At 37.2% G+C, this 115343-nt stretch carries 113 protein-coding genes, 1 tRNA gene, 3 pseudogenes and 1 other annotated feature (1 of these 118 running past the window's edge); of the genes and pseudogenes, 20 read left to right on the top strand and 97 right to left on the bottom strand.

Translation table 11 applies throughout. The features are described from left to right. Positions 1 to 193, bottom strand: partial view of a sialate O-acetylesterase gene (locus I592_RS06165; RefSeq protein WP_010781076.1) — the start only. Its footprint begins 656 nt before the window's first position; only the first 193 of its 849 coding nucleotides appear in the window; the start codon lies at positions 191 to 193; its stop codon lies beyond the left edge, outside the window. 439 nt (positions 194 to 632) lie between these two features. On the opposite strand from I592_RS06165, the gene I592_RS06160 reads away from it, so the two are divergent. Beyond that, positions 633 to 1358, top strand: a complete 726-nt coding sequence (locus I592_RS06160; RefSeq protein WP_010781078.1) for a MurR/RpiR family transcriptional regulator — start codon at positions 633 to 635, stop codon at positions 1356 to 1358. On the opposite strand, the gene I592_RS06155 is transcribed toward I592_RS06160, so the two are convergent. The 10 genes from I592_RS06155 to I592_RS06110 form a co-directional block, all read right to left on the bottom strand. Further along, entirely contained in the window at positions 1355 to 2731 is a 1377-nt protein-coding gene (locus I592_RS06155) for a gluconokinase (RefSeq protein WP_081633624.1), read from the bottom strand. The genes I592_RS06160 and I592_RS06155 overlap by 4 nt on opposite strands. Before the next feature lie 207 nt (positions 2732 to 2938). Further along, positions 2939 to 4270 carry a 6-phospho-alpha-glucosidase gene (locus tag I592_RS06150; RefSeq protein ID WP_010781080.1) on the bottom strand — a complete coding sequence of 444 codons (1332 nt, stop codon included), beginning with the start codon at positions 4268 to 4270 and terminating at the stop codon, positions 2939 to 2941. Between the two features lie 2 nt (positions 4271 to 4272). After that, positions 4273 to 5886: a PTS transporter subunit EIIC gene (locus I592_RS06145; RefSeq protein WP_010781081.1), complete on the bottom strand. Its 1614-nt coding sequence runs from the start codon at positions 5884 to 5886 to the stop codon at positions 4273 to 4275. A 184-nt stretch (positions 5887 to 6070) separates the two neighbouring features. Further along, on the bottom strand, positions 6071 to 7159 hold the full coding sequence (locus I592_RS06140; protein WP_010781082.1) for a YncE family protein: 1089 nt from the start codon (positions 7157 to 7159) through the stop codon (positions 6071 to 6073). A gap of 145 nt (positions 7160 to 7304) precedes the next feature. Continuing rightward, positions 7305 to 7571: a type B 50S ribosomal protein L31 gene (locus tag I592_RS06135; protein ID WP_010781083.1), complete on the bottom strand. Its 267-nt coding sequence runs from the start codon at positions 7569 to 7571 to the stop codon at positions 7305 to 7307. Between the two features lie 99 nt (positions 7572 to 7670). Beyond that, positions 7671 to 8966 (bottom strand): transcription termination factor Rho, encoded by a 1296-nt coding sequence (gene rho / locus I592_RS06130; RefSeq protein WP_010781084.1) that lies wholly within the window; start codon positions 8964 to 8966, stop codon positions 7671 to 7673. Beyond that, entirely contained in the window at positions 8966 to 10237 is a 1272-nt protein-coding gene (locus tag I592_RS06125; protein WP_010781085.1) for a UDP-N-acetylglucosamine 1-carboxyvinyltransferase, read from the bottom strand. The genes rho and I592_RS06125 overlap by 1 nt, the downstream gene beginning before the upstream one ends. Before the next feature lie 236 nt (positions 10238 to 10473). Beyond that, complete coding sequence (locus I592_RS06120; protein WP_010781086.1) at positions 10474 to 11343, bottom strand: class II fructose-bisphosphate aldolase; 870 nt, start codon at positions 11341 to 11343, stop codon at positions 10474 to 10476. A gap of 178 nt (positions 11344 to 11521) precedes the next feature. Next, positions 11522 to 13132, bottom strand: a complete 1611-nt coding sequence (locus I592_RS06115; protein WP_010781087.1) for a CTP synthase — start codon at positions 13130 to 13132, stop codon at positions 11522 to 11524. 190 nt (positions 13133 to 13322) lie between these two features. After that, the gene (locus tag I592_RS06110) at positions 13323 to 13772 is read right to left on the bottom strand and encodes a YueI family protein (RefSeq protein ID WP_010781088.1); all 450 of its coding nucleotides are present in this window, start codon (positions 13770 to 13772) and stop codon (positions 13323 to 13325) included. Between the two features lie 225 nt (positions 13773 to 13997). Here I592_RS06110 and I592_RS06105 point away from each other — a divergent pair, with 225 nt between their 5' ends. After that, positions 13998 to 15617, top strand: coding sequence for a SulP family inorganic anion transporter (locus I592_RS06105; RefSeq protein WP_044926468.1), 1620 nt, complete (start codon positions 13998 to 14000; stop codon positions 15615 to 15617). Between the two features lie 58 nt (positions 15618 to 15675). Here the strand turns inward: I592_RS06105 and eno (I592_RS20925) are convergent. Continuing rightward, positions 15676 to 15810: pseudogene (eno, locus tag I592_RS20925) on the bottom strand (phosphopyruvate hydratase); the annotation flags it as partial. A gap of 247 nt (positions 15811 to 16057) precedes the next feature. Further along, complete coding sequence (locus tag I592_RS06100; RefSeq protein WP_010781090.1) at positions 16058 to 16426, bottom strand: PH domain-containing protein; 369 nt, start codon at positions 16424 to 16426, stop codon at positions 16058 to 16060. A gap of 824 nt (positions 16427 to 17250) precedes the next feature. Between I592_RS06100 and I592_RS06095 the strand changes: the two genes are divergently transcribed. Further along, the gene (locus tag I592_RS06095; protein WP_010781091.1) at positions 17251 to 18063 is read left to right on the top strand and encodes a hypothetical protein; all 813 of its coding nucleotides are present in this window, start codon (positions 17251 to 17253) and stop codon (positions 18061 to 18063) included. A 108-nt stretch (positions 18064 to 18171) separates the two neighbouring features. Then, a complete protein-coding gene (locus I592_RS06090) occupies positions 18172 to 18954 on the top strand; it encodes a hypothetical protein (protein WP_010781092.1) in 783 nt (260 codons plus the stop codon). A 139-nt stretch (positions 18955 to 19093) separates the two neighbouring features. Here I592_RS06090 and I592_RS06085 read toward each other — a convergent pair whose 3' ends face one another. From I592_RS06085 to I592_RS06005, 17 genes are all read right to left on the bottom strand, one after another. After that, complete coding sequence (locus I592_RS06085; RefSeq protein ID WP_010781093.1) at positions 19094 to 21724, bottom strand: DEAD/DEAH box helicase family protein; 2631 nt, start codon at positions 21722 to 21724, stop codon at positions 19094 to 19096. 2 nt (positions 21725 to 21726) lie between these two features. Further along, the gene (locus tag I592_RS06080; RefSeq protein ID WP_010781094.1) at positions 21727 to 23733 is read right to left on the bottom strand and encodes a site-specific DNA-methyltransferase; all 2007 of its coding nucleotides are present in this window, start codon (positions 23731 to 23733) and stop codon (positions 21727 to 21729) included. Positions 23734 to 23849: 116 nt separating this feature from the next. Further along, the gene (locus tag I592_RS21940; RefSeq protein ID WP_010781095.1) at positions 23850 to 24632 is read right to left on the bottom strand and encodes a class A sortase; all 783 of its coding nucleotides are present in this window, start codon (positions 24630 to 24632) and stop codon (positions 23850 to 23852) included. Between the two features lie 60 nt (positions 24633 to 24692). Beyond that, a complete protein-coding gene (locus I592_RS21245; protein WP_010781096.1) occupies positions 24693 to 26429 on the bottom strand; it encodes a MucBP domain-containing protein in 1737 nt (578 codons plus the stop codon). A 98-nt stretch (positions 26430 to 26527) separates the two neighbouring features. Continuing rightward, the gene (locus I592_RS06060) at positions 26528 to 27214 is read right to left on the bottom strand and encodes a hypothetical protein (RefSeq protein WP_010781097.1); all 687 of its coding nucleotides are present in this window, start codon (positions 27212 to 27214) and stop codon (positions 26528 to 26530) included. A gap of 169 nt (positions 27215 to 27383) precedes the next feature. Next, on the bottom strand, positions 27384 to 27887 hold the full coding sequence (locus I592_RS06055) for a hypothetical protein (protein WP_010781098.1): 504 nt from the start codon (positions 27885 to 27887) through the stop codon (positions 27384 to 27386). Between the two features lie 11 nt (positions 27888 to 27898). Next, the gene (locus I592_RS06050) at positions 27899 to 28399 is read right to left on the bottom strand and encodes a hypothetical protein (RefSeq protein WP_010781099.1); all 501 of its coding nucleotides are present in this window, start codon (positions 28397 to 28399) and stop codon (positions 27899 to 27901) included. 93 nt (positions 28400 to 28492) lie between these two features. Further along, positions 28493 to 28660 (bottom strand): hypothetical protein, encoded by a 168-nt coding sequence (locus I592_RS21610; protein ID WP_010781100.1) that lies wholly within the window; start codon positions 28658 to 28660, stop codon positions 28493 to 28495. 209 nt (positions 28661 to 28869) lie between these two features. Further along, on the bottom strand, positions 28870 to 29487 hold the full coding sequence (locus I592_RS06045; RefSeq protein ID WP_044926107.1) for a recombinase family protein: 618 nt from the start codon (positions 29485 to 29487) through the stop codon (positions 28870 to 28872). Between the two features lie 145 nt (positions 29488 to 29632). Continuing rightward, complete coding sequence (locus tag I592_RS06040; RefSeq protein WP_010781102.1) at positions 29633 to 30196, bottom strand: hypothetical protein; 564 nt, start codon at positions 30194 to 30196, stop codon at positions 29633 to 29635. Positions 30197 to 30199: 3 nt separating this feature from the next. Further along, positions 30200 to 31045: a leucine-rich repeat domain-containing protein gene (locus tag I592_RS21935; protein WP_010781103.1), complete on the bottom strand. Its 846-nt coding sequence runs from the start codon at positions 31043 to 31045 to the stop codon at positions 30200 to 30202. Positions 31046 to 31082: 37 nt separating this feature from the next. Further along, on the bottom strand, positions 31083 to 31334 hold the full coding sequence (locus I592_RS06030) for a hypothetical protein (RefSeq protein WP_010781104.1): 252 nt from the start codon (positions 31332 to 31334) through the stop codon (positions 31083 to 31085). A gap of 149 nt (positions 31335 to 31483) precedes the next feature. Continuing rightward, positions 31484 to 32092 carry a hypothetical protein gene (locus I592_RS06025; RefSeq protein WP_010781105.1) on the bottom strand — a complete coding sequence of 203 codons (609 nt, stop codon included), beginning with the start codon at positions 32090 to 32092 and terminating at the stop codon, positions 31484 to 31486. 16 nt (positions 32093 to 32108) lie between these two features. Continuing rightward, positions 32109 to 32579 carry a hypothetical protein gene (locus I592_RS06020; RefSeq protein ID WP_010781106.1) on the bottom strand — a complete coding sequence of 157 codons (471 nt, stop codon included), beginning with the start codon at positions 32577 to 32579 and terminating at the stop codon, positions 32109 to 32111. Positions 32580 to 32850: 271 nt separating this feature from the next. Beyond that, entirely contained in the window at positions 32851 to 33039 is a 189-nt protein-coding gene (locus tag I592_RS06015; protein WP_010781107.1) for a hypothetical protein, read from the bottom strand. A 17-nt stretch (positions 33040 to 33056) separates the two neighbouring features. Further along, positions 33057 to 35420, bottom strand: a complete 2364-nt coding sequence (locus I592_RS06010) for a hypothetical protein (protein ID WP_010781108.1) — start codon at positions 35418 to 35420, stop codon at positions 33057 to 33059. Next, the gene (locus tag I592_RS06005; RefSeq protein WP_010781109.1) at positions 35417 to 36187 is read right to left on the bottom strand and encodes a hypothetical protein; all 771 of its coding nucleotides are present in this window, start codon (positions 36185 to 36187) and stop codon (positions 35417 to 35419) included. The genes I592_RS06010 and I592_RS06005 overlap by 4 nt, the downstream gene beginning before the upstream one ends. 706 nt (positions 36188 to 36893) lie before the next feature. Between I592_RS06005 and I592_RS06000 the strand changes: the two genes are divergently transcribed. Then, positions 36894 to 37742: a hypothetical protein gene (locus I592_RS06000; protein ID WP_010781110.1), complete on the top strand. Its 849-nt coding sequence runs from the start codon at positions 36894 to 36896 to the stop codon at positions 37740 to 37742. A gap of 872 nt (positions 37743 to 38614) precedes the next feature. On the opposite strand, the gene I592_RS05995 is transcribed toward I592_RS06000, so the two are convergent. The 12 genes from I592_RS05995 to rpoN all read right to left on the bottom strand — a co-directional run bounded on the left by I592_RS05995 (position 38615) and on the right by rpoN (position 50259). Beyond that, positions 38615 to 40309 (bottom strand): hypothetical protein, encoded by a 1695-nt coding sequence (locus I592_RS05995; protein WP_010781111.1) that lies wholly within the window; start codon positions 40307 to 40309, stop codon positions 38615 to 38617. 91 nt (positions 40310 to 40400) lie between these two features. Then, positions 40401 to 40709, bottom strand: a complete 309-nt coding sequence (locus tag I592_RS05990) for a hypothetical protein (protein ID WP_010781112.1) — start codon at positions 40707 to 40709, stop codon at positions 40401 to 40403. A gap of 67 nt (positions 40710 to 40776) precedes the next feature. After that, complete coding sequence (locus tag I592_RS05985) at positions 40777 to 41163, bottom strand: hypothetical protein (RefSeq protein ID WP_010781113.1); 387 nt, start codon at positions 41161 to 41163, stop codon at positions 40777 to 40779. A 28-nt stretch (positions 41164 to 41191) separates the two neighbouring features. After that, on the bottom strand, positions 41192 to 41377 hold the full coding sequence (locus I592_RS05980) for a hypothetical protein (protein WP_010781114.1): 186 nt from the start codon (positions 41375 to 41377) through the stop codon (positions 41192 to 41194). Between the two features lie 29 nt (positions 41378 to 41406). Next, on the bottom strand, positions 41407 to 41607 hold the full coding sequence (locus I592_RS05975) for a hypothetical protein (RefSeq protein WP_010781115.1): 201 nt from the start codon (positions 41605 to 41607) through the stop codon (positions 41407 to 41409). Positions 41608 to 42001: 394 nt separating this feature from the next. Further along, a complete protein-coding gene (locus I592_RS05970; protein WP_010781116.1) occupies positions 42002 to 42937 on the bottom strand; it encodes a tyrosine-type recombinase/integrase in 936 nt (311 codons plus the stop codon). 138 nt (positions 42938 to 43075) lie between these two features. Then, positions 43076 to 44374 (bottom strand): phosphopyruvate hydratase, encoded by a 1299-nt coding sequence (gene eno, locus I592_RS05965; RefSeq protein WP_010781117.1) that lies wholly within the window; start codon positions 44372 to 44374, stop codon positions 43076 to 43078. A gap of 112 nt (positions 44375 to 44486) precedes the next feature. After that, positions 44487 to 45242 (bottom strand): triose-phosphate isomerase, encoded by a 756-nt coding sequence (gene tpiA, locus I592_RS05960; RefSeq protein WP_010781118.1) that lies wholly within the window; start codon positions 45240 to 45242, stop codon positions 44487 to 44489. 106 nt (positions 45243 to 45348) lie between these two features. Further along, positions 45349 to 46539, bottom strand: coding sequence for a phosphoglycerate kinase (locus I592_RS05955; protein WP_010781119.1), 1191 nt, complete (start codon positions 46537 to 46539; stop codon positions 45349 to 45351). Between the two features lie 156 nt (positions 46540 to 46695). Further along, entirely contained in the window at positions 46696 to 47697 is a 1002-nt protein-coding gene (gene gap, locus I592_RS05950; RefSeq protein ID WP_010781120.1) for a type I glyceraldehyde-3-phosphate dehydrogenase, read from the bottom strand. A gap of 35 nt (positions 47698 to 47732) precedes the next feature. Next, on the bottom strand, positions 47733 to 48776 hold the full coding sequence (locus I592_RS05945; RefSeq protein WP_010781121.1) for a sugar-binding transcriptional regulator: 1044 nt from the start codon (positions 48774 to 48776) through the stop codon (positions 47733 to 47735). Positions 48777 to 48951: 175 nt separating this feature from the next. After that, entirely contained in the window at positions 48952 to 50259 is a 1308-nt protein-coding gene (rpoN, locus tag I592_RS05940; protein ID WP_010781122.1) for an RNA polymerase factor sigma-54, read from the bottom strand. 52 nt (positions 50260 to 50311) lie between these two features. Between rpoN and I592_RS05935 the strand changes: the two genes are divergently transcribed. Next, positions 50312 to 50383, top strand: a tRNA-Arg gene (locus tag I592_RS05935). A 425-nt stretch (positions 50384 to 50808) separates the two neighbouring features. Here I592_RS05935 and I592_RS05930 read toward each other — a convergent pair. From I592_RS05930 to I592_RS05920, 3 genes are all read right to left on the bottom strand, one after another. Next, positions 50809 to 52068, bottom strand: a complete 1260-nt coding sequence (locus I592_RS05930; RefSeq protein ID WP_010781123.1) for a cytochrome P450 — start codon at positions 52066 to 52068, stop codon at positions 50809 to 50811. A 116-nt stretch (positions 52069 to 52184) separates the two neighbouring features. After that, a complete protein-coding gene (gene rpoE / locus I592_RS05925) occupies positions 52185 to 52793 on the bottom strand; it encodes a DNA-directed RNA polymerase subunit delta (protein ID WP_010781124.1) in 609 nt (202 codons plus the stop codon). 73 nt (positions 52794 to 52866) lie between these two features. Then, positions 52867 to 53301 carry a YwiB family protein gene (locus I592_RS05920; RefSeq protein WP_010781125.1) on the bottom strand — a complete coding sequence of 145 codons (435 nt, stop codon included), beginning with the start codon at positions 53299 to 53301 and terminating at the stop codon, positions 52867 to 52869. A gap of 144 nt (positions 53302 to 53445) precedes the next feature. Between I592_RS05920 and I592_RS05915 the strand changes: the two genes are divergently transcribed. Together I592_RS05915 and I592_RS05910 are read left to right on the top strand one after the other, a co-directional pair. Next, positions 53446 to 54255, top strand: a complete 810-nt coding sequence (locus tag I592_RS05915) for a lipoate--protein ligase family protein (RefSeq protein WP_044926458.1) — start codon at positions 53446 to 53448, stop codon at positions 54253 to 54255. Further along, complete coding sequence (locus I592_RS05910) at positions 54245 to 55594, top strand: HD domain-containing protein (RefSeq protein ID WP_010781127.1); 1350 nt, start codon at positions 54245 to 54247, stop codon at positions 55592 to 55594. Before I592_RS05915 ends, I592_RS05910 begins: the two co-directional genes overlap by 11 nt. Before the next feature lie 21 nt (positions 55595 to 55615). Here the strand turns inward: I592_RS05910 and I592_RS05905 are convergent, their stop codons facing one another. Further along, entirely contained in the window at positions 55616 to 56059 is a 444-nt protein-coding gene (locus I592_RS05905) for an NUDIX hydrolase (RefSeq protein ID WP_010781128.1), read from the bottom strand. A 139-nt stretch (positions 56060 to 56198) separates the two neighbouring features. On the opposite strand from I592_RS05905, the gene gloA reads away from it, so the two are divergent. Next, positions 56199 to 56567 carry a lactoylglutathione lyase gene (gloA, locus tag I592_RS05900; RefSeq protein ID WP_010781129.1) on the top strand — a complete coding sequence of 123 codons (369 nt, stop codon included), beginning with the start codon at positions 56199 to 56201 and terminating at the stop codon, positions 56565 to 56567. Between the two features lie 49 nt (positions 56568 to 56616). On the opposite strand, the gene I592_RS05895 is transcribed toward gloA, so the two are convergent. The 9 genes from I592_RS05895 to I592_RS05855 all read right to left on the bottom strand — a co-directional run bounded on the left by I592_RS05895 (position 56617) and on the right by I592_RS05855 (position 65254). Further along, positions 56617 to 57249 (bottom strand): V-type ATP synthase subunit D, encoded by a 633-nt coding sequence (locus I592_RS05895; RefSeq protein WP_010781130.1) that lies wholly within the window; start codon positions 57247 to 57249, stop codon positions 56617 to 56619. Between the two features lie 4 nt (positions 57250 to 57253). After that, the gene (locus I592_RS05890; protein WP_010781131.1) at positions 57254 to 58630 is read right to left on the bottom strand and encodes a V-type ATP synthase subunit B; all 1377 of its coding nucleotides are present in this window, start codon (positions 58628 to 58630) and stop codon (positions 57254 to 57256) included. Beyond that, on the bottom strand, positions 58623 to 60404 hold the full coding sequence (locus I592_RS05885) for a V-type ATP synthase subunit A (protein WP_010781132.1): 1782 nt from the start codon (positions 60402 to 60404) through the stop codon (positions 58623 to 58625). Before I592_RS05885 ends, I592_RS05890 begins: the two co-directional genes overlap by 8 nt. 13 nt (positions 60405 to 60417) lie before the next feature. After that, on the bottom strand, positions 60418 to 60729 hold the full coding sequence (locus tag I592_RS05880) for a V-type ATP synthase subunit F (RefSeq protein WP_010781133.1): 312 nt from the start codon (positions 60727 to 60729) through the stop codon (positions 60418 to 60420). After that, the gene (locus I592_RS05875) at positions 60719 to 61714 is read right to left on the bottom strand and encodes a V-type ATPase subunit (RefSeq protein ID WP_010781134.1); all 996 of its coding nucleotides are present in this window, start codon (positions 61712 to 61714) and stop codon (positions 60719 to 60721) included. The genes I592_RS05880 and I592_RS05875 overlap by 11 nt, the downstream gene beginning before the upstream one ends. A gap of 98 nt (positions 61715 to 61812) precedes the next feature. Continuing rightward, entirely contained in the window at positions 61813 to 62403 is a 591-nt protein-coding gene (locus I592_RS05870; RefSeq protein WP_010781135.1) for a hypothetical protein, read from the bottom strand. A 90-nt stretch (positions 62404 to 62493) separates the two neighbouring features. Continuing rightward, on the bottom strand, positions 62494 to 62964 hold the full coding sequence (locus tag I592_RS05865) for a V-type ATP synthase subunit K (protein WP_010781136.1): 471 nt from the start codon (positions 62962 to 62964) through the stop codon (positions 62494 to 62496). A gap of 18 nt (positions 62965 to 62982) precedes the next feature. Further along, positions 62983 to 64944, bottom strand: a complete 1962-nt coding sequence (locus tag I592_RS05860; RefSeq protein ID WP_010781137.1) for a V-type ATP synthase subunit I — start codon at positions 64942 to 64944, stop codon at positions 62983 to 62985. After that, positions 64931 to 65254 carry a hypothetical protein gene (locus tag I592_RS05855; protein WP_010781138.1) on the bottom strand — a complete coding sequence of 108 codons (324 nt, stop codon included), beginning with the start codon at positions 65252 to 65254 and terminating at the stop codon, positions 64931 to 64933. The genes I592_RS05860 and I592_RS05855 overlap by 14 nt, the downstream gene beginning before the upstream one ends. Positions 65255 to 65299: 45 nt before the next feature. Next, positions 65300 to 65347: a sequence feature (sodium ion sensor (DUF1646 type); this cis-regulatory element may regulate processes involved in with the transportation of sodium ions), on the bottom strand. Positions 65348 to 65564: 217 nt separating this feature from the next. On the opposite strand from I592_RS05855, the gene I592_RS05850 reads away from it, so the two are divergent. Continuing rightward, positions 65565 to 66290 (top strand): gamma-glutamyl-gamma-aminobutyrate hydrolase family protein, encoded by a 726-nt coding sequence (locus I592_RS05850; protein WP_010781139.1) that lies wholly within the window; start codon positions 65565 to 65567, stop codon positions 66288 to 66290. Positions 66291 to 66684: 394 nt separating this feature from the next. On the opposite strand, the gene I592_RS05845 is transcribed toward I592_RS05850, so the two are convergent. The 11 genes and pseudogenes from I592_RS05845 to zapA all read right to left on the bottom strand — a co-directional run bounded on the left by I592_RS05845 (position 66685) and on the right by zapA (position 78231). Beyond that, positions 66685 to 68133 (bottom strand): alanine/glycine:cation symporter family protein, encoded by a 1449-nt coding sequence (locus I592_RS05845; protein ID WP_010781140.1) that lies wholly within the window; start codon positions 68131 to 68133, stop codon positions 66685 to 66687. A gap of 137 nt (positions 68134 to 68270) precedes the next feature. Beyond that, positions 68271 to 69086, bottom strand: a pseudogene (locus tag I592_RS05840) (aldo/keto reductase). 98 nt (positions 69087 to 69184) lie between these two features. After that, positions 69185 to 70444, bottom strand: coding sequence for an ABC transporter permease (locus I592_RS05835; RefSeq protein ID WP_010781143.1), 1260 nt, complete (start codon positions 70442 to 70444; stop codon positions 69185 to 69187). Continuing rightward, entirely contained in the window at positions 70437 to 71336 is a 900-nt protein-coding gene (locus I592_RS05830; protein WP_010781144.1) for an ABC transporter ATP-binding protein, read from the bottom strand. Before I592_RS05830 ends, I592_RS05835 begins: the two co-directional genes overlap by 8 nt. Before the next feature lie 88 nt (positions 71337 to 71424). Then, positions 71425 to 71892 carry a hypothetical protein gene (locus tag I592_RS05825; protein ID WP_010781145.1) on the bottom strand — a complete coding sequence of 156 codons (468 nt, stop codon included), beginning with the start codon at positions 71890 to 71892 and terminating at the stop codon, positions 71425 to 71427. Then, the gene (locus I592_RS05820; RefSeq protein ID WP_010781146.1) at positions 71889 to 72095 is read right to left on the bottom strand and encodes a helix-turn-helix transcriptional regulator; all 207 of its coding nucleotides are present in this window, start codon (positions 72093 to 72095) and stop codon (positions 71889 to 71891) included. Before I592_RS05820 ends, I592_RS05825 begins: the two co-directional genes overlap by 4 nt. An 87-nt stretch (positions 72096 to 72182) precedes the next feature. After that, positions 72183 to 73958, bottom strand: coding sequence for an excinuclease ABC subunit UvrC (uvrC, locus tag I592_RS05815; protein WP_010781147.1), 1776 nt, complete (start codon positions 73956 to 73958; stop codon positions 72183 to 72185). Positions 73959 to 74386: 428 nt separating this feature from the next. Then, positions 74387 to 74701, bottom strand: coding sequence for a thioredoxin (gene trxA / locus I592_RS05810; protein WP_010781148.1), 315 nt, complete (start codon positions 74699 to 74701; stop codon positions 74387 to 74389). A 113-nt stretch (positions 74702 to 74814) separates the two neighbouring features. Next, positions 74815 to 77175 (bottom strand): endonuclease MutS2, encoded by a 2361-nt coding sequence (locus I592_RS05805; protein ID WP_010781149.1) that lies wholly within the window; start codon positions 77173 to 77175, stop codon positions 74815 to 74817. Positions 77176 to 77235: 60 nt separating this feature from the next. Beyond that, entirely contained in the window at positions 77236 to 77784 is a 549-nt protein-coding gene (locus tag I592_RS05800; protein ID WP_010781150.1) for a CvpA family protein, read from the bottom strand. A 12-nt stretch (positions 77785 to 77796) separates the two neighbouring features. Beyond that, positions 77797 to 78231, bottom strand: a complete 435-nt coding sequence (gene zapA / locus I592_RS05795; protein ID WP_010781151.1) for a cell division protein ZapA — start codon at positions 78229 to 78231, stop codon at positions 77797 to 77799. Positions 78232 to 78366: 135 nt separating this feature from the next. On the opposite strand from zapA, the gene rnhC reads away from it, so the two are divergent. Next, positions 78367 to 79269: a ribonuclease HIII gene (gene rnhC, locus I592_RS05790; protein WP_010781152.1), complete on the top strand. Its 903-nt coding sequence runs from the start codon at positions 78367 to 78369 to the stop codon at positions 79267 to 79269. A 100-nt stretch (positions 79270 to 79369) separates the two neighbouring features. On the opposite strand, the gene I592_RS05785 is transcribed toward rnhC, so the two are convergent. From I592_RS05785 to I592_RS05760, 6 genes are all read right to left on the bottom strand, one after another. Further along, complete coding sequence (locus I592_RS05785) at positions 79370 to 80560, bottom strand: amidohydrolase family protein (protein WP_010781153.1); 1191 nt, start codon at positions 80558 to 80560, stop codon at positions 79370 to 79372. Positions 80561 to 80661: 101 nt separating this feature from the next. Continuing rightward, complete coding sequence (locus I592_RS05780) at positions 80662 to 82128, bottom strand: amidase (RefSeq protein ID WP_010781154.1); 1467 nt, start codon at positions 82126 to 82128, stop codon at positions 80662 to 80664. A 244-nt stretch (positions 82129 to 82372) separates the two neighbouring features. Then, positions 82373 to 83032 (bottom strand): amino acid ABC transporter permease, encoded by a 660-nt coding sequence (locus tag I592_RS05775; protein ID WP_010781155.1) that lies wholly within the window; start codon positions 83030 to 83032, stop codon positions 82373 to 82375. Continuing rightward, on the bottom strand, positions 83032 to 83874 hold the full coding sequence (locus tag I592_RS05770) for a transporter substrate-binding domain-containing protein (protein WP_010781156.1): 843 nt from the start codon (positions 83872 to 83874) through the stop codon (positions 83032 to 83034). Before I592_RS05770 ends, I592_RS05775 begins: the two co-directional genes overlap by 1 nt. A 164-nt stretch (positions 83875 to 84038) precedes the next feature. Then, positions 84039 to 85511, bottom strand: coding sequence for a ribosomal protection-like ABC-F family protein (abc-f, locus tag I592_RS05765; protein WP_010781157.1), 1473 nt, complete (start codon positions 85509 to 85511; stop codon positions 84039 to 84041). Positions 85512 to 85778: 267 nt separating this feature from the next. Continuing rightward, positions 85779 to 86876, bottom strand: coding sequence for an alpha-hydroxy-acid oxidizing protein (locus tag I592_RS05760; protein ID WP_010781158.1), 1098 nt, complete (start codon positions 86874 to 86876; stop codon positions 85779 to 85781). A 291-nt stretch (positions 86877 to 87167) separates the two neighbouring features. Between I592_RS05760 and I592_RS21375 the strand changes: the two genes are divergently transcribed. Continuing rightward, positions 87168 to 87344, top strand: a complete 177-nt coding sequence (locus I592_RS21375) for a hypothetical protein (RefSeq protein ID WP_010781159.1) — start codon at positions 87168 to 87170, stop codon at positions 87342 to 87344. Between the two features lie 68 nt (positions 87345 to 87412). Here the strand turns inward: I592_RS21375 and brnQ are convergent, their stop codons facing one another. The 5 genes from brnQ to I592_RS05735 all read right to left on the bottom strand — a co-directional run bounded on the left by brnQ (position 87413) and on the right by I592_RS05735 (position 92447). Beyond that, positions 87413 to 88765, bottom strand: coding sequence for a branched-chain amino acid transport system II carrier protein (gene brnQ / locus I592_RS05755; RefSeq protein WP_010781160.1), 1353 nt, complete (start codon positions 88763 to 88765; stop codon positions 87413 to 87415). Between the two features lie 1220 nt (positions 88766 to 89985). After that, positions 89986 to 91491, bottom strand: a complete 1506-nt coding sequence (locus tag I592_RS05750; RefSeq protein WP_010781161.1) for a hypothetical protein — start codon at positions 91489 to 91491, stop codon at positions 89986 to 89988. A gap of 21 nt (positions 91492 to 91512) precedes the next feature. Continuing rightward, complete coding sequence (locus I592_RS05745) at positions 91513 to 91845, bottom strand: hypothetical protein (protein WP_010781162.1); 333 nt, start codon at positions 91843 to 91845, stop codon at positions 91513 to 91515. A gap of 16 nt (positions 91846 to 91861) precedes the next feature. Next, the gene (locus I592_RS05740; RefSeq protein WP_010781163.1) at positions 91862 to 92227 is read right to left on the bottom strand and encodes a zinc ribbon domain-containing protein; all 366 of its coding nucleotides are present in this window, start codon (positions 92225 to 92227) and stop codon (positions 91862 to 91864) included. Next, a complete protein-coding gene (locus I592_RS05735; RefSeq protein WP_010781164.1) occupies positions 92217 to 92447 on the bottom strand; it encodes a helix-turn-helix transcriptional regulator in 231 nt (76 codons plus the stop codon). The genes I592_RS05740 and I592_RS05735 overlap by 11 nt, the downstream gene beginning before the upstream one ends. Positions 92448 to 92580: 133 nt before the next feature. Between I592_RS05735 and I592_RS05730 the strand changes: the two genes are divergently transcribed. Together I592_RS05730 and I592_RS05725 are read left to right on the top strand one after the other, a co-directional pair. Beyond that, positions 92581 to 92928, top strand: a complete 348-nt coding sequence (locus I592_RS05730) for a helix-turn-helix domain-containing protein (protein WP_010781165.1) — start codon at positions 92581 to 92583, stop codon at positions 92926 to 92928. Between the two features lie 119 nt (positions 92929 to 93047). Beyond that, positions 93048 to 93731, top strand: coding sequence for a PHP domain-containing protein (locus tag I592_RS05725; RefSeq protein WP_010781166.1), 684 nt, complete (start codon positions 93048 to 93050; stop codon positions 93729 to 93731). Positions 93732 to 93767: 36 nt separating this feature from the next. Here the strand turns inward: I592_RS05725 and I592_RS05720 are convergent, their stop codons facing one another. The 4 genes and pseudogenes from I592_RS05720 to I592_RS05705 all read right to left on the bottom strand — a co-directional run bounded on the left by I592_RS05720 (position 93768) and on the right by I592_RS05705 (position 97614). Next, positions 93768 to 94265: a GNAT family N-acetyltransferase gene (locus tag I592_RS05720; RefSeq protein WP_002316138.1), complete on the bottom strand. Its 498-nt coding sequence runs from the start codon at positions 94263 to 94265 to the stop codon at positions 93768 to 93770. 55 nt (positions 94266 to 94320) lie between these two features. Then, positions 94321 to 94914: pseudogene (locus I592_RS05715) on the bottom strand (IS982-like element ISEfm1 family transposase); the annotation flags it as partial. Positions 94915 to 95114: 200 nt separating this feature from the next. Next, the gene (locus tag I592_RS05710) at positions 95115 to 97145 is read right to left on the bottom strand and encodes a hypothetical protein (protein ID WP_010781168.1); all 2031 of its coding nucleotides are present in this window, start codon (positions 97143 to 97145) and stop codon (positions 95115 to 95117) included. 103 nt (positions 97146 to 97248) lie between these two features. Then, a complete protein-coding gene (locus I592_RS05705) occupies positions 97249 to 97614 on the bottom strand; it encodes a helix-turn-helix domain-containing protein (protein WP_244265158.1) in 366 nt (121 codons plus the stop codon). A gap of 245 nt (positions 97615 to 97859) precedes the next feature. Between I592_RS05705 and I592_RS20695 the strand changes: the two genes are divergently transcribed. Both I592_RS20695 and I592_RS05695 read left to right on the top strand, forming a co-directional pair. Then, positions 97860 to 98456 (top strand): helix-turn-helix domain-containing protein, encoded by a 597-nt coding sequence (locus I592_RS20695; protein ID WP_010781170.1) that lies wholly within the window; start codon positions 97860 to 97862, stop codon positions 98454 to 98456. A gap of 161 nt (positions 98457 to 98617) precedes the next feature. After that, on the top strand, positions 98618 to 99769 hold the full coding sequence (locus I592_RS05695) for a site-specific integrase (protein ID WP_010781171.1): 1152 nt from the start codon (positions 98618 to 98620) through the stop codon (positions 99767 to 99769). A gap of 87 nt (positions 99770 to 99856) precedes the next feature. Here I592_RS05695 and I592_RS05690 read toward each other — a convergent pair whose 3' ends face one another. From I592_RS05690 to I592_RS05680, 3 genes are read right to left on the bottom strand one after another with little or no spacing between them, the layout of a single operon-like run. After that, positions 99857 to 100171 carry a DUF1292 domain-containing protein gene (locus I592_RS05690; protein ID WP_010781172.1) on the bottom strand — a complete coding sequence of 105 codons (315 nt, stop codon included), beginning with the start codon at positions 100169 to 100171 and terminating at the stop codon, positions 99857 to 99859. Between the two features lie 15 nt (positions 100172 to 100186). Beyond that, entirely contained in the window at positions 100187 to 100615 is a 429-nt protein-coding gene (gene ruvX, locus I592_RS05685) for a Holliday junction resolvase RuvX (RefSeq protein WP_010781173.1), read from the bottom strand. Then, positions 100612 to 100881, bottom strand: coding sequence for an IreB family regulatory phosphoprotein (locus I592_RS05680; RefSeq protein WP_010739601.1), 270 nt, complete (start codon positions 100879 to 100881; stop codon positions 100612 to 100614). Before I592_RS05680 ends, ruvX begins: the two co-directional genes overlap by 4 nt. Before the next feature lie 251 nt (positions 100882 to 101132). Between I592_RS05680 and I592_RS05675 the strand changes: the two genes are divergently transcribed. After that, positions 101133 to 101600: a TspO/MBR family protein gene (locus tag I592_RS05675; RefSeq protein WP_010781174.1), complete on the top strand. Its 468-nt coding sequence runs from the start codon at positions 101133 to 101135 to the stop codon at positions 101598 to 101600. Positions 101601 to 101823: 223 nt separating this feature from the next. On the opposite strand, the gene I592_RS20690 is transcribed toward I592_RS05675, so the two are convergent. From I592_RS20690 to I592_RS05655, 4 genes are all read right to left on the bottom strand, one after another. Next, entirely contained in the window at positions 101824 to 102756 is a 933-nt protein-coding gene (locus I592_RS20690) for a DUF2922 domain-containing protein (RefSeq protein WP_010781175.1), read from the bottom strand. 49 nt (positions 102757 to 102805) lie between these two features. Beyond that, positions 102806 to 103195: a hypothetical protein gene (locus tag I592_RS05665; RefSeq protein ID WP_010781176.1), complete on the bottom strand. Its 390-nt coding sequence runs from the start codon at positions 103193 to 103195 to the stop codon at positions 102806 to 102808. A 302-nt stretch (positions 103196 to 103497) separates the two neighbouring features. After that, positions 103498 to 104838, bottom strand: coding sequence for a type I glutamate--ammonia ligase (gene glnA / locus I592_RS05660; protein WP_010781177.1), 1341 nt, complete (start codon positions 104836 to 104838; stop codon positions 103498 to 103500). A 46-nt stretch (positions 104839 to 104884) separates the two neighbouring features. Beyond that, positions 104885 to 105265: a MerR family transcriptional regulator gene (locus tag I592_RS05655; protein ID WP_010744471.1), complete on the bottom strand. Its 381-nt coding sequence runs from the start codon at positions 105263 to 105265 to the stop codon at positions 104885 to 104887. Positions 105266 to 105447: 182 nt separating this feature from the next. Here I592_RS05655 and I592_RS21370 point away from each other — a divergent pair, with 182 nt between their 5' ends. Further along, positions 105448 to 105630 (top strand): hypothetical protein, encoded by a 183-nt coding sequence (locus I592_RS21370; protein WP_167540784.1) that lies wholly within the window; start codon positions 105448 to 105450, stop codon positions 105628 to 105630. Positions 105631 to 105658: 28 nt separating this feature from the next. Here I592_RS21370 and I592_RS05650 read toward each other — a convergent pair whose 3' ends face one another. The 5 genes from I592_RS05650 to I592_RS05630 all read right to left on the bottom strand — a co-directional run bounded on the left by I592_RS05650 (position 105659) and on the right by I592_RS05630 (position 110468). Next, complete coding sequence (locus I592_RS05650) at positions 105659 to 106912, bottom strand: methionine gamma-lyase family protein (protein WP_010781179.1); 1254 nt, start codon at positions 106910 to 106912, stop codon at positions 105659 to 105661. Further along, positions 106896 to 108140, bottom strand: a complete 1245-nt coding sequence (hflX, locus tag I592_RS05645) for a GTPase HflX (RefSeq protein ID WP_010781180.1) — start codon at positions 108138 to 108140, stop codon at positions 106896 to 106898. Before hflX ends, I592_RS05650 begins: the two co-directional genes overlap by 17 nt. Before the next feature lie 78 nt (positions 108141 to 108218). After that, on the bottom strand, positions 108219 to 109142 hold the full coding sequence (gene miaA / locus I592_RS05640) for a tRNA (adenosine(37)-N6)-dimethylallyltransferase MiaA (protein ID WP_010781181.1): 924 nt from the start codon (positions 109140 to 109142) through the stop codon (positions 108219 to 108221). Further along, the gene (locus I592_RS05635; protein ID WP_010781182.1) at positions 109139 to 109873 is read right to left on the bottom strand and encodes a glycerophosphodiester phosphodiesterase; all 735 of its coding nucleotides are present in this window, start codon (positions 109871 to 109873) and stop codon (positions 109139 to 109141) included. The genes miaA and I592_RS05635 overlap by 4 nt, the downstream gene beginning before the upstream one ends. 79 nt (positions 109874 to 109952) lie before the next feature. Further along, positions 109953 to 110468, bottom strand: coding sequence for a hypothetical protein (locus I592_RS05630; protein WP_010781183.1), 516 nt, complete (start codon positions 110466 to 110468; stop codon positions 109953 to 109955). Positions 110469 to 110858: 390 nt separating this feature from the next. Here I592_RS05630 and clpP point away from each other — a divergent pair, with 390 nt between their 5' ends. Further along, positions 110859 to 111452 carry an ATP-dependent Clp endopeptidase proteolytic subunit ClpP gene (gene clpP / locus I592_RS05625; protein ID WP_010739616.1) on the top strand — a complete coding sequence of 198 codons (594 nt, stop codon included), beginning with the start codon at positions 110859 to 110861 and terminating at the stop codon, positions 111450 to 111452. A 57-nt stretch (positions 111453 to 111509) separates the two neighbouring features. On the opposite strand, the gene I592_RS05620 is transcribed toward clpP, so the two are convergent. The 4 genes from I592_RS05620 to I592_RS05605 form a co-directional block, all read right to left on the bottom strand. Then, on the bottom strand, positions 111510 to 112151 hold the full coding sequence (locus I592_RS05620) for a lactate utilization protein (protein ID WP_010781184.1): 642 nt from the start codon (positions 112149 to 112151) through the stop codon (positions 111510 to 111512). A gap of 115 nt (positions 112152 to 112266) precedes the next feature. After that, positions 112267 to 112890 (bottom strand): DNA/RNA non-specific endonuclease, encoded by a 624-nt coding sequence (locus I592_RS05615; protein WP_244265184.1) that lies wholly within the window; start codon positions 112888 to 112890, stop codon positions 112267 to 112269. 133 nt (positions 112891 to 113023) lie between these two features. Further along, the gene (locus tag I592_RS05610; protein WP_010781186.1) at positions 113024 to 113968 is read right to left on the bottom strand and encodes an SPFH domain-containing protein; all 945 of its coding nucleotides are present in this window, start codon (positions 113966 to 113968) and stop codon (positions 113024 to 113026) included. Continuing rightward, the gene (locus I592_RS05605; RefSeq protein ID WP_010781187.1) at positions 113955 to 114170 is read right to left on the bottom strand and encodes a hypothetical protein; all 216 of its coding nucleotides are present in this window, start codon (positions 114168 to 114170) and stop codon (positions 113955 to 113957) included. The genes I592_RS05610 and I592_RS05605 overlap by 14 nt, the downstream gene beginning before the upstream one ends. A gap of 146 nt (positions 114171 to 114316) precedes the next feature. Here I592_RS05605 and I592_RS05600 point away from each other — a divergent pair, with 146 nt between their 5' ends. After that, positions 114317 to 115006, top strand: coding sequence for a CPBP family intramembrane glutamic endopeptidase (locus I592_RS05600; protein ID WP_010781188.1), 690 nt, complete (start codon positions 114317 to 114319; stop codon positions 115004 to 115006). Positions 115007 to 115343 lie beyond the last annotated feature (337 nt).

Raw genomic sequence — 115343 nt, 5'->3', positions numbered from 1 at the left:
GTGACCAAGCAGCTGCAAACGAAGCCGCCGGTCCAATACCTGCTACCTCACGATCAAAATGAATGGGCTCTGCCATCATTTGCCACCGCCCATTACGCAACATTTGGATATTTTCGTTATAGATTGCGGGTACATCCTTTACGTACCCGCGACCAGCCATATTTGATTGTCCAATTAATAAAATGGATTTCATTTTCTGCACCTCAATTTCTATTTAGCTTACTATAGTCTAATTAGACTATAGTGTCAACTTTATAAATTAATTCGACTTTCTATGGCAACATATATTTGATTAGACAATTAAAGATACTAAAAAAGCTCCCTATCAAGAAAGCTTCTGAAACATAAATTTCTTCCCTTTTACTTCAAAATCGCCTCGGCTCACCGAATTTTAGTCACTGACCTTATGGAACCACCGGACTAAAGACATCCGCAGGCTTTCTTACCAACTCTTCTCCATTAACGGGAGTGTAAATACTGCTTTTTTCTAAACCAAATATTTTGAAAATTTTCTCATTGCGGCAGCGAAAATAAAGCAGTTGAATTCGAATGATTCTGCTCCACATTTTTTTACGATCCTTAGTGTATAATACAAAAGGAAGCGTTTGTTTTTCAATTTAGGAGGTACAAGAATGGATTTAGAATTGGTTACAAAAGGAAAACAATTATCTGACAACGATCGAGCGATTTTGACTTATTTAGCCAATCACGTCCATGAGCTCGACGGAGTCTCTTTAAGAAAGATTGCTGCAACACTGTATACATCCCCAGCGACAATCGTGCGACTGGCACAGAAATTAGATTTTTCCGGATATTTAGAATTGTTTTTCTTTTTAAAAAATCAATACCGACCACAAAATCAGTTTGTTGAAGCAACGGTCGATATCTCAATTCCTACTGATAAACTCGCCCCTTCCATCCAGGATATGAAACAAATTTATCGAAAAAATCAGGAGAAATTCATTACGATCTACGCCACCGGTTTTTCGAGTATCATCGCTGAGTATCTCTATAAAAAACTACTAGTGAATGGGATAAAAACACTTTTTGTTAACGCAGCAGATTCATCCGGCATCATTAACAACAATGCCGAAAATATCAATATGCTGATCGTGATCTCCAAATCTGGGGAGACTCAAAAGGTAATAGAAAAAATGCACTTTTCCAGCGAACACAACATTCCAACCATTTTATTTACAGGAAATAGTCACTCTCGTGGGACAGAAGCTGCCTCTATTATTTTTGAAGTTGCAGATGAACGCCCGATGGACAGCCAAAATATCAAATACAACAGTTTTTTTGGTAAATTATTGTTGCTGATGGAATACATCGTCCAAGAGTTTACGGCTACAGACTAAAGAAAATAGGTCTGAGCGAGCTGTCGATAAATATCGTGGTTTTTCGAGTCAGGATAGAAGATTTGCTGACTCTCTTCAATCAGTAGCTCAGGCTCTTCTAACAAATAGTACAACCCAAAAATAGGTTCGTTTTCTTGCGCATAGTAACAGGTTGTCCCAAAAATGTCTGCGGCTAATTGTCCCAAAACCGAGGTTTGAAAAAAACCGCCGCTTACGGATAACTCTTCTCCAGGTGCTACTAAATCGATTAGTTGACGAACGTTCATTAACATTCCTTCGATCACACTTCGCAGCATTTCTCGTTTAGTGTGCTGCAACGTCAAATCGTAAAATCCGCCTTTTATGTCATTGCTCCAATAGGGTGCCCGCTCACCATTCAAGAAAGGCCAAAAACGCAGACCTTTCGCGCCAGGCTCCGTCAACTCTAACAGTTGCGGCAGCATTTCGAAAAAAGTCTTAGGATCTTTTGCCAACTGATCTGCGGCCCAAGCCAAAACAATCCCGCCATTATTGGAAGGCGCGCCGCTCACGAACACCTCTTCATTTAAGTAATAACAAAAATTTTGCTTTTTTTTATCCAAATATATCTTTTTAGTGATCTGACGGACCGCCGCACTGGTACCGATCGTCAAGCTTGCAGTTCTTCCAGTAGCATAATAACTGGCATACGCAGCCAAGGTCCCATCGCTTGCGCCGACAACTACGCGAATGGTGGATGAAAAATCGAATAGCTCCCGCTTGCTCGTCACCATCTCAAATGACTCTGTCGTATCTGCCAATGTCGCAAGCTGATCTCTTTTAAGACCAAGATATGCCAAGATCTCTTTGCTCCATTGCTTTTCTCGTAAATCGAATAGACCCGTGGCCGATGCTGTAGCATAATCAATAATGGGTTTCCCTGTAAAGTAATCCATGACCAGTTCCTTCAGTCCATACCAATGAATCTCCGCAGGATACAGGTTCATTTCTTTAAAGTACAGCAATTTAGCAAATGGAGACATGGCATGGATGGGTGTCCCGGATAGAGAATAGAAGCGAGCTGCTTCATCTGTCTCTCGAAAACGGGCAATAACTTTTGAAGCTTGCAGGTCTGACCATAAAAAAATCTGTTTTTTTCCGTCATCAGGCATTAGACTATGCATGGCGGTGCTGAAACTGATCGTATCAACCTGCCTCCGAATCCAAGCGGGAATCGCCAAAAGACCGCTTTGCAAAATTGACAGCAATTCTTCCCCTTTTTGATACTTGATCCGATCATTCCCATAAGTTTGAATAGGCAAATCGCTTGCATAAAGCAATTCGTTCTCTTGTATCACACCTAACTTGATCGCTGTTGTTCCTATATCTATTCCTAAAAATACTGACAAAATCATTCATCCTTTACAAAGGCGCAGCCGCCAAACTGAGTGCGCAATACTGCGCCACATTTCTCACCTATCTTATCACAATCCTCTGATGTAAAGCCCGTCATAAGCGACGGCGCGTGATGCTTCCTCCAGTCCCCACTTTTCCCCTCCTGATGAAAAAAAAGAACCTAACAACAACGCATCTATCCCTCATTGCTGTTAGATCCTTTAAAATTAGTGCAACTCCGGCCAAGTACCTGCATTTTCAATGATTAAATCATCCAGTAATTCCTTCGCTACTTGAGCACTAGGTACTGTCTTCGATAAAGTCAACGCTTGCCACATTTTTTGATAACTATTTTCTACATAAGCCTCAACGACTAATTTTTCAACCGTGACTTGCTGGAACATCATCGCTTGTTGAAAGGCTGGGATTTTCCCCTGGGTCAATGCTTCGGGTCCATCTGTTCCAACAATACATGGAACTTCCACCATCGCGTCATCAGGAAAATTGGCAATCGCACCATTATTCTCAACAATCATTACCATGCGCTCATGAGTGTTGAAGGCAATTGCACGGGCTAAATCTACGATAAATGTTGCGTGGGCATCGATGTCGAAGGCGATACCTTCTGCTGTTCCCTTCGCAATGATTTGTTGCGCGTGATCAAACACCGTTTTCTCTCGTCCTTGCATGACTTCATTTGCACGAGTAAATTCAGGATGATCCTTCATGTGTTCGAATACGTAGTCGGGATACAAATAATATTTTAAATACGTGTTTGGTAAATAGTCTGGTGTTACCGCTAAGATATCTTTCGCTTTCTTATGGGTCTCTTGCCAGCTTGGATCGGTGTGTTGGGTGTCTACCTCGATTTGAGTCAAATACCCATGCTCAGAGACATAGTTCCGGATTTGGTCAATGTATTCATGGCCCTCCGTATCCTTAACACTGGTCCACCAGCCAAAATGATTTAAGCCAAAATAACGAACTTCTAATTCCTCGGGAGCCTTACCAATGATTTGCGACATCCGTCTCAGTGTTCCTACGGGCATATCACAAATATTAAGAACCTTTGATTCTGGTCTCATAACGCGGCAAGCTTCAGCTACGATAGCGGCTGGATTCGAATAATTCAGCATCCAACAGTCTGGAGAATATTTTTCCATATAGTCGATGATCTCCAACATTCCCGTGATACTCCGCATACCATAGGCGATCCCTCCAGGTCCGCAGGTTTCTTGACCAAATACCCCGTGACGCAACGGGACCTTTTCATCTTTTTCCCGCATCGCATATTTCCCTACGCGAATATGAGCCATACAAAAGTCCACATCAGAAAATGCCACTTCTGGATCTGTCGTATAGGAAAACTCAATTTCCGGTGCCTGTTCTTTTAATAGAATTTCTAACGCTTCTCCAAGTATCCCCTGGCGGTCGCCATCATTGTCATACAATTTCAATTTCTTTAATGGGAAGCGTTCTAAATTATCTAACATCATCATGATGATTCCTGGAGTAAAGGTGCTCCCTCCGCCCGCAATCACTACTGAAAATTTTTTCATTATCACTCGTCTCCTTTATTTTCTCTGCCTAAGTATTTTTCAAGTTTTTCCCGAACCTGGGGAACGGTCAATCCATAAACTACGTGCACATTCTCTCCGTTGCTGATCACACCTTTTGCCTGTGTCTGATTCTTCAATAAGCCTTCATCCACAAGTTCCGGTTTTGCCAGCTTCAATCGCAGGCGAGTATAACAATTATCGATCGTTTTGATGTTGTCCGCGCCGCCTAAACCTTCAACGATTTTTTCGGAGAGTGTGTCCTCAGAAGCCGTAACAGCCATCGCACCATTTGCGGGTATAGCCGCTTTTTTATCGTTGTATTCCTTTTTCGAATACAGCTTTGTTTCTTGCTCATTGTCTTCCCGTCCAACAGTCTTGAAATTGAACTTAAGAATCAAGAAACGGAATAGGAAGTAATAGATAAAGAAAAAGGCGACTCCCACGAGAAGATAGATGGGCCAACGGGTTTTCTCTGTTCCTAAAGGAATGTTATATAGTAAAAAGTCAATAAAACCATTTGGACCGATTGCTCGAGAGCCAAAAATATTTAATGCTACCATGCTTAGACCGCTTAAAGCTGAATGGATCACAAATAGTAATGGTGCGACAAACATAAACGAAAATTCAATCGGCTCTGTCACTCCAGCAATAAATGATGTGACTACGGCAGGAATCAGGATCGCTTTTACCTTAAATTTATTTTCTGGCTTCGCTGTTTGATACATGGCTAGACACGCGCCAATCAATCCAAACATTTTTGAAATACCCCGTGCATCCCAAATCACGCTTTGTGAAAGGACGCGAACCGCTGGATCGGCAATTTCAGCAAAATAAATATTTCGTGCTCCTTCGAATACTTGTCCACCAACTTCAGCCACACCGCCAAGAGATGTATATAAAAATGGGGTATAGACTAAATGATGCAGTCCAGTCGGTATCAGCAAACGTTCCAAGGTTCCATAGAGGAAGATACCAAAGTTCCCTGTCCGTTGAATCACACCGCCTAATCCATCGATTCCTTGCTGAATGACAGGCCACACAAAGGAAAATACGATGGCAGCTACAACCAAGACGGGAATTAAAACAATAAAGACGAATCGCGCGCCGCCATATACTTGAAACGCATTATTGAATGTCGTATCAATAAATCGGTTGTGGATCAACGCTACGACGATCCCAAGAATAATTCCAAGAAACACGCCCATGTCCAGCACCTGAACACCCAATACTAAAGCTTGCCCTGAACCCTGCAATTGATCCGGTGCCACGAGCATTTCCCGTAATTCCATAAATTTATTCATCGCGTAGAGAAACACTAAATAACCAAGTAATGCAGTAAACGCGGCTTCCGCTTTTTTCTTATTTGCCAACCCTAATGCGATTCCTACACAGAAAATGACACCAAGATTTGTCAATACAGGCAATAACGCCGCCGATAAAATACTTCCGAATCCCATAGTAATCGGATTATCTAAAAAACTAAACGTTTCAATCAGTCGCGGATTGGTAAAAACATTCCCAATGGCGATCAAAATACCCGCTATTGGCAAGATCAGAACTGGAACAAACATCGCTTTCGAAAATTTCTGCATGCTATCCATGATTTTCGCTTTCATTTTTTTATCTCCCTCTTTTTATGATGTGTTTAGTATACGAGGCACCCTTTTAAAATGAAATAGATACCGCTTACAACTCAACTCGTTTCACGATTTGAAACAGGTTTCATACTTCCTAATATAAAAAGGGATTCCACCTTTAAGGAACCCCTTTAGCCTAATATTCTAGAATGTGCCGACTCATTTATTCTTTCTTTGATAATAACTGAGGAATGTCCAACTGAATGACATGATCCACCAAGACCGGATTTCTTGTGCGATACGGCCACGCACCTCCCTCAAATACCGCAAAAAGCTGGTCCTTATTTGCCGTTATCTGTTCGATATACGGCGGTGTATCCATCTCAGATGCGGCATCCTTAATAGAGAAAAAATTATCTACCTTATCTAAGTTAAAAAAATATATTTTTCCAGGCCGATCCGGCCCCCACGATTGAGACATCACTAGATAATCTTTGTAAAAAGTCATTCCTTGAATCATATCCAGCGTTTTCCATGAACCCAACGAACGGGCAAACTCTGAGGAAGGAACAGGCGTTACTCCAGACCTCTTTTGATTTCCTTGGTCAAAACTAGAAACCTTCTCGTGAGAATCAATCGTCAATTCCCCTTGATTGTCCAAACGATACGTCGCCATCCGTCCATATTCATCTAGCGTAAAATAGCCGACAACCAATACCCCTGAAGTATAGGTGACTGCGGAAGCGTGAGATACCTCTTTTAACGAAATTTGCTGATGGTAAGAGACCACTTGCCCCGCTTGCATTCGATAGTCTTCTAATTCTTTTAAGTCAATAGAAGATAACCCTGCAAAAAGGCCGCCCGTGGTCACCCAAACACGCTGATGCTTTGGATCATACGTAATGCCCCCCAAATGAGGTTTTCCTGGCAAAACAACCGTTTTCAAATACTCATGCGTTTGACGATCCAGCATATAGATAACTGAATGATTCTTATGATCATGACTATACGCCGAAATAAGAATATATTTTTCCGTCAAGGCGATCCCTTGTGGTGTCATCGTTCGGCTCTCGGAAAGGTCATTCGTTTCCAAGCTAAGTGTTTTTGCACTATACAAGCCAGGAATCTTATACATACCAAAATCAGTCGTCTCTTCCTTTCCTGAAAAGGCCGCTTGATAAAATTCGTTGTATGATTCCAACTTCTCTTTTTGCTGGTCCACTGTCAGTCCATGATATGAGGCATCCACCCTCACCGGAAATAAAACCATTAAAAGAAACCATAAAAGAACCCCGTATTTTTTCTTCTGCATACTAGAATCTCCTGACTACATGATTTATAAAAAAACCATAGCAGAAATTCTCAGAAAGAACAATTAAAGCGTTGTTTCTGAAAAATAAATATAAAAAAACGAGCTTCCCATAATGGGAAACTCGCAAAGTCTGATTGAACAGAATTTATTTTTCTTCTGCGTTTTCGTCTTTGAGACCGTATTTTTTGTTGAAACGATCGACACGTCCATCTGCTTGAGTGAACTTTTGACGTCCAGTGTAGAATGGATGAGAGTCAGAAGTAACTTCGACACGGATTACAGGGTAAGTGTTTCCGTCTTCCCATTCAACTGTTTCTTGTGAAGATTTAGTAGAACCTGACAAGAATTTGAAACCTGTAGTTGAGTCCATAAACACAACTGGATGATATTCTGGATGAATTCCTTGTTTCATAGTTTTTTTCGCTCCTTTGCCCTGAATCATTTGCTGGTTCAGAGTTATTTTTGCAATTTGCAACATGAATATACTATCATGAATGATTCGACAATGCAATTATCTTTTTTGATTTCTACGCGGTGTTTTCCCACCAAAGGAAACATCTTTGAATGCTTTGAAAACATCCTCGTTCGTCTTTGTCTTCTTCATAAAATTCACGAATTGAGACGTATATTCCAATGAATCTCCGGTCATATTGTTACGCAGCTTGAAGATCTCTTCTAAACGATCCGGACTCATCAATAATTCTTCTTTACGAGTACCAGATTTCTTGATATCGATGGCTGGGAAGATGCGACGCTCGGACAACTCACGTGATAATTGTAACTCTAAGTTCCCTGTTCCTTTAAATTCTTCGTAAATGACATCGTCCATACGACTGCCGGTATCTACCAATGCTGTCGCTAAGATTGTGAGACTGCCGCCTTCTTCAATATTACGTGCTGCACCAAAGAACTTCTTCGGCTTGTACAGTGCAGCCGGATCAATCCCTCCGCTTAAGGTCCGACCACTCGGTGGAACGACTAAGTTATACGCACGTGCTAAACGCGTGATACTGTCCATCAGGATCACTACATCTCGCTTGTCTTCTACTAAGCGCATTGCCCGTTCTAATACCAATTCAGACACACGCGTATGATTTTGCGGCTGCTGATCAAAGGTCGAATAAACCACATCTCCTTTTACGCTGCGTTCCAAGTCGGTTACTTCTTCTGGGCGTTCATCAATTAGTAAGACAATCAATTCGACGTCAGGATGATTATCTGTAATACCATTCGCTATTTCTTTCAGAATCGTTGTTTTCCCCGCTTTTGGAGGCGCTACGATCAATCCACGCTGACCAAATCCAACGGGAGAGAAGATATCGATCATTCGGGTAGAAAGTCGACCAGGAGTCGTTTCTAAAACCAATTGTTTCTCAGGATAAAGTGCTGTCAACGCAGGAAAATGCGGGCGTTCTTTGGCTTCTTCTGGATCTTTGCCATTCACGCTTTCTACATGCATCAACCCATAATAACGTTCGGATTCTTTCGGCGGACGGGCTTTACCAGCCACTTTATCACCATTTCTCAAGCCGAAGCGACGGATTTGTGAAGAAGAAATATAGATATCCTCCGCACTAGATCCATAGTTGATTGGGCGCAAGAAGCCATAGCCGTCTTGACCGATGATATCTAAGACTCCCTCCATGTAAAAGAAGCCTTGTTTTTCTGCCTGTGCCCGGATAACCGCTAAAGACAATTCCTTTTTATTCATCTGACTATAATAAGGAATTTTAAAGTCTTTTGCATAAGCATAAATTTCTTTTAGCGTCTTATTGTCCAGTTCCGCCATTGTTAAATAATCGCTCATTATTCCGCCTCTTCCTCGTCGATCATTTCGATAGTTGCACCAAGAGCCGTCAGTTTCTCAATAATATGATCATATCCGCGCAAAATGTATTCTACATTGAAGATCGTAGTTTTTCCTTCGGCCATTAATCCAGCGATAACTAAACAAGCCCCCGCACGCAAATCAGAAGCAACAACTTCTGCACCGTGCAGCTTACTAGGTCCATTTAAAACAATTAAGTTGCCTTCCACACGGGCATCTGCTCCCATGCGTACTAATTCTGGAATATGATTCACTCGTTTTGAATAAATCGTATCGATAATTTCAGAAGTCCCTTTTGCTTTCAACAATAGAGGCGTCAACGGCTGCTGTAAATCCGTTGCGAAACCAGGATATGGCGAAGTCGTCACATCCACCGTTTTTAAATTTTTAGAAGGAAGCACATCAATGCTATCCTCAGAAATATTCATTTCAACGCCGATTTCTTCCAATTTAGCAATAAAACTTTCGATATGTTCATAAATAACGTTATGAACCGTTACACCTTCACCCATTGCAGCTGCCAAAGCTAAATAGGTACCCGCTTCGATTCGGTCAGGAATAATTGAATGGACGCAGCCATGTAACTCTTCGACGCCTTCGATTCGAATTTCATCCGTACCTGCACCACGAATTTTCGCACCCATATTGTTCAATAATGTCGCTACATCAATGATCTCTGGTTCTTTCGCTGCATTTTCAATGATTGTTTTTCCTTTTGCTTTCACTGCGGCTAACATCACATTGATTGTCGCACCAATAGAAACCACATCCATAAAGATGCGATCTCCCTTCAATCCTTCGTCATCAGTCCGCAAGTAGATAACGCCATGCTCATTCGAAACATCCGCTCCCAAGCTTTCAAACCCTTTGATATGCAGATCGATCGGACGAGGGCCTAAGAAGCATCCCCCTGGAAGTCCAACCACTGCTTCGCCAAATTTACCTACCAACGCTCCCATAAAATAATAAGAAGCGCGCAAAGAATTGATTTTTCCACTTGGCATTGGAATGGAAACAACATTACTTGGATCAATGACCATTCGATTGTCTTCAAAAGAAACCGTTGCTCCCATAATTTCTAAGATTTCAATCAATGAGTGTACATCTTGAATATCTGGCACGCCTTCCAATGTTACTGGCGAGTCTGCCATAATTGCTGCTGGAATAAGTGCCACTGCACTGTTTTTTGCACCGCTGATCGTTATATTACCTGATAATGGCTTTCCGCCATGGATTTCGATTTTTTTCATGTATTTTCACCTAATTAATTATTTTGAAGTTTATAGACCATTATCCATTCTAGCATATTATTGACTGTATAAAAAGGAAGCATTCTCAAAATTCAACAGAAAATAATCAGGCCTGCCTTCCGCAGAGAAAATACGTTATAAAATAACTATTTTACTTAAAATATCGACTTTCTATATGATTTCTTTCACACAAAAAAACCTCGAAGCAGATGCTTCGAGGTCATAAGAATCAAAAATTAAGCTTTGTTAGCTGAACCGAACCAGTCGATATGTTCTTCAGCGTCTTTAACGATTGCAGCAACACCTGGTGCCAACAATTTACGAGGGTCAAAGCCTTTTCCTTCTTTATCTTTACCAGCTTCGATATATTCACGAGTTGCTTTAGCAAATGATAATTGGAATTCAGTGTTAACGTTCACTTTAGAAACGCCCATTGAGATTGCTTTTTGGATTTGTTCTTGAGGAATACCTGATCCACCATGTAATACTAAAGGAACATCAGAACCTACAGCATTCGCGATTTCTTGTAAGTGGTCAAATGCTAACCCTTTCCAGTTTTCAGGGTATACACCGTGGATATTACCGATACCACATGCTAAATAGTCGATACCTGTAGCAACCATTTGTACACATTCGTCCACGTCAGCTAATTCGCCAGCGCCGATGATTCCGTCTTCTTCACCACCGATTGAACCAACTTCACATTCTACAGAGATTCCTTTAGCGTGAGCTTTTTCAACAACGTCTTTAGCCAATTTCAAGTTTTCTTCAAATGGAAGATGAGAACCATCAAACATGATTGAAGTATAGCCAACTTCGATACATTCCAAAGCAGCTTCGTAGTCACCATGGTCTAAGTGGATTGCAACTGGTACAGTGATACCCATTGAATCTACTAAGTTACAGATGATGTCTTTAGCAACTTTGTAGCCACCCATGTATTTTGCAGCGCCCATTGAAGTTTGGATAAGAACGGGTGCTTTTTTAGCTTCTGCAGCTTTTAGAATAGCTTGTGTCCATTCTAAGTTATTCGTGTTAAATCCACCAACTGCATATCCGCCTTTACGTGCTGCTTTCAAGAATTCTGCTCCTGATACTACTGGCATAAAAAATTCCTCCTAGTGTTTTTACTATTTTACATTTGGTTAAGCCATGCTTAACTAACGTGTTAATTCTATCAAAGTTTCGTCATCTTTGCTACTGCAAACCTTCCGATAAAACCTTTACATTTCAACTTTTTTGTAAAAAAGACTGAAAAGCGCAACCACTTTTCAGTCAAATTTACTATTTTGCTTCTTTGCTTTCCAATGATGCCCCAACGAACGCTTTGATTAATGGTTGAGGACGATTTGGACGAGAGATTAATTCTGGATGGAATTGACACCCAACAAAGAATTTATTTTCAGGTATTTCAACGATTTCAACTAAACGATTGTCAGGAGAAACACCTGAGAAAACAAGTCCTTTATCCTCAAATAATTGACGGTATTGATTGTTAAATTCATAACGATGACGGTGACGCTCTTGGATCACTTCTTCATTTGCATATGCTGCTGCCGTCGTCGTTCCTTTTTTCAGTTTGCAAGGATACAAGCCAAGACGCAGTGTGCCACCCAAGTTTTCGATATTTTCTTGGTCTGCCATCAAATCAATAATATTATTTGCTGTGTCAGGGACAGTTTCCGCTGAATTCGCATCTTCCAAGCCAGCAACATTCCGACCAAATTCAACACAGGCCATTTGCATTCCTAAACAAATACCCAAGAAAGGCACATCATTTTCACGAGCGTATCGGATGGCTTCGATTTTCCCTTCGATTCCGCGATCGCCAAAGCCACCAGGAACTAAGATCCCATCTGCATCCCCAATTTTTTCTGCTACATTTTCGCGGGTCACTTCTTGTGATTGGATCCACTCGATCTCGATATCTGAATCAAAAGCAAAACCGGAATGTTTCAATGCTTCTACGACAGAGATATACGCATCTGGTAATTCTACGTATTTTCCGACTAAAGCAATCTTGACTTTTTTCTTGAGATTCAACACTTTTTCTTCTAAAGCACGCCATTCTGTCATATTTGCAACAGGTGCATCAATTTTCAGATGATCGCAGACGATTTGATCCATGCCTTGTGCCTGCAAAGCAAGTGGAATAGAATAAAGTGTTTCAACGTCACGCGATTCAATGACTGCTTCTGGTGCCACGTCACAGAATTGAGCTAATTTATTTTTCGTTCCTTGAGAAACAGGTTGTTCGGTACGTACAACTAAAATATTTGGTTGAATTCCTAATCCGCGTAGTTCCTTCACACTGTGTTGTGTTGGTTTAGTTTTCATTTCACCAGCAGCTTTTAAGTATGGGATCAGCGTTGTATGGATATACATGACATTGTCTGCTCCGACATCCGCCTTCATTTGGCGTAAGGCTTCTAAGAATGGCAAGGACTCGATATCACCGACCGTTCCGCCGACTTCTGTAATGATCACATCGGAATCTGTCATCTTCGCTGCACGCATGATCTTTGATTTGATTTCATTGGTGATATGCGGAATTACTTGGACAGTCGCACCTAGATATTCGCCTTTACGTTCCTTACGAATAACTTCTGAATAGATTTTTCCTGTCGTTACGTTGGAGTATTGATTCAAGTTGATGTCGATAAAACGTTCATAGTGACCCAAGTCCAAGTCCGTTTCAGCACCATCATCTGTTACAAAAACTTCTCCGTGTTGGTAAGGACTCATCGTACCTGGATCGACATTGATATAAGGATCAAATTTTTGAATCGTAACCTTCAATCCTCGATTTTTAAGCAAACGACCCAATGATGCTGCCACGATCCCTTTGCCGATTGATGAAACCACGCCGCCAGTTACAAAAATATACTTTGTCATAAATGAAAAAACTCCTTCATATACTAATTTGCAGGAAACGTCTAGAAAAAACAAAGAAAGCTCCCTATCCAATCTGAATAGGGAGCTATGAATTCACTAAACACTTGACCCTACTAAAAGGGTGCCCAAGCAGTATAATACCGACACTTTCGAAAAATGTCAACTGTAATTATTAGTTGCTTAATTTTCTTTAATCAAATAAGCGCCCAAAAAAGCTTTTCTTTTGCTTAGGTTCAGCAGATTCAGGCGTTGTCTCTGAAGGATATTTTTTTTCGATATCGATGATCTCTTCGTTCACCGCATGATCCGTGACCAATAAAACACCAATACTTTCTTCATCCTCGACAGTCGCATCATTGATAATTGTAAAATCTGCTGCGTTTTTTGAAGCCAAACCGATAAACTCACTTTGGAGTGTATCTGGTACAGCCCCGTTGATTAGCAATTTACCTTCGGGATGCTTTTTAATTTCTTCAATTAAATAGTGCCGATCTTGATTATTCTTCATCTCACGGATCGTCATACTTACAAAGCAACGTTCTCTAAAAGTTCCAAGATATTTACGTTGTTCTTCTGGATTAATTCGTGGAGAGCCATATCTTCCCTTGTCTAGATGCTGCTGCAATTCATCTTTTGCCATTTTATTCACTTCCTCATGTGCCTATTTTTGATTTAAGTATATCAAAAGTGGTGAAAAAAAGCTGAATCTCTGCTAAAAGCCTTTAATGGAGTGATTATTTCATAGAAATTTTAAGAAAACCATTGTACTTTTATCCCTTCTCTTTTATAGTAAAAGATGGTTTTACTTATTCTTTGAAAGCCCGTTTTTTACGGGCTTTTGTCGTATCTAAAAAAGGAGTGTTTTATAATCAAACGTTATACGAATTTATTGCAATCAGAGTTTAGACATTATTCTAGAGAAAAGTTCCAAAAGGACCTATTGGCAGGATTAACTGTAGCCGCTGTAGCCCTGCCCCTTGCTCTGGCTTTCGGTGTTTCCAGCGGAGCCGATGCAGCAGCCGGGATGATCACTGCCATCATCGCAGGAACTGTTATAGGCAGTCTTTCAGGTGGGTTTTATCAAATTTCTGGACCGACAGGCGCAATGGCAGCAATTCTTACTGGTATCATAGCTGTTCAAGGTTTATCCGGCGTTTTGGTCGCTACTTTTATTGCTGGAGCTATTTTATTATTGGCTGGATTATTCAAGCTAGGAAACCTCACCTCATTTATCCCGGCACCAGTGATTACAGGTTTCACATCCGGCATTGCAATCATTATTGCCTTAGGACAAATCGATAACTTCTTCGGAACCACTTCTGTAGGAGAGAATGCCTTAACGAGATTATTCAGCTATCATTCCAACTTCAATCCCGATTTACCGACATTTCTGTTAGGTCTTCTTATCTTATTGTTATTGATCTTCTACCCTAAAAAGTGGGCTCACGTTTTACCTGCCTCATTAGTCGCTATCATTTTGGCTACCTTAGCTTCGATCATCTTTAAATTGCCCGTCGCAAAAGTTGGAAAAATACCAACTTCTTTAATCACCGGAGAGCGCCTGCATTTCTCTACACTAAATTTTGCATTACTCAAACAATTATTTTTACCGGCTGTCAGTATCGCAATGCTGGGAATGATCGAAAGTTTACTTTGCGGCGCCTCGGCTGGACGTATGACCGGAAAAGATTTAGATAGCAATCAGGAATTAGTGGCTCAAGGAATCGGTAATATGATTTTACCTTTTTTTGGCGGTATTCCTGCAACAGCTGCAATTGCACGAACAAGCGTCGCTATCAAATCGGGGGCCCAAACCCGTTTAGCCGGTATTTTTCATGCGTTCTTCTTATTTTTATCAATGATCCTCTTTGCCCCAATCATGTCTCAGATACCTATGACGGCTTTAGCAAGTGTTTTACTTGTGACAAGCTGGCGTATGCACGAATGGTCAACTATAAAAACGATGCTCCATCAAAAAAACCGAACTGCCATCCTGCTTTTCTTTGCGACTATGCTTAGTACGATCATTTTTGATTTAAGCATTGCTATCGTACTTGGAATTATATTAGGCTGTATTTTCTTCATCGCCAAAAGCGCTAAAATTTCTATTACTACAGAAGAAGTTGATTGGCGCAGAATGGATCTTCCCTACTCTGAAGCTGGCACAGATTGGGCAGTTATTTATATTACCGGCCCTTTGTTCTTTATGTCAGCAAACCAGCTAAAGAAGGAACTCGATCAAGCTATCAGTAGAAAAGGTATTATTTTTTCACTCCGAGGTGTCCCTAGTATCGATTTGACTGCCAGAGATATCTTTGCTGATTATTTATCCGTCGCACGTTTAAATGATCAAAGAGTCATATTCACCTCTATGCAACCCGAAGTGAAAGCACAACTCAAACAAATATGGGAAAAAGATGCGCATTCACCTGTCCATCATCCTACAGTTGCTCATGCACTAACCACACTTCATCAAGAATTTTAGAGATATATGTAAAAAAGAGCTGCGAGGAAAATCCTCGCAGCTCTTTTGGTATCCGTAATTATTTACCGATGAATGGGTTGTTTTTTAAGTTGTAGAAAGATTTGATTCCTTTGTATTCTGCAACATCACCCAATTGGTCTTCGATACGTAATAATTGATTGTATTTAGCAATACGGTCAGCTTTAAGAGAACCTTAGGCGTTTTGACTCACTCTGTTTTGACAGCTAATTCAAAAAAACATTTACTTCTTCACCTCATTAAAAAGCTGTTTTACCAATGTTTCCAATCGAGAAACTCAAATTACTTAGTCAGCTATCTATAACTTAAAAAAACCTATTTTCATGTTTTTAACAAGCTCAATTTTTTACCTTGAATTGCTAAACAGAACCACATTTTCTTGGAAAAACCTAGCATTTCAAAATTGGTATAGTTGTTATTTATCAAATCATACTGATTAAACTATTTAGCTGTGCTTTTTGAGATATTTTATAAAACACTGTATCTTTTCTGATGTTAGATACAATCAATTGTTGCTTAAATAATCCCTTTTTTAATCTAATGTCAGTAACACTTTTTAAGTTAATAACACTAATCTTAGCAGACTTAAAAAATTGATTAGTTGCAATAATCATTTTAGATTTAGTAGCAACTACAAGACATAAGTTATTATCAGAATCAAAACAATCAAATGCACTAATTATAATATCTGATGATTTAACTTTAGTTGCGATTGATTTTAAAAGCTTTCTATCAATGATTTCTGAATTGCATTCTCTTTTAATTTTTTGTTGCAAGTCTTTAAAGTCCATATCTATCAACTCTTTCTTTTGTTTTTGTAATTTTACAACCGGACCTTAACATCAATATTGCATTTAATCAAGTATAATTTTTTAAAATCTTAATTATTTTATCTCAATTTTTATAACAAAATCCACTTAAAAAATGACATATAAAAAACCCTTATTTTTCAAGGGTTTTATAATTGTTGACAAAATTACAAGATTACTGTAATATCAATGATTTTTTAACCTATTTTGAAAAAAACACCTCTCAAATGATTCGAATATTTATTTGTGGGTAAATCTACACTAACTTTCATCTGAGAGGTATTTTTTATTTTGAGATATTTAAAAGTATTGATTTATTAAGGTTTTTAAGAGGTCTAATTTTGAGTATTTTCAAGGTATTTAAATATCTAATGATAAAACCTTAAATAACCATTGATAAATATAGCTTTTATAGACTTTTTAATAGAGAGCAAATTTTACATATATTACTAAACTTAAACATCTTTATTAAGTAAGCAAGCGTAGCTTGCTAATCCTCAATATTTTAAAAACAATTAATTAAATGCTTAAAACCTTGATTTATCAATGATATTCTTTTATACCCCCCCTAAAGTAATATTATATTATATATAGGGGGGGTAAGAAGCAAATTAAGTGGAGATATTGTTGATATATCAAGGTTTAGCTTACATTGATAATGATTAATTTATGGTGGATATTACTTGTCCTTAGATACTGAATAATAGAAAGATACTTAAAATTGACTATAGAATTATTAGATGCTATTAATTAGATATAGATTAATATTGTATCTAATCAAATAAAAAAAGAGAGGAGTGTTTATTATGAAAATTGATAAAAGATTGAAAAAAAGTAACGAGGAAATAGTAAAGACTTATGTTTATTATCTTAATTTGATATTTAAACAAGCAACAAAAGTACCTTTTAGAATTAAACAAAGTAGCAATGTTACAGAATTAATAGTTACTTATGATGTTTTAGAATATGAATTTAGGGATTATTCAAAATCTGATGTTGTTAAAATCTGTAAAAACAGAAATTTTACAGATGACAGTCAAATAGATAATCTAATAAAAGAGTTAGCTAAAGCAAAAGCAATGCAGATATTTAAAAATTATCAAAGTTTTTTAAATACAAATATTACTGATAGTAATAATACTCTAGATAAAGATTTATTTATTAAAAATTTAAGCGAGGCTATTACTATAAATACAAAATATTTGCAGACAAAATACAACATAGATATTGACTTTGAAATCATTTATTTAGCTAATAAATATGTCCATTTTGACTGTAAAGTTTTAGAAGCATTGGATAATATAATCCCAGATTTAACATTAACCGATGAACAATCAGAACTTATGTATAAAAAAAATGATGATAATGCAATCGAAACTGTATCTACTGCTATTTACAATTGGATTATGGATAATTTAAAAACAACAACAAAAATAGCTTTAGCTAATCAAGATGATGTTAAAGATATGCTTGATGTATTTAAAAATATTACTAAAGCTAAATCTGTTAAATTATCAAAAGACAAAGGGAATTTTATTATTAACTATGATAATAAAGTAAGTGATAAATTTATTTTAATTAGCTCAGACCCTGTTTATTTAAAATCACTAATCATTTAAAGACTGTTAAAACCAGTCTTTTTTGTATTTAACTTAATGTAAAATTTGATTTTAAATATTTGATAGTGTATATTATGTATATATAGACTAAGTAAAGGACTGTTAGATATGATAAAAAAAGATGATGAATTTGAATATAAATCAATTGTTGATAACAAAATTGAATATAGGTTTAAAAGAAAAATTGGCGATATTAACAATAAATGGGTATTAATCGATACTATCTTAGATGAAAAAGATTTAGAAACAATTAATGAGAAAACTAAAGAATTTATCGAAAAAGCAGAAAAAAGAGCAACCGAAACTAATAAAAAAAGAGAAAAAGTACAAAGCGGAATACACCTTGAAAATCAAGTCAATTTAGTCTTTAAATTATATTTAGCAAATCTAAATGACTATTTAAAAGCACATAAAGATGAAAAAGAATTTAAAAATGTATTAAAAACAGATTTAGTTGATAATATTATTTTTGATTACTTAAAAAGTAATGATTTATTAAATATGACATCCGAAGAATTAATCGCTAATAAAGAGCATTTAGCAGAGTTAAGTGATAATCTACTAAATTATAATTGCAAAGATTTATCTTATCGAGATATGCTTGCTTTTTCTAAAAAAAATACTGGATTATATACCGACCTAGAAATATTTAATAAAATCACTGAGTTAGCTCCCTATTTTTTTACAACAGCCGAAGGTGGACGAGGAATGTTTGTAAACAGTATTTTTAAGCACTATTTTATTAAGTATTGTGATGTAAATCGAAGATGCTTTGTGTCAAGCAAAAGTGAAACTTTAGCTCTTATACTTAATACTAAATTTACTGAAAAGCATTTTCAAAATTACTTTAAAATCAACAAATTAACAAATGATAATTTCAAAAACATATAAAAAGCTAGTATTGTCTTATAGATTTAATAGTTTTACATTTTAATTAATATCTTAGTCTGATATTTTTAAAATTAAACTTACAATCTTTTATGACAATACTAGCTTATTTTAATATTCAAGATAACAAGAATTACTTCAGCTATTCACCAATGAATAATTCTAACTTACCATCTAAAATCTCACCATTATTGATTTTTTCTGATAAATCACTGATAAATTCTCTTTTATTCTTATTGTTGTAAAACTTAATACCAACTAATTTGACATTATCATTTTCTCCTATGATTTCAACATCTGAACCATTCAGAGCATATAGCATTTCTTGCTTCCAAGCATCTTCTTTTTCCCTGTCTTCACCTTTTGGTTCGACAAATACTTGATAGACAAATTCTTCATTTTCTAAATAAAGAATAAAATCGGGCATAAATCCTCTAGGACCACCAAATTCAGTCAATTTATATCTTGTTGCTTTTTCATCATTTCTAATTAAATAAACTTGCTTATATTTAGCTTCTAACTCATGAATAAAGCTTCCCATCAGTTCTACCATTGCATATTCTAAGCGATTCATAATAGCATCTGTATAAACAAACCAATCCTTCCCTTTCATTTGGTGAAGTTCAATTCTTTGAGTAATATGTCCTGTTTCATAAAGAGGAACTACCACTTCATAATCTCTCAAAGTATCTTTAATAGAAATTGGTTTGAAAACTTTTAATCCAATTTCTTTCTGATAATTTTTGCGAATTTTCTCTTCACAATAAGTTAAGAACTTATCAATAATTTCTAGTTTTTCTATAGCTGATAAATCAGAAATATGTTGTCCTTTAGGTAAAGATACCTTGATAGAAACACCATTGAAATACTGTTCACTATCAATTAATTCATCTTTAGATTTCAACAAAGGTAGATATTTTTTCAGATTAATAAATCTAAAAAATGGATTTCTTTGCAAAGCTTTTTTAAAGAATCTCTTATCAACTGTTAAATATTCAAATTCTCTTTGAATAACAGTGTCATCATTAATATTTCCTTTGTAATCAGTTTCCACAGTTGAACCAAAATATTCCGTTTCCCATTCTTTAGATATGGTAAATTTTTCTAAAGAATTAAAATCTTCAGGAGTAGTTTCCCTACTTTCATTCACAAATAAGTTCCCTTGTTTATACACATTTGTATTTTTGAAAGAATGTTTTAGTTTAGTTGAAAGTATACGAACTGTCTCATCACTTGAACTAATTAAGTTTACAGCATTCATTGATTTCTCAAGGTTAGCTAGATAACCTTTCTCGTTAATAGTATGATAATGTAATGTTTCCAATATTCTTAAATCAGTATTTTGATTATCGAATCTTCTTTTAAAACTTTTCTCACCTTCATATTCAAAAGGAAAATATCTTGCTCCCCTACCAATCAATTGTGCTTCACTATCTGTAGCGGTTCTGGTTACTCCTGCACCTTCAGAAATCCTAACAATATCATAAAGATTTAGAACATCCCATCCCTCATTAAGTTTCGCTACAGCAAAAATAACTCGAATTGGATTATTGATATCTTCTAAACTATTCAGTAATACTGCATTATCCTCATTTAACATGTTTTTTTCGTTCGCATTTAAAATATTTCTAGCTTCAAAATCCTCCTGAATTTCTCGGATAACACTATCTAAATCTTGCTCTAAAAAATAAGAAAAAACTTTATAGAGTGTAGAATTCGATGATACTGTTGTTTTTCTCTGATTAATATATTTAGTTAAACTTTCAACAGACAAATTCTCTATGATAGCATTAAAATCTAGTTGTTTTTGCTCAGAAATCTTAATTTTACTTGATTTAAACATGATAATAGGTTTGAAATATAAAATCCCATTTTCTCTAGCTATTAATTTTCTGTATTGACTTAATAAGAGGGCATCTTTCATTTTTTCATCATCATTTTCTGAAGATTGTAGCCTTAAAACATTTTTAGAATAGCCATCTGTCATAAATTCGCCTAAATCATATTTGTAAAGAATTTTATCACTATATTTTTGCGAGATATTTTTATCATCCATATTTATAGTCGCGGAAAACTCTAAAAGCTTATTACCATCTCTCAAATATAACATTTTATCAACAATAGTTTTTTCCCATGACTCTTTATTCTTTTTCTCATCTTTTGTAGAAGCATTAAAATGATGAGCTTCATCACCTAAAATGATAATATCTTCCTCTTCCAAACTTTCTAATGAGATGCCATTTTCTCGAGGTTTAATTAACTCTCCATGAATTTTTTGAATCGTTGTCAATTTTAAATAAATAGTATTTTTATCTTTAAAAGCAGGAAAATTGTCCACTGGTTGAATCATAATTTGTTCTCCATCAATGGAGATACCACTAGGATTAAATAAGTATTTATTCGATTGACTATTTAGCATATTCTCTTGAGTTTTCTTAATAATCGCATCAGTATTTACAATAAAAATAAAGTTTTGATAATTGAATTCTTTATACAAATACAACATCAAACTCGCCATAACCATAGTTTTTCCTGAACCTGTCGCCATATTAAATAATAGTTGCTTTCTTTGGAAGCCAGCATTACTGATACCTGCTATTAAATTATCATCTTGTATAAATTGAAATCTTCTAAAGGCTTCTTCTTGATAATGGCGAAGTTCATCTTTTAAATTAGCTTTTATATATTCAGGAACTTCATGGGGATTATTACTTGTATAAAACATATTAGACATTTGACTATCTAACCATTCATATAGTCTTTCTTTAGCCATAACTATTCCCCCTCGTTGCTGTAAAAACTATGATTAAAGGCTTTGTCATCATCAGATATGATAACATTCTTATCTTCAATTTCAGAATAAGGCACATATAATTGATTCTTATCTAATGCTTTTTTGAAAATTTCTTTTTGTTCTTCAAAAGTTAAGTCATTAAAAGTAACAGAGCCTTCTTCTTCATCATTTTCTTTTAACAATTCATAGACTAGTTTTTCTTTATCCAATTGGAAGTTCAAATCAGCATTGTTATCCAATTCATTCCATAAATCAGCTAATTCTTCTTTAGTAGATACTTGGTCAATTTTGTCCATATATAATTGATTTAATTCCATCAATTCAGCATAAACAAATGAACCTCCACCTTGCCAGTTAACATCTTTGGAAATTCCAGCAGTACTTTCGCCTTTTACTGTTTTATACATTCTTGTTTTCGTCACAGATTCTATATAATTCATTTGCTCAATAATAATGAATTTTCTTTTTAGCTTTAGAGCCACAGCACCAGTAGTTCCAGAACCTCCAAAAAAATCCAGCACATAATCATCTGTATTTGTAGTTAATTCAATTGCCCTACTTACTAGCTTCTCTGTTTTTTTGCCTTTTTTGAATGAGACTCCACCTTCATTGTGTAAATCATTTGGTAATACATCATCCCATATCTCAGTTAAAGCTGAACCAAATCTCATCTCACCATCTACACTTATAAGTCTATCCTTCATAAATAACATAGCTTGTCCATTCATTATATAATAATCACTATATCCATCCCGTTCCATATGATACAACCTATCGCTATTTTGTTTTGATAAATATTTCAAATCTTTTGTTGCTTTACTTATCTGATTATCATCTAAGCTTACAAATCTAAAAATACGGTCAGCATTCTCATATGCGAACTTATTTAATATGTTATCATAATCGTCACCAAGCTCAGTCTTTAGTCGTGATTTCTTAATTTTCAATTTATCTGAGAAAGCATCTAATAATGGGATATACTTCCAATCTTCTTTGTCTGAATCATAATTAGTGATAAATTGATTATATCGTTTGTCTCTTTCTTTTGGAGCAAAAATTCTGTTGGGTTTCCACATGGATTTATTTTTTGAGTAAATCAATAAATAATCAGATACATTGACTACTCCTGGATTTATAACTTTGGCTCCTGAGGCACTTGACCTCTTTACAGTAATAATATTTTGCAAATTTTCTCTTCCAAATATTTCATCAGTTAAAACTGTGAGATATGATAATTCATTATAATCAATAGTCATCATCAAGCTTCCATCTTCACTTAATAATTCCTTTGCTACCTCCAATCGATTTCTCATAAAGGTTAACCAAGAAGAGTGGTTAAATCTATCATTATATTTAAAAGAATCCCCGCCAGTGTTATATGGAGGGTCTATGAATACAGCTTTAATTTTCTTGGAGAATCTTTCCTTTAAAGAATGTAAAGCTAATAGATTATTACCTTTGATAATTAAATTATCCTTATCATTAAAAGAATCAACTTCATGTTCCCCTTCAGCATCAAATTTTTTCACATTTACAAATGCTTTAGGTGCTAAAAGAGTATCTATTTCATCTCTTGCAATGACCTCATTATAGAAAACTTCTTCTTTTCCAGCATCTTCCTTAGTCATTCCCCCCTCTAGAACACAATCTTTATAAGGAAAATCTAAAACAACATCAGTATTGTATTGAAGATACTTACCTTCACTTGACAATCCAATATTATTCGAGTATTTAGTATAGCTATCTGCCCAATAGTCTTTGTATCGTAAAATATCAATAAATTCTTGCACTTTAAAAATAACGACATCTCCAGCTTTTATCGAATAATTCTCTCTAATTTTCTGATTTTTTAATAATGCTGAAATTAAAAGTGCATCATAATTTTTCAAATCATCAATAACGATTGGTCTTTGTAGCTCTTCACCGTTCCAATACTGCGGGAACTCTTTTAAAATATCTTTAATCTGTTTCATTAATCTAGTATCCATTTGCCATCTCCTAATCAAAGTCTAGTCTTTCTTATTATATCAATCACAATACAAAAAGTCATGAGAAAATAAAAAGCCCTAATTAAGGACTTTATTTCTACAAAATTACCAATTATTTAATTAATATCTGTAAGCACTGCTCTAATAACTACTCGATTTTCAGGTAATTTGGTGCTGTCATCATAGCAAGTATATAAAGTCAAAATACTATAATCTTTAATATCATTTAATATCCATGTTTCATCTTTAGATACTATAAAATTATTGTAGACAGTGTATTGATAGGAATATTCACTATCTTTTAAAGTAATAACATCTCCTTTTTCTAACTGATTAATGCTTGTAAAAAGTAAGTTGCTATTACTAATAATATGACTTGCTAATACATAATTCCCTCTGCCCATTTTTTGATTTTTTTTATTTGTTACTGCACCATATAACATTGTATCTTGTCTATTTTTAGTATTTACAAAAGGCTTGCCTTTAAATATTGATAAATTTAAATCAATTTTAGGTATCTCGATTATTCCTAATTTTTCAAAGTTATCAGTTGTTTCTAAAGATTTATAGCTATTCTCTATTATTTCTTCTTCAATATTTAAATCAATATTTTCTTTCACTTTCTCATTCTCAGATGTTAGTTGATTTACTCTTTCTACATTCCCTCCCTCTATTTCTCTTACCTTTTCGATATTCTTCTCTATTTCTTTTATGTCTGCTTTAGTATTATCAGTTTTAGCAACAATCACACTATCATTAAATTTTTCAATATTTTTAGCTATTTCTTGATTATCATTTTGATTTAAAAACATTAGCAACAAATAAAAAGTAGTAAATACTAATAGCATTACAACAGCAACTTTTCTTAAATTTTTTAAGTGTATATATAACTTTTCCATCAATCCCCCTCCTATTTTGATTTAAAAAAAGAGTAGCGGTTAAACTACTCTAATTTAGCCTTATTTTTTAAATCTTTTAAATGTGATAAATGATAATAAGCTTATGATTGCTGTTGTTGCTAATGCTATTAAGATATTGTTGTTTTTATGATTTGTCTGATAAAGTTTGTCTTTCTTATCTTCTTTTTTAGTATCTTCTTTAGAATCTTCTTTATTTGTATCTGTTGTTGTAGTATCAGTAGTTCCTTCATTATCTGTTACAACATTACCATTTCCATTCCCATCACCATTATCAGTAGGTTTTTCAGGGTCTGTTGGTGTTGTTGGTTCAGTAGGTTCTACTGGATTTGTAGGCTCTGTTGGTTCAACAGGGTCAATAGGGTCAACTGGTGGGTTTACATCTTCTTTATCTTTAACATAAACAAATTTAATAGATTTATCGCTATCTAAAACAGTTGATATTGTGTCTTTTTTGGCTGTATATCCATCAATTTCTAAAGCTTTTTCATCAATTTCTGTTGCTTGATTAGCTACAATTAATTTAGAATCTGCTAATTTATTGCCATTTTCATCTACATAATCAATTGTCAAAGTATATTTAATATCAACTCTAACATTTACAGCTACTTGTATAGTTTTATTGTTGCTGTTAGTAACTGCTAATATTACTGTATATCTACCATTTTCATTCCAATTCACATTGTTTTCAGCTACTCTAATATTGTTAGTGATATCGCCATCAACTTTGTCAGTTGCTGTTGCATTTAAAATATCAATAATATCTGATTGACTTAAATTTTCTGTAAATGTCTTATCTTCAGCAATTAAAACTGGATTTTCTGATACTACTTTTACCGTTACTTCTTTTTCAGAAACTTTACCAAATTTATTAGTCGCTCTATATTTTACTTGATATTCTCCCTCTTTTTTAAGATTTACATTATTTTCAATCACTTCTAAAGTCGGATTGTCATCTAAACTATCAGTAACACTTACATTTAAATCTGTCAAAGGGTTAAAGTCTTTAGTTTCTGCTATTAAAGTAGTGTCATTAGCTATAATTTCTGGTGCAAATACTTGTGCAACTGTCAATCTTTCGATTGTTTCTGAGGTTGCACCTTTGCTGTCAGTAACTCTGTATTTAATTTGATACTCCCCTGTTTCCATTTTGTCTTTATTAAAGTTTTCAGGATAAACTACCGATTTCTGCAAGATTAAACCATCTCTATCATCCTCTAAATCACTAAATACAATATTTTCCCACTCTTGATAACTTGTACCCTCTAATACAGTTGGATTATCAACTTTTGTATTAATAATAGGTGCTTGATTGACTATTTCAATAGACATTCCATTTGCTCCATTAACTTTCTGAATCCCTTTAATTTCAGGGTTTTCTTTAAGTGTTGCTGTTAAACCTGCTCTTGATGTCATGTTACCTACACCTGTTAAATTACTTGCTTTTGTTCTCATGAATTCATCGAAATCAAAATAGTGTGTACCGATGTCATGGAATCTATAAGTAATATCAAGCTTTTGTATAGATATTTCGTTTCCATTTTGGTCAGTAAATCTAAAATTATTGTTTAGAGCACTTAGATAATAATCACTATCAAATCCATAGCTCAATTCTAAGTTTGATTTGATTGATACATTAATCGCTGTAATCTCATTGCTTTCTACTTGTTCTTGATTAGTTTCTGCAAATGCTGTTGTTGTTGTTTGTGTAGTTGTTAAAATGCTTGAAAATAGTAAACCACTTGTCATTAAGATATTGATTATTCTTTTGTTCTTCATTATGAAAAACCTCCTTTCTATTTTTATTTTTTAGGCTTTTTAAAACCTTTATCAATAGCTAAATAGTTAATATTTAGCTATTTAAAAAGTTTTAATTATTATCTTATTCTGCTCAATTTTCTTTGACATCTAACATAATCTCTATCAATTTCTGCATTTTTGCTTTTAATATCGCCATTATTGTCCTGTCCTTTAAGTTTGCGAATATATAAAACAAGTAATCCAAATGTAGTTATTGCAATTATCCCCAACAATACTCTAATTCCTACTAGTAAAAATCCTCCAAAACCCTCAGGTACGCTTGCAAATCCACTCCCACTAAATTGATGTTTAAGTGCTTGTTTAGTTGATGATTGTAAATCATTATTAGTTACTTGCTCTTTTGCTGTTTCGACAATTGATTTATCTTGTTTTTCTTCATCTAATGCTTGTTCTTTAGTTTTATCAGCAACCAAAATTGATACAAATTTGATTGTCTTTGTAATAAAATTTTTATTAGTTGTTTCTTTTGTGTAACTCACTGCATCATCCAGTTTATCGTTAAATTTGTAAGCAAGTTCTCCACCTTTATCTACCAAACTTTCAATATTTCCTCTATTTTTATCTATTGTTTCAATTAATCCATCATTTTTAACATCACTCTTAATATCATTAGCTACTTGTGTTGTTTGATTAGCTATTTCTGCTGTTTTATCTAATGTATCTGCATTTGCTGTTGTTGTTGCCATTGTCATTGCCATCATTGTTGTTACTGCGAAAGTCATTATTGTTTGTTTAACTGTCATTTTAAACACTCCTTTGTTTTTTTATTTTTTTCAAATTATTAATTATTATATTCATTTAAATATAATTTTTATATCTATAATCTATTTATAGCATCATCTTTAAACAGAGTCAAATTTGAACAACACTTTTATACAAATACTATTATATCTACAAAAAAGAGCCTTGAATTTAAGACTCTTTTAAATATTTATTTGCTTCAACTATTTTTAGATAAGTTTTATAAAAATATTTATTACCTTTATCTTGCTTGTTACTTTTAATATTAAACAGTGATTGCTTAGTTATTTTTGATAATTTAGCATATTGATTTACTGATATCTTGTTAGTCTTAATTGCATTTTCCATCAGCTCGATTTCATGATTAATTTTGTCTTTATTTTGCTTTAAGTCTAAATAAATTAGATATAACTTTAAATTATATCGAGGGTCTTTTGATTGTTGATTGTTAAAAAATGTTGTATCACTTAAACTGTATTTTTGCCTAAAAACTTTAAAAATATCAACTTTGCAATCAGCTAATGCAGTATCAATCAAATCTTTAGTTTGAGTATAATCAAATGTAATTACTTTATTATCATTAGTAGTGTATTGATAGATATTGTTATCTAAATCATTAAAATCAAAAACAATTTCTTTCTTTTTCTCGTTATTAAAAATTTTTATTTTTTTCATTTCACACCTCTCTATAAGCTTCCAAAAATTGTGATTCCACTAGAGCCATTAACCTTTGTTGCTGCTGATACAGATTTTTCTGTTTTTGCAGTAGCTGTAACACCTAGTCTTAAATTACTATGACCATCTATAGAACTATTCATAAATTGCTCAAAAGTTGGATAGTTTGTTGACCTGTCATGAAATTTAAACTCTAAATTTAGCTTTCTAGATTTGATAATATCTCCATCTTGGTCTCTAAACTCGAAAGCATTAGCAAACACTTTGATATAGTATTCTTCAGTCTGATTTTTCTTTAAATTTTTTATTTCGTTTGTCTTTTCAATAATAGTGATTTTGGTAATAATTTTGGGGTCGATAGCATCCTCTGCTTGTTCTAATCCATCAGTAAATATGTTTGATAACCTCGGTTTTAAAGTATCTTTAAATAATACATAACTAATTAATACAAAAATACCAAAAATCACTACTGCTACAATTACAAATAAACCTTGATTTGCTCCTTCGCTCATTAATGACACCTCCTATTTTTTATAAAAAGCTAATAAGAAAAGCTTTAGATATCAATCAATATCTAAAGCTTAATATCTTTTTTATTTATACATTTAAGGTCTGTTTAAACTTGCTTCTGCACCAGAAGTTGCGTTTTCGAAGATTCCTTTCAGGCTTGGTTGTAAAGTGTCTTTAAACAAGATATAAGCGATTAATACGAAAATACCAAAAATTACAACTGCAACAATCACAAACAAGCCTTGAGATGCTCCATCAGTCATTTTGCCTCCCTCCTATTTTTAAATTTATATAAATATTACATTTATTTAAATACAATATTTATCTATATTTATATATTATCATCTAGTTATACTATAGTCAATTTTGAATAGCATTGTTGTTTATTCTTAGCAGTTAAAAGTAGCTTATCATGTTAGATATTTAAACTGTTTAATAAAAAAGTAAAGTAAAATAGTGCTTTGGATAAGCACTATAATTTCCCCATATTTTTCATATCTTTCCAGTCTTTTTTTCGATACATAATAGTTCTCCTAGACACATTAAACATATTAGCTATTTCTTCATTTGTAAGCATTCCATCTTCAAAATGTTTATAAATAATCTCTAATTGTTTTGTATTTAGCTTACTTTTTCGACCATCTCGAAAATCTGGGTCATGTTTCCGCTTGTATTCCTTTCCTTCTTGCATTCGCTCAACAATTAAATCTCTTTCAAATTCTGAAAAAGCACTAAAAACTGTAAACATCAGCTTTCCGATGGGAGAGTTATCAATTAATCCCATGTTTAAAATATGAAGTTTTACACCTTTTTTATTTAACTGCTCTGCAATTTCTAAAGCATCAGAGGCGTTACGAGCTAATCTATCTAATTTTGTTGTAACTACTGTATCACCATCAACTACTAAATCTAATAACTTATTCAAATTTTCTCTATCTTTAGCTGATTTCCCTGAATAGTTATCAAAATAGATATTTTCTTCTAAAATTCCTTCATTTTTCAATTTTTCAAATTGGTTTAAATATGTTTCATGATTAAATTGATTTTTAGTGCTTACTCTTGCATACCCATATTTTTTATTCAATACCATCCTCTCCTATATTTTTTGTTTTAATTATTGCACCTTGTTTTTGCACTTTAATTCATTTGATTTGTCTTGCTTCAATAAAGAGTGCGAAACATTCAAAGTTTTTGCACTCATTGATTAAATTCTAAAGCTCTTAAATATAAGAGCTTTAATATTTCTCGTTTTCTAAATCAGCTAATGAGGTATTAGCTCTTTCGTCATCATCAGTTTTGATTTCATTTTGATTTTGATAAGTTTTAAAATTGTCTAAATTGTTATAGTATTCAGCTAATTCATTTTCAAATTCAATATCAGTAGTTTCTGTTGTTGACTCTGTTGTTGCTTTTAAATTGTCAGATTCATTAGTATTATCAATAACTGCTTCTGAATTTAATGTTCCAATCCTTGATTCTTTTTGCTTTTCTTTTTTTCGTTTATCAAAATTCTCATTATTTTTATCTAACAAGTTACTTCCTTTTTCTGAAATATTGTTGACTGTTTCAGATACTTGCTTCTTTGCTTTATTAACAATTCCTGTTGTGTTTTCTGCAATTTTATCTGTTTTGCTATCAAAATTTTGGTAAGTATTGTAAATATAAATGCAACTGATAATTGCTAATATGATTGTTAGTTTCCTCTTATACTTGATAAAAATAGGTATTATTAGCGATAAAATAGCTAAACAAAATACAACATTATCTTTATTAGCTATCAAAAATTCAAGTAGTTTCATGGTTTAATCAATCACTCCTTCGTTTAAAATTTCTTCATCAAAATACAAAATAGGGTTATTAAAGTCATATATTTCAAGGTTTTCAAAAGCTCTGACATCGATTTTGTTATCAACTTTAGCTACCGAAAAAGCATCAACTCCTATTTTTTTAAGATTTTTACCGTTCCCTTTAAATTCAACATTTTCTAACTCGCTATATAAAAATGCTCCATCTTCTATTACTTCCAAAGACTCAGGAAAAATAATGTTTGTTAGATAATTTGACTGGAAAGCATTTTGACCGATATATCTAACATTTTCAGGAATTTCTAAAGTTCCTTCTAAATTGTTTGCATATTGAAAAGCTCTGTTGTCAATCACCTCTAAGTTTTTAGGCAAAATTAGCTCTTTAATGTCTGATTCTCTAAAGGCTTCTTTTCCAATATATCTAATGCTATCAGGTAATTTTATTGATTTAAAAGTAACATTAGCAAATGCTCTATCCCTAATAGCTGTTACCTCAATATCCTTAATTTTTTCAGGTATTTGTAAATCTGCTATATAATCACTTGCAACATAACTATCAATAACTATTTCATCACAATCTTGATTGACATAATAGCTGAAGACTTCTATTCCATCAGCATTTTTAAAAGTTTCCAAATCATTAATCGGACATTTAAATTCTTTTGTTGTTTCAGTATTTTCTGGTATATCAATATTTTCAGTAAATATAGTTGTTTCAATAGTTTTACCTTTTTCATTATTATTATTATTGTTAAATTGTTGATAAGCTACAAAGCTTGTTAAACTAACACTAATTAGACTTGTTAATACTAAAGCTATCTTTAATTTTTTATTTCCTTTCAATTTACCTCCCTCCATTTATTGTCTAAAAGCTCTTAAATTAATAAGAGCTTTTACATATTTGGCTATTAAAATAGCTTATTTGTGTATCTAAATGTTCTTTCAAATCATCTAATGAATTGATATGCTCGTAATCATATTGTATAAATTCTTTGATTCCGCCATTTTTAACAATAATCTGAATCAATGGTGTTTCAAAGCCTTCATTGTGAATCTTTTCGAAGCTTACATTCGTTCCTTTCTCCACCATTTTTTCTACATAATTTAATACATCAATATCTACTTTTTTCATTTTTTAAAACTCACTCCTTTTTATTATATTCTATAAGATACAATATTTTTATCTATAATCATTAATAGCATCTTCTTAATCTATAGTCAAATTTGAACAACACTTTGATAATAAAAACTATCATATCAATGTTTGTATAGATTCTTATTTTAAAATAGAAAAGTCAGATTAACAGTATTTAACTTAAATTTGTCATCTGCAGTATATTTAACATTAGTAACTTTAACTAAATCACTATCTAACCTTCTTCTCGATTTCCCAATAATTTTTTGGAAAAGTGCTAGTGAGTAATCATCAGATTTAATTATGTTATATAGTATATTTCTTGCTGTGTTTATTTCGGATTCTTTGTTTTGATTATTGACAATATATTTAGCTAGTATTTCAAAGCTTTCAATGTTCAAGTCGTCATCTACTTTGATATTTACTAATTTAAACATCAACACTTGTATATCTAAAGTATCAATAAAAGCTGATTTATCAAAGTTTTTATTAATTATCGGATATTGATTAATGATTGATTGTAGTTGTTCGATTGATTGTAGCAAGTCTAAATTATTAATCATATTATCGATAGTTGCTGATTGTTTGCTTAATTTTTCTTTCTTAAATCCATTATCGAGTCTATTTTTTAGCATTAATCTCAAGTCTTTATCAATTACTAATTCTTGATTTTTGTAGATTTGATTATAATAGCGATAATTTAAATCTCTATCAAATGTTGTATTATCCTTCCCTTCAAATTTTAAGTATTTCATTTTATTATTTTCCCCTTTATAGTTTAAATTCCAAGACCTCGGTTACATTTATCAGATTACTGTTACCGATTCTTTCAATTTTTTTCGTAACATCAATACTTTCAGAAAAATTAATTAATCTTGTCAATAAATAAATCATCTTGCCATCATTTGCAAATAACTCTTTAAAATAATAGATACCAATATTTTTTTTATTATCAAAAGTATCAAAACAAGTATAATTTGTTGTTAGATACAAATTATAATAATTGTCAAAATCGATAAAGCCTGCATTACTAACAATTACTTTATCTCTATCATCTAAAACATTAGTATCTAATATACAATCTGCAACATTATCCAATGCTTTTTCTAATCGTCTAAATACTTGAGTTTCTGCTAAATTATCTAATTTGTCTTTTTCTGATTGTTCTAACTCATCAACTTTATCTCCATTTTGCTTAAAATCTAATACATAATTATGTTTGATTACCTCTAATTTGCTCATGATAAAATCTCCTTTTTTATATTTATTTAGATATAACATTTATCTATACATCTATTAATAGCATCTTAAAATACTATAGTCAAATTTAAACAACACTTTATAATAAACATTGATATAACAATGTTTTAATGCAAAAAAAGAAGCAAGGCGGAGTAACCTTGCTTCAGCGAATAAATTTAAAATGACAGTGAGATATGCGACTTTTCGCTATTACATATCTCTATAATATTATATTAACATAAATACAATATTAAGTCAAATTTAAATGACATCATATGTTGTTAAATTTATCAAAATCAAAAATATCGCTCGATATTTCTTTATTTACTTGACTGTCAGATACCTCAAATTTTGATTTAATATACTCCTCTAGATTTAAATTGTCAGTTTTGATATTTTTATATCTAAGTGCGATTGATAAATTAATTGCAAAAATTATTAAACAAATCAAATAAAACATGATTAACTACCCCCTTTTTATAAATTGAAATCTTCAAAATCAAAATCTTCCATTGTTTTTGATTCTTTTATTTTTTCTTCTTTTTCTTTATTGTCTAACACTTCTTCAGATTCATCTTTAGTAATAATATTATCTAAATCATCATCACTATTATTAGAGTTGTATCTTATTAAATCACCATATTTTTTGTTAGTTTCAAAAAATCTATCAAAGTTATCAGCAATTTCTTTTGTCGCAATATAATGTGTTTTAGTCTCAACAAAATCACTAATTTTATCAACTTCCACTACATCTTTATTATTTTGAGAAAAACTTGATGCATTAATCATAAACAAACCGATTCTTTGTTCTGATTTACTTTTTAAATATCTTGAAATAGTTTCTGTTTTATCTTGTGTATTCCAAACATCAGCCTCTGCATATCCTAAAAATCTAGAATCTAGAGTATCTGCTACCATCCCCAGTCCGCCATTTGTTTTTGCGAATTTTTGAGTAATACAAAATGTGCTATAACCTCTTGAACGATGTAGAGTATTCATCGATGAGTAAAGGTTTTCGATTTCTTTAGCTAAATTTTTAATTTCGACTCCATTAACTTCAACTTTTCCTAATCTTTCGGCACTATCTAAAGTATTTCTGTATTCATCCATCACTAATAAGATTTTTCCCATTTTATTATTTTTAAATTTTTTGTTGTAATCTTTGATATTTACACAGCCATTTTTTCTAAATATTTCAGCTCTTTTTTCAGCTATATCATTTATTTTTAAAAGCATTTTATAAATTTCAATTGGGTTATCAGTCATAAACATTCCTTTTTCTTCCCATTTCAAAGGAAAATAATCATCTTTAGCTTTAACAGAACCAATAAAAATATCTTGATAGTCATAAAAACCATTTCCATCATCTAAATATAAAGCATTAGTTATTAATCTAGTTGCAAAAGTTGACTTACCGCTTCCTGAAAGTCCACCAATTAATGCATTTAATGCATCATCATTTCTAGGATACTTAACTATATAATCACCTGCATCTGTTGCACCAATATTTATTTCTCCTCTTTTTGCTTGCTCTAAAATATCTTTAAATTTAAATTCTCTAGATTTGACATCAACTTTATATTTAAATTTTAAGTAGATAGTTTTATCATTTTCCGCATCAACTAAAGAAGGGGTAATACCTGTTATCAGCCCAATTTCGTTTAACAAGCTCTTTGCTTTAGCTTTATTAGTGTTCTGCAAAACCATTCTTATTTTGATAAAATACTTGTTTTCTGTGATTCCCTCAGAAAAAGCATCATGCACATACATACCTAGCTTTTCTTTAGTAGCATCTTGTTTTAATTTATTAATGATTTGTTTACCTTTTCTGCTAAATCTACTTAAATCAACTTCTTCAGATTCTTCTCCAGTTTCAAAAAAGCTTAAATATCCTAATGACTCAATTCTTTCTTTAATATCAATCGCTTTCGCAATTCTTAAATAGTCAGTTATCCAATTATCAAAAAGTATCAAAATATTATTGTCTTTTATTAAATAATTTCCATTAGTTATGATATTAAACTTATTCATCTCAACATCATCCAATGTTTCGGCAATTACTTTACTATTTTGATTTAATTCAACATTTCCTAAAGCTAGCATTAATTCTCCATCTGTTTTATCTACTGACAATTCGATTTGATTAGCATCTAGTTTGATATTTAAAAATGTTTCTAGATTAATTAATTCTGCTTGATAATATTTGATAAAATCATATAAATCATCATCATCATTGATATATAATGCCATTTTTTCAAAAACCTTTTTTAAATCAGGTCTAAATATAGCGACTTTATCCATTTTATCTTTATTGTTTTTAATTATTAAGCGGTTTGCAAAAACACTTAAAAGCGGTGCAAATGCTATTAAAATCAATATTATTGCAAAAAAGTTAGATAATATAAACTTAAAAATAATTACTAATGATATAACAGCAATCAATAGTATTAATGCAATTGATGATTTATCATTAGTTTTTTCCTGATTTTTTTCTTTTTTATTTGCTTCTTTTATTTTATTTTCTAAATCTAAAATGCTATCTTTATAGTCATCATATATTTTGTTTATTGTCTTGTATTTTAGATATACTTTCTTTTCTTTTTGTTTTTGCTCGTATTTGCTCAAAGCTTTATTAGATATATTTTTTGTAACATCAGCTAATTGTCCTGATTTTTCCCTCAAAATCGGACTTGCTGTGTTGTAAGCTAACTTACTATATTTAATGATATTATCTACTATTACTGTCGCTATCTCTCTAGCTTTTGTAAGTAAATCTTTATCACCATCATTATTATTGTTGTTACTATTACTGCTTAAATTACTAAAATCAAAATTACTCATGATTGATAACCCCCTTTCTTTTTAAAAAACTTTTCTCTATCTTGTTCTTTAGCAGTATATAGCTGCTTTTCTATTTTTATTTCTACCTTATTTGTCACTGTTACAAATAATTTATTGATAGTTAAAAATTTAAGAAACTCTGATACATCAGTGATTTCTAGTGCTGATATGTTAATAATATTACCATTTTCAGATTTCCGAGTTTTAAAGCAATATATAATTTCTAAGTTGCAATCATAAATTAAAATATCTTCTCGAAATTCTTTTTTTATTATCTTTTTTTGGATTTCTGTTAGTAAACTCGATTCAGAAACTACTAATATATCTGCATATTGCTTAGATTCTTCGATTTTTAAATCATCTAAATTGTCATAGTGAATATTACTTACCTTTAATTTATATTTCCTCAAAACATCTTTAAAATCAATAATTGTGTCAATAAATAAAGACTTTTCCTTTGTTTTACTATCTTTTTTTAAGCTAACTCTACTATATTTAATTCTGAATTTATTAATAATATCCATAAAACTAACTAAATTTTGTGTACTCTCCAAATTATTTAAGTCGATTTTAGATTTGTAATAGTAGTTTTGTTTAATTTTATCTTTTTTTATAACTTTATCACTAGCATAGTTAGCTAATATATTGTTTAATCTAGAGTCATTACAGTTTAATAGCTTTAGTAAATCTCTTTCATACACTCCATCTGAATTGTTTACAATACTTAATAACTCTGCTGTGTTTATTTTGCGATTATTTAATGTCATATACCATCCTCTCCATTTTATTTTTTACACAATATTTTATTTAAAGTTTTTTATCTTAAAATCACCTCAAAAATCATAAATTTTTATTTAAAAAAATTTAAACACCCCCTTTTGACCATTTTTTTCTAAAAATAAAAAAAATTTTTAATCATTATTTATTTTATTTAACCTCTTCAAAAAGCTTATTCATCAACCTCTATACTTACTATTTTTTATAAAATAGTAAAATTTGATATGTTTAAATCACTTATATTTACTGCATAGCTACCGCATATCTGTAGCACCTCTGTAGCAGGTCTGTAGCAACACTACTCCACCTTTTTGATTAAAAAATAAAAAGCTTTAAAACAGTTGACAAATCAACCATTTATAAACACACCTTTAAAAACTCCTTATTTATCAACATTTATTGTATTTTATAAGATGTAATATATATCTACATTTTTATTATATATTGTTATTTATTGATAGTCAAATTTAAACAACACATTACTTAAAACCCTTGATTTAATCAGGATATTTACTTATTTAACAATATATACACCAATTTATATATATTGTCATGTAAGAAAAAGACTGATTTATCAATTGTTATTTAAAAGTGTTGTTTAAATTTGACTGCCTACATAAAACATGCTTTAATATAGTTAGATAGTTTACAAATTATATTTACAAAAATACAAAAAAACAGTGGAGAGGATGATTAATGACAATAAAATTAGATAGTAAAAGAATAACTAATGAGGATTTAAAAAATATAAATCTAAGATTCGAAAACAATAAATTGACAACAGCAGAAATAACTAATGACTTTAGAAACAATATTGTTGCAAGTTTTAATAAATTTGACTTTTTTAAAATTGATTTGATTAGTTTATATGATAAAGTAAACGATAAATCACAATTTTTACAAGAGACTTTAGATGATGTAAAAGCTTTGTATTTAAATAAAAATACTAGTATCAATAATCAAATAAAAAATAATAAAAAGCTAGAAGATATATTAGATACTGCAATCATATATAGATTATCTGCATTTTATAGTGCATTTTTATCTGAGGACTGTAAAATACACAAAACTTTAGAGATTCTAAAAAATGAAGGTATTAAAGCTCATGTTTTAACATCTGATGTATTAGATAAAAAATTTGGTATTGATTTTATATTAGTAATTAACAATGAGTTTCCACTCTATTTTCACAGCATTAATGGCAGTAACAATTCAAAAGAGAGATTAAAAACAAAAATAATTAAACAAGCTAAATTAGGTAATATTACAATAGATAGAGCAACTCTTTTTAATAAAAAATATCACAAAGTATTTGTTGATTTTACAGGTAATTACTATCATTTTAAAAATTTACAAATTAAAAATAATCAAGAGTATCTAGAACTAATAGCAGAAAGCATTGAAAATCAAGCAAAATGTATAGTAAATTTATATAAAAATGCAACAGAAGAACAAAAAGAAGAATCGAGAGAAGAGTATCGTAAAATCATTGAGTATTTAAAAGAAACAAAAATTAGTGTAAACTTAAAAGCAATTATGAATTAGTTCAGACCTCGAAATTGAGGTCTATTTTTTTACTCAATTTTTATGACAAAATCCACTTAAAAAATGACCTTAAAAAAACCCTTATTTTTCAAGGGTTTTATAATTGTTGACAAAATTACAAGATTACTGTAATATCAATGATTTTTTAACCTTTTTTAAAAAAAACACCTCTCAGATTAATCGAATATTTAATTGTGGGGAATTACTCACTAACTTTTATCTGAGAGGTATTTTTTATATCAAATATTTTAAATATCTAATGATAAACTTTGAATAATCATTGATAAATATAGCTTTTAAAGATTTTTTAACAGAGAGCAAATTTTACATATATTACTAAACTTAAATATCTTTATTAAGTAAGCAAGCGTAGCTTGCTACTACACAACAATAAGAAAACAATAAATTAAGTGCTTAAAACCTTGATTTATCAATGATATCCTTTTATACCCCCCCTAAAGTAATATTATATTATATATAGGGGGGGTAAGAAGCAAATTAAGTGGAGATAATGTTGATATATCAAGGTTTAGCTTACATTGATAATGATTAATTTATGGTGTATATTACTAACCCTTAGATATTAATTAATATAAATAGATTATATGACTAAGAGATAGTTATCACTTAGATATTTAAATAAAGATAAATAAAAAAGAATGCTAGTAATTAACATTCTCCTTTCATTCATTATTTTAGATAAAATATATTACCTTTGATTGTTTCTGATTTATCAATATTTAACTGTTCTTTCAACCCTTTAGATACTTTATCAAAAGCTAAATCTTGAGAGTAATAATTGCTGTATTCTAAAACTACTTTATTTCTAAATTTTGTTAGGTTTTTTTGGATTTTTGGAAATTTAATATCTTCTAAAAGTTTGACAAGTGTTGAGTTTTTAATATAATTGTATCGTTTATTGTTAGATAATTATGTATTATACTCATTATCATTTCAATTTTTTTAACAGAATCATTACTTATCACTAGATTGTCATTGATATTCTTAACGCTACTATCAAATTTTTGCGGAAATACTTTTAAAGCTATTTCTTCAGAATAATTAGTGTAAAACCATTCAAAATTTAAACTACCAGTGATTGTAAATTTTTTAGAATCTAACTCATTTAAAATTCTCTCCATAGCTTCTAAATTTGCTTCTTCTGCAATACTTAAAAAATTAGGGTATCTTTTATATTTTGTCAAACTTTCATTTTCATTATTTTTAATTCTTGATTTATCAATATTTTCTAACAGTTGTTTATCTACATTTTCTATTTTCTCTTTAATTAATATATCAGTTAGTGTTAGCAAAGACATACACTTTACTGTTGTTTCTTTTGTAATATTTTTGTGTTTGACTCTGTGATTGATTTGTTTTGTTAATGTGTCAACTGTCAAATAACTCATAATCTTTACATTACCATTACTATCAATATATTTATATTCTGATACTATTTTTAACATTGCTGTTATTTCTTCTAAATTTCTATTCAAAAATTTATAAGTTACTGGGTAAAGGGTTGATAAATCAGGGTTTTCCAAACTGTTAATTAGATAATCAACTGTCCTAATTTGTCTTTGTATCAATGTATCGGTAATTAAACAACTATCTGTTAGATACATTAATAATTCAATTGCTTCAAAGGCTGTTATATCAGCCAACTTTGCAATTAATCTTACTAAATCAGCTCTGTAATTGTTAGCAAAATTATGATAAATCTGTGTTCCTGTTTCTGATTTATATACACCTGCTGATGGTTTATTGTCTTCAAAAACAATGCAATTGAAAGATTTTTTAATAGGTAAATCAAGAAATTCTAACATATCAACTTCTGTCTTAAAAAAGTGATTAATACTTGCTTCGTTCTTAAATTGATTGTTTAAAACATTTGTATCTTTATATTTAACAGCTAGTATTTCTCTAGCTTGTTTAAATTGTTTATCTTTAATTAATTCAAAAATATAAGTATTATCAATAATTTCAAATTCTTTAGCTATATTTACTTCATATTTCTTTACTTTTTCTACTTTTTCTTTTATTACTTCAGCTTTCTTCAGTCTATTGTTAAAATCAATCTCGATAAATCCACTATTACTCCCAAAAAATAAACGATTAGGGTTTTTAGTTTTTTGGTCTGCTTGAGTATACTTAGATAATAAGTATCTATAAGCCATTGTCACTTCGTCTGCTGTATCTAATGCATTATCTAAAGCAAATACTACTCTAAACTTATCAACTGCTTCAGAATCGCTAAATGTGCGATATAAAAAGCAAGCGTTATCTCTAATAAATCGGTCTGCAAGTGCTTGCTCTAATGTAAATTGATTATCTTTATCTTGATTATCAAAGTCTAGCATTAGTAATGATTGTTGCTCTAATTCTGATTGCTTTAAATTTGCTATATAAGTAGCTAACATTACAGTTCTGCCTTTTTCAGCGATTTCTTTTGCTAAATCTCTTAAATTTAAATCAGCTCTTTGTTTATAAATCTTATTTGTAATTATACCGATTTCCTGATTTTTCGGTTTGTTTGTAAATTGTTTATTATCTAAATATACTTGCATGTTTACACTCCCTTCTATCATTAATTTTTAAGTTTTGAAAAATTTATTAGTAGTTAAATCATTAGATTTAACTACTTAAAAGCCTTTAAAATTAGCCTTCTTCAACCTCACCAAAAATCTCTTCAAAATCTTCAGTATCCAAATGTTTGATTGCAAATTCCCTAGCTTCTGCTTCTGTTATTAGCTTTATTCCTTCACTATCTGAGTATGTTCTAGGTGCTACTTCTTCTCTATATTTTGTATAACCCCCACCCCAAAAATACAGAAAATATTGACCTTTTTTAGTTTGATACACTTTTTCTTCAATTCCCTTGAAATCAGACCTATTTCCCATTCGATATTCAGCTACTAATGTTGCTGTTTCTGTGTCATATTTTTTACCTTCAATAATTTTTTTCATGATTTATTACCGTCCTTTTCATTATTATTTCGTATTCTATTGAATACAATAATTGTTTTTAAATTTTTTAAAGTGTTACTGGTTGTGATTCTAAACTGTATGTTAAGTATTGATTTAATAATGAATTGAGTGTTTTTAAATTCATATTTCTAATTTCAATATCATTATCTTTAATATAGATATTCATGCTGTAATAAGTATGTCTGCATGATTGGCTTAGATTCTGTTTAACTACTAACAATCCACCATTTTCTAAATTAAACTCTTCATACCTACTATATCTTTGCTCTGTTGCTCTTCTACCATTTGCACTCAAGCTTGAACTCCAGAAGTAGCTGTTTTTGCATGTTTCATGGTTACTAATTAGGTCTTTTAGTGTTTCTATTGCCCACTCTTCTTCATTGCTAAATATTAATTGATTAAATAATTGTTCTTCTTGTTTTTTTGTCGACATTTCAATCACTCCATTTTTTTATATTATTTTAAAAATCTTTATCAAAGATTGAGTTAGTTATCGCATTAGCACTTAATATAATGTATAATGCTAACATTTCTGCTTGTTCAACTGTATGTCTTCGACTTAAATCACTTACTAAAGCATAATATATTTCTATTTGTTCACTATCTAACCCTAAATTTTCTAGTTGTTTAATTTCCTTATTTTTCATAACAATTACCTTCCTATTTTTATATTCATTTAAATAAAATATTTTTCAAGAAATTTTTTCAACTCTGATTGCTTATTATCACTGATGTTGTGACCTTTTTTTAAGTAGTTACTTAAATGTTGTTTAGATATGTTGCAATTACTAACTATAAATGACTGCTTTACTCCTTTTTTATCTATTAAATCTAACAACTCTTGTCTTAAAACACCTTCTTTATCCTTATTTTTCAAGTAAACTCACTCCTTTTATTTTTTTGCATTTAAACAAATACAATACTTTTGTCTGCTACATCTACAGTTATAGCATATCTAAAAATAATGTCAAATTTAAATATTGACTTTTCAGTCCATTTGTGAATAATGAAATATACCATAAAATTTAAACTGTCAATCATTGATACATCAACAATGTTAATATATAAGCATTTTTATTTTTTGCGATATGATTAAGTATAAAAGTTATTTACTATAAAATATTTTTTGTTACTTTTAATATTCTTAATAATTTCTTAATATTTAACTTTTAACACAACACACAAATAAAGCAATCTAAAGTCTATTAGATTGCTTTTAACCATTTACACTATTTATTATTTAAACACTCTTAAATCGCTTGTCAGAGCTTTTAAAGTATATCGGCTAAAGGACTTGTTTGTTTTGCTTTAGTTATTAGTTGTTCATCTGTGATACTACTAATATATATTTTAGTTGTGTCTAGCTTAGAATGACCTAGAATTCTGCTAATTGTAAATATATCTTGTCCTAAGTTTAGATTTTTTACAGTCCAGTAATGTCGAAAAGTATGAGGACTTGCTCTGACTGATTCTCTTACATTAGCTTTAATTGCTGTTTCTTTAATCATTATTTGTAAATTAGCAACCGTCTTAATCTCAGAACCTGTTTTGTTTAAAAATAAATTTTCAGCGATTTTTCTCTCTCTATTATTGCGATTCCTTATATTTTTAAAGTGATTATCTCTTATTCTTCTATATTTTGTAATGAAATAATCCAATTCATCAGAAATTGGCACAACTCGCCATTTATCGCCTTTTCCACAAATTCTTATGTGTTGACTGCTTAAATCACTATCTTTTATATTCAAAAGTTCTGATACTCGTATACCTGTATCAGCTAAAACCGCAATTATACACTTATTTCTCGCATTCATAAAACCGTCAAACTTCCAAAAATTTAACATTCTCTTTATTTCAGCATCATTAAATGTTGTTAATACCACTTTTGTTTCCTTCAAATTTTTAATTTTAGCCATTGGACTAACTTTTACAACATCTTCGTTTACCAAATAATTCCAAAATGCTCTTTGAGTTTTTAAAATAGTGTTGATATATGTTGCTTTATACTCACTGTCTAACATATCCGATATAAATAATTTGTAGTCATAACTTGTAATTTTTAAAATATCTACCTCTGTGTTTATCTCTCTTTTATAAAATCTGATGAATTTATTCTTGTGAAAGTTATAAGATTCTATAGTTCGTTTAGAAAAATTCTTTAATTTTAAATCTAACAAATACTCTTTAAATAATGTTTCAAAATCCATAAAAAAATACCCCTTCCATGTTATCAAAAACATGGAAAGAGGTATTAACAAATCTTTTAGTATTGCTAACCAGAACCACTTTTTTATAAAATCTAGAAGATTTATAAAATTGGTATACCTGTTTAAGCTACTTTAAGACTATTTGTTTTTCAAGTTATAGAAGCTTTTCAGACCTTTGTATTCAGCAACTTCACCTAATTGGTCTTCAATTCTCAGTAATTGGTTGTATTTAGCAATACGGTCAGTACGTGAAAGAGAACCAGTTTTGATTTGGCCAGCGTTTGTTGCTACAGCGATATCAGAGATTGTTGAATCTTCTGTTTCACCAGAACGGTGAGATACAACTGCAGTGTAGCCAGCTTCTTTAGCCATTTCGATAGCATTGAAAGTTTCAGTTAATGTACCGATTTGGTTAACTTTGATAAGGATTGAGTTCGCAACACCCATATCAATTGCTTTAGCTAATTTTTCAGTGTTTGTAACGAACAAGTCGTCACCAACTAATTGAACTTTATCGCCTAAAGCTTCAGTTAATTTCTTAGTACCTTCCCAATCGTTTTCGTCTAAGCCGTCTTCGATTGAGATGATTGGGTATTTAGCAACTAATGATTCGTAGAATGCGATCATTTCTTCAGTTGTTTTTTCGCCTTCGCCTGAGTCAGCTAAAACGTAAACACCTTTTTCTTTGTCGTAGAATTCAGAAGAAGCAGCATCCATAGCAAGAACGATGTCTTTACCAGGTACATAGCCAGCTTTTTCAATCGCTTCGATGATTACTTCGAAACCTTCTTCATTAGAACCAAGGTTAGGAGCGAATCCACCTTCGTCACCAACTGAAGTAGCAAGACCTTTAGCTTTTAAGATTGAAGCTAAAGCGTGGAATACTTCTGCACCATAACGTAAAGCTTCTTTGAATGTAGGAGCGCCAACTGGCATGATCATAAATTCTTGGAAGTCGATAGAGTTATCAGCATGTGATCCACCATTGATGATATTCATCATAGGAGTAGGCAAAACTTTAGTATTGAATCCGCCAAGGTAGTTGTACAATGGGATTTCTAAGAAGTCAGCAGCTGCACGGGCAACGGCGATAGAAACACCAAGAATAGCGTTCGCACCTAATTTACCTTTGTTAGGAGTGCCATCTAATTCGATCATAGCAGCATCAATAGCAGCTTGGTCACGTACGTCGTAGCCGATGATTGCTTCAGCGATAACATTGTTTACATTATCAACTGCTTTAGTAACACCTTTACCGCCGTAACGAGCTTTGTCGCCATCACGTAATTCAACGGCTTCATATTCACCAGTTGAAGCACCTGAAGGAACCATACCGCGGCCGAATGCGCCGTCTTCTGTATAAACTTCTACTTCGATTGTTGGGTTACCACGTGAGTCTAGGACTTCGCGTGCGTAAACGTCTGAGATAATTGACATGTTTTGTCTCTCCTTTAAAATTTGTTTTATTAAAGGGCTAAAAGCCCTTATAACCAATATTAGTGAAAATTGCTGACAGTTGCAAACAAAAGCAGCAATTTTCTATAAAAAATTATTTTGCGCCTTCTAATAATGCTAAGAATGAATCAGCTTTTAAGCTGGCTCCGCCAACTAAAGCGCCGTCAACGTTTTCTTTAGCCATGTATTCCGCAATGTTTTCTGGTTTCACAGAACCGCCGTATTGGATACGAACAGCTTCAGAAACTTCTTTGCCGTAGATACCTTCAACTGTTGAACGAACAACGCCGCAGATTTCGTCAGCGATTTGTGCGTCAGCAGATTTACCAGTACCGATAGCCCAGATTGGTTCATAAGCAATAACCATGTTTGAAACTTGTTCAGCAGAAAGATCAGCTAAACCAGCTTTGATTTGTCCTTCGATCCATTCAGCTGTTTTGCCAGCTTCATACGTTTCTAAAGACTCACCACAGCAAAGAATTGGCAACATGCCGTTTGCGAAGATCGCTTTGGCTTTTTTGTTGATTTCTTCGTCTGTTTCGTGGAAGTATTCACGACGTTCTGAATGGCCGATGATGACATATTCCACACCAAGATCCGCCAAAGCAGCAGGTGAAGTTTCACCAGTGAACGCTCCAGCATTTTCCCAGTAGCAGTTTTGAGCAGAAATTTTTAAGTCAGTGCCTTTTGCTGCTTCAACTAATTCTTGCAAGAATAAAGCAGGTGATCCAATGACTGAATCTACTTTATCGTTCGCAGGAACATTGTTTTTTACTGCTTCAGCAAAGTCTTTTGCTTCTGAAGCAGTTAGGTTCATTTTCCAGTTACCAGCAATAATGGGTTTACGCATTTAGAAAAGCTCCTTTTCATTTTTTTGCCACTCGTTATCAAATCAAAAAGATAAAACATTCTTTTCAATTGATTACGAAAAAGCAGTGTAGCCTGTTTCGCTCAGATTATTTATCGTTGATTGCTGCAAGACCAGGTAGTTCTTTACCTTCTAATAACTCAAGACTTGCACCGCCACCAGTTGAAATGTGAGTGAATTTGTCAGCAAAGCCAAGTTGTTCAGCTGCAGCTGCAGAATCCCCACCACCGATGATTGTAGTTGCGTCTTTTAAGTTAGCGATGGCTTCACAAACACCGATTGTTCCACGAGCAAAGTTGCTCATTTCGAACACACCCATAGGTCCGTTCCATACAACTGTTTTCGCGCCTTCTAATGTTTGAGCAAACAAAGCGATTGATTCTGGTCCAATGTCAAGACCCATTTGTCCAACAGGAACATCACCAGTGTGTTCTTCAGTTGGTACATCGTTTGAAAATTCAGCCGCTGTGATTGAGTCAACTGGCAATACTAATTTGTCGCCAGCAGCTTCGATCAATTCTTTTGCTAAGTCCACTTTGTCAGCTTCTACTAATGAGTTACCGATTTCCATGCCTTTAGCTTTGTAGAATGTATACGTCATTCCGCCACCGATCAAAATTTTGTCAGCTTTAGGAATCAAGTTTTTGATTACGCCGATTTTGTCAGAAACTTTCGCGCCGCCCAGGATAGCTACCATAGGACGCTTAGGTTCTTCAACAGCTTCGCCGATGAATTTGATTTCTTTTTCCATCAAGAATCCAGCAACAGTTGGAATTCCAGTAGAAGCGATACCTACGTTAGAGGCATGTGCACGGTGAGCAGTACCAAATGCGTCGTTGACGAATACATCACCTAATGAAGCCCAGTATTTACCAAGTTCAGCATCATTTCCGCTTTCTTTTTTGCCGTCGATATCTTCGAAACGAGTGTTTTCAAAGACAACTACGTCTCCGTCTTTCATGTCTGCGATTGCTGTTTCCAAATCAGAACCACGAGTTTCAGGTACAAATGTTACATTTTTACCTAATAATTCGCTTAAACGTTCAGCAACAGGTTTTAATGATTTGCCTGCTTTGTCTTCTTCTGTTTTCACACGACCAAGGTGAGAGAACAAAATTGCTTTTCCGCCTTGTTCTAAAATGTAGTTGATTGTTGGCAACGCCGCTTTAATACGAGTGTCATCAGTAATCACGCCATCTTTAACAGGAACGTTGAAGTCCACACGAACTAAAACTTTCTTGTCTTTCAAGTCAAGATCTTTAACTGTCATTTTTGCCATGAAAGAAAACCTCCAAAATATTTTTTTTGAATCTTTATTATTATACAACTCTTTCTAATAAAAGAGCCAATGATAACTTTTACATCGAAAAAAACGGAGAAGCGCGTTGCTTCCCCGCCTTTTTTCAGACAATGTTGTTTTCGTTTAAAATAAATCTTAAAGTTTAGCGAAGTATTCTAAAGTACGAACTAATTGAGCAGTGTATGACATTTCATTGTCATACCAAGCAACAGTTTTAACTAATTGTTGGTCGCCAACTGTCATTACTTTAGTTTGAGTTTCGTCAAATAATGAACCGTAAGTCATGCCTACGATATCTGAAGAAACGATTTCGTCAGTGTTGTAACCGAATGATTCAGTTTCTGCTGCTTTCATCGCTGCATTTACTTCGTCAACAGTCACTTTTTTGTTAAGAACAGTTACTAATTCAGTTAATGAACCAGTTGCGATAGGAACACGTTGAGCTGCTCCGTCTAATTTACCGTTCAAGTCAGGAATAACTAAACCGATAGCTTTAGCAGCACCAGTTGAGTTAGGCACGATGTTTGCTGCAGCAGCACGCGCACGACGGAAGTCGCCTTTAGGGTGAGGTCCATCAAGAGTCATTTGGTCACCTGTGTAAGCATGGATAGTTGTCATTAATCCTTCAACAACGCCAAATTCGTCATTTAAAGTTTTAGCCATAGGAGCTAAACAGTTAGTAGTACATGAAGCACCAGAGATAACTGTTTCGTCACCAGTTAAAGTTTCATGGTTAGTGTTATAAACGATTGTTGGAACATCGTTACCACCAGGAGCTGAGATAACAACACGTTTAGCACCAGCTGTTAAGTGTTTTTCAGCAGCAGATTTAGAAGTGAAGAATCCAGTACATTCTAAAACGATATCTACTCCTAGTTCTCCCCAAGGTAATTCTTCAGGGTTGCGGTTAGCAAGAACTTTAACTTCTTTGCCGTTCACGTTGAATGAACCTTCATGAACTTCAACAGTTCCGTTAAAGCGACCTTGAGTTGTATCATATTTTAACAAGTGAGCCAACATTTTAGCGTCTGTTAGGTCGTTGATAGCTACAACTTCCAATCCTTCTACATCTTGGATACGGCGGAATGCTAAGCGTCCGATACGTCCAAATCCGTTAATTCCAACTTTTACTGTCATTTAAGATTTCCTCCTTATGGAATCAAAAAATATATTTATTTTAAAGGGGATATCCCTTTTAAAATCTCATTTGCGGCGGCTTCATCTGTGATGAGCCACGTTTGTTTGGGAGCATTTTTCATATACGCGGTGATGGCTTTTACTTTACTTTTTCCACCAGCCACGGCGAGAACCGTAGGCATCTTTTGAATGTCTTCTAATGACAAACCGATGCGTGGTACTTTATGAACGATTGCTCCATTTTCGTCAAAAAAGTAACCAAATGATTCTGCAACAGCATTTTTTTGCTTCAAACGAATAATTTCGTCTTCAGACATTTTTCTTCTGGCTGCCATGTGCAAAGCACGACCAATACTGTGCACAACACAGTTGGCCTCCTTGATCATCGCTAAAACACTTCTAATTGAAGGCTCTTTTAGCAATGTGTGGTAAGCTTCTTCACTGAGTTGTTCTGGAACATACAACGCACGGTGTTCCCCATGAGCATTTGCTGCCATCAAGGCGCTCACTGAGTTGGCTTGGATCGATACCGCTTCACCGATACCTCCTCTAGCTGGAACAAAAAGATTGTGACGTTTTGCTGTTTCTAACGGGCTGACATGTCTGGCAACTTCGGCCATCGTTGTACCACCCATTACGGCAATAATATTTCGGCCATCTGGAAGTTGACGCTGTAGTGCCTCATCAACCAACTCGCCAAATTCCCCGATTACTTTCCCCTGTTCATCACTGTTACCAGAAACAATCAAACATCGCTCAATGCTAAAAAGTGAAGCAAGCTGCTTTTCCAACTGATCCATGCCGGTGAATTGTTCCATCAAAAGTTCTAGATGTTGCAATAAACCCTCGCCCTTTTCAGTTAGTAACATGCCGCTCTTTGTTGCATCGATCAAACGCTGATCTCGAAGATACTCTGTCTCACTTCTTAATACACGCTCAGTGAGACCTAATGAATCAGCCAAGTTTCTCCGACCGATGGGTTGCATCCAAAAAATATTTTGCATGATGCGGTATCTCTTTTTAACAACCTCTAAGACATCAGGGGCGATAGCTTCAAGTACTCTTAATTCACTTAACAAAGGAATTCCTCCGTTGGACTTAAGTAGTCCCTCATAGACTTTTAGCGACCCATGAATTTTAAAAAAAAGGTAAGAAATTCAAATTATTTTTTGAAATTTGTTCATTTCTTACATGACAAAGTGTATCAGTTTTAAGCCTTTTACGCAAGGAAAAAGCCAAGTTTTTTTACCTGGCTTAATCAAAACGTTTTCTTTTCGATGAGCTGGGAATTTTCAATGCATCCCGATATTTTGCGACGGTCCGCCGTGATACTTTTTGATCCTTCTCAGCAAGTAATTCAACAATTTTCTGATCGGATAATGGCTTGCGCTTATCCTCATCATCAACTAATGAAGCAATCAACTGTTTGACCCCATCCGCCGACGTGTCCTCATCGTTGACCTTATTGACGAAGAAGCTTCTTAATTCAAACACACCGAAGTCTGTTTCAATATATTTCCCGTTGACGGCGCGACTGATTGTTGACTCGTGTACTTCCAGTTGTTTCGCGATGTCCTTTAGCATCAATGGCTTTAGCGCCCCTTGTTTTTCTTCAAAGAACGATGCTTGATGCTGCACGATGATTTTTCCAACTTCTAATATGGTGTCCTTACGCTGACCCAGCGTTTTATTCAACCATTCAAATTGTTGCAGCTTCTCTTTTAAGTAGGCTGCTGTTTCTTCATCTGCTTGTTGTTTCAACCGGTTGAAGTAATTCTCTTGGAAATTCAAACGCAGCTGCCCACGTTTATTGGACAATACCACCAGGCGGTCTTCTCTTCTAACTAATGTGAGATCAGGAATGATGAAATTGGAATCTTGTCCGCCAAAGCTTGCTCCCGGAAATGGATTCAAGCTACGAATATAGTCTAAAATTTCTTGAACTTGCGGTAAACTAATACGATATTTTTTTGCGATTTGTTCAAACTTTCTTTTAGCAATTTCATCAAACGATTCTTCCAAAAGCAGATACGCTAAATCAGGAGCGTAGTTGTCCTGTTCGGTTTGCAACATCAAGCATTCCTGTAGATTCCTAGCACCCACACCCGGAGGATCTAACTGCTGCAAAAGGGTCAGCGCATCGAGGTATTGGATGTCTGTCGCCTTTAGTTCCTTTTTGATTTCTTCTTCATCAATTTTTAAATACCCATTCACATCAATAGACTCTACCAGTACGAGCATGATTTCACGAATGAAGGTATCACGATAATTCAAATGAATCTGATTGATCAAATGCTCAAACAAAGAAACTGGATGATCTGCGATCTGGAAGAAAGACTCTTCTTTGATTGCTCCGCCTCCGTTATGCATCTGCATCAAGTCACTTTGGATTTTGGGCGGAATTACTTCAATCAGCGGATTCTCTAAAGAGACTGTTTCAACGTAGTCTTGCAGCTCTTCAGTATTAAATTGTAGTATTCGAATGGCTTGCTGCAACTCTTGAGTCATCGCCAATTTTTGCGTTTGTTGTTGTTTTTGCGAATAACCTTGTTGAAACTTCATATACTTTCCCCTTGTTTTTTTTAAATAGTATGCTAAACTAATAATCGTGCTTGCGCCCTTAGTGTAGTGGATATCACGTAAGATTCCGGTTCTTGAGACGGGGGTTCGATTCCCTCAGGGTGCATACATTTCAGACACTTCTTTTTTAAGAGGTGTCTCTTTTTTTGCAAATTTTCATTACACAATTTGCCCTCTATAACATTCATTATACGTTTTTACCGAATACATATCAATTTTATCCCTTTTATCTTTTCTAAAAAAAGTGCCTTCCTTGAACAACGAAAAACTCACAATAGAGCTTACTCAAATGGAAAGCTAAAAGACTTTTGACTTTTCATTTAGAAAGTATTTTATCGATAGACTTTATATTCGAAAAGTTTTTTTCAAAAAGACTTTCCATTTACCCAGGATATCAATCTTCGCTTGCTTAGTAAAAATTAGCTGAATTACTATTTTTCAAAGCAGGTGTAGGTGTTGCCCTTTGTAAATCTTTTTTATAGGGTCCAAAATAAATAGGACCTCTCTGATAAAACAAAGAGGTCCTAACGTTTATTTCTTCAGCACTAATGCTTTACTGTTTGGAAATGTCGGAAACTGATTCATAGGGATCGACCAATCTTGATTGGGAACTGAAAATTCGTATTTATTAACGAGTTGATCAGAAAAAACACGCAATGTATGAAGCGTGATCCATTCTCCCGCACAGCGATGCATCGCCTCAAATTTACCTCCGCCTTGAGCAATCATCTCATATTCCTCATCATAAGAAATGTGCTTCTCTTTACCCAAATAACGAGAGATACGAAATACTTCAGGAGATTCCATGGAACGTTCATCATGATTTGTCCCGTAGAGATCCAAAACTACCCAACTGTCTTTCGGTATCATATACCCATCGATTTCCACATCCTTCGTTGCAAAAGCTGGCAGCATCGGAAAGAACGGATAGTAACGCCGCATCTCCTGTATAAAGGAATCTTGCAATTGAGTGAATTCTGCTCGGAGCCGTTGATAGATATCTGGACGGCTAAATAGCGCATGGCCCATCAAAGCAATCCAGACGGTCAACGCGACGGTCGGACGAATCACATTCAGTAATTCCACAGCAGCTACATTGATTGGTAATAATTCACCCTGCTCATCTGTAGCATTCGCAAAAGCATAAAGAGCCACTTCTTCTTTATTGGCAACTGGATGGATGCGTGCGTCCTCAATCAACGATTGGGCCCATTTTTCTGATTTTTTCCGATTTTCAACGCCTTTAATGTGTGTTGCCGGATTTGTTACTGCCGAACTAATCATTGAAATTTGATAGTCTGCAAGTTGTTCTACCTCTTCTTTTGGTATTTTTGACAAATCGATGCCTGCCCATTCACAGATGGATCGGAACAAAACATCTTTCGATAGGTCGAATAGGTCGAATTCCCCTTGTTGTTGATCGAGCTTCTCTGATAAATTCTTATCTACTATTTGATGATAGTCTTCCATCCGTTTTGGTGTCATCAAATTCATAAAAATCGTCTTTCTATGTTCGTGAGACTGTCCATCCATTGTTTGGACACCTTCTTCACCAAACAACGTTTTCAGCACAAGCTTAGGCATTGCACCTTCACGTTTAAAATTATTTGGGTCATAAAACTTCTTTGCTGCTTCTTGACCGTAAACTGCGATGACTTCTTTGTTTAATAAGCGCGCTTTTACAACCGGCGCTTTTGCTTCTTCTCGTAAGGTTGAAAATAATAAATAGCCTTCATCCAATCGTTCCGTTACGTCTGTTAATTTGATTTTTATTTCAGGCACTTTTTCCATAGTCATCCTCTTTTCCTATTATTCATGATTTTATAGTATCGTCTTTTTCATAAAAGGACAAAAAGAAGCGCTCGCGAACATGTCTTTAAAACAAAAAAAGAGTAGATCAATTTGATCTACTCTTCATCTTCTTCATCATCAAAGTCGTCATCATCGTCATCGTCAATCACGCTTAGATCATCTTCGATTCCGCCAGGGACAACTTCCTCATCATCCTCATTAGCATCTGCTCCGATTTCTTGCAAGTCAGAGTTGTATGCTGCGATTTCGTCATCATCGTCATCGTCATCGTCGTCGATTTCGTCTTCTTCATCTTCAGCCAATAAATCGGTATCCTCTGGATCGTCATCATTGTAATCAATCGCATCTTCATCCCCATTGATAAAGGCATTGACTTTTTTACGTTTCTTACGACGCGGTGTGTCCTCTTCGTCGTCTTCTAAGCCGTGGTTCACTTCCTCGTTAATCGAGTCGATCGCGTACCATGAGCGTAATCCCCAGCGATTGTCGCCAAGAGAAATAAAACTTCCATCAATATTCAAATCGGTATAAAATTGTGCTAATGCATCACGAATCTCACTGTCTGATTTGCCAAGATAGTTTTGGATTTGGTTTACTAGATCCGAAAAATCCATTACATCTGCGCGTTCTTCCAGAATTGCGTGTGCCACTTCAATCATTGACAATTCATCTTTGTTCAAACCATCAAAAATACTAAGTTCCAAGTATGACACGTCCTTTCAAAGTCTACTCCTTATCATACAAAATCAAAAGATAAAAAGCAAACCTTTCTTGTAATTAGGTGGTAAATTCTAAGACCATCTGATAGTCGCCGACTTTTTCTTCCTTCATATATAGAGCGTAATCAATCGTGATGACACCGGAAAACGGGCGGTCTTTCAAACTAATGTGTAATTTCGTCGCAAACGTCGTGATAACGAACATTCCAAACGGAGTTTTATAGTTGGTCTCCATTTTTTCACGATATGCAAAACGCATCCGCATGCGCGCTTCGCCTGCACGTGTTAATTGAACTTGTGAATCAGGGGTGACTTTCACTGTTACTGGAACTTCTTTGCCATCGGGTTGGATTTCCTTATAGCGAATGTACAACTTATCTCCCATCTTAACCACTTGTCCGGGGAGATCAAATACGAAATCTTCTGTCTCATTGTTTTGAGTGACTTTCGTTTGAATGTTTATTTTTGCGGGAATGCCTTCATTAATATTCACAGAGCTTCCACTCCTTCCAGTATATATTTTTGTCGGTTTTACTTTTTTTGTCAACTACTTCTGCTTTTTAAGCGACTTGATTACCTGTTTTTGCAAATTATTGTTTATAATAAGAAGGAAAATATGGTAGGAGAGGAAGATTTGATGAAAGAAGCATTGCTTTTTGACCAAGGAATGCTGCCGGAAAATGATTTGTTCAACCCATTTGCTTTGACTGATGTTCTCACAGAATTCAGCGGCGAACAAGTTCAGCCGATCATTCATTTTTGGCAATTACCAAAGACACTCATTTTAGGAATGAAAGATAGCCGTGTCACCTATCTCGAGGATGCCTTAAAAACAGTTCAACAAAAAGAGTATCGCTTGCTTTTGCGAAACGCTGGCGGATTAGGGGTTATCAGTGATGAAGGGATTTTGAATGTCTCTTTGATTCTTCCCAAAGAGTCTATTGCCGCGTCATCGATTGACGATGGGTATCAGACCATGGCTGATTGGTTGAGTCGCACCGCCTTTGGAAAATTGGGCATTGAGATTGGCGAGGTGTTCGATTCTTATTGTCCAGGTAACTATGATCTCTCCATCAATGGAAAAAAAATTGCTGGGATCGCACAGCGCCGCGTCAAAGAAGGTGTAGCTATCATGATGTATTTGAGTGTTAACGGAAATCAACGCATCCGAGGAGAAGTAGTTCGAGCCTTTTATCAAAGCGGCTTAAAAGAGCAGTTTGGTGTGGATTATCCTCCCGTTGAACCGAATAGCATGACTACGCTGAATGATGTTTTTCCGTCAGAGGTTTCCATCGCTTCAGTCAAAAAGGAACTATTAGAAGTGATGCCTCATAGAGACCAGACAACTGCTATAAGCGATTTTTATTTGTTGGAGGATTACCAGCGCCGTATCCAACACATGCAACAACGCAATAAAATCATTCAGGAGGTACTCCATGAGTTATAAAAATCAAATGCTGCCGCTGGAGAAAGTTTTCCGTGATCCAGTTCATAATTATATTCACGTTCAACACCAAGTAATTTTAGATTTGATCAATTCAAAAGAAGTACAACGACTGCGACGAATCAAGCAGCTTGGTACGACTTCTTACACCTTCCATGGTGCCGAACACAGTCGCTTTTCCCATTCTTTAGGAGTATATGATATTACACGTCGAATTTGTGACATTTTTCAGCGTAATTATTCTCAAGAGAAATATGGAAAAGACGGCTGGGATGATTCCCATCGACTGGTCGCCTTGTGTGCAGCCTTACTCCATGATGTTGGACATGGCCCTTATTCTCACACCTTTGAGCATATTTTCCACACGGATCATGAAGCGTTGACGGTAGCCATCATTACTTCACCAGAAACAGAAGTTTTTCAAATTTTGAATAACGTCGAAGAAGGCTTCCCGGAAAAAGTCGCCAGTGTTATCACAAAAACTTACGAAAATCCGCAGGTCGTACAAATGATCTCCAGTCAAATTGATGCTGATCGAATGGATTATCTATTGCGAGATGCCTATTACACAGGAACAGAGTACGGAACCTTTGATCTTACTAGAATCCTTCGGGTCATTCGTCCGTACGAAGGCGGAATCGCCTTTTCAATGAATGGGATGCACGCCGTCGAGGATTACATCGTTAGCCGTTATCAAATGTATGTCCAAGTGTATTTTCACCCTGTTTCTCGTGCAATGGAAGTCTTGCTTGAGCATCTATTGGATCGCGCGCACGAACTCTATCAAGAGGATGCTGAAATTTTTACTTTTCATTCTCAACTGTTGATTCCCTTTTTAAAGGCGGATTTCTCCTTAGAAGATTACCTGAAACTAGATGATGGCGTGTTGAATACGTATTTTGCTCAGTGGATCGATGAGCAAGATTTGATTTTAAGTGATTTGGCTTATCGTTTTTTGAATCGCAAACCCTTAAAATCCATCACTGTTGATTCCAGCGACAATCCTTTGTTAGTAGAAATGAAGGCCTTGGTCGAAAAAGCAGGGTTCAATCCCCGTTACTATACAGCAATCAATTCAAGCTATGACTTACCCTACGATTTGTACCATCCTGAAAAGGGCAGCCATCGTACACAGATAGAATTGATGCAAAAAGACGGCTCATTAATTGAATTATCCAGAGCGAGTCAACTGGTTTCAGCATTGACTGGTCAAGGACAAGGGGATATTCGTTTTTACTACCCAAAAGAAATGACCCAACAAGATAGTAATAATTCTGATCTTTTTGATGATTATTACCAAGAATTTGCTAAACATATCCATAATGGCGCGCTAGTCAATTAAAGAAGAACCCTTTCTGATTTTTCAGAAAGGGTTCTTCTTTAACCATTCTTCTACTGCCCACTTATGGCTGCCGCGCTTAAGTAACGCCATTGCTTTTTCCGGTGACTCCCAACTGCTGTTGTTTCCTTCTTCTAAAGGCTCAGAAACTCTTTCCCAACTCTTCGTGGAATAGAAATAGCCTGGATTATAATAAAAGGTTTCCCGATGACGCGAATAGAAATACTCGTCCGCTTGTCCTAAATAGTCAGATAATACAACTGTAAAACCTAATTCCTCTAACATTTCACGGGCAATCGCTTCTTCTTTCGTTTCCTTTCCTTCGATTTCTCCGCCAGGTAAAAAATATGCGCCATTAGGAGCTTGAATAAGTGCAATTTCCTTTTCCTCATTCATTAAAATTGCATAAGCTGCATAACGTGCTTGATAGTTTTTTTCGACGTCCTTCACGCCAAATACTGGGATCATCGGTGTCCTCCTACAAAATGTATTTACTAGATAGTGTACATTAAAAAAAACTCATAAACAACTGCTGAGCATAATTGCTGGCAAATAATTGATTTATGTTATGATGAAATTACTACTTAATTTAGGAGGGTATTTATTTATGAAAATGGCACATACATGTGTTCGCGTTAAGGACTTGGAAGCTTCAGTGAAATTCTATCAAGAGGCCTTTGGTTTTGAAGAATCTCGTCGCCGTGATTTTCCTGATTCAAAATTTACTTTGGTTTATTTAACTTTACCAGGGGATGACTACGAATTAGAATTAACCTACAACTATGATCATGCAGCTTATGATTTAGGAGACGGCTATGGTCATATCGCGATTCGTTCAGAAGACATCGAAGCGCTTCATGCTGAGCATAAAGACAAAGGATTTACCATTACTGACATGAAAGGCTTACCTGGAACAGATCCATCTTATTACTTTATTACTGATCCTGACGGCTACAAAATAGAAGTGATCCGTTAGAAAAAAAGACCAACTTTCTGATATACAGAGTTGGTCTTTTTTGTGTTTTTTACTTATTACCCATATTTTTCACTTTGATCATACGTGTGACTTCGGCACGTTCGTTTTCTTCCAATTTCATTTGAATAAAGTAAATCGTTTCTTCCAGTTGCGGGATGGTCATATACTCTAACGCATTGACCCGTCGACGCGTTTTTTCGATTTCTTTCGCCATCAATTGACAGGTTTTTTCAATCTCCGTCAGTTCCAACAGCTTCGGCAACACTTCAGTGAACTTTTGAATACTTTGATCTAACTCGTCATTGGAATTCAAAAATCCATATTCTAGCGGGCCATCCGACAATTCTGATTCATGCTGGAAATTCATGATTGGCACTTTCACGCTCATAACATCTTTTTCAATAACGTCGAGGGAAACGCGCTCTTTTGGAACCGCCAATAATTCATCAATGTATTTGTCATTTAATAAAGCATCTGCTAATGAAAAGTTCTTCATTGCTTGCTGCAATGCTTCTTCAACTTCCACACGCATCTGATTATTTTTTTTGACCAATAAAATGAATCGACGCATCAGCTCATCTTGCTTGTCTTTCAAAAGCTTGTGACCGCGACTGGCAGTGGTTAACTGCTTCTTCAATCGTGTTAGTTCCATCCGCGTTGGATTCACATTTAATTTCACCATAGGATCAATCTCCCTTTGTTAAATAGGCATCCAACATTTCGTCCTTGATCCGCTTCAATTCTGTACGCGGCAGCATCGCAAGAAGTTCCCATCCCAAATCCAATGTTTCTTCAATCGAACGATTCTCATAGAACCCTTGATTGACGTACTCCTCTTCAAATCGCTCCGCAAATTTCGCGTAAATCTTATCGACATCAGACAATGCAGAATCTCCCAAAACAACAGCAAGTTCTTTTGCTTGTTTGCCTTGAGCATAAGCGGCGAACAGTTGATTCATAGTAGGCGCATGATCCTTCCGCGTCTTTCCTTCACCGGTCCCCTTATCCTTCAAACGTGATAATGACGGCAATACATCGATTGGCGGTTGAATGCCGTTTTTATCTAATTCTCGAGATAAAATGATCTGCCCCTCCGTGATATAACCCGTCAAGTCTGGTATCGGATGCGTTTTGTCATCCTCTGGCATTGTTAGGATCGGAATCTGTGTGACCGACCCTTTCAGACCACGAATCCGTCCAGCACGTTCATATAGAGTAGCCAAGTTCGTATAGAGGTAACCTGGGTAGCCTCGACGCCCTGGGACCTCTCGTCTGGCAGCAGAGATTTCACGCAGCGCTTCGCAATAATTTGTCATATCGGTCATGATGACCAATACGTGCATTCCTTTTTCATACGCCAGATATTCAGCGGCAGTTAATGCCATACGAGGGGTCGCAATCCGTTCGATCGCTGGATCATTTGCCAAATTCATAAAGACGACTGAACGATCAATCGCTCCAGTTTGCCGAAAATCTTCCATGAAAAATTCTGCCTCTTCAAACGTAATCCCAATCCCAGCAAATACTACGGCAAAATCATCTTCCTTGTTCAATACAGTCGCTTGTCGAGCGATTTGAGCCGCCAACTCTTTGTGGGGCAATCCAAAACCTGAAAATACAGGTAATTTTTGTCCGCGAACCAACGTATTCAAGTGGTCGATCGCAGAAATCCCCGTTTGGATAAATTCATCTGGATAGTCGCGAGAAACGGGGTTGATGACCTCACCGTTAATGTCGACATTTTTTTCTGCCAAAATCTCTGGTCCGCCATCCTTTGGTCGACCAAGTCCATCAAATACACGTCCGACCATATCTTCAGATACCCCTAACTCCAACGGATGTCCAAGGAATCGAGCGGTGGATTCCTTCAAATTAATCCCACTTGTTCCTTCGAAGATTTGAACGAGTGCCTTGTCTTCATGGATTTCCAGCACTTGACCCCGACGCAATTCTCCATTATTCAAACGGATCTCTAACAATTCCTCGTATTTTATTCCTTCTACCTTATCAATCGCCATCAAAGGTCCGACCACTTCATTGATCGTTTGATACTCCTTAATCACTGGTCATTCCTCCTTCAGCAACGATCGCTTGGATTTCTGATACGATATCTAGCTTTATCTGATCCAATTTTTCCAATTCTGTTTCGGCAATATATTTGCTTCGCGCAATTCGATCACGTAAAACAATTGTGCCCTCCATAATTTCTTTTAGATAGGTCCCCAATTCTAAAGCTCGTTGACCCTCTTTATTAAAAGCCAGGATATTTTGGATCATTTTAAATTGCTTCTCTCGCGAAGTAAAAGTGTCCACATCATCGTACGCATTCTGTTGCAAATAATCTTCTCTTAAAGATTTTGCGACTTCCAAAGTTAAGCGGTCTTTTTCTGAAAGAGAATCGATTCCCACCAAACGAACGATTTCATTCAGTTCAGATTCTTTTTGAAGCATACGCATTCCTTCCGCTACCAGTTGCGACCAATTCCCCTGCAAATCATTATCTAAATATTTTCCTACTTCGGAAGAATAAAGAGAATAGCTCTGCAGCCAGTCGATAGACGGAAAATGGCGTTGTTGCGCCAACGTCGCGCTTAGCCCCCAAAATACTTTTACAACACGCAAGGTATTTTGTGTCACGGGCTCAGAGGTGTCCCCACCTGAAGGAGAAACGGCACTGATTGCTGTGATTGATCCTTCACGCCCTTCACTGCCTAAGGCAATGACGCGTCCTGAACGTTCATAATATTCCGCTAATCGACTGCCTAAGTAGGCAGGATAGCCTTCATCGCCAGGCATTTCTTCTAAACGCCCGCTCATTTCACGCAGCGCTTCTGCCCACCTAGAAGTTGAATCAGCCATAATAGCAACGTTATACCCCATATCTCGAAAATACTCAGCGATAGTAATTCCTGTATAGATGGAGGCTTCTCGTGCGGCTACTGGCATATTTGAGGTGTTGGCAATCAGAATCGTCCGTTCCATCAAAGATTCTCCAGTCATCGGATCAATCAATTCTGGAAATTCATTCAATACATCGGTCATCTCATTTCCACGCTCTCCGCAACCAACATACACCACAATATCAACGTCTGCCCATTTGGCAATTTGATGTTGAACAACGGTTTTTCCTGCACCGAAAGGACCAGGAACAGCCGCGGCCCCTCCTTTAACTACTGGAAAAAATGTGTCGATCACTCGTTGCCCGGTAATCATAGGGGCTTCGGGATTTAGTTTTTCCGCTACAGGTCGTCCGCGTCGTACGGGCCATTTCTGAAGCATCGAAAATTCTTGCAGACCATTAGAAGTTTCAATCGCATACACCCGCTCATCGATCGTGAATTCACCAGATGAGATTCGTTTCAAGGTGCCGCTGATTCCATTTGGAACCATGATTTTGTGCGTAATGATTTTTGTCTCTTTGACAATTCCAACAATATCCCCCGCCGATAAAGCAACGCCTTCTTCCACAATTGGTTCGAAAAGCCATTTTTTCGAATGATCCAATGCTGGAATCTGAATTCCCCGACTCAAAAAGTTGCTCTTCGTTTGTTCTTTAAAGGTGTCCAATGGTCGTTGGATACCATCAAACATTTGAGAAACGATCCCCGGTCCTAACTCAACTGAAAGTGCTTCTCCCGTCGTTTTCACTGGTTCTCCCGGTCCTATTCCTGCCGTCTCTTCATACACTTGAATGGACGCGACATCGCCGCGCATTTCGATGATCTCCCCGATAACGCCGAGGTCACCTACATAACAAATATCTTGAATCGCTGCCTGTTCCATTTTTTCTGCCAGCACTAATGGACCAGATACTTTTATTATTCTACCTTCTTGCAAGTCATTAGCTCCTTTATAAAATATTCTGTCCGACTGCTCGCTCAACCTGTCCTTGAATCATGGCTCTGCCGATACCTAGTGTTCCCTCGTGGTTCGGAATCAGTACGATCGCAGGAATCATCTGCTCTTCATATCTTTTGATAGTATCCGGAACAAGTTGCGCAAATTCTTCAGTGATATAAATAATGCCATACTCATTTTTAGCCATTTCATCAATTTGTTGTCGGATGATCTGCTTATCTTTCGACGTTCGAGTATCAAAGTCAAAGAGTTTGAAAGGCAAGATCGAGTCTTTATCGCCGATCGCACCGATTTTATGTGCCATATACCTCACGCATCCTTTCTCTGATTTGTTCCTCTGTCAAGCCGATCCTCTTTCCTGTAATGATCAAACGCAGATTTTTAATCTCAATAGCCTTCGCATTCAACAAAGCCAAAACCGGTAACGGTCCAAAAGCTTGAGTTTGAGCTATTTCGTAAAAGCCTGTCAAATAATTGTCAAAAATCCGTTCCAGATCGCCTAAATCAAGTTTGTCTTCGTCAATGACGGGGATAATCGTTTCAGCATAAGAAGTAGTTCTTAAGTAAACGAGAAAGTTTTCAAAGCTATTTTCGACACAGTCCAACAATTCTTCTTTAGCGACACTTCCGTGACTAGATAAAGCTGTGGACATAAAATTCCGACTTCTCTTCTGTTTGATCCCTCTTGCGATCATCATAATATTGGTGAAATCAATGAAACTAGTCACTTCTTTTATAAGTTCCGGTTCCTTTATTTTTTCAGCAATCTTCCATTGACAATAGAGATATTTGCGATCGAGAATAATATCGATTCCCTGTAGAGTGTTTGACTCTTCAAAGTGTTCGCGAACCTCTCGAATCCCTTCAAGTAAAATCTCGGGTAACCCGCTTGCTTGTCCTGTGCGTATCGCTGTTTTTATTTGTTCTAAGGAGTAGAAACCATCATACACATAGAGAGCATCAAAATTTTTGTCTAATAACTCTGCTTTAATCAGCGCCTTAAGATTATGGAAAGTATCGCGCATGGTGTACATCCAGATCACCTTTGGATCAGGTACACGATCTACGAACTCTTTTATTAAGCTTTCTTGTGATTGAGCAATCGCTTCTTCAAAACTGTCATAAAAACTGCCCGTCACATAGTCCCCATAGATTGTCGTTTTAAAAAGCGTTTCGAGTTCCATGACATTCTCAGCTTTTAACATTCGCGTCAAGAGTTCGGGGGGGAGCAGTTCTAATTCTTTCAAACGAACCAGCGGATTCAATTCATGATACGATGCTTGTTTCATTCAATGCCTCCTAATTTTTGGTTAAATGTTTGTCCGTCTCCAAGCCTTTGTTAAGGCTAACTGCATTGAGACTAGGCGGAACGAGAAAAAGCCTGTCATCATTCTTCTTCAAAAATCATTTGAGCGATTTTAAATCCTTCTCGTTGTTGAATTTCCCTCACTAAGCGTTGATAAAGAAAGTTATATTGAACACCTTCTTTATCCAAAATGAAGCCTGCCTGATTCGTGATAGGCGCTTTTCCCATGACCAACTCGCAATGAAGTAGTTGATTCTGTTCCTCTAACCATTTCGCGGTGAAAATAGTACTCGATTTTTCTCCTGGAATAAAAGTAAACGGTTCTTGTAAAGTCATTTTTTCCAGAGCATTATGAGCAAAATCTAACTGATCCGCTACTGACCAGTTTTCCATCTTTGTGACTGCTTCAGAAAATACGCGCTCCAAGATCGCTTGTTTTTGATTTAAAATTGTTTGCTTTTGAACCATGTGTTGCCTATTTTTTGTCTGCTTATAGTTGTTTTCTAGATTTTCTAAGTTCTTCTCTAACTGTTTCTTATGTTCGGCTTTCATTTCTTCTAGCTCCGCATGAACTTCTTGATTGATCCGTGCAAACTCTTTTTCTTCTAGCAGGAGCCGTTCTTCTTGAGCCTGTTGATTCAATTGCTCAACGATCTTTTCAATTGCTTCCATTAAAAAACTCCTTATTTGTACAAAGGTATTTATTTTTTATATACATTTGCGAGAGCACCTTTCTCTGCTTTGTACCCTATCTATCAAAGCTTATACTTGTCCGACTAACAGGAATGAAATAACAAAGCCTAAAATTGCATAGGTTTCGACCATAGCGGCATAAATAATCCCTTTTGTAGAATGCTCTGGTTTTTTTGCTAGGATTTGAATCCCTGCTGCTGCTACCTTTCCTTGTGCAATACCGGAAAACAATCCCGTGAAGGCAATCGGCAAAGCTGCACCAAGATAGCCAAACCCTTGTGCCAAAGTCAAATCGTGAGATAAATTGGTAAAAATCAGGAAGGCAATTACGAAGCCATATAGGCCTTGTGTACCTGGTAGTAACTGTAAAATCAGCGCTTGTCCAAAGCGTTCTGGTTGGCTAGTAGTCAATGCCGCTGCTGCTTCACCGGTCATACCGACACCCTTAGATGAACCAATTCCAGAAAAAATCGTCGCTGTTGCCATCCCTAAAACTGCAAAAATAAAGCCACCGCTGTTGTTAATCAAATAATCCATCATTGTTTAAAATTCCTCCAGTTATTTTTCTTTTTCAATATTTATATACTTTTCTTCTGTTTTTAAAGGACGAAACGCACGTCCGCCGCCTTCATAAAATTTCCCAAAGAATTCTACATATTGCAGCCTTGCACCATGGACATAAGCCGACAGTAGGGATAAGAAAATGTTCAGGCCGTGTAAGGCCACCATTAGCAATATTCCAACTGTAAAACGGGCAACCGGCGGCATATAGCTCACCAGCATATTGAACGCGGCAGCAATACTTCCTCCAGATATCCCTAACGCCATCAGTCGAGTGTAACTAACCAGATCACCGATATAGCCGCTGATTCCATAAAGGTCATACGCCCCTTTTGCCAATCCTTTGATTTTCGATTTTGATTGCATCATTGGCGTTACTACCACGAGCAGCGCACTAGCTATCGCTAAGCCGACACCGATTTTAAATAGCGCTTGGCTATCCAAGATCATCTTACCTAGACCAGCGACCACCGCACCAATCATCATTCCTTGCCAGGCAAACCCGTTCGAGATTGCTCCTAAATAATTTTTGGCTCGGATATTCTCTCTTGCAGCTAACCCTAAACCAATAAAAATTTGAATGACTCCAAAAACAATCGACAATATCAAAATGCTGATAACATCTTCACTCGTTGATAGAATTGGCGGATAGCCTAATGAAAAGCCAAAGAACGAATTATAGACTAGCCCCCAGATTATTGTAGGTATTGCCAATACTTGGAAAAAGCGCATAAAGCGTTCCATTCCCCTCGGCAAAATTTTTAGTAAAGCTATCGTTGTCCCTGCTAGCATTAGTATGCCGTAACCGGCATCAGCAACCATCATTCCAAAAAAGACAAAATAAAATGGCATGAACCACGGTGTAGGATCTACCTCCTCGTATTTCGGCAGGCTGTACATCTCTGTTAGCATCTCGAAAGGGCGTACAAGTGTAGAATTTTTTAATTTTGTCGGAATTTCTTCAGTGATTTCGATTTCTGTTGGCTCTTCACTCTCAATATAAAGATTCTCTTCGCCGATCAGGTGACTCACAAATTCCTTGAAGTCGGGAAAAGAGGCTGTTTCGATCCATCCTTGAAGCAAAAATAATTTGTCATCTTTGACAAAGCGATTCTGGACCAGCCATCGGTTTTTTCGTGCTAGCAAGACTTCTTCTGCTATTTCCAATCGCTCTACTATAGCCTTTTTTTGGCCGATCTTCTTTACCAGCACTTTTTCTTCTTCGACTAATTCAAGTTGCTTTCGCTGGATTACAGCCAGCTCAGCTTTTGGCAATCTTTCTTTACTGTACGTAAAAGCGGACACGCCGAATTGACGAATTAGCTCTTGGACTATAGAGTGCTCTTTGCGCAAATACAACAATGTAAAATTTACAATGCGGTCATCACTATACATGAGTTCGTAATAGATTTGTTCCTTTTTTATTTGTTCTTCCAGCAATTCCCATACATTCACATCGGTCGTTCCTAGAAAAATCTGAGTAGCATGCAAAGTCGTCTTTTGGGGTAAGATGTCCAACGAATACCATTTTTGCAGAAGCGCTTCTTGCTCCTCAGCCTCTTGTTTTTTGGCATGGACGTCTAAGAAACGCTTTTGTAATTCTTGAACATTCATTAATTCTATCTGCAATTCTCTTTCTTGAAAGTCCGCTTCTAAACTACGAAGCGTCGTTTTTTGACGTTTAAGGTGCCGTACTTTTTCATGACTGCTGCCATGGTGCTCTATAAATCGAATCGCATTTTCTATCTGTTCCAATTGACTATCTATTTTTGACAGCCCATCTTGACTAGACAAGGGCTCTACATCGTCAAAAAACTGCCTCATCCAGTCATTGCTGACTGTCCTTTCGAAAAGATTCCGAACTTCCAATCCTTGAAATCCCTGAATCGCAGACATTATTTGTTCGCTATATTCTTGTTGCGCAATCAAAGTGAGCTTGCTCATTTTACTGACTGCCATATTCTGAGATCACCCTTTCAATAATATGTTGAATCGTTTGCTCCTTCTTTTTCAGATAGTTATCTTCCATAGTAGTTAACGTTCCTTTGGCATTTGACGCTAGCTCTTGTTCTTCTACTGTCAGTTTCTCCGCTAATTCATTTTCCCTTTCTGATAACGCCTTTGAGAAGTCCTTTTTTAGAGCCTCTCGTTTCTCTTGCAGCATTTTTCTTTGGCTCGATTCATAATCAGCCAATTTCGACATTAGCGTTTCCTTTTCTTTCTCATTTTGCTTCTCAGTGCTTTTTATTTTTTCTAAAGCTTCTAACACACAACCCCTCCTCTGTATAAAAAAAGAGCGCAAGACTCCAAGCTGTTCTTCTCACCCCTTGAAGAACACGATCCTTGAAGCTTACGCCCAACCATTTTTGTCTTTATTTATTAAACATAGTATATCAAATAAAGATATACCCGTAACCATTTTTCAATAAAAAGTATAAAAAATTCTTCTAAAAATCTCACAGAGGCGCATGATATTATAGAAGTATTTCGTTTTAAAAAATAAATAGAAACTTAATAATCGAATTACTTGCTTTTTAAGAATTGATTATGGTATCAAAAGATAGAGAGGATGGTTGTCTATGGAAAGAAAAATAATCGGTATCGCAGCAAATCAGCATTATCAAAACAATCAAGATTTTTTTGATCAACAATTTACGTATAGTCCGCAGGGATTTATCGATGGCGTACATCAAGCTGGGGGTGTCCCCCTTTTATTACCTATCAGTGATCCTGAATTAGCTAGCACGTATGTTGAAACGATTGATAAATTATTGTTAGCTGGCGGGCAGGATGTAACGCCTTTTCTGTATGGAGAAGAGCCGCATCCTAAATTAGGGCCAACGAGCATCGAACGGGATTCTTTTGAAATGGCTTTAGTGAAAGAAGCGATCAAGCAAAACAAGCCTATTTTTACAGTTTGTCGAGGAACACAGCTCTTGAACGTAACGTTGGGCGGAACTTTGTATCAGGATTTGTCGCAATATCCTGACTGGGAGGTCAAGCACGATATGTTCCCTACTGTTCCTGATTTTGGTTTGCATTCCATTACTGTAAAATCAGATTCAACAATCGCTGGTCTATTCGGTCAACGAGCGCAAGTAAATTCGTACCATCATCAAGCAATTAAGGAATTAGCCGAGAGCTTAGTGCCCATCGCCTGGTCTTCCGATGGAATTATCGAGGCTGTCGAAAGTCGAGAGAAAAATACAAAAATCCTCGGTGTTCAATGGCATCCTGAACTCACACGGAAAAACGATCCTAAAGAACAAAATTTATTTGATTACTTTGTTCAAGAATTTGAATAAATTGAACGTGCTTCTATTTTCTAATCCAAAATAAAAAGTATCGATCAATGTGTTCTTTTCATACGATAGTCAGCAGAAGGATAATGGCCTGATTTTGCTATAATTTGTTGATTGTTCCAAAAATAGCTGTCATTTTTTACACTATCAATTACTTTATTGTTTAACCCTGTTGGGTCTTTTTGTATGTAGACGTTATCTTAAGGTGTTCCTTTGCGGGCTATGCTTTAGGTAGCGTTTCTTTATAGGACGAATACACCGTATTGCTTTGATGGCTGTTTGGGCAAAACAAAAACACCTGCAGATTTATTTTACTAAGTTTGCAGGTGCTCTTTTTTGATTGTTTCTTATTATAGTGTCAGTTCAAAAATGCTATAGCTCTCTTTTTACGAATCAATTAATCCTCATCCAATGAGGCTTCGGCTAACGAAGCGGTAGGGTATTCATCGATCTCCCCTGCCGCCAATCGCGCGAAATAGGATTTTGTTTCTTTGAATACAACTGGACTGAGTAAAATCAAAGCGATAATGTTTGGGAATGCCATCAATCCGTTAAAAATATCCGCAATCGTCCAAACCGCTGAGACTGTTAGATAGGGCCCAATAAAGACTGCAAAGATATATACCCATCGAAAGATTGCTGAAAATTTTGTGTTTCCTCCGGTCAAATAGCTCAAGCAGCGTTCTGAATAGTAATTCCAGCCCAAAATAGTCGTGAAGGCAAAGAAAGCTAAACAGATCATCAATAAAAGAGAAGCGACAGTTTGAGAGAGCGGCAAAGCCTCAGTAAAGGCATAGATCGTTACTGCTGAGCCATCAAGACCCGTTTTCCATGCATCCGTCAATATGATCGCCATACCGGTCATATTACATACGATCAACGTGTCGATAAATGTACCCGTCATCGAAACAAGCCCTTGCCGAACTGGCTCTTTAGACTGAGCAGCCGCAGCCGCGATCGGCGCACTTCCCAATCCAGACTCATTCGAAAAGATGCCTCGCGCAATTCCTTTTTGCATGGCGATCATCATTGCACCCAGCGCGCCACCCGAAACTGCACGCAGCCCGAAAGCACTTTGGAAAATCTCAACAATAACACTTGGTAATTTTGTAATATTCAATGCAATCATGAATAAGCATAATCCGACATAGACAACGATCATCAAGGGAACGATAACTTCTGATACCCGTGCGATTCGTTGCACACCACCGACCAATACAATTGCTACTAAGATCGTCACCACTGTACCGGTAATGATCACTGCCCACGAATATTCATTGCCAAAAAGTGCAATGGTATTTACTTTTTCCGGATCAAAAAAGGTTTCAGCCGCAGATGTGATCCCATTGATCTGAGCAATAGTCCCAATACCGATCAACCCTGCGATGGCACCAAAAAAGGCAAACATTTTCGCTAACCATTTCCATTTTTGACCCAGTCCGTTCTCGATATAATAGAATGGACCACCAAGAGCTTTGCCATGATCGTCAAATGTCCGATATTTTACAGCTAATAACCCTTCTGCGTATTTTGTCGCCATTCCTAATAATCCAGCAAACTCCAGCCAAAAGAGAGCGCCTGGACCTCCAGCGACGATCGCTGTCGCAACACCTACGATATTCCCAGTTCCTATCGTGGCTGACAATGCTGTACACAGTGCCTGAAAGCTGGTTACGTCTCCTTGCCCGCCTTCCTCATTTTTTACCATGTACTTTAATGATAACGGTAATCGACGAATTTGGATTGCTCGGCAGCCAACTGTTAAAATAATGCCAATTCCTAAAATAAGTAGGATCATTGGAGCTCCCCAAATCACAGAATTAATTTTTGATAATATATCACCCATCGAATTCCTCCTTTTTTATTATCATTTTATCATATAAAGTTACTAAACGGATTTCCTTTCAAATAAATAATTCTTTTGAGAATAAAAGAACCTGCTACACCCTCGTATGGAGACGAGGGTGTAGCAGGTTCTTCTTATTAAAAATCAAAATTGTCTGGGTCAGCACCAAGGCGTTCGTTGATGTTCAATCCATCAATCAAGGCCATCTCATCCTCACTTAATGTAAAGTCAAACACATCGAAGTTTTCTTGGATACGTTCTTCGTGAACAGATTTAGGAATCACAATAATGTCACTTTGAAGATGCCAGCGAATGATTACTTGTGCGGCTGATTTTTGATGTTTCTTTCCAAGCTCAATAAGTGTCGGATGTTGCAAGATTTTCCCTTGTCCAAGAGGTGACCATGCCTCGACAGCAATATTTTCCTTCGCCAAATAGTTTCACAAGTCAACTTGTGTCAACGTTGGATGAAGTTCAATTTGATTCACCATAGGCTTGATCTTCGCAGTCGTCAGCAGCTCTTCAATGTGATGTTTATGAAAATTGGATACACCGATCGCTTTCGCTCGTCCGCTCTCATAGATTTCCTCCATCGCGCGCCACGAATCCTTAAACTTTCCTTCTACCGGCCAATGGATCAAATAGAGGTCTACAGTCTCCAATCCCAAGCGCTCTAAACTGTCATTGAACGCCTGATGAGCAGAATCATACCCTTGATCTGCATTCCAAAGCTTTGTCGTTACGAAAAGTTTTTCTCGTTGGATGCCTGATTGTCGAATGCCTTCGCCAACCCCTTTTTCATTTTTGTAAATTGCCGCCGTATCAATTAATTGATACCCTGCTTCAATTGCCCATCTGACAGAGTTTCTTGCGTCCTGCTCTTCTACTCGCCAAACACCCAATCCTAATCGCGGCATCTCAATACCGTTGGATAAACGCTTCATTTTATCCATCAAAGTCCCTCCTTGATTGCCATGACAACTGCTTTTTTCTCAATAGAATCGTTCCTACACGTTTATTTTGAAAGAGTTTTCGCTACTGGTCAACTGTTTTATTTCTTTTTACGGTCATTTTTCATGATCGAGATGGATTGTTTCAGCGCACTGAACGTACCACCTTCGCTGTATACTAAAACATTTGATTTGTACAATTGAGCAGAAAAAATCGTCAGCAATACTGTAAAGAGAACCAAGATGCCCAATGAAACGAAGGCACTTGTCAGCGTCGTAGTGTTCGAAGCCAATCGTAACGGCATACTGTAGGAAGATAAAAACGGAATATACGAGGTCACCTTGATGATCACATTTGTTGGATCAGACGTTCCCAAGATCAATCCCAACATATACCCAATCATAGATAAATACATCACAGGCTGGATCGCTTTTGCCGTATCCTCAGGTTTGCTTACGAGCGAGCCGCAAAGAGCGGAGAGCACCGCGTAAAGGAACAATCCTACCAGCATAAAGGCAACAATGATCAGTGCGCCGCTGCCCATTAATGATTTAATAGAGACATTATTGACGAATTCTTTCACCATACCCACATCTTTAAATTGTCTGTACCCGAAAACAAGCGCTACGCCATAGATCAACAATTGTGTCAGCGCCACTAATAATACGCCGAGTAATTTTCCGTAATAGTGGGTTTTTGCTTTCATACTCGATAAAAGAACTTCCATGATTCGCGTTCCTTTTTCCGAAGCGATCTCTTGAGCAATGATGGAGGAATAGCTGATGATAAAGACAAACATAATAATGGTCGTCAAGAAACTGAGAACGAACTGCGTCCCAGAATCTCCTTCGTCAGCCTGCATCTTGCCTTTTTCAAAGGTCACTTTTTCAGACTTGAATTCCGCCGGTGCCATAACTTCTTGTACCTGTGCCGTCGTTAAATTCAACTGACTCGCCCGGATATTCGCCTGCATTGAATTCAAAATCTGCTGCAATTGCATCTCCGTTGAAGTCCCTAGCGACGCTTTGCTATAGAGCCTTCCGGAAACCTGATCCTCTCCCATTTTGAGGTCTAGATAGGCATCGATTTTCTTGTCATCCAATTGCTTTTGAGCTTTCTCATCACTAGTCACTGCTTCAAAGGTGTAGTCCTTGTTCTTTGTTTTCGCTAATTCCTCTGCAACTTCTGGTCGGTCACTGACGATACCAATTTTGTTGATATCGTTCGCATCACCAAAAAAGTGCTGCGACAAATAGAAGATTCCCATTACTAAAAATGGTGCCAAAATCATGATTAGAAAAGCGGCTGATTTCACATTTTTCTTGTAGACGTCTTTGATAATGATCCCCATTTTATTCATTTATCGCACCTGCTTTCCATTTGAAGATTTCTTCCAACGTTGGTGGCTGCTGATTAAACATTGGGATATACCCGTTCATTGTTGCCCGTTCAAAAATATCTTTACCAACGGCTGGGTCGTCCAAGGTGAGTTCGAAACTGCCATCTTCATTTTGTATCACCGATCGAACACCCGCAAAATTTTCTAGTTCTTCTTTAGACAAATGTGCATCTAGATAAAGCTTACTACGTCCAAAAGATTCGCGGATTTCGTGAACTTTGCCGTTCAAGACTGTTTCTCCATTGCGAAGCATGATCAAATGGTCGCAAATCTTCTCCACGTTGTCCATATTATGACTAGAAAAAATGACACAAGATCCTTTTTCTTTTAATTCGATGATCCCATTTTTTAATAATTCCGCATTCACGGGATCTAATCCGCTAAAAGGTTCATCTAAAATAACTAATTTCGGTTCGTGGATCAACGTTGAAATCAGCTGAACTTTTTGCTGATTCCCTTTAGAAAGGGTCTTAACTTTATCCGTTTTTTTCCCCTTTACTTGGAACTTATCCATCCACTCATCAATTTTCGGTGAGATTTCTTGTTTACTTTTTCCTCGTAACGAAGCAAAGAAAAGCAATTGATTTTCAATCGTCACCTTTGGATATAGGCCGCGTTCTTCCGGCAAATACCCGATTGTATTATAATCTTTCCCAGACAAAACATGACCATTCCATAAAACATCCCCTGAATCTTTTGATAAAAAATCTAAAATCAGGCGGAATGTGGTGGTTTTCCCGGCACCATTCTGACCAATCAATCCTAAAATTTTTCCGTCTTCAATCGTGAAGCTCATATCATCCAATGCTTTGTACGATCCGAAGCTCTTGCTTAAATGCGTAACCTTTAACATTTTCTCACTCCTTATTTAAAAATATTTAAATGACTTCACTTGTTTAAGCGAATCCATTACAATCCGTTTTCCCTCAAAATAAGAGGCTTTATAGCTTTCTTCTAAAATAAACATACCCGATCAGATAACTAATAAAGAAAACATAAATCAATCCAGTAGACACCATCATCATCATCTGGGAAACAAAACTTCCCACAACGCTCAATATCACGAGTGTGACGATCAGCACATAGCAAGTGACAAACAGTGCTTTATTAGTGATTTCAATATTCCGTTCATCGGTTTTTGCAATTCTTTGCTGCTTTAATTTTTCAGGATCCCTCATGAGCCTTCGATTTCTAAAAATGGCAAGTGTAAATAAAAGAATGATAGACAAGAAAAATCCGCTAAGGTAACCAAGTGCATGATCGCTTATCTTCAACGCGTACTCTTTTGTCCCTATGAAAAGAATGATTGAACAAACGGCAAGAAAGACTACCGTAATCCTATAGTAATTGTTTTTCATTTTTAATTTCTTGTAATACTGCTGGTCCGGCTTAGAAAGCTTGTCTATCATTCTTCATCCTCCTCCTCAAAAATAAAAACGTCCTCAATCATCAGATCAAAAAAATGTGCGATTTTGTGTGCAAGAATCAATGACGCATTGTAGCGTCCGTTTTCCAAAGAAATGATCGTCTGTCTAGTAACTTCTAGATTATTGGCTAATTCATTTTGAGTTAGTTTACGTTCTTTGCGCAATTCCTGAATTCTATTTTGCAAATGATCAACTCCTCAATGTATAGTACCCTTTACATTCAATAAAAAAAGTATAGCATCCTTTACATTATGTGTAAAGGGTGCTATACATTATTTTTTTTGTAATTGTTCAAGCGTACTCTCAGCTACTGCTTTCGGCAGACCAGCTTTTTGTAGTTCTTCAATCGAAGCCGCTTGGATATTTTTCAATGATTTGAATTCTTTAAGCAGCATTTTCTTTCGTTTTGGCCCTAATCCATCAATATTATCTAGTTTTGAAGCAAAGCTGTTCTTACTTCGCAACTGACGATGGAAGGTGATCGCAAAACGATGGACCTCATCTTGGATGCGCTGCAGCAAGAAAAATTCTTGTGAGTTGCGCTCTAACGGAACCACTGTCAATTCTGGGCCAAAGAGCAATTCACTGGTTTTGTGTTTGTCATCTTTGGCTAATCCAGCAATCGGGATATCTATCCCCAATTGGTTAGCCAACACATCTTTCGCGACATCCACTTGCCCTTTCCCGCCATCTATCACAATCAAATCTGGGAATGGCAGTCCCTCTTTTAATACACGGGAATACCGACGATAGATAACTTCACGCATAGAGGCATAATCGTCAGGGCCTTTAACGGTTTTTATTTTATATTTTCGGTATTCTTTTTTTGCTGGTTTCCCATCAATAAAAACGACCATTGCTGAAACAGGCGCGGTTCCCATAATATTCGAGTTATCGAAAGCTTCGATACGGATCGGTGCTGGAATATTCATCGCATCGCCTAATTTTTCCACGGCACCGATCGTTCGAGCCTCGCTGCGTCCGATGAGGTCAAATTTTTCATTTAATGCCACTTGTGCATTTTTTCCAGCCAATCGAACCAATTTTTTCTTTTCACCGCGCTGCGGCTGTAGGACTCTCGTTTCTAGCATCGCTTCAACACTGGGCTTATCGATACTGTCAGGGATCAACACTTCTTTAGGAATGAAATGCTCATTTTCCTGGTAGAATTGACCAATATAGGTCAGGAAATCTTCTTCCGCGTCATTGTAAAATGGAAACATCGAAACATCTCGTTCGATCAATTTTCCCTGACGAACAAAAAAGACTTGGACACACATCCATCCTTTATCTGTTGCATAGCCAAAGATGTCACGATCGACCAAATCAGTATTGGTCATTTTTTGTTTCGTCATCACTGTTTCGATTGCTCTGATCTGATCTCGATACTCTGCTGCTTTTTCAAACTCCATGTCTAAAGCAGCTTGGTTCATTTTTTCTTTTAACTGCTCTTGAATCTCCGTGTGACCACCGTTCAAAAATTGTTTGATCTCTTCTACCATGTCCTTATAAACTTGCGGGTCGACATGGAAAGCATATGGACACAGGCATTGCCCTAAATGGTAATAAAGACAAGGTGTTTTTTGCGAAGGTTTGCACTTCCGTAATGGGAATAAACGATCCAACAACTTTTTCGTCTCATTCGCCGCATTGACGTCTGGATAAGGACCGAAATAATTCGCTTTGTCCTTCAAGACTTTTCGAGTGATCATCAAACGTGGATACTTTTCATTTGTAATTTTCAAAAAAGGATACGTCTTGTCATCCTTCAGCATAATATTGTATTTAGGATCGTTTTTCTTGATCAGGTTGATTTCAAGTAACAACGCCTCGATATTTGACTCTGTTACGATATATTCAAAGTCCACGATCTCGCTTACTAGTCGCTCCGTCTTTGTATTATGGCTACCAGTGAAATAAGAACGGACTCTGTTTTTTAATATTTTGGCCTTTCCTACATAAATAATCGTGCCGTTTTTATCCTTCATCAGGTAACAGCCCGGCTGATCTGGCAGGAGTGCCAATTTGTTTTTGATTCGTTCGTTCATACGCTGCTTCCCTTCAATGCTATCTCTTTCAAATCACAGCTGGTTCAATCCATGACTGTCCAATTGTACTTGTGAAAGCTTGACTGACAGCTACTTCGACTTAAGGTGTTCATTTTTCTTCAAAAAATGAGTTGCATTCTCACCACGCATATCCTCTAAGTAAACATTGCGATCACTAAGATAAATACTAAGCAGAAACTACCTCAACTTCAAAGTAAACTGTGAAAACTTAGACTGACAGCTATCTTTTATTAAAGGATTCAATTTTCCAAAAATCGGAAAAATGAGTCCTATTTCGTTTCGCATACGATTAGGCTAAACAGCCTGTCCATGAATTGGCTAAAAATCCATATCTACTTTTCAAACTTGGTAAACTGCCAAAAGCCTAACTCGCAAAAAAAGCTGGACAAAATGCCCAGCTCATTTTCTTACATGTGAGCTTGGATAAGCTCTTTTAATTGATCCTTTGTATGAACACCGATTACTTTATCAACGACTTGTCCATCTTTTTTCAAAACAAGTGTTGGGATGCTCATGATCCCGAATGATGCAGGTGTTTCTGGATTTTCATCGACATCCATTTTTACGATTCTGAATTCATCTTCGTCGTATTCTTCGGATAATTGATCTAAGATCGGTGCTTGCATTCGACAAGGGCCACACCAAGTTGCCCAAAAGTCGATCAAAACAAGCCCGTTATCTGTTTCTTCGCTAAATGTTTTATCAGTAACTACTTGTGACATTTGAATTCCTCCTATTATAAAATGGATACTTATAAGTAGGTACCCTTTTTCTTACTAAAAGTAGTATATCACGGTCGCGTGGTCTAGGCTACTGTTCTGCTTACACTTGTAAACTATTTAAAGGTAACCACCGTCGCACCGCTCCCGCCTTGATTTGCTGGGGCAAATTCAAAGCTTTTGACGTTACGATGGTTTTTTAAATAATCTGTGATCCCCTTACGCAACGCACCCGTTCCTTTTCCGTGAATGATCCGAACCTGAGCGAAATTCGCTAACAACGCCGCATCGATATAGTGATCGACTTCGGCAAGGGCCTCTTCATAACGTTTTCCACGTAAATCTAACTCTGGTTTTACTTGCGCACCTGCTCCACGTTGGATTCCGGTTATGACCTGTTGTTTCGGCTCTTCGATCGGCGTCGTCAGTGTCATGTCTTCCTCTGAGACCGTCATTTTCAGAATCCCTAATTGGACTTGCCAATCATTATTGCCCACTTTTTGGATCAAGGTTCCCCGCTGTCCATAGGTTTCTACGATGACTTCATCATTTGGTTTAAACTGTTTCTTCGCCTTCGCTTTTTGCAGCACTTTATTTTTCTTTAACTGCTCGTCTTGTTTTAAATCAGCTAATTGCGATCGTGCATCGATCAATTGATGCTCTTTTATACTGCCTTGGCCTTCTAATTGCATCTGGCGAATGTCTTTGATGATTTTCTCCGCATTCTCCTCAGCTTCGCCAATGATTTTATTCGCTTCTTTACGTGCTTTCTCCATTTCTTTTTCACGTTCATCAAAGAAATAAGAATAGGCATTTTTTAGATCACGATACAGTTTTTCCGATTCGTCCACATAATGACGAATTTCTAAGTATTCGGTTTCTGTTGCTTTACGTTGATTTTCCAAAGCTGAGATCATATCATTTAAGTCTTGACTTTCTTCATCAATGATCTGTTTGGCACTGTCGATGACGGTCGAATCCAACCCTAATCGTCTAGAGATCTCAAAGGCATTGCTTCGTCCTGGTACACCAATCAACAAACGATAGGTGGGGCTCAAGGTGTCCACATCGAATTCCATGCTGGCATTGATGGTATTCGGACGATTATAGCCATAAATCTTCAGCTCTGGGTAGTGGGTCGTCGCCATGACGTAAGAAGATTTTGCACCCACTGCATCTAAGATCGCGATCGCTAATGCGGCCCCTTCTTGAGGGTCCGTCCCGGCACCTAGTTCATCAAACAAAACCAAGCTGTGTTCATCAATTTTATCTAAAATAGAGACGATATTGGTCATATGAGAAGAAAAGGTCGAAAGACTTTGCTCGATCGATTGTTCGTCTCCGATATCCGCAAAAACTTCATCGAAGATCCCCATCTCACTTTCTTCTCCCACCGGTAACGGAAAACCTGCTTGTCCCATTAATTGGAGCAATCCCAATGTTTTTAAAGAGATCGTCTTACCACCGGTGTTTGGTCCCGTGATAACGACGGCTTGAAAGTCTTGACCGATCATCAAATCATTCGCCACTGCCTTGTCTTGATCCAAGAGAGGGTGGCGTGCTTGTTTGAAATAAACATGATTGTCTTGATTGATCGCAGGCACCACAGCTTTTAAATTTTTAGCAAATCGTGCTTTGGCATTCATTAAATCAAAACGTCCTAGTACGTAGGCGTTATGCAAGATGTCTTTTCTAGGTGCGACTAATTCCGCTGATAATTCTGCCAAGATGCGTTCAATTTCTGTACGCTCCGCGATTTGCTGCTGACGTAACCGATTATTTAATTCTACGATCTGTTTGGGCTCCATAAATAGAGTCTGCCCCGAGGCACTCTGGTCATGGACCACACCCCCGAAAATACCACGGTATTCTTGCTTCACGGGAATCACATAACGGTCATTTCTCATTGTAATGAGACTGTCGCTCAAATATTTTGCGTTCTTTCCGCGAATCAAGCCATCTAATTGCTCTCTGATCGTTTGTTCGCTGCGTCGGATTTGACTGCGAATGGTCCTCAATTCTGTAGAAGCTTCATCCCGCACTCGCCCGTCTTCTTCGACTGAGCGACGAAGTTTGCCGCTTAATTCAGGCAACGTCGTCAATTGCTCCTCCCAGAAATACAAACGTTGAAATTCCAGTTCGCTATCTTTCAGATCCTCAATGAAACGAACCAGCTCACTCGTCGTGGATAGAACACGCGAGACTTCCGCCAATTCAAGTCCGTTCAAGTTTGCACCAATCTCGATCCGCTTCATGTGCGGTTTGATATTGTTTAATTTAGGGATTGGAAGACCGCCACGCAAACGTTGGACTTTCATTCCATCTTCGGTTTCATCCAGCCACGCTTGAATCGTATCTTCGTCGTTAGAAGGTGTCAATTGGCGGATCTCTTCTTCCCCTTGCTCGGTTGTCAAATGTTGCTGAATCATTGTTTTTACTTGTTCAAATTCCAATGTTTTTAAAATACGTTCATTCATTATTTCACCTTCTATACATAAATAAACCGAAACCTGTCAAACAGCGTCCCGGTTTTTTCTTTATCCAATAATTTTTGTGACCCATAGATCATTAAATTGCGAGCTCAGGAACAAAGAATGTTCGATCATAAAGCGCGCATACCAGCTGCCTTCTATTTGGTTTTGAACAACAGCCATTGGAACGAAGCTTACTAGCTTCAGGATCAGGAAAATCCCGACGTAGCATACGATCAATTGCAGTATTCCGGCAACGATGCCATCGTATTGAGGGATCATCACCTTGTACAATAAATCCTTAAAGAAAATGGCTATCAGATGCGTCACTAACCATCCGGCGATCAAGATCATGACAAACGCCACACCCGCGTAAAATGCTTTGTCCAAATTGAACGCTTGCTCCACTGAGTAATACAGCATCTTAGAATCGTTCGTAACGGATGGATACGGCACAAATAATTCCAAGTGGGAACCGAGTCTCTGATAAAACATTCGTGCAACGATAAAGGATAGAAGATAACCCACTACAAAAACGATCTGGTATGCTAGTCCTCGTCTATACCCTCCATAAAAAGATAGCAGTAGTGCAAATAAAATTACCAATGTTAACATAGTATCCCTCACTTATTTATTTGCCGCTCTTTTTTGAATCTCACGTTTACGGTTCTCATTAACGATTTGTTGCGCTTCTACGTGATTTCGGATCGGAACGTTTTCTTTTCCGTTCTTCCGCATGATTTCCTTTGCTTCGGCTTCGATTGCTTCGATTTTCTTGATACGATTCTCTAATTCGAGATTATGGGCGGCTTGCCCTTCAAGCGTATAACGCTGCTTTTCTAACTGCATTAAGGCTTCTTGCTTCTTTAATTGATCTGAGACTGCATTAATCGCCAACAACATCGCGGCTTTCTCTTGCGTGATCTCAGGTGATAACGACATGATCTCATTTAACTGCTCATTGACTAAGGCTGTAACCATATCCATATGTTGCTTGGTTTCCTGTCCAATGATAGTATAAGTCTGACCGGCAACGATTGCCTTATAGCGATTTTGCGCCATATCGATCAACCTTCCTAAAACGATTTTTTTAATAGTCCAGTAACAAAAACACTAACATATTATATGCTAAAACCTTTCATATGTACAACTTTCATCAATTAAAAGCGAATTAACTTAAAGAAAAGAGAAAAAATTATGAGTTCTGCTGTATTAAAATTAACTAAACCCGAGATTCAAAAGCTAAAAAACTACTATGCCGATTACCTATTACTTAAAAAAGTGCCGTATAGCGAATTTTCTGCCAAAAAAAATGGTGTGAGCATCACTGCCTATACCTCTGGAAAGGTCCTCTTCCAAGGGAACAACGCGGAACAAGAAGCGGCTCGTTGGGGAAAAACGGCGCCTGCTTCCGCTAAAAAAAGCAGTCGTCTGCCTAGCGATTTTGCTTCCCTTGCCGTTCTTGGCAGCGATGAAGTTGGAAATGGCAGCTATTTTGGGCCCTTATGTGTCTGTGCTGCTTATGCAGACAAAGAACACTTGGACGCACTAAAAACATTAGGCGTAAAAGATTCAAAAATGCTGACAGATGACCAAATCAGAAAAATGGCAACGGCGATCAAAGAGATGATCCCCTTTCGCCTGCTGGTAGTCACGCCTGAGAAATATAACGATATCCAGCCAAAATACAATGCTGTACGCATGAAGGTCGCGTTGCATAATCAAGCGATCCGATTATTATTAGAGGACATCGCACCCACAAAACCTGATGCTATCTTGATTGATCAATTCACTCCCGAAGCAAATTACATGAACTATGTAAAAAAAGAAGCTAAGAGGGTCGAACAAAAAATTTATTTCGTGACTAAAGGAGAACAATACCACCTGGCTGTCGCAGCCGCGTCTATCATCAGCCGGGCGAGCTTTCTTGACGAACTAGACCAGGCTTCACAAGAGCTTGGCATGAAGGTCCCTTCTGGCGCTGGCAAACCGTCTGACGAATTGGCGGCCAAGTTATTGCAAAAAGGCGGTATTGATCTACTACGCAAGTATGTGAAGCTGCACTTTGCGAATACGGAAAAAGCAAAAAAAATGATTTAAGTTACCAAGCGTGATCCCCAATCAGAAAAGTGTTCCTCCTTGAGTACCGATGCCTGATCGAATCTTTTGAGAGGCACGCCTTTGCTGATAGGGGGTATTTTTACATCTCTGCTCCTGATAGATACACACGCTGGACATTTCTTAACGCTTCAATGTCTGCTGTAACGTCTCCTTCTACCACCAAAATATCCGCCTGTAAGCCGGCCTTTAATTCGCCAGTGGTGTCAGCCAAATCAAAGACTTTTGCCGGATTTTGGGTGGCTGTTTGGATTGCTTGGACGGGGGTCAGACCATAGCGGACCATCAACTCAAGCTCCTCCACGATCGGCACACTCGGCGCTTCCAACATGACCATATCTGTACCCGCTAAAATCGTTAGCCCCTCGTCATAAATCGCTTTGAAATTTTTCGAATACGCTTCAACAGAACGCTCAAAGAAATATAAATGATGGGAGTAGGTTTCAGTCGACTGATTTGAATGATTGATCCCTGTTTCTTGGACCTTTTGATTGTACTCTGCCAAGAAATGATAGGCGAACATCGTAGGCGTCCATGATTGTTGCTGTTGAATCATTTGTTTCGCTTGCTCGACTGTTAAGAAATTGCCATGTTCGATCGTATCAAAGCCTGCGTCAATACACATTTGGATTCCTGGCTGTGTTCCTGAATGGACAACACATTTCATACCGAGTCGGTGAGCCTCTTCTACACCCGCCGTTAATTCTTCCTGAGTAAACTCACAAATGTCATCACGATTGGTTGTTAACAGCTTGATCCAATCAGCGCCATCCTTCTTTTGACGTCGGATCGTATGGCGGATATTTTCCACACCGTCTACTTCTTCGATACCGTCCTCGTGTCCATGGCCTCCGGTGATACAGATTCCCCGATCCGTATGCAAAATGCGTGGTGCCTTGACGTAGCCTTTTTCAGCAGCTAAGCGCAAAGTCTCTAATAGAAATTGCGGCCCGCAGCAATCTCGAATCGTCGTTACTCCTTTGGCTAAACACATTTCTGCTTGTTTCTGTGCATAGTAGGCGATCATAAAGTCATTGTAGCGATGCAGATCCGGCTGCGTCCAATAATAGCCTAAATGAATGTGCGCATCCATCAGGCCTGGTAAGATCGTGCCGTCGCTATACTCGCAAACCTCTGCCTGAGGGTACTCAGAAGCTAGTCTTTGTGCTTCTCCTACAGCCACTATTGTACCCTCTGAAAAAACTACACCGCCCTTCTCGATCACCGTTTCACCGTCACCAGTAATTACTTTTCTTGCTTTCAATAAAATCATTTCTATCCTCCTGTTAAACGTTTTCAATAACTAGTTTAAGTGTACCAAAAGAACCGTCAAAATTGGTAACCAATTTTGGCGGTTCGAATCAAGGATCAGCGTTACTTGTTCGCTTGATAATATTCAGGTAATTTGAAGCCGTATTCTGTCTCAAATAATCGTCCGATTTGCAGAAGCAAGTCTTCTCTTCCCCGTGCAGCAGTGAATTGAATACCCAAAGGAAGTCCTTTTTGCGTCAAGTAGGTGGGCAAGCTAATTGCGGGTTGCCCTGTGAGATTGGCTAATTGCGTGTAGGGGGTGATCTCCAGGCTTCGTTCAAACATGCGATCAATGACATGATGCAGCTCATTTTCCGAAAGACTGGCGGCAGCTTCTAATGCATCTCGAATTTCATCGCTTTGTAAATCCTCGTCTATTTTAGGCGCCGTCGTTGCAGCCGTCGGGGTCAAGAGGAGGTCATATTCTGTAAAAAGCTGCTCCATCTTAAACGCCGCATCATCCCAAAAGTTCAACGCGCGAATATAATGACTGGCAGGGATTTTCTTCCCATATTGATAGATTCCCCAAGTCATCAACTCCATGTCGTTCTTCTCCACTGGGCGGCGCAATCCCTGCTCAATTCCAGAGAACATCGCTGCCGTTTCCGCGCCATTCATCAAATAATAGCTAGCGATCAATTCCTTCCCATCCACCGGATAATTGATGATCTCGACTTGATGTCCTTGCTTTAAAAGAAAATCATGCGCTTTTTCTACTGCGCTGGCGGCTTCTGGGGAAACCGTTGAATCAATCGGCGAATCAATAATGACTGCGATCTTCAGCTGCTCTTTTTGGGCGGCTTTATGGTGTTGCCAAGCAGAGGCAGGTGCTTGATAAGGAGCCGCACTGGAGATATCTCGCATCCCATAAAACAGCTTTTCCGTATCACGCATCGAAACCGTTAAGGCGAAGTCGATCGCTGCTCCCTGCCAACCACGCCACCCACTCGGGCCAACGGGCATCACTCCCCGTGTGGGCTTGAGTCCAATCAACCCACTAAAAGAAGCCGGTATTCGAATCGAGCCCCCGCCATCGCTAGCACCTGCAATAGGGACGATGCCTGCAGCTACAGCACTGGCCGCGCCGCCGCTCGATCCGCCGGAGTAATAATCAAGGTTCCATGGATTTCTAGCCGGTCCATACATTTTCGCATCTGTAATGTTTTTAAACCCAAATTCAGGCGTATTCGTCTGTGCAAATGGAATAAGACCGTTTGCGAGTAGCTTGTTCGTATAATAACTATCACTGCTGGCGCGATGTGCCATCAACAATTTTGATCCTGACGTACTCAGCCAGCCTTTTTTTTCCTGTCCCAGCATTTTTAACGGAATCGGCAATCCGGCAAAGGGGCGCGTTAAGACCTCTTCTTGCTGCTGATATTCCGTTAATGCTTCTTGATCCATCACGGTGACAAATGCATTCAACAGTGAATTTTGTTTACGAGCTTTTTCTTCAAACAAATGTAACAACTCTTGAAAACTGATTTCTTTTCTGCGTAATTTTTCTGCCCAGTAAAGACCATCTTTCATCCCTAACACCTCAATAACTTTTTTATTTATTATCACAAATTTTTTTTCATAATACTAGCAACAGACTCGATAGAACCCTCGAAAAGAAAAAAGCCTGATAGAAAAGAGTTCCTTCCTTTCTATCAGACCCAGCCCTCGTGCTATATAGATCATTTTCTATTTTTTTCTTTTTGAAGCCTCTGATCGCCGGAATGATTTCTTCACATGACACGAAAATCCAGACTCTCATCCATTCCAACATTTCTTATACATATTTTTGCTGAAAATACTTCTCTAATCGATACTGCAGGTGGCCGATCCCTATACACAGCAGCCAATAGATCAATGCAACTAAAATATACATTGATAAATAGTCAAATGTTCGTCCACCAATGATTTTTGCTTTTTGAAAGATATCGGGCACGGTGATCATTGCCGCTAGCGATGTTCCTTTAAGCAGGTCCATTGCGACGTTGCCCAACGCTGGGATCGAAATACGAACCGCTTGAGGCAAGATAATGTAACGCATGGTGGGGAAGAATCGATTGCCTAAAGCGTAGGCTGCATCCCACTGACCACCATTGACACCCGCAATTGATCCACGATAGATTTCTCCAATAAACGCACTACTGGTCAAACTAAAGCAAATAACTGCTGCGACCACTGCATTTAATTGATAGGGTAAGCCAAAATAGAGTAAAAACAACAGAACCAGTGCAGGGGTGCCCCGTAAAAAGGATAAATAAAATCGCACGAACAGTTTGATCGGCAGCCATGGAACGAAGCCTAAAATAGTTAATAAAATTCCCAAAAGATTTCCGAAGAAGAACGCCGCCAGACTGATCCCTAATGTATACCCCAATCCACTCAGTAGAAAGGGGACGGATTCGATCATCAAAGGGATATCGATCGTAGGGATGTACATTAGTCCGCTGACACTTTCTCAGTGACTTCTTGTTTAGGCTTCACCGAAACGTCCGTTCCGAAATATTGTTCTGATAGTTTCTTCAGCGTGCCCTCTTCTTTCAACTCTTGAAGCGCCATATCAATTTTTGATTTTAGTGCTTCGTTTTTCTTATCGAATAAGAAGCCGGTCTCGTTTGCATTAAAATAGACATCTTCCAAAATTTTCACCGGAATATCAGGCAACGCTGCGACAGACATTTTCTGCAAATAGTAGTCATTTAAGATCACATCGGTCCGACCATTCGCCACGTCCGTTAAATACTGATCGTTGGTGGCATTGTCATACGTAACAGCTTTCGCTCCATACTTCTCAGCAATCTTCATATAGCTTGTGTTCGGTTCTCCTGCTGCTTTTTTCCCCTTCAAATCCTCTAAGGAATGAATGCCGGAATCATCGCTTTTCCGAACGATCATGCTGTCAAAGGAATGTTTGATTGGTGACGATAAGGCAAATTTCTTGCTGCGTTCTTTTGACATTCCAAAATCATTCGCAGCAAAATCTGCTTCTCCACGATTGACTGCGGTTACCTGACCATCCACGTTGTATTCCTTAAAATTAATTTTCAAATCTAATTTTTTAGCGACTGCTTTCGCCACGTCTACGTCATAGCCAATCAACTGATTGTCCTCGTTGTAATACGAAGATGGAAAAAGTGTGCCTGATGTTGCGACTGTCAGTTCCTTTTTCTCTTCTACCTTTTTCCAACTAGTATCTTCACTTGTTTGACCTTGCCCATTCCCGCAAGCAGTAAAAAGCAGTCCTGCCACCACAAGTGCTAAACCCACAAATCCTTTTTTCATTGTTCTCGTCTCCATTCATTTGCTGATAAATTCTACTCACTCATTTTGTTATAGCATATAAAAAACAGAGATTGATAGAAAACTGCTCATGAAAAACAGCTTATAATACAGATTAATCAGAGGAATAAGTGTCATAGCACACCCATTTAAATAACTATCATCATTTAAAACTGAGTATTTTTAAGTTTAAAATCACTTATTTCAAAAATTTCATCAGCAACTTTTTCTACAAAATAGGGATCGTGGGAAGTAACTATCACTGTCCCTTGATAGGACAAAAGCAAGCGTTCGAGGGCTTCCACTGTGGTCAAATCAATAAAATTTGTAGGTTCGTCTAGAATTAGTACATTGGACGGCTTCACAAATAACAACGCGATTTGAAGCCGCGTAGCTTCACCGCCACTCAAGTCTTTGATCGGCTTAGTCATCTCCAATTGAGAAAAACCCAGATTATGCAAAATACTGCGAACGAGAGCTTCCTTATAGCTTGTATGCTTCATTGAAAATTCTAAAAGTGACTGACTGTCCACCATTTTATAGGACATTTGATGGTAGGTGGCAAACAAAACTTTCGGCGATACTACGATTCCCTCTTCATTATTCAGGATACTTTGAAGCAGTGACGTTTTTCCACTGCCGTTTTCTCCAACAATCGTAATTGGCTTCCCCAGAGGAAATTGAAAATCACAGGATTCAATCAGCAATTTTCCACCCCGCTCTAGTTGAAATGCTTCTCCTCGGATTGGAAATTTATTATGAACGGCTTGTATTTTTGAATGTGGAAACACGATCTCTCGTCGTTTCTCAAACCTCTCGACTTTTTCCAATTGGGCTAAGCGGCTTTCCATCGCGGTCACGGACTTTTGTAAATTTTTTTGAACCGTATCTTTCTGTTTCGACGAGGACAAGCGATCTGGTCGGATGTTCTGCTGACTCTTTTTCGTTGAAACCTTGGTGCTTCTTTCTGCTTGCTCCTTCTTTTTACTGACTGCTGATTCCAAACGTTTCTTTTCCTTTATATATTGTGCCGCTTCTCTTTGATTCACGAGATTTTTTAATTCTTTCTGCTTACAGTAATCTTCGTAATTTCCAACGTATTCCTTAACCTCGCCAGCATCTATCTCCCAAATTTTCGTCGCCAGTTGATTTAAAAAATGACGGTCATGGCTAACGAACAACAGCGTTCCGTAGTAATAACGCAGCTCTTCAATCAACGTCTGTATACTTTTGCGATCAAGGTGTGTTGTGGGTTCGTCCAGAAGCAAGCCCGGTTTGTAACTGGAGAGCGTTTGCGCCAGACGGTATTTATTTTCCTCCCCGCCACTCAACGTACTGGCAGGATTCTTAGGGACAAAGAGTCGGGCTACCAATTCCCAGTCAATCTCTTCGAAATTGGTCCATTCATTTATTTCTTCGATTTGAGTAAAGAAATTAAAGTCGATTTCTCTCTGGACCTTGCCGCTATCTGGATTCATCTCCCCTTTGATCAGTTTTAAAAGAGTCGATTTCCCTTGACCGTTTGCTCCGATGATCCCGATACGATCTCCCTCATAGGCGGATAATGAGTCAATTGAAAAAATTTTTTTGGCACCAAAACGGTGTTCTATTTTTGTTAATTTTACAGATAAATGTTCCATTCGTTTTCTTCTCCTTTTCGCTAGGAAAAGGAAAAAGTGTACAAAAAAGGGCCCAGTCTCAGACTAGGCCTCTTTCGTTCTTTTTAGAAAAGTATACACTGATCCCTTGAAATTGCCGTACCTAGACTTTTGAATTCATCGTTTATTAGTTATTCAAAAAGTTTTTACGCAATTTCATTGAAGCAGTCATTTCTTTTCCTCCTCGTGTTCGGTTAATAAAAAGATAGCATCCACAAAATAGAAAGTAAAGAATAATACGTTTTACAATTAGCGATTTTCTCTTAAAACAATGCCTTTAATGTCTTCAACCGTTTGTGTTCCTGCTAGCTGCATGACCATTTCCAGTTCTTTTTTGAAGAAATCGAAGACCTGCTGAACGCCTGTTGTTCCGCCCAATGCCAAGCCATAGATTGCCGGACGGCCAATAGCAACCAGATCCGCTCCAGAAGAAAGAGCTTTAAAAACATGCTGCCCGCGACGAACCCCGCTGTCAAAAACGATGGGTGCTCTGCCTGCTACGGCCTCCGCCACATATTGCAGGGAATCAAAGGAAGCCGGACCGCCATCTAGTTGGCGCCCACCGTGATTCGATACCCAGATACCTGAAGCACCGGAGCCAAGAGCGCGTTCTACGTCTTCTTCTGACTGGACGCCTTTAACGTATACCGGCAGGTCTGAATAACCTGCGATAAATTCAACATCTTTTGGACTTAATTTTTGTTTCGAAGAGCCATAAACGGCATCCATTGTTTGACCGATCCCTGATTGATAGGCTTGAACGATCGGCATGGCTAACGGAAATGTAAATCCGTTTCGACGATCGGTTTCACGATTGCCTCCTACTGTCGCATCCGCGGTCAACACGATGGCTTTTGCGCCGTTACGTTTCGCCATATCGATGATATCGCGGTTGATCCCATCATCTTTACTCATATAGAACTGAAACCATTGAGGTGCCTTTGCCCCGCCAGCCTCACGTATTTCTTCTAATGTACAAGAAGCGTACGAGCTCGCGGTATAAATCGTCCCGAATCTAGCGACCCCCTTCGCGGACGCCCGCTCAGCTGCCACATTGGCTAACCCGTGGGCAGCGACCGGCGCCATAATGATTGGTGCCGTCAGCTCTTCGCCTTCAAAGGTTACTCGCGTATCTGGTAACTCAACATCTCGTAGTACGTGAGGAATAATCAGCTTATGATTGAATGCCTTTTCATTTTCTTGATAAGTAAAGACATCCCCTGCACCACTGCTGATATACCCGTAGCCGCCTTTAGGAATGACTTCTTTAGCCCCTTCTTCTAAATCATTCATATTAATAAAATCAATTGCACCCTCTGCTGTGCTTGCTTGATAAATCTTTTCCATCAAAATCCCCGCCTTCAATTTGATAACGTTTACAAAATAATGGTACGCCTCTCTAGAAACGTTGACAAATGATTTGTTCGTCCGCTTATTTTGATTGATTCTCAAAAAAATAGTTTGATATTTTGCTCATTATTCCGCTTTTTATTCAAATTGTCGTTTTCGCTCAAGAGTCTTTTTTGACCTTTTAAGACAAAAAAATAGTTTTAACGATTCCTTCGTTTAAACTTGAAGGGGGAAAAAAACACCTCCAAGAATAGTCACTCGTGAAAATCAAAGAAAGTGAGGATGCTTATGAAAAAAACTATCCATGATGCTGTCGCTATCGGAATTGTATGCTTTCTTGCATCGCTAAGCAGCTATATCGCAAAAGGAGAATTAACTTTTGCTACGTTTATTTATTTGATCCTCCCCTCCTTTTTTATCGTTACCTTCGGCTCGATGCTCTTGATGACCTTATCCAAAAAGTAACCGATGATCAAAAAAAGCCTTCCATACATAAGAAGGCTTCTTTGTTTTTGATTCTTTTATCTTGAAGATTACTCCGCTAGTTTTCTCTCCTTGATCAGAGCGTACATTCCCCCAATTAGAAAGCCGACAAAGGCTGGCAGCACCCACCCCATACCTATCGTAAAGAAGGGTAAATAGTGACTGACAAACTTAAGAATAGACACAACGATCGGATTCGTTGAAATGGCTGGCGGACTCGCTGCTAAGGCATCAAAAATCGCTGCGATAGCTGTTAAAGCTGTTGTTGCCTGATACACAGGTTTTCTATCTTTGAATAATGGGCTCAAAATAGCAAGCAGGATCAGCGTCATGGCCAAGGGATAAATGAACATCAAAACAGGCAGAGAAATCTCGATTATTTTTGTTAGACCAACATTGGCAAAAAGGCAAGGAAGAACACTGGCAAGAACAATAAAAAAGCGATAACTGAACTTAGGAAACAGTTTGACAAAGGTCTCCGAAAAAGCTGTTACAAGCCCAATGGATGTTTTTAAACAGGCTAAGATAACAATCGCTGCGAGTAAAATACTCCCCACCGTACCGAGATAATGATTGGCGATCTGTGCTAATGCGATCCCGCCGTTTTCACTTATAGCAAATTTTCCTAAGCTCATGGCTCCTAAGTAGGATAGCAGTGTATAGATGATTCCCATTAATACGATACTGATCGCACCCGATTTGATCGTTCCTTTAGCGATCTGATTCGGCTTTGTCACCCCCATAGATCGTATCGTAGTAACGATGATGATTCCGAATGCTAAAGAAGCCAAAGCATCTAGCGTATTGTACCCTTCGGTAAATCCCTTTAAGAAAGTCGCCGTTTGATACGCTGGTTGGACAGGTGCCGTTTCAATGGCACCTAACGGATGAAGAAATCCTAGAAAAAGCAACCCGCCGAGTAGAATAAGAAATATTGGATTCAAGAATTTACCGACATAATCTAATATTTTTGATGGCTTGCGAGAGAACAACCAGGTTATTACAAAAAACAATACGCTGAACAGCGCCAAGCCAATTCCGAGATGATCGTTTGAAACAAACGGAGCGATCCCAATTTCAAAGGATGTCGTCGCCAAGCGGGGCAAGGCGAAAAAGGGCCCGATCACTAAGTAAATCAGAAAAGTAAAAATAAATGCATAGTTCCTGCCAACCTTTGAAGCCAAATCTAGTACGCCCTCACTTTGAGAAAGCCCGATCGCTATGATCCCTAAAAATGGCAACCCAATTCCTGTAACTAAAAAGCCGAGATTAGCTAAGAAGATATTGCTCCCCGCTGATTGCCCCATGTTGACCGGGAAAATTAAATTACCGGCACCAAAGAAAAGCCCAAAAAGCATTGACCCTATATAAATATATTGCTTAAACGAAAGTTTTTTCTCCATAATTTCTCCTCACTGTGACCGTAAATAATGATGCCATTCATTTTACACAACTATCTCATTACTGACAAAAATTTTGAATAGGTATACCCATTCCTCGGTTCCCCTTCGATTCAAAAAGCATGAGCCCGATTCCCTAAAAAAGAAGATACCTAGATTGGTGAACTAAAAAAGCAGCGTTCGAATTTTTCCATAAAAAAAGAGTCCCTTTTAAAAAAGGAACTCTGAACGTTCGAAGCACGATAAAAGCTATTTTACGTATAGCTACGAGATGATGGATCACGCTTCCTTCCCCCGACTGGCTCGGTTAGTAGGAACCTTTATCCATCCATCTGGCGGTTTCTTGCTATTTCTCATCATTGTTAACATCAAATGGATTAACTTTGTGCTTTTGTGATTATTTCTCATTACACACACATCCTTTTCTGTTAGCCTAGCAATATTTTTAGGAAGGTTTCTTCCCTACTTTCATTTTACACCATCTAGATAAGGCATCCCTCAAAGCAACTCAAACTTTACGTAACCTATACAAAGACTTTACATTACTGACCGGATTGTTCTCAAATTTATGGGCGATTGAGCCGTCCTCGTTTTTTGCTCAAAAAAAGAGAAACCTTTTGTATCAAGGTTTCTCCTAGTATTAAACTTATTCTTCTTCTTCTGTCATGAATGCGAAGCAGTTTTCAACGAATATTATCTAATATCAACACGTATCATTTTTTTTAAGAAAAGCATGTTTCACCTCAAATAGAATCATTTAGGTAAAATAGAACACGTTCAAAATCACGTTCATTAATAAAATATAAGCTATGTAAATGCCCGCTGAGAATATCATTGAGGAGCCGTTGTTTCGGCTCCTTTTTTCTATGTCCTGTCCCAACAGCTATTTCTTATATGAAACAAATGCAGGTCATTTCATTTATACTTTTCCATACTAGGTAGTAACAAATATTATAAAAAAACGTCATAAAAGTATTTTATACTTTTAACATCTGAAACAACCTCTACTTACTGATGTAGCAACTACTTGCTCAATTGCCCGCACCGTCGTTTCAGATATCTTTTTATTTAGGCGGATTTAAATCCACAAAAAAAATAAGCCTACAGTAGCATATACTACATGTAGGCTTCTCTATTGACTATGAGTAAAAAACCAGGGGGTACGGTTCATCTTATTTCTACAGTTGCATACACTCTCCTTATTAATGAGATACCCCACAGTTTTAAAAATTCATTTTGTCAATAACTGACTGATAGGCTTTTGTTGCAGACGTGGGTCGTCCATCAACAAACGTCACTGAATAATCGCTCTCAAATGGTTCTTGCAAGCTGACAGGAACCCCTGCTCTTACACGGCTATTTACATCATTGCTTACTCTTCTAGTGAGCTCAATATACTGCTGAATCTTCTTTTCATCACCGTCTGTTCGATGTTTTTCTTCCATGGTAAAGTAAATCACTACTCTACCATCTTTCTCTCCAAGCGTACAATTGGCAGAGCCTAAGCTATAATCATTAACAAACTGTTCTATTGTCTGGTTTTTCAGCTGAGAAAACATCTTCGCATCGAGGATACCTTTATAATCAAGCAACTTATCATCTAATGTGATAACATCCATTAACTCCGTCCCATCAAAGCGTCCTACGTATATTGTACCGCTTAATACATCTGGTTCCACAGTGTAGTTATACATTGTCCTATCTACACCTACATTGTTCGTTACAGCATCTACCGCCTTGCCAATTGCCTTCTGCTGGTCAGCATTGAATTCATGGTAGCCTTTAGGTGTCCCTGTACCAGCTAATTCCGCTGGATCACGAGGCATCGGCATTGGATTAGACTTATTCTGAGTCGATTCTGTTTCTTCACGTACTTCACTTGAACGATCATACGAAGTCGATTCTGTAACGCTCTCCTCAACCTTAACTAAGTTAGATAAAAGATTCTGTTTCTTGCCATCCCCGTCGTAGTAATGACCTGCAATACTCAATTCATCTTTGTCCTTTTCACCTATCATAATCATCATTGTCCCGTCCGAAATATTTTCATCACCGAACAATACTCTCATTTGCTTAACATTAAGTTTGATGGTTCGCACTTTATCAAAAGTATACCTTGTTTTAGTTCCATTATTTATATCTTCTACATATTTCTTAGAGATAGATAAATTAATGTAAGTATCTGAATCTTTATCAGATTCCCATTCTCCATAATAGTCCTTCCTGTTAACAGTCTTCTTTCGTGATTTTACGAGTGCATCCTCCCACTCCTTAGAACGTTCAGTTTCTGTCTTTCCATCATCGCTTTCTTTAGTGATGCTACCATTCAAAAATCCTTCATAAATAATTTTTGAAACAGTAAGATTAAATTGCCCTGTTTCCACTGAACCGGGATCATTATTCATTATTGCTGTGCTGATTTGCTCCATACCATCATATAAGTTATCTTCACAGTCCTTGACTGATTTAGGTAACCCATTAGGTACCTCCGCTTCTCTCACTTCTTTTTGTTTTTGTTTAATCATTTTGCTAAAGTCGTCTGCTTCCACTTCGCCTGTAGTCGTAATAGATTTTGATAGCTCTTTCATTTCAGAATCTACCTCTTCTATTATTTCTATCATGTTTTGTACATACTGCTTTTCTTTGGCACTTTCCGAAGCACACCCAGATAGAACCAACAAAACTAAGGTCACAAAGAAAAATTTTAACCTAACTTTATTTCTATTCATTTGCTCCTCCGTATAAATATATTAATTTAATAATAACACTTCACTGTAAGGAATTTGAACGTATATCTTATCTTTTTTCGGATAGTACTCAATATTTACATTGATGACGGCACCGTTATCAAGCTCCGCTTTTCCAACATAGCGGTTGTCCCCATTGTCCTCTGTGATTGTTACATCCTCACAAGAGCGATTTAAATCATATTGTTCTTGTAAAATCTGGTCAATAATTGGCTTAGACGCTTCCTCTAAATCAGTTGAGCTGTTGCCAAACACTACAAATGCGATAATACCCACGACAGCAACAATCACCACTATCAAAATTTTATTATTAGTCTTTCCATTCTTTGCCTTCACTCAGCTCTCCCCCTTCTTAATATCCGGTTGACATCCCTATTAGTACTCCTAGGATGCCACCTGCTATCCCTGCAATCATGAGAATGGTTCCCATCTTTTCATCCTTGTCCCTATACAAATACCCCATAATTACAGCAATGGCTCCAAACAATACGGGGATGAATAGCAACGAAACAACCATAGACACCCATCCTACAATCAAGTAAAGCTGACCCGTTTGTTTTTTCTGATCAATTTGGTTTTTAACGTCCTTTAGAGTCTCCTCAGCTCCTTGCTTAATAAGTTCTCCACCACTCGTAGCATTACGCTCCTGTGGTGCTCCACAAAATGGACAGAACTTACTACTTTCCTCAATCTGTTCTCCGCACTTACTACAATACATTTTTGTTTCCTCCCTCTTTATGAAACTCATCATGAAATAGTATCTCTTTGCTTATTCCTAGTATTTCCTCAAGCCGTTGCATCTGATACGGCTTAGGAGTGGTCACTGCACGCTCGTATGAGCTCAATGTCTGTTGTGACACACCTAATTGCTTTGCTAGCTGAACTTGGGTTAAACCAGCCCGCTTTCTATAATCTGCTAAACGTCCTTCCTTTTTCATTTTAGATACCTCCTACAAAAGATTATATACACTATAAACGAGTATTTCAACTCATTTAAAGAGTACTCACTTTCTAAGTATGTCGAAATACTCGAAAATCTTGTAATCTTAGGTGGGAGAGGAGAAGTTTCTTATGAAACAGTATTCAAGATTGATTAAACAGAAAAGAAAAGAACTCGGTCTAACACAGAAAGAACTTGCTAAAATCGTACACACGTCACAGCAGGCAATAGCTCGATACGAGACACAAAAGGCGGAGCCGTCTCTGGAAGTATTGCAGGCACTCTCAGAAGCTCTAGGAGTCCCTCTAAGCTATTTTATTGATGGTGATACGTCCGACACAGAAAAAGAATATGTATCCCTGTACCGCTCATTATCGAAGGAAAATCAGCATAAGGCTCTTGATTTCCTAAAGCTTTTAAAGAGACAAGAGGCGGAGCAAAAACAATACACAAATATGTTTGACAACCCGTGGTGCTAGTTAATTTTTTCCTAGAGGAAAATGTCTAAACATGTTGGTAAATCAACAAAAAAACGCATATAGTAGTCTCAAAACTCCCAAGAAATGAGGACTATTTAACAAACTACGATGGTTACGTCGTGACAACTGAACATTTTGACTTAGCCAATCCTGTTACTAAAGTCGATGATATCCCCGATTATGAAATGTACAGTCAAACAATCGATAGCTTAAATAAGCGTTTTGGCAATCGTGTTTTAAAAGGCATCGAAATCGGTTACATCGCTTCTGAAAAGGATCGGATCATCGACTATTTAGCCGATAAAGATTACGATTTAAAATTACTCAGTGTGCATCATAATGGTCAATTTGATTATTTAGATGACGAAGTCAAAGATATGGATCCTGCTATTGTGATTCCTCAGTATTTTGCACAACTTTCAGAAGCACTAGTTGTTATAGAAGCAGATGTCTTTGCTCATTTTGACTATGGTTTTCGGGTATTTGGTCTATCCGTTGCTGAATTTAAACAATATGAAGCGCAGTTTTTACCGATTCTAGATCAAGTAATCAAAAATAAATTGGCATTCGAATTAAATGCTAAGAGCGCTTACTTGTATGACAATTTAGCGTTATATGAATATGTCATCGATTTATATCTTTCACGTGGTGGTACCTTGTTTAGTGTTGGATCAGATGGGCATTACCTTGAACATTTCCGTTTCCATTTCGATGATCTTTTTGCTCTGTTAAAAGCAAAAGGTGTGACGGAATTAGCGATTTATCAAAAAGGAGAGCGAATTATGGTTCCATTACCAGTCTAAAAAAACGTCCTCAGCATCAAAAGTGAGGACGTTTTTTTAGATTTCTTTTTCTAAAATCGGACAAATACGATCTTGTTTTCCTAAAGGAAAATGTTTGATCCCGATTTTTTTAAATCCATGACGTTCATAAAAACGAATACCTGCATGATTTTTTTCATAAACAGTCAAACGTAAATAACGTTTTTGTTTCGTTTTAGCATAACGATTCGCTTCATCGAGTAACCGTTGCCCTAACCCTTTGTTTTGATAATCTTTGAGCAGATAGATCCGTTGAATCTCTATAGCATCTTTTTCATCATTGACTTTCATATAACCAATGAGTATTTGATGATCCTTAATACCAATAAATTTACTGGTTGACTGTGCCAATTCTACTGCCAATATTTCAGTTGTCAATTGTGTCTGTAAATATCCTTGCATATCAAGTGGATCTGCGCCATCGATAAACGATTCATAAAAACTGACAACACTTACAACTTGTAAAGCATCTAGATCATCATAATCTAAATACGCTAGTGTGATTTGATTGTTCATCTAACTCCTCCTTTTGACATAGTATACTATAAATCACCCGTGGTGCTAGTTAATTTTAATATCCTAAAGAATATCTCAAAGTTCCTTCAAAACGTCGTTGTGCTCGACTTAATAGAACACTGTAAGCCAGTAATATGCTTTCAAATCTACTCTCTAGCCCTTTAACAGAACGTGAGTTGAAATTTTGACAACCTAATTTTTCTAAGGAAGAAAAAACAGTCTCAACTGTTTTTCTTTGTTTTCCAAGTAAGCTGTGGTCTAGTTTTTCTGATTTATCCATGTTTTTACGTGGCGGAACGGATATAGTAATGCCCTTAAGGGCAAGCTTTTCATGGATTTTATGGCTAATATATCCTTTGTCCCCTAGGATATTGGGAAGATTCGCTTCTTCCGATAAAGTCTCTAACACTTTCACGTCATGGACACCTGGATTCGTGATTGAGTAAGTAATCGGAAAGCCAGTCTTAGTAACGATCATATGAATTTTAAGACCATAAAAATAAGATTTTTTTGTTGAGTTATAGCCAACTTTGGCTATTTGATTCAATAGTTTTGCTTGTCTATTTCTAACTGGTTTACATAATGGACTAGGAAAACTATCTATAATTCCGACTAGTTCACCTTTGGTGAGCTTCTTGATGAACGCATATGTAGTCCTCATTTCTTGGGAGTTTTGAGACTACTATATGCGTTTTTTTGTTGATTTACCAACATGTTTAGACATTTTCCTCTAGGAAAAAATTAACTAGCACCACGGGTGTTTAACAATTTTAAAGAATGGGTAGACGACACGTTTGACCAGTACGATAAATAGAAAAGAGCGATGCTGAAATAAGCATCGCTTCCTCGCTAATTAAATTTTATTGGTTCTCGTCTTGCCGATATCTTCTTACCGTTCTGCACATACACTTTTACTTGGTACATCGGTGTAAGCGTCCCTTCTAATACGAGCTCTCTGAATGGTTCATCAATATTCGGGGACATGACACTATAAACCATACAACTTCTTGATGCCCTCAGATTGAGTATCTTTTTTATATCCTTAGTTGCTCTAAAAAGATAGTAACCTTGCTTAACGAAATAGCCACGATTTTCTTTAAGAACACTTTGAACGCTTGAAGAGCTATACTTAGGTAATAATTTTGCTACTTCCCTAATCAGTTCTTTTTCTGAAATTACATAGACCTTTAGTGGGTCTAATTGTTCCAAGACGATACTCGCTTTCGTTAGTATTTCAATTTTTTTATCACTTAGAGTAATTCTGTCATTCTGAGGAAACACCTGTTTTGCTTTCTCCTCGCCAAAACAAAGTTTTACCCAAGCATATGAAAAATGCTGATAGGTAAAATAGAATTTTTCTAATACTGGAATAATTTCATCCCTCAAGCGTTCAAAAAATGAGGAATCTAATTTACACAATCGATAAACGCTAACCCTCTTTGGCTCAAATTCCTTAGCTAATTGCGGACTACCACCAATTATTTTCTTTGTATGTTCCGCAACCTGCTTTAAATAGTCCTTAACACTCTTCGACAGACTATTATCGTCTAATTTCTCCACCATACCCAAGAAGGTCATAAACGATAACAATTTATTCCATTTACCAACAGCATAGTTGTGACCAATTTTGTATCCGTACAATCGTTCCATATGCTGTGCAAGCATACTTCCCGACATTATACTAATGGTATTTCCTTCCTTATCGCCTGAAAAGTAAACATTCGATGAGAGAATGGTATAAATCTCTTCCATTTCAGATAACTTCTGTCCTCTTATCGTTTTATGCAAACCATCATCATTGGACTTAAGCGTTTCAAACCCAACTGTAATTTGATCAATAATTGAACGGTATTCCTCTGGATACAAATCCATTTTTTTTAAGAACCAATTGAACGCCTCTACCCGACTGTTAAGCCCCAGTATTCCTTTAATGATACTTAAGAAATCTGCTTTGACACCACACGATTCACTGTAGCAACGATAATACCAATTACTATTATCGCTTCCTTTATAAATCGCTCCTGACGGATGCTCATCATCGTGGAATAAGCAACAAAACTTATTGCCCTCTGTCTTAAGTAACTTCGTCATATCAGTTTGCAACAGCTGTCTGTATATCTCATCAATGGTCATATTAACAGGATCAAAAAGTGTACCCCTGAACCATTCCTTCATTTCACCGCTGTTTCCTCTTTTGATCATCTCGACAAAATCGGCGGTGCTCTCCTTCATAGCATCTGGTAAAATGATTTTTTTATCTTCTGTAGTTTCTACCATATCATCAAAATTTAGAGAACTATTGTCAAATACATTCCCTATTCTGATAACCGCACCTTTATCAGATTTCCCTCCATAGAAAATCCTTGTTGATAAACTTACTGCCTCATCACAATATGGTATTTGCTTTTGTAAGCACTTATATAACTTTTCGTTTTCCTTCCAATGAGTGATGGGTTCTTTCAGAAGAAATACTATTCTGAATCGTTCCGATTCTTTTGAATATCTGATACTCTTTTGCACGGCAAACGCCCCGTCCCTGATAATAGGCATTCCTATAGCTTTGTCTATACTCAAATACCTTGGATCAGCCTTACTTAGCGGTATCGGCTTCCCATTCTCATCAGGTTCCGTGTTATCAACATCAAGAATGACCAAATGGGTCTCTAGAAGATTCTCCTTTTTATTGATAAACCCATTTATCTTACACGGGATGAACGATGTCCCCGAACCTAGAATCTCCAACAACTCTTCCTTACTAACTTCCCGATAATTATCTTTAAGTAAGCATCTCCCCCAAATACCATCGGCTCCCTCAGTCTCTTTTGGAGTAGGTTTGCTAGTAATTCTCTCTGTGTCTACCATCATAGGTATCTTTTTCATATTAGTTTTCTCCTTTTCATTGTGTATTAAATCATGTAGATATGTCTTAAAAGAATCTTACTTATCTATATGATTTAATTGATAGATTTCTAACTCTAAATCATTAACGCTTATGTCCATCTAAAAACTCACAAATGTCAGTCTTCTTATATAGACACAAACCATCAATTGTTACTCGTGGTAACCCTTGCTGTCTTAGTTTGTTTAGCGTATTAGTCGAAATACCTCCTAAGTACTGCCTAGTTTGTTTAGTAGTTAAATAAGTCCCGTACCTTTGGTCAGCAGGTATCTTCACAATTTCTCTAAGTTCCGCTTTCAGCTCTTCCACAACTTCATCTAAGTTAACAACAAGCCTCATGTCCATCACCTCCAATACGTCTACATAAATAACATTCAACACAAGTGATGATAAATCATTTTTTTTTAATTTGCAAGTGCATTTTTTGGTCTTCTCTACACTCATCTCCATAAAAAAACAAACAGTTTAAAAATATAAAAAAGGCTCTAAAATAGTCTATTGACTTTATTTAATAGAGTAAAATTCAAAACACCCTACCCAGTGAATTTATGAACTTCCACCGAGAACCCATTCTAAAAATCATGCTGCACACATACATTAAATAACTAAAATATCATCATGTCAATATAAAAAAATTTTTTTGTGTATACTAAGTATTCATAGTGTGATATTATTCATCTGAGGTGAATTTATCGATGATTAAACAAACAGACCTATATGACACTAAAAAAATAGGGATGCGCATTAAGTCTATACGCAACTCTTTCGGGTGCACAATGGAGAAATTCGGTCAGTTGATCGGAGGAGCGAGTAAAACAGCAGTAAATAATTGGGAGCACGGCTCAAGAATGCCGAGCAAAGAGAAACTTGAACTGATAGCAATCATTGGTCGCACCAGCATAAGTTGGATTCTTTACGGAGATTTCAACGATTATATCCATTCCCTACTAAAAACCGATTCAAAACCCTATAAGCACATGAAGAAATTCTATAGCGGTTCTGCTGAAGCAACTTCATTTGAATTTTATGAGTCCGCATCACAAGAAGTGAAACAAGAGATTATAGATAATCTATTTGAAGAAATAAATGAAAATGAATGGTGTTACGAAGATGCCCCGCATATCATGGACTGTTTCGTAATGATACTTACAAGATATACGCAGGAGAGAGAATTATCTAGAAATTTACCCATTGAGTTGAGAAAGCCTCTCCACCAGCTTAAAGAAAGAGGTTTAACTAGGGGGGAAATCAAAAGGACACTACGACTAATTGAAGACTATTTAAGTAGTTAGAATTTCTCCCAGTGAAAGGAGTGATGCCGGAGCATCCATAAAATTGACAAAGCAATCATGCGTAAAAAGATAAGGTTAAGATATTTGGAAGAGAGGAGATGATAAAAAGCTTACGAGCTCTCAGCGGGCTACGTGGCTTATTACAAGGAGGAATATTTATCATGGCAACATATCAACAATACCCAAAAAAGGATGGAACAATGGTTTGGTTATTCCGAGTGTACCTTGGAAAAGACACAGCCACAGGGAAAGATATAGAGACTACTCGAAGAGGATTCAAGACAAAGAAAGAAGCCCAACTAGCTTGCGCTAAATTGCAATTAGACTTTGAAAAGGAAGGTCTTATCAAAAAACAGAATAAAGAAACTTTCTTAGATGTATACGAGCTGTGGCTAGACACCTACAGAACAACCGTCAAAGAAGTCACTTTCATCAAAATGGAAATCAAATTTAGAAAGTGGATTATCCCACATTATGGGAACCTCTTCATTGATAAAGTCACGGTCAAAAAAGCTCAAAAAATCCTTAACCAATGGGCTAAGGACACGGATCAATACAAAGTTCTTCATTCTACAGCTAAACGTATATTTGCGTACGCCGTCCACTTAGGGCTCATTCAATTCAATCCACTGGAACACGTGATGATGCCAAAAAGAATGTTGAAAAACCAAACAAGCGATGCCGTAAAGGTTTATAGTAAAGAACAGATTAAAACCTTGTTCAGTTACCTAGACACCAAACCTTGTACGTTTAATAATGACTTCAACAAGGTTCTCCTCCGCTTCCTGTTTTTCAGCGGATGCCGAGTTAGTGAAGCTTTAGCACTGGATTGGAAAGACATCGACTTCGATAAGAAAGAAGTAACAATCAATAAGACGCTTAGCCAGACAAAGAACGGTTACACCGTCTCCCAGCCCAAAACAGCAGGCAGTAGCGGTTCGGTATCATTAGATGACAAAACTTTATCAATCTTGAAGAAATGGCAGATCGATCAAAGAAAGTATATGCTCTCTCTAGGTGTAACTGATCCCAGCCTTATTTTTTGCGGTATCTATAAGCAGAAAATTACTCATCACGGTATCTACCAACGGATGAAAACAATAACTGCTAATGCTGATATCCCATTTCTCGGCGTACATGTTACTCGTCACACGCACGCAAGCATACTACTTGATGCAGGCGAATCAATGAAAGCCGTCCAAGTCCGATTAAGACACTCGTCAATCAAAATGACTATGGACACGTACGGTCACTTGAGCAAAGAAACTAAAGAAACAACAGCCGAAAAGTTTGTTGAATACGTTGATTTGTAGAAGAACACGTTCAATAACACGTTCAGTAAAACAATACAAAAGGAGAAACCTTGTATTACCAAGGCTTCTCCCATCATTTTAGCTCTATTATTCTTCTTCTGTCATGAACGTATTGAAAACTTCTTCAATCATATCCCATTCAGCATCTGTTTCGATTTGTTGCAATTCGCCTTCACTGCCGTCTTCATTTTCAACGTATGCGTAAGCTTGCAATTCAACGTCTTCATCTTCAGGTGCGCCTGCTGGGTAAAGCAATACATAATTGCGGTTAAATTCTTCTTGACCATCGATCGTCAATAAGATTTCATACAGCGTTTCATTTCCTTCATCATCCACTAAAGTGATGACTTCATGTTCGTGGTCGTGATCATGTTCATGATCGTGTGTGTGTTCGTGTGCCATAGTTATTCCTCTTTTCTAAAGTTTATTGCTGTTGCGATCAAGATAATTTTGTAAAATCATGACTGCTGCAAGTTTATCGATAACTTTTTTTCTTTTCGAACGAGAAACATCTGCTTGTTCTACTAGCATCCGTTCTGCTTGAACAGTAGTTAATCGCTCGTCTTGATACTCAATCGGCAAGTCAAAGAGTTCTTTGATTTTCTCAGCATACGCCATGGAGGCTTCTGCTCGAGGACCGATTGAATTGTTCATATTTTTAGGAAGCCCCACAACAAATTTAGTGACTTGGTACTGCTTCACTAATTCGCCTAGCCGTTCAAAACCGAACTTCCCCTTTTCTTCGTCGATTCGGATGATCTCGACTCCTTGAGCCGTCCAGCCAAATGGATCACTCACCGCGATCCCGACAGTTTTCGAGCCGACATCAAGTCCCATCACTCTCATCGAATATCTATACCGTGATCTTTCAAGTAATATTTTACCAAAACTTCCATAACTTCATCGCGCTCATGACGACGAATCAAGTTTCGTGCGTCTTGATAACGAGGAATATACGCAGGATCTCCTGATAATAAATAGCCGACGATTTGGTTAATCGGGTTGTAGCCTTTTTCAGCCAACGCGTTATAGACGATCGTTAATGTCTCGCTGATCTCTTTCTTACGATTGTCATCAAAATCAAAACGGACTGTTTCATCTGTGTATCCCATTTTCTCACACCTCTCCTTGGAATTATCAACAATTATATTTTACTAAAAGAAGACAAAACTTACAAATTTTGCAAGTTGCCAATCTCTTGGCTTTAGAAAATCTTCCGAATTATTATAACACGCTTTTGCTTTGTTTAGGTCAGTTTTCTTAAGCATCTTTTTTTCTTTTAAATAGAATGCTCGTTATACTGAAATAGTACTAGCTTTTATGAAGGAATGATTCGTAAAAAGAAGGACAAAGGAGGATTATTATGTTAAATAGATTTTTTAAACTACTCGCATGTATCATCGGAGTTGAATTGATCGGATCATTGTCCGGTTTTTTTGCGGGAGATATTCCCGCAGTCTACGCACAATTGAACAAGCCCTTCCTGGCACCACCTGGAAATATCGTGGGAATTATTTGGACAGTTCTCTATGCATTGATCGGTTTAGCTTTATTTTTAGTGATTGACAGCAAAGAACCAAAAAACAAGACGCGCTCGTATATTCTTTTTGGAGTGCAGCTCGCACTCAACTTCATATGGAGCATCTTATTTTTTGGCGGCTCTCATTTTTGGATCGCGTCATTTATCAGCTTGTTCCTTTGGTTTTCGATCATTTTCAGTATTCGAGAGTTTCGAGGGATTTCTAAAGGCGCGGCGATTTGTTTTGTCCCGTATCTTGTATGGATCACTTATGCGACCTATCTTTCTTTTGGATTAGCACTCTTGAATTAACACTCAAAAAGACATCGGATTTCGTTCCGATGTCTTTTTACTGTTCAAAATAAGAAACGGCATCGTTTTCCCATTCTAGATGAATGCCTACTTTGACTAGGAATATATTGAAAAAACACCATGACAAATAACCCCACTGTGAGTGAGCACATTCCCCTTTTTCCTTCTAACGACACTCTCTTTTATCCCAACGTTGGTTTTTTGATCAAGTATCAGAAATTCGCTATTCTCGCTTCCGAATACGCTTGAGTAGGCGATGACGGGTACGACTGACGATTTGTTTGCCTTGAATCGGCAAAGAGTCTCCCTCTATTTTTCTTGGTGTGGCCCCACAAGAATAGGGTACAGGCTCCTTCTCCATATGCTCCTCTGAATGTACAGGCGTTTTTGGCGCATTATCAATGACTAGCTCATCCAATGCCGCATTCATCGGTAAAGAGGCCATGGTTACCCAATTCGTTTGTTCCTTTGTCTGCTCCAGCGGATCGATTTCTGGATCTATTCGTTCTTTTATCGTTGTTTCTTTCATTTCTTCGGAGAAACTACTACCTGATAACGTATGGACGGAAGTCGGCACTCCCTCCTCTTCCTCCGACAATGAAGAGACGACCAATAATTTCGCTGGTGTTGTTTCACTATCGATAAAACATTCCTTCAGTGTGGCCTTTGCAGGAAGACACGAGGTCACCACTCGGTAGTTTTGTTCCTCGGACAACGTCGTCGGATCGATCCCATCCGGCAGTGCGATCAATTGAATCAACGTTTTCGGATCAGGTTGCTCTTCAATGATCGTCAAGTCTTGCGGGAGTGTGAGCGTTTCCAAAATATCGGCTGGTTCTTCCATCGTATACCCCATTGCCGCTGCCATTTCGGAGAGCTGCGCAAAGAAATCTTTTTCCTCTGTTTTTTGTTCCTTTTTTATTTCTTCTTTAAACAACACCGTATCTGTCCGTTGGATCATTTTTGCTTCTAAGAGTTCTTTATATAGACCGATGCCGTCTTTTTCAAAAATATCCAGCTTGGTCAGCTTCGTTAGTGCAGCCTTCACTTTTTCAGCCGGCTTATTTGGATCAAAGCCCTTCATACGAAAATGATGTTTTTTCCCCTCGCTGTTCGCAAAGAGAGCATCTAATGTAATCGTTGTTGTCGTAAACATTTCCTTCCCCTCCTTTGTATTTTTTAGTCTCTTCTTGTGAAGGCACCCCTCATGATTCTGCGCATCCTATAATTTCTTCATCACACGTTTGTACTTTGACCACTTCTGGATCTTCTTCGTTATACGTAAGCACAGGAAATAATTTTGCCGTTAGTAATTGCCAATCTTTCCCGCTGAAATAATCAATAAAATATAAATAAAATCGACGCATGATCTTTGTTGTACGTGTCCGTAAAAAGATGCGATACACCACGCTTGTCAACATTCTAGAGAAATCAAAAGCGTCTCCAGTCAGTTCGTCCCGCACTTGTAGTGCAATCAGCATTTCAATCGTCGTCTTTTCATCATGAGTCTGATAATAGAACGCATGCAATCGTTTTTCTAATGTCCGTCGCTGCAAGGTGAAAAGCTTTTGTCTCGCTAACCCATAATCTTCCATCCTTCACTCGACCTCCTTTTTTGTTCATTTTTCCTTTTCGTAAGATATCTTCACGAAAAAGGTACTGCTATTTTTTGAAAACGTCAACACCAAATTATTTATTGGAAGTAACTTATAACGAGCATCTGAACCTTGCCTCCAATGTTCCTTTAACATGCGTTGGATAAAAAGGACGCAATTATTTTTTTCTTTCTTTTTTCTTAATCCGCAACAATCAAATTCAGTCATTTTTCTTTAAAATCGTTATTTCTTGGTCAAAAAAAGACCCTTGAGGATGTCCTCAAAGGTCTTGCGAGTTTGGATTAGTAAAGCTCTAAATATTGATCGCGTTCCCACTCAGAAACAGTTTGACGGAAAGCTGCCCATTCCATACGTTTTGCTTCATTGAAGTTTGTGTAAATATGGTTTCCAAGGGCATCCACCATGATTTGATCTTCACGCAATGCTTTGATCGCATTGTGGATCGTTGATGGCAAATCATAGATCTCTGCTTCTTTACGTTCTTCTTCCGTCATCACATAGATGTTGCGGTCAACTGCTGCCGGCGGTGTTAATTCGTTACGGATTCCGTCTAAACCAGCTTCCAACAGAACAGCCATAGTCAAATATGGATTAGCTGCAGGGTCGACTGAACGTAATTCTAAACGAGTAGACAAGCCGCGAGATTCAGGGATACGAATCAATGGCGAACGGTTGCGCCCGCTCCATGCTACATATACGGGTGCTTCAAAGCCGGGAACTAAACGTTTGTAAGAGTTTACGATCGGGTTACATACTGCCGTGTATGCACGCGCGTGTTTCAATAATCCTGCTAAGAAGTGATAAGCAGTTTTACTTAATTTCATTGGGCCGTCTTCGTCATAGAAAACATTGCCGTCTTCATTGAATAAGGACATGTTGCAGTGCATACCAGAACCATTGATGCCGTATAAAGGTTTCGGCATGAAGGTCGCGTGAAGACCATGCTTGCGGGCAATTGTTTTCACTACTAATTTGAACGTTTGGATGTTATCGCATGCTTCGATCGCATCGGCATATTTAAAGTCGATTTCATGTTGTCCTGGTGCAACTTCATGGTGAGAGGCTTCGACTTCAAACCCTAAGCTTTCAAGCTCTAACACGATATCGCGACGGCAATTTTCACCTAAGTCAGTCGGTGCAAAATCGAAGTAGCCGCCTTTATCGTTCAAATCTAATGTAGGATCGCCATTTTCATCCATTTTAAATAGGAAAAATTCTGGTTCTGGTCCTAAGTTGAATGATGTAAAACCAAATTCATCCATTCCCTTTAAAATGCGTTTCAAGTTCCCGCGAGGGTCCCCTGGAAACGGCGTGCCATCTGGACTGTAAATGTCGCAAATCAAACGTCCCACTTTGCCGTGATCACTTTCCCATGGGAAAATCATCCAAGTAGACAAATCTGGATACAAGTACATATCGCTTTCTTCGATCCGAACAAAGCCTTCGATAGATGAACCGTCGAACATCATTTTATCATCTAGGACTTTATCCATTTGGCTCACAGGTACTTCAACGTTTTTGATCGTCCCCATAATATCTGTGAACATCAAGCGTAAAAATCGGACGTTCTCTTCTTCAACAATTCGTTTAATATCCTCTTTACTTAGATCTTTTTTCGGCATAATATCTAATCCCTTCCTCGCACTTCATTTTTTTATTCCACAACCGCTACAGCTTAGGCCCTTGCGATTGGTATGGATTTTGTTGTTGAAAACCGCCTTGCGTCAGCATCTCATCGTAGAAAATACGACGAACATCTTTATCAGTCAATGGTGGTTTCTCTTTGGCCGCTTTGACCTCTTCTTGGCGCATTTGATAGACACGCTTGATTCCCGCCATATTTAACCCATCGGATAAATAATCCTTAATTTCAAGCAGCACATCAATGTCATTTAGAGAATACATTCTACGGTTGCCTTCACTTCGTTCCGGATGAATCAATTCTTGCTCCTCATAGTACCGGATTTGCCTTGCGGTCAAATCTGTCAGTTTCATAACTGTACCAATTGGAAAAACTGCAAGCGAACGACGCAATTCTTTTTCCCGCATACCATCTCCTCCTTGTATTTTGATGTTGAAAAAAGGATACCATCCGACGAACCAATCGTCAAGGCATAATGTTAGATTTTCTTACATAGAAATTAAAAACGTTCGGATTTAGAGAAAAAAGCTTGTATTATCAAGGTTTCTGTTTTATAAAAGTATCGTATACTCATTAAAAAGAAAAGGACGTGAACGCTTTGCCTCGTTTCCAAAAAGGTGAGACCGTTAAAATAAAAAAAGACCAACCGATGGCTGACTATTTAGGGATCATCATAAATTACAACAAAGAGACCCATACCTATCTTGTAAGCTTCAACCACGAACAGCAGCTTTTCTTTTCTGAAACTGCTTTAGATAGAAAACAGGCCTAAAAAAAAGAGCTCAAGGTTGAGCTCTTTTTTACTGATGATAGACTTCATTCACAGCGTTCGTTACTGCAACTTTGACGTGTTCAAATGTCAGACCGCCTTGAAGATATAACGAATAGGGTTCACGCAAAGGACCATCTGCACTCAATTCGATGCTTGCTCCTTGAATGAATGTCCCCGCCGCCATAATGATGTCATCCTCATAGCCTGCCATATAAGAAGGAATAGGGGCAACATAGGCATCGATGGGCGAATATTTCTGAATCGCTTGGCAAAACTGGATCATTTTTTCACGATCCCGAAAATCAATCAGTTGGATCAAATCCGTACGCTGCTGATCCCACTTAGGGGTGGAGGCCAAATCGTATTCTTCCAATAACGCGGCAGAAAAAACAGCGCCTTGAATCGCTTGGCTCACCACATGAGGTGCCAGGAAAAATCCCTGTAACATATCAAAGACACTGCCAAGCATCGCACCGCCTTCAGCACCTACACCTGGTGTTGTTAAGCGATAGGCACAACGCTCGATCAATTCCTGTTTCCCAGCGATATAGCCGCCTGTTTTAGCGATTCCGCCACCAGGATTTTTGATCAATGATCCCGCCATCAAATCAGCACCCACTTGCGTCGGTTCCAATAATTCAGCAAACTCTCCATAACAATTATCGACAAAGATCACGACATTCGGCGCGATCGTTTTGACAAAATCACACATTTCTTTGATTTTTTTTATCGTAAATGAGGGCCGTGAGGCATAGCCCCGTGAACGCTGGATCGCAATCACTTTTGTTTTATCCGTGATCTTCGCTTTGATCCCATCAAAATCAACGGCACCGTCTTCCAATAAGTCAACTTCGTCGTAACCGATGTTGTATTCCTTAAACGACCCGATTCCATTGCCTTGTACGCCGATAACTTCAAGTAATGTGTCGTAGGGCGTTCCGGTAATATAAAGCAGATCATCCCCAGGACGCAGCACACCAAATAACGAAGTGGCGATCGCGTGTGTCCCAGAAACGATTTGAGGGCGTACGAGTGCAACTTCCGCGCCAAAAGTTTGTGCGTACACAGCTTCCAAAACATCCCGTCCCTGATCGTCATTCCCGTACCCGGTAGAAGGTAAAAAATGGCTTTCCGAAACATGATTCTCTCGAAACGCGGCCAAGACTTTCGCTTGATTTGATAACGCGACCTCTCGTACTTCTTGCAATCGACCAGCGATTTTTTGATCGACTCGGTCGACTTTTTCAACTAACTCTGGTGCTAGATCAGTTGTCCAATTCATCATCCATTCTCCTAATCCAGAGAGAATTCTTCTTAGCAAACCCACGGACGATATAGTGTTCGTTTTCTTCATCAAAGGTTTCACTCAAGACAAGGGTCTCTCGTTTCATTTCACTTAATGCCTGGCCTTCATCCGCATTCAACGTTACTATATAAGGCTCTAATAAATTCATGATCTCCTGCTTGATGGAATCCTCAAGTAATTCCTTGCCTCTGTTGGTCTTTGCTGAAATCAACACACTTGGAAACAAGGTCGGAGTAAATGTAAATTCATCAATACGGTCGGCTTTATTGTAGATCGTCAGCATAGGGATAGTCTCCATGTGTAGATCTTTCAATAAGTCATTTACTGTCTTTTCTTGTTGCTGACGGTCCTCAGCACTAGCATCAACGATATGGAGCAGCAAGTCCATGCCGCGGCTTTCTTCCAGCGTGGACTGAAACGCATCCACTAATTGCGTCGGCAAATCTTGAATAAAGCCAACAGTATCCGTGATCGTCGTTTCCATCCCTTGAGGAAGATGCCAACGCTTTGTCAAAGGGTCCAACGTCGCAAATAGCTGATCCTCAGAATACGTATCTGCATTCGTCAGCAGATTTAGAATAGTCGATTTCCCGGCATTCGTATAGCCAATCAACCCCATCTGGAAAACGCTGGATTGCTGCCGTTTTTGCCGGCTTCGTTCCCGATGTGCTTCGACTTCCTTCACTTCTTTTTTGATGGCAGAGACCCGACGACGAATATGACGGCGATCGGTTTCTAGTTTTGTTTCCCCGGGTCCACGTGTCCCGATCCCACCACCGAGCCGCGACAAGCTTTGCCCTTGCCCAGTCAGTCGAGGCAATAAATACTCTAACTGTGCTAGTTCCACTTGCAGCTTTCCTTCTTTAGAACGCGCTCTTTGGGCAAAAATATCTAAAATCAACTGAATACGATCAATCACAGGAACACCAACCCGCTCCTCGATGGTTTGGCTTTGACGCGGCGTCAATGCATGGTTGAAGATGACCAGCTCTGCTTCATGGGCGTCTACCAATTGTGCCAGTTCTTCTACTTTCCCTTTACCGATGATCGTTTGACGATCGATTCTTGGACGTTTTTGGGTCAATGAAAAAACTATTTCGCCATGAGCCGTTTTGGTTAGTCCAGCCAACTCATGCATCGATTCCAAAAAGTTATACTTGGTCTCATCTGTTTCGACGCCGACTAAAATGACTCTTTCTGACAATTCGTTTCCTCCTAAGTAATGCTGCTGTATTTTTTAAATAAAAAAAGACTCTTTCTGCTTCTTAACGGTCGATTTCGTCTATTCTTTCTCGCTAGACAACCATTTTTCTATAGCTGCTTCGACCTCGTCAATTGCTTCTGGATGTTGAACCAGATCATACCAATGAACCGACATCCGATTTCGAAACCAGGTCAATTGACGTTTTGCATATCTTCGTGAATGTAATTTTACTTCCTCGATCGCGCTGTCCAATGAACACTCGCCTGAAAAATAGGGGAAGAATTCTTTATAGCCAATTCCCTGTGCCGCCTGAACTTCTGGAGTCTTTGCTAATTGCCTTGCTTCTTCCAACACGCCTTGCTCCACCATTAAATCCACACGTTCATTGATTCGTCGATACAAGCGCGTACGCTCCGTGTTCAAGCCGATCAAAAAGCTGTCATAAAGTTCTTTCGGTTGTTCTTTCGGTTCTAAAATAGAATGGCCCGTCAATTCAAACACTTCCAGTGCTCGAATCATTTTTTTTCGATTATTGTAATGGATTTTTTCCGCAGCCAATGGATCTTTCGCCTGCAGGAGCCTCCACAGGGCTTCATTCCCTTCAGCTTCAGCGATCGCTTCGTATTTTTCTCTTAATGACTCGTCCGTTCGTTCGCCTTCACTTCCAAGTTTGTAGTCCCATAACAACGATTGGATATAAAGTCCTGTTCCGCCGACAACAATGGGGACTTTTCCTCGATCAGTGATTTCTTGAATCACTTCTCTAGCCGCCTGTTGGAAGTCGGCTGCAGAATAGCTTTGGTCTATATCTCGCACATCTATCAAATGGTGCAAAACGCCAGCCTGTTCTTCTAAAGTCACTTTTGCAGTCCCGATATCGAGGCCGCGGTAGACTTGCATGGAATCGCCGCTGATGATCTCTCCGTCAAAACGTTTGGCAAGGTCGATGCTCAAGCTCGTCTTACCAACTGCTGTCGGTCCCACAATTGCAATTACTTTCATTGCTTATACCTGCTTCTCGCACGAATCGCTTTTTCCGGAAAATCAGTGATGATTCCAGCGAGGTTCTTTTCATAACAAGTCATCATCGTCTCGTACAGATTTGGCGTCCACGGACGGATGGTTTTCTCATAGTTTTTGGCGATTTCTGGATTCTGTTTGACCCAATCATAACTAGGATGCAAGCCCTCAATAAAATCAGTATCTAGAACGACTTGGCTTTTTTCTAAGTCATTTTTTTGAATCAGATCATATTGAGCATCCGGTTCAAATTGATGCATGATGTGCAGCGAATCAATATTGAAACTTGCATACCAATACGTAAATGGCCACTCTTTACTAGTCATGACCGCCGATATTTTTTCTTCGATCCCAGGATAATGGAATTTATTTGTTTTGATCTCAATACACAAAAAACCGCGAAAGCGCATTTGCAGCAAGAGGTTCAAGACTTCCTGCAAGGTCGAAATCTTCGTTGCTTGGTATTTTTCATCAAACCAGCTTCCAGCATCTAGTTTTTTTATTTCCTTTAATGTCAACTCACGGATCAAGCCCTTTCCGTCAGTCGTTCGATCAACGCTCTCATCATGAATCACGACTAACTGCTGATCCGCAGTTAATTGAACATCCAGTTCGATCCCGTCTGCACCGGCTCGCACTGCTTCCATAAACGCAGGCAATGTATTCTCTGGATGTGTTCCAGCACTCCCGCGATGAGCAATAATTACTGTCATCTATAGTCACCTCGTCCGTAGTCAACGATCATTTTTCAATAACCTGACATAAGTCTGCTCACGAGTATTCGTGAATGTATTATTGTACGTTAAAATAGCGTAATGGTTGTTTTGTTGAGCGAGATAATTTTTGTTTTTTCTCGTTCAATATTTCTAAAAGTTGTTCAGAGAAGGTCTCCATCACAATCCGCCCGCCTTTATAAGTATAGCCGCCGATTTTGACCGTTTCTTCAGGGGATAAAATAACTTTTCGATGGGAAATATTTTTGAAGAATTCTTCAATTAAATAGTTTGGCAAATAAAAATTATTTTGCGCTGTGAATGAGTTCAAGTAGATAAAGTCATCAATCGTAATGTAGCAATCATCAAATGAATTAAAGGATACATATTCTTGCATCATCACATTGCGCTTTGATAAAACCTCATTGATTTTCTTGTTTAAAAGGTTAATTGTCTCGATTTCTTTGACCTGATGTTCCAGTTCTCTTTCACGAATATGGCGCGAATCAATATATCTAAAAACAAAGTAGACGGCGATCCCCGTCAAGCCTGCCCCGATCAATACACCGATTAGTCCGATTAATGCAATTTCCACATTTGTTCCCTCCCAGTTCCTATTAAGGACTATTTCTTTAAAAACACGTCGCTGTTCACTATGCGATCCCTTTGAAAATTTAAAAAATGAGACGATCGCTTTTAAAGATATAAATAAAAAAAGCTCGTCTAATTTATAACATTTTTCTGTGATATACCATTTTTTGAAGGATACACGATAAAAATAAAATCAACGAATGAATAGTTTGTTCTTTTCGTTATTAATAGTACCATATTTTCGTGTTTCTAGGATAGTTTGATACGTCTTAAAAATCGAAGCCTTCCATTTGACCAAAACTGACCAACGTTGTATACTTTCTTTAAGTTTTAGCAATCCAACCTCGTTTGTGCTAAACTAAATTACGAACACTATTTTTAAGGAGGATTCACTATGAATTTAGTCCCTACAGTCATTGAACAATCATCTCGTGGCGAACGTGCTTACGACATTTATTCTCGTTTATTGAAAGACCGCATCATCATGTTAAGCGGTGAAGTGAACGATGATATGGCGAACACTATTATCGCCCAATTACTTTTCTTGGATGCCCAAGACTCTGAAAAGGATATTTATCTTTACATCAATTCACCAGGTGGTAGCGTATCTGCCGGTTTAGCGATTTTTGACACAATGAATTTTGTCAAAGCCGATGTGCAAACCATTGTACTTGGTATGGCTGCTTCTATGGGAAGCTTCCTGTTGACCGCTGGCGCGAAAGGCAAACGTTTTGCATTGCCAAACGCTGAGATCATGATCCACCAACCTCTTGGTGGTGCGCAAGGACAAGCAACAGAGATTGAAATCGCTGCTCGCCACATTTTGAAGACCCGCGAACGTTTAAACAACATTTTGTCTGAACGTACTGGTCAACCGATCGAAGTCATTGAACGTGACACAGATCGTGATAACTTCATGTCTGCCGACGAAGCAAAAGCTTACGGTTTGATCGATGAAGTAATGGAAAACAGCAGTTCTTTAAGCTAAACACAGAAAACCGAGGAAAATTCCTCGGTTTTTTTGTGTTCTCTATAAAATACTCTCCTATAACCCAACATCTTCAAGGATCAAAAATAAAAGGATGCGGTCTTTCTCCATTGAGCGGCGAGTAATCGCGATCGTATTACAAATGCATTCTGTGTTCAGACAGTCTCCGCAAGTACCTTTCTTTATACAAGGGGTCTTTTCTAACCCTAAACGGTGGGCATTCAATGGCGCCGTGTTTTTGCGAACCATTTCTAAGGTAGTCTCAAGATTCCCATACACTTTTCTCATACTGACAAATGCGATTACTCTATCTGGTCCATACGTTAACGCAGCTACCCTGTTGCCAACACTATCGACGTTTACCAATTCTCCCTCTTCAGAGATCCCGTTGATACTAGTCAAAAAATAATCAGCAGTCAACGCTTGCTTCATCACTTGATGCCGCGCTTCCACCGAATTCGTTTGTTCGCGATCAATCATTTTCTGATCACGCTGATACAACCTTTCAATTATCCCAGATTGTTCCACTGTAATAGAGCCGCCAAGCCCTACTGTCTTGTTCGGATCAATCATATCTAACGCATGATCTGCTGCTTCCTCTAAATTTCGACAAATGATTGGTTGAAATTGTCGGCGCGCTAATTTTTTACTAAGCGTCATTGCTGCAGCCAGATAACGTTCCCGTTGGTACTCTTCCATTGTTCGCACCCCTCTCCTTTAGCTTCTTCTTTATTCTCAAGGAAATTTCTCATAATAACAATAGGATAACGACTTTTTCTAATAAAAAATCACCCAAATTTGGGTGATTTCTTTACTACTTTTGCGAGTAGCCTGTTTGATAATCAATCGTAATGCCTTCTTGCACATTATAAACAAAAAGGTTAAAGGAAATTTGATCATCTTCGATACTTTCCGCCTCCATTTGAATGCCTCGCGCAACCAATTCTTCCCCTTTGAAATAAGGCGTCACCCGATAACGGACATGGTGATTGGTTTTACGTATATAATTTCCGATTTCCTTTTCGTGATCGTTCATCCCAGGGTCATTCAGTGAAGCTGTTCCCGTCATCAAGTTTTTAAGATTGTTATTTTCTCCTGAAAATTGATAGGCGATCAAATGGGCTCGATTATACAAAGGCTCATCGTTGTAAAATTTTTGATGCCAGCCGGTCGGTTTGACAAATAAGCGTTCCCGTTCTTGGTGGGGCATCAATTCTTTTCCTAACATCGCATTTGCAACGCCAACTCGATTCAACGCGTCGAGATCAGAAAAGCTTGTCCAAGTACGCTGCTCAAGAGAAAGATCCTTTTTAGAAAAATCAGGTTGGTTATGATTTATCTCAATTGTTTGATGCTCACCGTCATACTCAGGAATCTCTGATAACTGACTTATAGCGACTTCCTTGTTTGAATTTCCTGATTGGCTTTCCGGTGCTATCTGGGAATAAAGTCCATATATCCCGGCCAACGCAATGACGATTGCGGAAATAATTTTTGGTGCTTGCTTCTTTGCTGCGATGGTTCTCAACTCCTACTTTCTACTATTAGTGTCTCCCATCACACGAATCTCTTTAGTTCGTTTGTTTCCAAATTTCCTTGATTGCCGGTACATTGCCGAGTTCGGTTAAATTACTTGGCATAATAACAGTATTGCCATTGTTTTCAACAACGTGCTTGAAGGCTTCGATCCCCAAGTAGGCAATCATTTCATCCGTCAAATTACTTTCTGCAATGGCTTTATTGATTTCTCTGATTCGAGAAGTTTCCGCTTCGGTGATCTTTTCAATCCGTTCCGCCTCTGCTGCTGCATCGATTTTCGTCCGTTCGGCGCGGGCATCTGCATCGATTTTAGTTTGTCTTGCTCGAGCTTCCGCATCGATCTGCATTTCAGAGGATTTTGCTTCAGACTCTAAAATCACAGACTGTTTTTTCCCTTCCGAAATGGTGATCAAGGATTCTTTGTCTCGACTAGCAGTAATTAACTTATTCATCGAATTGATGATCTCGTTGGAAACCGAAATCTCTCCGATATTGATCCGATCTATGGATAAGCCATAACCGGCCGTAATGTCCTTCACACTCTCGTAAAGATTAACATTGATTTCTTCTGTGCCGTTTAATACCTCGTTCAGTTCCATTTTACCAATGATGCCTCGTAAATTGGATTGGCAATCTTGGATCATAGACGTGACAGAATCTTCATTATCATACACAAAAGCCCGTGCATCTGTCACGTGATATTTTATCGCTTCATCGATCTCTACGATTACATTGTCTCGAGTAATCACACTTTGCGGTTCGATCTGAATAGGCGTTTGCTTTAATGACACACGACGGCGCACAACATATAAAATAGGGATCAGAAAATGCAGTCCCGGGTCGATTGTTTTTACATACTTCCCAAAGCTTTCTACGACCTTGACTTCCCCTTGCTGAACAATGACTACCAACTGACTAATGATAAACAAAACGACGACAGCTATGATTATAAATAAGATAATATTAACGATGAACAAGATAATTCACATCACTTTCTTCTAAATTATTATTGATGACAACAAGCAATTCACGACTGGTAAAATCAATGACCTCCAACATGTCGCCTATCTCTGGAGGCCCGTTTACTACTTTAAAATCATACCAACTGCCTAGAATTCGGATTGTTCCAATAACACTTGTTCCCTTGCTGCGAAAACATTTCCCCATGGTCTTTTGCATCTGATAATCCACACTCTCTCAACCCCTTTTTATTAGCTTCTTTTGATTATACCAAAAAGTTGCCAAAAGAAATTTTTCTTTCGTTCATATTGCTTTACACTTCTTGCCTATTTTTTTACACTTATGCAAGAAAGAGAGGTAACGATATGGAAGCAACAAAAAAACAATGGTGGGGACTTCTGATAATCCCTTTGGAATTATTGATAGGCGACTACCTTTTTCCGCTCCTTCATCTTGATAAGGACCCAAAAATTTCTTTGTTAAGTTCAACTGGTTTATTTCTAGCAGGTTTTCTGATTATGATTTACTTATTTCATGATTTTCTAAAGGAACAGTGGCAACTATATCGTCATAGACTTTTTCTTAAATTGCTGTTGAGTATCGTCTTAGTCGCGATCGCTTTCTTTATACTCAGTTTCGTACGCAGAATGATTCCTAGTGAACTTCTTCAGCTTCGCAGTTCAGAGAACACTTCTGGGCAAACACTCAGTGCTGGTTGGGCCGTCTTGGCCGCTGTCTCACCGTTTATTGCTCCTTTTGCTGAAGAATTGACGTTTCGCTATTTATTGCTAGGAAAGTTTTCCAATGGATTTTTACGGATCGTCATGCTTTTCGTTCAAGGAATCTTATTCGGGCTGGTTCATTGGAACAATTTTAACGGGAATGTCTATGCCATGATTCCCTATATGGTATTGGGTGTTTACTTAGGCTTGATCTATTTATTTACTAAAAATATCTGGGGATCTATTATGGTTCACTGGATGTTAAATACAATGAACTCGATGTTTCCCGCTCTTCTACTATTTGTATTAAGCTTTTTTGGAATCACCACGTAATCCTCCATATCGGGGGATTTTTTCGTGTCTGTTTCCGATACCGTTTTTAGAGTTTAGTCACCAATATCGTCTTGTCCAGCTAAGAACGCTACAGCATTCAAGGAAAAGCTTTTTATGAATCCCCATAAAAAAGCCTTCATTAAACGAGTTTTCTTCGTTTACCGGTTAAAATCACAACTAATCATCCATGCATAATTCGCTTAAAAAAAAATATAAAAAAACCAACGCTCAGCCACAAACGTTGGTTTAATAAGGATAAATACCCCTGAGTGGGAGAACCCTCCCACATCACCTTTAGCATACATCAAGCACAGATTGAATAGCAAGAGTCCGCCAA

Origin of the sequence: Enterococcus gilvus ATCC BAA-350 (assembly GCF_000407545.1) — a bacterium.
In the GTDB taxonomy this organism is placed as follows: Bacteria; Bacillota; Bacilli; order Lactobacillales; family Enterococcaceae; genus Enterococcus_A; species Enterococcus_A gilvus.
The sequence above is the reverse complement of the archived record's forward strand: the minus strand, read 5'-3'. Positions and strand labels throughout refer to the sequence as shown.

What these genes read in the sequence shown, in the direction of transcription:
- gap (WP_010781120.1), bottom strand. Translation starts at nt 47,697, where the DNA reads ATGACAGTAAAAGTTGGAATTAACGGATTTGGACGTATCGGACGCTTA.
- I592_RS05730 (WP_010781165.1), top strand. Translation starts at nt 92,581, where the DNA reads ATGAAACAGTATTCAAGATTGATTAAACAGAAAAGAAAAGAACTCGGT.
- I592_RS21375 (WP_010781159.1), top strand. Translation starts at nt 87,168, where the DNA reads ATGAAAAAAACTATCCATGATGCTGTCGCTATCGGAATTGTATGCTTT.
- I592_RS20695 (WP_010781170.1), top strand. Translation starts at nt 97,860, where the DNA reads ATGATTAAACAAACAGACCTATATGACACTAAAAAAATAGGGATGCGC.
- I592_RS06005 (WP_010781109.1), bottom strand. Translation starts at nt 36,187, where the DNA reads ATGACATTAAATAATCGCAAAATAAACACAGCAGAGTTATTAAGTATT.
- I592_RS05865 (WP_010781136.1), bottom strand. Translation starts at nt 62,964, where the DNA reads ATGATGGATTATTTGATTAACAACAGCGGTGGCTTTATTTTTGCAGTT.
- I592_RS05750 (WP_010781161.1), bottom strand. Translation starts at nt 91,491, where the DNA reads ATGAATAGAAATAAAGTTAGGTTAAAATTTTTCTTTGTGACCTTAGTT.
- I592_RS05985 (WP_010781113.1), bottom strand. Translation starts at nt 41,163, where the DNA reads ATGTCGACAAAAAAACAAGAAGAACAATTATTTAATCAATTAATATTT.
- I592_RS05880 (WP_010781133.1), bottom strand. Translation starts at nt 60,729, where the DNA reads ATGGCACATAAAATCGGTGCGATCGGCGATAAAGACTCGATCTTGCCT.
- I592_RS05780 (WP_010781154.1), bottom strand. Translation starts at nt 82,128, where the DNA reads ATGAAAGATGGTCTTTACTGGGCAGAAAAATTACGCAGAAAAGAAATC.
- I592_RS05690 (WP_010781172.1), bottom strand. Translation starts at nt 100,171, where the DNA reads ATGGCACACGAACACACACACGATCATGAACATGATCACGACCACGAA.
- I592_RS06045 (WP_044926107.1), bottom strand. Translation starts at nt 29,487, where the DNA reads ATGGTATTGAATAAAAAATATGGGTATGCAAGAGTAAGCACTAAAAAT.
- I592_RS06085 (WP_010781093.1), bottom strand. Translation starts at nt 21,724, where the DNA reads ATGGCTAAAGAAAGACTATATGAATGGTTAGATAGTCAAATGTCTAAT.
- I592_RS06000 (WP_010781110.1), top strand. Translation starts at nt 36,894, where the DNA reads ATGACAATAAAATTAGATAGTAAAAGAATAACTAATGAGGATTTAAAA.
- I592_RS05600 (WP_010781188.1), top strand. Translation starts at nt 114,317, where the DNA reads ATGGAAGCAACAAAAAAACAATGGTGGGGACTTCTGATAATCCCTTTG.
- I592_RS05620 (WP_010781184.1), bottom strand. Translation starts at nt 112,151, where the DNA reads ATGGAAGAGTACCAACGGGAACGTTATCTGGCTGCAGCAATGACGCTT.
- brnQ (WP_010781160.1), bottom strand. Translation starts at nt 88,765, where the DNA reads ATGGAGAAAAAACTTTCGTTTAAGCAATATATTTATATAGGGTCAATG.
- I592_RS06060 (WP_010781097.1), bottom strand. Translation starts at nt 27,214, where the DNA reads ATGACAGTTAAACAAACAATAATGACTTTCGCAGTAACAACAATGATG.
- I592_RS05705 (WP_244265158.1), bottom strand. Translation starts at nt 97,614, where the DNA reads ATGGAGATGAGTGTAGAGAAGACCAAAAAATGCACTTGCAAATTAAAA.
- I592_RS06090 (WP_010781092.1), top strand. Translation starts at nt 18,172, where the DNA reads ATGATAAAAAAAGATGATGAATTTGAATATAAATCAATTGTTGATAAC.
- I592_RS06055 (WP_010781098.1), bottom strand. Translation starts at nt 27,887, where the DNA reads ATGAAAAAAATAAAAATTTTTAATAACGAGAAAAAGAAAGAAATTGTT.
- I592_RS05775 (WP_010781155.1), bottom strand. Translation starts at nt 83,032, where the DNA reads ATGTACATCCCTACGATCGATATCCCTTTGATGATCGAATCCGTCCCC.
- glnA (WP_010781177.1), bottom strand. Translation starts at nt 104,838, where the DNA reads ATGCCGAAAAAAGATCTAAGTAAAGAGGATATTAAACGAATTGTTGAA.
- I592_RS06140 (WP_010781082.1), bottom strand. Translation starts at nt 7,159, where the DNA reads ATGCAGAAGAAAAAATACGGGGTTCTTTTATGGTTTCTTTTAATGGTT.
- I592_RS05970 (WP_010781116.1), bottom strand. Translation starts at nt 42,937, where the DNA reads ATGGATTTTGAAACATTATTTAAAGAGTATTTGTTAGATTTAAAATTA.
- I592_RS21940 (WP_010781095.1), bottom strand. Translation starts at nt 24,632, where the DNA reads ATGGAAAAGTTATATATACACTTAAAAAATTTAAGAAAAGTTGCTGTT.
- I592_RS05675 (WP_010781174.1), top strand. Translation starts at nt 101,133, where the DNA reads ATGTTAAATAGATTTTTTAAACTACTCGCATGTATCATCGGAGTTGAA.
- I592_RS05830 (WP_010781144.1), bottom strand. Translation starts at nt 71,336, where the DNA reads ATGTTAAAGGTTACGCATTTAAGCAAGAGCTTCGGATCGTACAAAGCA.
- I592_RS05845 (WP_010781140.1), bottom strand. Translation starts at nt 68,133, where the DNA reads ATGGGTGATATATTATCAAAAATTAATTCTGTGATTTGGGGAGCTCCA.
- miaA (WP_010781181.1), bottom strand. Translation starts at nt 109,142, where the DNA reads ATGAAAGTAATTGCAATTGTGGGACCGACAGCAGTTGGTAAGACGAGC.
- I592_RS06120 (WP_010781086.1), bottom strand. Translation starts at nt 11,343, where the DNA reads ATGCCAGTAGTATCAGGAGCAGAATTCTTGAAAGCAGCACGTAAAGGC.
- tpiA (WP_010781118.1), bottom strand. Translation starts at nt 45,242, where the DNA reads ATGCGTAAACCCATTATTGCTGGTAACTGGAAAATGAACCTAACTGCT.
- I592_RS05665 (WP_010781176.1), bottom strand. Translation starts at nt 103,195, where the DNA reads ATGGAAGATTATGGGTTAGCGAGACAAAAGCTTTTCACCTTGCAGCGA.
- I592_RS05735 (WP_010781164.1), bottom strand. Translation starts at nt 92,447, where the DNA reads ATGAAAAAGGAAGGACGTTTAGCAGATTATAGAAAGCGGGCTGGTTTA.
- I592_RS05980 (WP_010781114.1), bottom strand. Translation starts at nt 41,377, where the DNA reads ATGAAAAATAAGGAAATTAAACAACTAGAAAATTTAGGGTTAGATAGT.
- I592_RS06025 (WP_010781105.1), bottom strand. Translation starts at nt 32,092, where the DNA reads ATGAAATACTTAAAATTTGAAGGGAAGGATAATACAACATTTGATAGA.
- I592_RS05905 (WP_010781128.1), bottom strand. Translation starts at nt 56,059, where the DNA reads ATGATCCCAGTATTTGGCGTGAAGGACGTCGAAAAAAACTATCAAGCA.
- I592_RS05805 (WP_010781149.1), bottom strand. Translation starts at nt 77,175, where the DNA reads ATGAATGAACGTATTTTAAAAACATTGGAATTTGAACAAGTAAAAACA.
- zapA (WP_010781151.1), bottom strand. Translation starts at nt 78,231, where the DNA reads ATGGCGCAAAATCGCTATAAGGCAATCGTTGCCGGTCAGACTTATACT.
- I592_RS05680 (WP_010739601.1), bottom strand. Translation starts at nt 100,881, where the DNA reads ATGGGATACACAGATGAAACAGTCCGTTTTGATTTTGATGACAATCGT.
- I592_RS06125 (WP_010781085.1), bottom strand. Translation starts at nt 10,237, where the DNA reads ATGAAAAAAATCGAAATCCATGGCGGAAAGCCATTATCAGGTAATATA.
- I592_RS05895 (WP_010781130.1), bottom strand. Translation starts at nt 57,249, where the DNA reads ATGGTGAAATTAAATGTGAATCCAACGCGGATGGAACTAACACGATTG.
- I592_RS05800 (WP_010781150.1), bottom strand. Translation starts at nt 77,784, where the DNA reads ATGTTAACATTGGTAATTTTATTTGCACTACTGCTATCTTTTTATGGA.
- I592_RS05605 (WP_010781187.1), bottom strand. Translation starts at nt 114,170, where the DNA reads ATGCAAAAGACCATGGGGAAATGTTTTCGCAGCAAGGGAACAAGTGTT.
- I592_RS06050 (WP_010781099.1), bottom strand. Translation starts at nt 28,399, where the DNA reads ATGAGCGAAGGAGCAAATCAAGGTTTATTTGTAATTGTAGCAGTAGTG.
- I592_RS05655 (WP_010744471.1), bottom strand. Translation starts at nt 105,265, where the DNA reads ATGCGGGAAAAAGAATTGCGTCGTTCGCTTGCAGTTTTTCCAATTGGT.
- rpoN (WP_010781122.1), bottom strand. Translation starts at nt 50,259, where the DNA reads ATGAAGTTTCAACAAGGTTATTCGCAAAAACAACAACAAACGCAAAAA.
- I592_RS05825 (WP_010781145.1), bottom strand. Translation starts at nt 71,892, where the DNA reads ATGATAGACAAGCTTTCTAAGCCGGACCAGCAGTATTACAAGAAATTA.
- I592_RS21245 (WP_010781096.1), bottom strand. Translation starts at nt 26,429, where the DNA reads ATGAAGAACAAAAGAATAATCAATATCTTAATGACAAGTGGTTTACTA.
- I592_RS06030 (WP_010781104.1), bottom strand. Translation starts at nt 31,334, where the DNA reads ATGAAAAAAGTAGATATTGATGTATTAAATTATGTAGAAAAAATGGTG.
- I592_RS06100 (WP_010781090.1), bottom strand. Translation starts at nt 16,426, where the DNA reads ATGGACTTTAAAGACTTGCAACAAAAAATTAAAAGAGAATGCAATTCA.
- I592_RS05990 (WP_010781112.1), bottom strand. Translation starts at nt 40,709, where the DNA reads ATGAAAAAAATTATTGAAGGTAAAAAATATGACACAGAAACAGCAACA.
- I592_RS06095 (WP_010781091.1), top strand. Translation starts at nt 17,251, where the DNA reads ATGAAAATTGATAAAAGATTGAAAAAAAGTAACGAGGAAATAGTAAAG.
- I592_RS05720 (WP_002316138.1), bottom strand. Translation starts at nt 94,265, where the DNA reads ATGAACAATCAAATCACACTAGCGTATTTAGATTATGATGATCTAGAT.
- I592_RS05785 (WP_010781153.1), bottom strand. Translation starts at nt 80,560, where the DNA reads ATGATTTTATTGAAAGCAAGAAAAGTAATTACTGGTGACGGTGAAACG.
- gloA (WP_010781129.1), top strand. Translation starts at nt 56,199, where the DNA reads ATGAAAATGGCACATACATGTGTTCGCGTTAAGGACTTGGAAGCTTCA.
- clpP (WP_010739616.1), top strand. Translation starts at nt 110,859, where the DNA reads ATGAATTTAGTCCCTACAGTCATTGAACAATCATCTCGTGGCGAACGT.
- I592_RS05870 (WP_010781135.1), bottom strand. Translation starts at nt 62,403, where the DNA reads ATGGAAGCAATTGAAAAGATCGTTGAGCAATTGAATCAACAGGCTCAA.
- I592_RS06150 (WP_010781080.1), bottom strand. Translation starts at nt 4,270, where the DNA reads ATGAAAAAATTTTCAGTAGTGATTGCGGGCGGAGGGAGCACCTTTACT.
- I592_RS06145 (WP_010781081.1), bottom strand. Translation starts at nt 5,886, where the DNA reads ATGAAAGCGAAAATCATGGATAGCATGCAGAAATTTTCGAAAGCGATG.
- I592_RS05955 (WP_010781119.1), bottom strand. Translation starts at nt 46,539, where the DNA reads ATGGCAAAAATGACAGTTAAAGATCTTGACTTGAAAGACAAGAAAGTT.
- I592_RS06015 (WP_010781107.1), bottom strand. Translation starts at nt 33,039, where the DNA reads ATGTTTTATTTGATTTGTTTAATAATTTTTGCAATTAATTTATCAATC.
- I592_RS05860 (WP_010781137.1), bottom strand. Translation starts at nt 64,944, where the DNA reads ATGGCAGTCAGTAAAATGAGCAAGCTCACTTTGATTGCGCAACAAGAA.
- I592_RS06160 (WP_010781078.1), top strand. Translation starts at nt 633, where the DNA reads ATGGATTTAGAATTGGTTACAAAAGGAAAACAATTATCTGACAACGAT.
- trxA (WP_010781148.1), bottom strand. Translation starts at nt 74,701, where the DNA reads ATGTCACAAGTAGTTACTGATAAAACATTTAGCGAAGAAACAGATAAC.
- I592_RS05710 (WP_010781168.1), bottom strand. Translation starts at nt 97,145, where the DNA reads ATGAAAAAGATACCTATGATGGTAGACACAGAGAGAATTACTAGCAAA.
- I592_RS06040 (WP_010781102.1), bottom strand. Translation starts at nt 30,196, where the DNA reads ATGAAACTACTTGAATTTTTGATAGCTAATAAAGATAATGTTGTATTT.
- I592_RS06155 (WP_081633624.1), bottom strand. Translation starts at nt 2,731, where the DNA reads ATGATTTTGTCAGTATTTTTAGGAATAGATATAGGAACAACAGCGATC.
- uvrC (WP_010781147.1), bottom strand. Translation starts at nt 73,958, where the DNA reads ATGAACGAACGAATCAAAAACAAATTGGCACTCCTGCCAGATCAGCCG.
- I592_RS05770 (WP_010781156.1), bottom strand. Translation starts at nt 83,874, where the DNA reads ATGAAAAAAGGATTTGTGGGTTTAGCACTTGTGGTGGCAGGACTGCTT.
- I592_RS06080 (WP_010781094.1), bottom strand. Translation starts at nt 23,733, where the DNA reads ATGGATACTAGATTAATGAAACAGATTAAAGATATTTTAAAAGAGTTC.
- abc-f (WP_010781157.1), bottom strand. Translation starts at nt 85,511, where the DNA reads ATGGAACATTTATCTGTAAAATTAACAAAAATAGAACACCGTTTTGGT.
- I592_RS06135 (WP_010781083.1), bottom strand. Translation starts at nt 7,571, where the DNA reads ATGAAACAAGGAATTCATCCAGAATATCATCCAGTTGTGTTTATGGAC.
- I592_RS06020 (WP_010781106.1), bottom strand. Translation starts at nt 32,579, where the DNA reads ATGAGCAAATTAGAGGTAATCAAACATAATTATGTATTAGATTTTAAG.
- I592_RS05835 (WP_010781143.1), bottom strand. Translation starts at nt 70,444, where the DNA reads ATGAATAAAATGGGGATCATTATCAAAGACGTCTACAAGAAAAATGTG.
- I592_RS05760 (WP_010781158.1), bottom strand. Translation starts at nt 86,876, where the DNA reads ATGGAAAAGATTTATCAAGCAAGCACAGCAGAGGGTGCAATTGATTTT.
- I592_RS05915 (WP_044926458.1), top strand. Translation starts at nt 53,446, where the DNA reads ATGAAAGAAGCATTGCTTTTTGACCAAGGAATGCTGCCGGAAAATGAT.
- I592_RS05930 (WP_010781123.1), bottom strand. Translation starts at nt 52,068, where the DNA reads ATGGAAAAAGTGCCTGAAATAAAAATCAAATTAACAGACGTAACGGAA.
- I592_RS20690 (WP_010781175.1), bottom strand. Translation starts at nt 102,756, where the DNA reads ATGTTTACGACAACAACGATTACATTAGATGCTCTCTTTGCGAACAGC.
- rho (WP_010781084.1), bottom strand. Translation starts at nt 8,966, where the DNA reads ATGAGCGATTATTTAACAATGGCGGAACTGGACAATAAGACGCTAAAA.
- rnhC (WP_010781152.1), top strand. Translation starts at nt 78,367, where the DNA reads ATGAGTTCTGCTGTATTAAAATTAACTAAACCCGAGATTCAAAAGCTA.
- I592_RS05635 (WP_010781182.1), bottom strand. Translation starts at nt 109,873, where the DNA reads ATGACAGTAATTATTGCTCATCGCGGGAGTGCTGGAACACATCCAGAG.
- I592_RS05650 (WP_010781179.1), bottom strand. Translation starts at nt 106,912, where the DNA reads ATGAATTGGACAACTGATCTAGCACCAGAGTTAGTTGAAAAAGTCGAC.
- I592_RS05995 (WP_010781111.1), bottom strand. Translation starts at nt 40,309, where the DNA reads ATGCAAGTATATTTAGATAATAAACAATTTACAAACAAACCGAAAAAT.
- I592_RS05875 (WP_010781134.1), bottom strand. Translation starts at nt 61,714, where the DNA reads ATGAAACAAGCATCGTATCATGAATTGAATCCGCTGGTTCGTTTGAAA.
- I592_RS05695 (WP_010781171.1), top strand. Translation starts at nt 98,618, where the DNA reads ATGGCAACATATCAACAATACCCAAAAAAGGATGGAACAATGGTTTGG.
- I592_RS06115 (WP_010781087.1), bottom strand. Translation starts at nt 13,132, where the DNA reads ATGACAAAGTATATTTTTGTAACTGGCGGCGTGGTTTCATCAATCGGC.
- eno (WP_010781117.1), bottom strand. Translation starts at nt 44,374, where the DNA reads ATGTCAATTATCTCAGACGTTTACGCACGCGAAGTCCTAGACTCACGT.
- I592_RS05740 (WP_010781163.1), bottom strand. Translation starts at nt 92,227, where the DNA reads ATGTATTGTAGTAAGTGCGGAGAACAGATTGAGGAAAGTAGTAAGTTC.
- I592_RS06010 (WP_010781108.1), bottom strand. Translation starts at nt 35,420, where the DNA reads ATGAGTAATTTTGATTTTAGTAATTTAAGCAGTAATAGTAACAACAAT.
- I592_RS21610 (WP_010781100.1), bottom strand. Translation starts at nt 28,660, where the DNA reads ATGACTGATGGAGCATCTCAAGGCTTGTTTGTGATTGTTGCAGTTGTA.
- I592_RS05910 (WP_010781127.1), top strand. Translation starts at nt 54,245, where the DNA reads ATGAGTTATAAAAATCAAATGCTGCCGCTGGAGAAAGTTTTCCGTGAT.
- ruvX (WP_010781173.1), bottom strand. Translation starts at nt 100,615, where the DNA reads ATGAGAGTGATGGGACTTGATGTCGGCTCGAAAACTGTCGGGATCGCG.
- I592_RS05850 (WP_010781139.1), top strand. Translation starts at nt 65,565, where the DNA reads ATGGAAAGAAAAATAATCGGTATCGCAGCAAATCAGCATTATCAAAAC.
- I592_RS06110 (WP_010781088.1), bottom strand. Translation starts at nt 13,772, where the DNA reads ATGGCAAAAGATGAATTGCAGCAGCATCTAGACAAGGGAAGATATGGC.